Here is a 111,555-nt window from a genome sequence, read left to right on the forward strand (position 1 = left end):
ACAACGAGATCATCCCCCGTGGTCGCCCCGGCGTTGACTCCAGCCACCGCCGCGGGCACGGCGCCGACCACGGCCGGGGCTACGCCTCCGCCCTCGGCGTCCGCTCCCTCTATGGTTTCCTCTTCGGCTTCGGCTGCGGCGTCGGCTTCGGCTTCGGCTTCGGCTTCGGCTTCGGCTTCGGCTTCGGAAGTCAGATCATCCGACGGGACTGCGTCGTCAAGGGCCTGCTCTGCACCCTCGGGCTGATCCTGCTCGGCCTGCACCGCATCCGGCTTAGGGTTGGCGTCTGGTTCCAGATCCGTGTCTTTCTTGTCAGCCACCGTCATTTTCCCTTTGATTCTGAAAAAGCCTAAATGCGAGACCCGATCAGGTTAATCCGCGTCCTGCGCACCCTCAACCCGCATGGCTTGCCTCACAAGCTTTTCAACCGCTACCCGCATCGCGTCAGCCTCGGGCCGTTTTGCGACTTTGAGGCGCTGGAAGGTCAAGGTTTCAAGGGGTTTTGCAACCGCCTCACTCATCGCAACTAACCACAGCGGTGCGGGTCCGGTCCATAAGTCGGCAAATTGTCGCGCGGTCCGCGGAGAGAACAGGGGCGCGATCACAGGGCGGTTTCCGGCCAGCGCGGCCTGCGCTTCCGCAGTGAACGGCAAAAGCTGCTGGTCATAGATCGCCTGTTCCTGCACGCGTAACCCCGACTGCGTCAACCGCTCGGCCACGTCACCGCGCGTGTGCTCTCCCCGCAGATGCATCAGGGGGCTGTCCGGGCGCCAGTGTAACAGAGTGGCGATCAGCTCCTCGGCGCTTTCGCCCGCCATCTCTGCCGCCCACCCTGCTTGTTGCGCCGTCGCTGTGGTTGCTTGCCCGACACAATACGCGGGCAGGGACCGGTCCCCGGTCCGGTGCGCGGCGACGGTGACGCCGTTGGCCGAGGTAAAGATCAGCCCACGCATCCCGTCCAGATCAATCGCGCCGTCCGTAGGGCGGATGTCCAGAAGCGGGGAGTACATCGGGGTCAGACGGTCACGCAGCTCGGGCGAGAGCTGTGCCACGAACCTCTCCGAGGCAGCGCGGGGGCGGGTCATCAACAAAATCATGCAGGTGATGCCTCGGCCCTCGGGGTTGCTTGCGTGATTGTTTACGGGCGCGCGGGGTGATACCCCGCTCACTGACCATGATGCAACGGTTCGGGCCAATGGCGCAAACACTTACGATCCTCGGGCTGGAGAGCAGCTGTGACGACACCGCCGCAGCGGTTGTGCGCCAGACGGGCGACGGACAGGCGCAGGTGCTGTCCTCGGTCGTGTTCGGCCAGACCGAGCTGCACAGCGCTTATGGCGGCGTAGTGCCCGAGATCGCGGCACGCGCGCATGTGGAAAAGCTGGATCTCTGTGTGGTGCAGGCCTTGGACGAGGCGGCGCTGGGTTTGCAAGACCTTGATGCCGTCGCCGTGACCGCCGGACCGGGTCTGATCGGTGGGGTGATGTCAGGCGTGATGTGCGCCAAGGGGCTGAGTGCCGCGACCGGGTTACCCCTCATCGGCGTGAACCACTTGGCGGGTCACGCGCTGACCCCGCGCCTGACCGATGGGATCGCCTTTCCGTACCTGATGCTGCTGGTCTCGGGCGGGCATTGCCAATACCTGATCGCGCACGGACCTGAGTCCTTTACCCGCCTCGGCGGAACCATCGACGATGCCCCGGGCGAGGCCTTCGACAAGACCGCCCGCCTGTTGGGCTTGCCACAGCCCGGCGGCCCATCAGTCGAGGCGGAGTCACAGGGCGGTGACCCCAAACGGTTCCGCTTTCCCCGCCCGCTGCTGGATCGGCCCGATTGCAATCTGTCTTTCTCGGGCCTCAAGACCGCGTTGATGCGGGTGCGGGACCAGATCGTTGCCGAAAAGGGCGGGCTGACCCGTCAGGATCGCGCCGATCTGTGCGCCGGTTTTCAGCAGGCGGTGGTGGATACACTGGCCGAGAAGACCCGTCGTGCCCTGCGCCTTTATATGGCCGAAAACCCATCCGAGCCCGCGGTAGCCGTGGCCGGAGGTGTGGCGGCGAATACTGCGATTCGGGCAACGTTAGAGACTGTATGTGCCGAACAGGGCGCCAGATTTACCGCGCCTCCGCTGAAGCTGTGCACCGATAACGCCGCCATGATCGCCTATGCCGGGCTCGAACGGTTCCGCGCCGGCGCCCGCGACGGGCTGGACCTGACCGCCCGGCCCCGTTGGCCGCTGGATCAAAGCAGCCCGTCGATGCTGGGCAGTGGCAAGAAAGGGGCCAAGGCATGAGCGTTGCGGTTCTGGGCTCGGGCGCGTTCGGCACCGCACTGGCGATTTCGCTGGCGGGGAACGGGCCGGTGACGCTCTGGTCGCGCTCGACGGATCAGGCGCTGGCTATGGCCGATAGCCGCGAGAACACTTCGCGCTTGCCGGGTGTCCGCCTGCCCGACGCGCTGCGCGTGACGGCGGACCTTTCCGAGACGGAAACCAGCGACACCCTCCTGCTAGCCATCCCAATGCAAAAGCTGCGCGGCGCGCTGACGGAACATGCAGACGCACTGGCGGGACGTACGCTGGTCGCCTGCTGCAAGGGCATCGAATTGAAGACCGGGCTGGGACCGGTGGCCGTTATCTCCCAAATTCTGCCCAACGCCCGCCCTGCCCTGCTGACCGGCCCTAGCTTTGCCCATGACATCGCACGGGGCCTGCCCACCGCCCTGACGCTGGCCTGCGCCGATGCCGATCTGAGCGCGACACTACAGGCCGAGCTGACCACCGCAAACCTGCGCCTCTATCGCACCACCGATACCCTCGGAGCCGAGTTTGGCGGTGCGCTGAAGAACGTCATGGCCATCGCCTGCGGTGCGGTGATCGGCGCTGGCCTTGGCGACAGCGCCCGCGCCGCGCTGATGACACGGGGCTATGCTGAGATGCAGCGCATGGCGCTGGCCCTTGGCGCCCGGCCCGAGACATTGGCGGGGCTGAGCGGGTTTGGCGATCTGGCGCTAACCTGCACCTCGGATCAGTCGCGCAACTACCGGCTGGGTCTGTCCATCGGGCGGGGCGAGACGTTTGACCCGACCATCACGGTCGAGGGCGCCGCCACCGCCCGCGCCGTGGCCACTAAGGCAAAAGGAATGGGGCTCGACATGCCAATCACGGATTGTGTCACCGGCCTGGTGAACCAGAGCTTGACCCTGACCGATGCCATGGCTCAACTGCTGGCACGACCGCTGAAGGAGGAATAACATGCTGATCGCCCTGATCGCACGCGACAAGGACGGCGCGCTGCAAACCCGTCTGGACAATCGCGCCGCGCATCTGGCCTATATCGAGGAAACCGGCGTGGTCTCACAGGCGGGGCCATTGCTGGACGGCGATCAGATGATCGGATCTCTGGTCATTCTGGATGTCGAAGATCCGACCGCGGCGCAAGATTGGGCCGACAACGACCCCTACGCCAAGGCCGGGCTGTTTCAGTCGGTCGAACTGATCCCATGGAAAAAGGTGATCTGACAATGGCTTATTGGCTTTTCAAATCCGAACCCTCAACCTGGAGCTGGGACCAGCAGGTCGCCAAAGGCGAGGCGGGCGAAGAGTGGGACGGCGTGCGCAACTATCAGGCCCGCAACCACATGCGTGACATGAAACTGGGCGACCGTGGGTTCTTTTACCACTCTCAAAAAGACAAGGCGATCGTCGGCATTGTCGAGGTCTGCGCCGAGTCGCATCACGACAGCACCACCGATGATGAACGCTGGGACTGCGTGGACATCAAGGCGATACGGCGCTTCGAGACTCCGGTGACACTGGATCAGATCAAGGCGGATGAGCGTCTGTCTGAGATGGTACTGGTCAAGAGCTCGCGGCTGTCGGTGCAGCCGGTGCGCGAGGACGAGTGGCGCATGATCTGTGCGATGGGGCAGACAAACCCGGACTGATCGGGCATCCTTCGCCCATAACCAACCAACGGGCGAGGGAAGCATGGAATTTCTGAACGTTCTGGTGGCCGCCATCGGCGCATTTGCGCTCGGCTCGGTCTGGTACATGGTGCTGAGCGAACAGTGGATCGAGGCCTCGGGCGTGCGCTGCGGCCCGGATGGCAAACCCGAAGGTGGCATGAAGCCGTCAATCTTCGCGATGAGCTTTATGCTGCAACTGGTCGTCGCCGGCATGATGCGGCACACGTTCGCCCTGTCCGGCATCGACGGGATCGGCAAGGGACTGGTTGCAGGGCTGGGCGTGGGGCTGTTCTTCATCACACCCTGGATCGGGATCAACAACCTCTACAGCATGCGCCCGGCCAAGCTGACGCTGATCGACGGCGGGTACGCCACGCTGGCCTGCGGAATCATGGGTCTGATCCTGACCCTGTTCTGAGGCTGGCACTCAAGAAAACGGGAAGGTTCCGACGATGCAGAACCTTCCCCACCCCGCGTGCTCCCTACGCACCACACGCGATTTGATCTCATAGGTCCTGACCGTCCTGGTCATGTCTCAGGTATAGGTGATCCGCACCCGCGAACGCAAACCCAAAGCCCTGAAGAATAGCCTAAAATTCAAAACGCCCGAACCATTGGCGGGCGTTTGAGGTGTTTTCCAATGCGGCCTTATCCGTAGATGGATTCCTTGCCGAAATGCTTGGCCAGCAGGTAGTAAACAACGGCACGGTATTTGTTGCGCTCGGATTTGCCGTAGGTTTCAATCGCCTTGTTGATACCGTTCATCAGCTCGGGACCGTCGCTGAGGCCGAGTTTCTTGATCAGGAAGTTGTTCTTGACCGTCTCCAGCTCGCTTTCCTGGCTGGCGGCCACGGTCGAGGCATCCGCGTCATAGATCGCCGGACCACAGCCAATGGTCACCTTGGTCAGCAGGTCCATATCGGGGGTCACCCCACATTTGTTTTTCAGATCGTCGGCGTATTGGGCGATCAGGTCGTCGCGTTTTCCCATAGTAAAACTCCCGGTGTTGATATCGGCCCCATCTGGCCTGGGCGGAAGGTAGTAACAAATGCGATGGTCCGAACAGGAAAAGATTCCGCCGGTTTTCCCCCTATTTTTGTGCATCCCGCATCCCCAAGATCGCGCCAAAGGTTTCATGAGAAGGAGAACACCATGGGTCTTTTCGATTTTTTCCGCGGTGGAAAGAAGCTTGAGAACGATAGCGAAACCACGGCACCGACTGCTGCCGTGCTGCAGCAGGAAGTGGCGGATCTTGGCCTGACGGCCGAAAGCGTGAGCTTTGAGGTGGATGGCGACAAGGTCAAGGTCAGCGGCGACGTGGATCAGGAGACCAAGGAAAAGATCATCCTTGCGGTCGGCAATGTCGAAGGTGTGGCTCAGGTTGAGGAAGAACTGGGCGGGCAGGATCCGGTGTTCTACACCGTCGCAAAAGGCGACAGCCTGTGGAAGATCTCGGAAAAGACGCTGGGCAACGGCGCCCGCTACAAAGAGATCTTTGAGGCCAACAAACCGATGCTGTCCGATCCGGACAAGATCTATCCCGGACAGGTGCTGCGCATCCCCGCCTGAGACAAGAAGGACCCCCGCTTTGGCGGGGGTTTTCCGCGCGAAAGGCAAGGCAGCATGCCCAGGTTGAAATCGGGCGTGCCTTTGTTTAACATTAATGTTAAATTAAAGGAGACACCCGATGCCTGTGACATTGCCAAACGAATCCCCCGAATACCGCGCGGCCCGCGCAAAGCTGCTTGAGGCCGAAACCGCCCTGCGCGCCCGGGCTGAAGAGGTCGCCGCCCTGCGCCGCACATTGCCGCGCGGCGGCGCGCTGCCGCAGGACTATGCATTCCGCCATCCCGATGGCAGCGCTGCGCCGCTGTCCGGCCTGTTCGGCGACCATGACACGTTGGCGATCTATTCGCTGATGTACGGACCGGATGCCAAGGCGGCCTGCCCCATGTGCTCGGCCTTTCTCGATGGGTTGGGTGGACAGGTCAAACACATCACCCAACGAATTGCACTGGCCGTGGTTGCACAGAGCGCGCCTGAACGCCTCGCCGCTCTGCAACGCGACATGGGCTGGCAGAACCTGCCGCTCTATTCGGCTCATAGCACCAGCTATCAGCGCGACTATCTGGCCGAGAGCGAAAACGGCGATCAACTGCCCATCCTCAACATCTTCACCCGCGACGGCGACGGCATTCATCATTTCTGGAGTTCCGAGCTGTTCTTCGAACCCAGCCCCTGGCATCCACGCCACATGGATCCGCTCTGGTCGCTGTGGAACCTGTTCGACCTGACACCGCAAGGCCGCGGGGACCATTTCCCCCAACTCAGCCCGGCGTGACCGCAGCGCGCCCGTCAGGGCGCGCTGCCGGGCCCAAGTGTCTGGGCAGCATCTCTGATGCTGTCTTGGCGCGCGGGAGCACGCCGCTCCACGAAAAAGCGCCGCCGGAACTCTCCGACGGCGCTTCGATCACGAAGGCAGCACCGCTTAGTAGCGGTAATGCTCGGGCTTGAAAGGTCCTTCCGGCTTGACGCCGATGTAAGCGGCCTGCTCGCCGTCCAGCTGGGTCAGCCTAACGCCGATCCGATCCAGATGCAGGCGCGCGACCTTTTCATCCAGATGCTTGGGCAGAATATAGACCTTGTTGTCATATTCATCGCCCTTGGTCCAAAGCTCGATCTGCGCCAGAACCTGATTGGTGAAGGATGCCGACATCACGAATGACGGGTGGCCGGTGGCGTTGCCGAGGTTCAACAAACGGCCCTCGGACAGCAGAATGATACGGTTGCCCGAGGGCATCTCGATCATGTCCACCTGTTCCTTGATGTTGGTCCATTTGTGGTTCTTCAGGTTGGCCACCTGAATTTCATTGTCGAAGTGACCGATATTGCCGACGATGGCCATGTCCTTCATCTCGCGCATATGCTCGATGCGGATCACGTCCTTGTTGCCGGTGGTGGTGATGAAGATGTCGGCGCTGTCGATGACGTCTTCCAGTAGAACCACCTCAAACCCGTCCATGGCAGCCTGCAGCGCGCAGATCGGGTCAACCTCGGTCACTTTCACGCGGGCACCTGCACCGCGCAAGCTGGCGGCCGAGCCTTTGCCCACGTCGCCATAGCCGCAGACCACGGCGACCTTGCCCGCCATCATGGTATCGGTGGCGCGGCGGATACCGTCGACCAGCGATTCCTTGCAGCCATATTTGTTGTCGAATTTCGATTTGGTGACCGAGTCATTCACGTTGATTGCCGGGAAGGGCAACTCGCCTGCCTCAACCAGCTTGTAGAGACGGTTCACACCGGTCGTGGTCTCTTCGGACACGCCCTGGATCGCATCACGCTGTTTGGTGAACCAGCCCGGGCTGGCGGCCAGTCGCTTGCGGATCTGGGCAAACAGGGCGACCTCTTCCTCGGAACCCGGAGTATCGAGGAACGCAGTGTCCCCCGCCTCGGCCCGTGCGCCCAGCAGGATGTACATGGTCGCATCGCCACCATCGTCCAGAATCATGTTGCAGGTGCCTTCCTCGAACAGGAAGATGCGGTCGGCATAGTCCCAGTATTCCTCCAGCGTCTCGCCCTTGATGGCGAAAACCGGAGTGCCGCCCGCTGCAATCGCCGCCGCTGCATGGTCCTGGGTCGAGAAGATGTTGCACGAGGCCCAGCGCACGTCCGCGCCCAACGCCACCAGCGTTTCGATCAGCACAGCGGTCTGAATGGTCATGTGCAGCGACCCTGCAATACGCGCACCTTTCAGGGGCTTGCTGTCCCCATATTCGGCGCGCAGGGCCATCAGGCCCGGCATCTCGGTTTCGGCAATATCCAATTCCTTGCGGCCGAACTCGGCCAGCGAAATATCCTTAACTATGTAGTCCCCGGCCATTCGTCACTCCATTCCGGAAAATCAGTTCCCGTTGCCCCTAACATTCATTGCTGGGAGTGGCAACTTTGATGGATGGCTCATCCAGAAACGGAGGCGCCAACCGGAATGGACAGTGTTCAGGAACGGGCCGTCAGACCAGTATGTATCCGTAATTAGCTCGGCGTGCCTTCTGCCACGATCTTTGGTGTGGCTTCGAAAAAATCAGTGCCAGCGGCGACAATACAGCTAATGCCGCTTGCGTGGGTCAGAAGGACGGTAAACGTGCCGGTTTCATCGGACGACCAGACCTCCACGACCGATTGCTTGCCGCGCACCTTTTGCAGGCCGCCGACGGTAAGCTGCTCGGAATACTGTTTTTGCAGCCGCTTGATGACATTATCTCGCTGACCGCAGGACTGGGCAAAGGCTGGCGGCGCGGTGGCGGCCATGCCGAATGCAAGTGCAACACCTAACAAACGCTTGAACATGACAAGCTCCTTATCTTACAGGTTTCGATCTGAGAGGTGCGCGCTGGGAGGAATGCGCGCCCCCCTCAGCACTTGATATCGTAACCACGTTGCGCCTTTTCAAAGCACGCTCCCTCAAGAAGGTGTTGGCAACACGTGATCAGATGCATAACAGGCTGCGCTTGAATTGTGGCGAAAATGTGGCAGATGCCGGAGGGCTTGGCAGAATGGCAACACAACCCAGAGCATGGCAGCGGATGTTGTCGGGCCGCCGGCTGGACCTGCTGGATCCGACACCAGTGGATATCGAAATCGAAGATATCGCGCACGGACTTGCATTTGTGGCCCGCTGGAACGGCCAGACCGAGGGTGATTTTGCCTATTCCGTGGCTGAACATTCGCTGCTGGTCGAAGAGCTGTTTGGCCGCATCGCACCCAAGGCGCCGGTCAAATGGCGCCTCGCGGCCTTGTTACACGATGCGCCGGAATATGTGATCGGCGACATGATCTCCCCGGTGAAATCCGCCGTCGGCCCGGATTACGGAGAGCTAGACGACCGCCTTGCCGCCGCCATTCACATCCGTTTCGGCCTGCCCGCCGCCATTCCTGCGACGATCAAGAAACAGATCAAGCGCGCCGACAGGATCAGCGCCTGGATGGAGGCCACCCAGATCGCCGGGTTCTCGCAGAAAGAGGCCAGTAAGTTCTTTGGCCACCCGGACAAGGCGGTCATTGAGGGTTTACAGATCAAGCTGCGCCCGCCAGTGGAAGTGAGGCGGGCTTATACGGAGAGGCATAAAGAATTGTTGGCAGACCTATAGAAATTGGATCTTACGATGATAAGATTGCTTTTTAGTGTAGTGATTATCTTTTGCATTGGAACCAAGGTTTCCGCATCCTCAAAGGATGACGCAGCATATCTCGCACGTCAATTTATTTTTGAAGAGCAAATTCAGGAGATGCGTGAGAGGGCCGCTAAAGCTTATGTTGCACGTCTCGCAAGACTTCTGAGTGAATACAGTATAAAAGTGAAAGACTTCGGTCGCTTTGAAGATCTAGTCCCTCAAGCAATCACTGATATTGCGGTCAACGGCTTTCTAGACGACGGCACACAACGATATCTTGAGACATTCACTGCGCAGCAACTCAATGAAATCGCAATTTTCCATCGCTCAGGTGCTTGGCAGAAACTGTATCGTATTTCGTATGAAGAAATGTCAAGGGAAGGGCCGGGTGAGGAAAAGACGATTATTATTCCAAATTTTCACGGGTACGAAGAAAGCAAAATCAAGGAGCTCCTTTCGTTTCAAGAGTTTCTACAATTTCGGGCCTTTTTCGACAGTGAAACCGGAAAAGTTTTTATGGATGAAGTAGAAAGCTTGTTTTTTCATTTAGCCTTCGATGCGCTTGCTGCAAGTGTGCACCTCAGACGCTTTGAAGCGACAATAAACGCCGAGTTTGTGGTGGAGGCGCTTGAAGCAAAAGGAATTGTCGAAATTCCAAATCCTATCGTGCGCAAAAACCTGATTGCACAAATAAAAAAAGAGCTTCGGTAGCCGCCGACAGGTTGAGGCAAGCGCTCGGTAATACTGCCTCTACCGCGGGCTGCGTTTAGCCAAAATCCGCTGCAGGGTGCGCCGGTGCATGTTCAGCCGCCGCGCGGTCTCGCTGACATTGCGGTCGCACAGCTCGTACACCCGCTGGATATGCTCCCACCGCACCCGGTCGGCGCTCATCGGATTTTCCGGCGGCGGCGGCAGTTCATCCCCCTTGGCCAGCAGCGCATTGGTGATGTCGGTCGCATCGGCCGGTTTGGACAGATAATCGGTGGCACCGATCTTGACCGCCGCCACGGCGGTTGCAATCGCGCCATAGCCGGTCAGCACCACAACCCGGCAATCAGGCCGCTTGTCCCGCAACACCTCGACCACATCCAGACCGTTGCCATCCTCAAGCCGCAGATCGACCACCGCGTAGGCCGGCGGGCGGGCGGTGGCGATGGCCCGGCCCGCCGCAACCGACGATGCCGTCTCGATCTCGAAACCGCGTTTTTCCATGGCCTTGGCCAGTCGCCGCAGAAACGGCTCGTCATCATCTACCAGCAACAGCGACTTGTCGGGTCCGATTTCAAGCTGGGGGGTGTCGGCCATGCGTATTCTTTCAGCTGTTTCCGGGTCTCTGGCTGAAGGCGAGTATTACCAGCGTGTCAGGAAAGGTCAAACGCACTCTGGGCGCTTATACCTTGTCCAGAAAACAACCGATCTTGTCGGCCACCTGCTCGGCTGTCTCGTCGCGCTTGAAGAACTCGACAAAGCCCTGCTCTGGCAGAACCAGATAGGAAAAGGTCGAGTGGTCGACCAGATAGTATTCGTCGCTCTTGTCGTGTGCATTGTAGTAGGTCTTGTAGGCCTTGCTGGCCGCTTTGACCTGCTCGGGCGAGCCGGTAAGGCCGATCATCTTTTCATGCAGGTTGAACGCAAAGTCGCCCACCACCTCGGGCGTGTCGCGACCCGGGTCGATCGAGATGAAGACCGGCGTGACCGACTGGCCGCGCCCGGCCAGAACATCAATGGCTTCGGCATTGCGCGCGGTGTCCAGCGGACATACATCAGGACAGAAGGTGTAGCCGAAATAGATCAGCGCCGGTTCGGTGATCACGTCCGCGTCAGTCACGGTCTCGCCCTTGCCATTGACCAGCTCGAACGGCCCGCCAATGGTATCCGCCCCGCCCGCAATCTGGCTCGACCGGCATTGCGCGAACTGATCGTCCGAGCGCCCGCCCATGGTCAGCAGCCAGATGGCCCCCAACCCGATTGCGAGGACAACGGCGGCGAGAATGGCATATAGACGGGTCATGGGATCACACCTGACACTGGGGTTGTTGATGAATTCGGCTGGGACACCTATCAAGTTAATCAGCCGTTGCAACAGGACATAATCGACCGATGACGGATTCCAATACAAACCTCTGGCACAGGCAGGAACGCAGTGGCTGGATTCGCCTGCGGACCCTGATCCTGTTGCGCTGGGTGGCGATCATAGGACAGATCACCGCAATCACCGTGGCCCAGCGCATGTACAACGTGCAGCTTGATCTTGGGCTGTGTTATCTGGCCGTCGGAATTTCGGTGGTCGGCAACCTGATCGCGATCTTCATCTTCCCGGAAAACAAGCGCCTTTCGGAGTTCGAGAACTTCCTGATGGTGCTGTTCGACCTGCTGCAACTGGCCTTCCTGCTTTACCTCACCGGCGGCCTGCACAACCCGTTTGCGCTGCTTCTGCTGGGGCCCGTCACGATCTCGGCCAATGTCATGGGGCTGCGGTCCACGCTGATCGTCGGCGGCACCGCGATCATTCTGGTGACCCTGCTGGCCGAGTTTCACCTGCCACTCAGAACCGAACTGGGCTTTATCCTGCGCATCCCGGATATCTTTGTCTTTGGCAACTGGGCCGCGATCACCATCGCCATCATATTTCTGGGCGCCTATTCACATCGCATCAGTTCCGAGGTGCAGTCGATGTCCGAGGCGCTTTCCGCCACCCATATGGCGCTGGCCCGCGAACAGAAGCTGACGGATCTGGGCGGCGTGGTCGCGGCGGCGGCGCATGAGTTGGGCACTCCGCTGGCGACGATCAAGCTGGCCAGTTCCGAGCTAATCGAAGAGCTTGACGACCGCGCCGACCTGCGCGAGGACGCCGCCCTGATCCGCGAGCAGGCAGACCGCTGCCGGGACATCCTGCGCGACATGGGCCGGGCCGGGAAAGACGATCTGCATTTGCGGCAGGCACCGCTGACGACGGTGATCCACGAATCCGCCGAGCCGCATGTCAACCGGGGCAAGCAGGTCCATTTCGACGAAGGCCCGGGCGAGGGCGGCGACCTGCAGCAGCCTTCGATCCTGCGCAAGCCCGAGGTTATTCACGGCCTGCGCAACCTGATCCAGAACGCAGTTGATTTTGCCCGTTCAAACGTGTGGGTCGAGGCGGAATGGACCACCGACCAGATCACCATCGGCATCATGGATGACGGGCGCGGATACCCACCGCAGATGATTGGCCGGATCGGAGACCCGTTCGTGCGGCGGCGGCGCACGGAGTCCCACCTCAAGACACGCCCGGAATACGAAGGAATGGGGTTGGGTCTGTTCATTGCCAAGACCCTGCTGGAACGCAGCGGTGCCGAACTGAGCTTTGCCAACGGCTCGGACCCCTATCAGTCTCTTACCGACAAACCGGAGCGCAGGGGCGCCATCGTCAAGGTCGTTTGGCCCCGGAACCTCATTGATGCCCAGACCGGAGATAACCCGGTACCCACCGGTTTGAACGAGCAATTCCAGGTCTGAGTTAAACCCTCGTTAACCTTTGCGGCACAATAGTCGGTCCGACCAGCTGAGCTAGGGCGGGACAATACGATGGGTGACTGGATCATACTGACGGGGATTTGTCTGCTGTCCTCGGCTCTGGCCGTTTTCTTGTTGCGCCCGCCGCGCCGGCGTATGCGCCCAGGTTTTGACCTTTTGACTCAACAGGACGCTGGTGATCCGGTTTTCCTGTTTGATGGTGCCGATTTGATCGGCGGCTCCGACCGCGCCGAGAGAGAGTACGAAGATATCTCCGATTGGGATGAGCTGCGCACCCGGCTGCATTGCGATTTCCCGGCGTTCCCCGAGACGCCGGATATCGTCCAGCAGGAGGGCGAGGTCGTGGTTCCGGCCATCGACAGCGCCGTCCATCGCAACGTGGTCTGCGAATGGATCGACGGTGTAGTGCGCGTTCAAATCTGCGACCTTTCCAACCGATCCTGCACAGGCTCTTCCCACGGGACCGCAACCGACCCGATGCGGCTGGCCATGGACAAGGCGCCCTACCCGGTGTGGCTGGTCGATCACGCCGACAAGGTCAGTTGGTGCAACGCCGCTTATGTCGCGCTGGCACGCCGAGTGCGGGGGCAGAATGCCGATCTTTCCATTCCGTTGTTTCCCGAATCGGACGACTCCGCCCCGCCCGGAAAAAAGACCAGAATTTCGATTGCATCAGAGCTGCCAGACCGCAAGCTGTGGTTCGACCTGTCGCTGGTCGAGCGGGATGAAGGCACGTTGTTTTATGCCTTCGATATCAATGCCGTGGTGGATGCCGAGGTGGCACAGCGCAAGTTCGTGCAGACGCTGGCCAAGACCTTTGCCCAGCTGTCGATCGGGCTGGCGATATTCGACCGCAATCGGCAGCTGGCGCTGTTCAACCCGGCTCTGGTCGATCTGACGGCCCTGCCCGCCGATTTCCTCAGCAGTCGGCCCGCGCTCTCAAGCTTCTTCGACAGGTTGCGCAACCAGAACATGATGCCCGAGCCCAAGAATTACGGCGGCTGGCGCAAACAGATGAACGACCTGCTCGAAGCTGCCGAGCACGGCCGGTATCAGGAAACATGGTCCATGCCTTCTGGCTCGGTCTATTCGGTCAGCGGGCGCCCGCACCCGGATGGTGCGGTTGCGTTTTTGTTTGAGGACATCACTGCCGAGATCACCCTCACCCGCCGATTCCGGTCCGAGCTTGAACTGGGGCAGGCCATCCTTGACAAGCTTCCCGACGCAGTGGCTGTTTTTTCCGCCGATGGCACACTCGCCTTTTCCAACACCGCCTATCATCTACTCTGGGATGTCGACCCGGATCAGAGCTTTGCTCTGGTCAACGTGCTTGATGCCACCCGCCTCTGGCAGGAGCGCTGCACCGCCACGCCGGTCTGGGGCGAGATCCGCGACTTTGTGGAAATGCGTGAAAACCGGGCGGACTGGACGGCACAGATCAGAACCCGGAACGGCACCCTTTTGACCTGCGCCGTGGGCCCGATGACAAACGGGGCGACCATTGTGCGCTTCACGGCTGAAGTCACGAACACCCAGGACGCACAACTGGAGACCGCCTTGCCCTGAACCTGCTTGCAGCCACTAGGCCGCAACGCCATTGTGGCGCCATGACAGCCACGGCCCTGAAACTGATACTCAACTCACCGCAGGCAACAGCACATTTTGCATCCAGTTTGGGTGCAGCGTTGTCACCCGGGGATTGCGTGCTCCTGGGGGGCGCCATCGGCAGCGGCAAGACCCATTTCGCCCGTCACCTGATCCAGTCCCTGATGGCGATACCCGAGGATGTCCCCTCTCCCACATTCACCCTGGTGCAGGTCTATGACACGAAAAAAGGTGAGATCTGGCATTCCGATCTCTATCGCCTCACTGCATTGGACGAGATCGAGGAACTGGGCCTGACCGAGGCGTTCGAAACCGCCATCTGTCTGGTGGAATGGCCCGACCGGCTGGGCCCTCTGGCGCCGGAAAACGCGCTGATGCTGGACTTTGCCACAGATCCCGATCAGGAAGAGACGCGCCACCTGACCGCCACCTGGACCAACCCGAAATGGTCGAAACCGCTGGAGACGCTTGCATGACGAACCGAACAGTGCTGGCTGAGGCGCTGATCGCACCGACCCAATGGGCCAAGGCTGACCACGTGCCGCTGGCGGGTGATGCCTCGAACCGCCGCTACGACCGGCTCACCGACCCCGCCACCGGCCGCACCGCCGTCCTTATGGATGCGCCGCCGGAAAAGGGTGAGGACGTTCACCGCTTTGTCCGGGTAGCTGACCATCTGCGGTCGATCGGTCTGAGCGCGCCCGAGATCTATGCCGAGGACGCGGAAAACGGTTTTCTGTTACTGGAAGACCTTGGTGACGATCTTTTTTCCCGGGTTCTGCTTCGGACCCCCAAAATGGAGCGCACGCTCTACGAGGCTGCAACGGATGTCCTGATTGCCCTGCATGATGCCCCGATCCTGCCGCTCGACAGTTTTGGACCAACGGTGATGGCTGAAATGACCGATCTGGCCTTTACCAAATACGCGGAAGGCATCACCGGCACACCCGATCCGAACGCCAAAGCCAGCTTTGAGCCCCGGTTCGAGGACATTCTGCATCGCGAGGTTCAGGGGCCAAAGGTGGTTCTGCTGCGCGACTATCACTCGGAAAACCTGCTGTGGCTGCCGGATCGCGAAGGGGTCGCGCGCGCCGGGCTGCTCGACTTTCAGGACTCAGTACTGGGGCATCCGGCCTATGATCTGGTCTCGCTTTTGCAGGATATCCGCCGCACCGTGCCCGCCGGGATCGAGATGACCATGCTCAACCGCTACATCCAGGCGACCGGCGTGGACGATCACGCATTCCGGACGGCCTATGCGGTGCTGGGCGCCCAGCGCAATCTGCGTATTCTCGGCATTTTCGCCCGGCTCGGGTCTGAATACGGCAAGCCGCACTATGTCGACATGATCCCGGCGGTCTGGGCGCATCTGATGCGCGATCTGGATCACCCCGCGCTGGCCCCGGTGAGCGATCTGTTGCGCGATGCCCTGCCCCTTCCCAGCCCCGAGAATCTGACGAGGCTCAAGACCTCATGACCCGACCGCCCGACGCCATCATGCTGTTCGCCGCCGGGTTCGGAACCCGGATGGGCGCGCTGACCAAGGACCGGCCCAAACCGTTGATCGAGGTGGCTGGGCATCCCCTGATCGACCACGCGCTGGATCTGGCACGCGGCGTTGAGCCTTCGCGCATCGTGGCCAATCTGCACTATCTGCCCGATCAGTTGGCCGCGCATCTGGAACCACAAGGCGTGGCGCTGTCGCGGGAAGAACCCGAAATCCTGGAAACCGGTGGCGGACTGCGCGCGGCGCTTCCCCTGCTGGGCCCGGGGCCCGTCTTTACTCTGAATACCGATGCCATCTGGGCCGGGCCGAACCCGCTGCAGCTGCTGCGGCAGACCTGGGACCCCGAGCGGATGGATGCTCTGCTGATGTGTATCCCGGTGGCGCAGGCCGTGGGGCGTACCGGTCAGGGCGATTTCACTGCCGACACCGAGGGCCGCATTCAGCGCGGACCGGGCCTGATCTACGGCGGCGCTCAGGTCCTGCGCACCGAGGAGTTGCTGGATTTCCCCGAAAAGGCGTTCTCCCTCAATCTGTTATGGGACCGGATGCGGACGCGTAACCGGTTGTTCGCGCTTAGTTATCCGGGCCGATGGTGCGACGTCGGTCACCCGGGCGGCATCCGTTTGGCCGAGGATCTTCTGGCCGATGTTTGACCCCTGCCACACGCCCCGCGTCTTTGCCGTGCCGCCGGGCGTGGATTTCCCCCGCGCGCTGGTCGACGGGTTGCGTGCACGAACCGCCCATCTGCCGCCCGAGGCCCTGGCGCGAGTGCAACTGGTCGTCAACACCCGCCGCATGACGCGCCGCATCCGCGAGCTGTTCGATGCCGGTCCGCCCTGCCTGCTGCCCCGCCTGTCTCTGGTCACCGATCTGGGCGAACGCGCCGATCTGGCAAGCCTGCCGCCACCGGTCCCGCCCTTGCGTCGAAGGCTGGAATTGACGCAACTCATCGGCAAGCTGCTGGATCAGCAGCCGGACCTGGCCGCCCGCGCCTCACTTTATGATTTGTCCGACAGCCTCGCTGCGCTGATCGACGAGATGCAGGGGGAGGGCGTTTCGCTAGACGCCATCCGGCAACTGGATGTCAGCGACATGTCCGGCCACTGGGCACGGGCGCAGGCCTTTATCGGCATTGCGGACAGGTTCATCTCGACCGATGACAGCGCGCTGGATGTGCAGGCGCGGCAACGCCGGGTGGTCGAAAATCTGATAGAGCGCTGGCAAACCGACCCGCCACAGCGCCCGGTGATCCTTGCCGGCTCCACCGGTTCGCGCGGCACCACGCTCATGTTGATGGAGGCTGTGGCTCGCCTGCCCCAAGGCGCGCTGATCCTGCCAGGATACGATTTCGACCAGCCCGATCACGTCTGGTCCGGGCTTGATGATGCGCTTTTATCCGAAGATCACCCGCAATTCCGGTTCCGCAAGCTGATGCGCGGGCTGGACCTCAGCCCGTCTCAGATCAACCGCTGGACCAGGGGCGCGGCCCCCTCACCCGCCCGTAACCGGCTGGTTTCGCTGGCTTTGCGCCCTGCCCCTGTCACCGATGCGTGGATGAGCGAGGGCCCGCATCTGACCGATCTGGCCCCCGCCATGACCCATGTAACTCTTATCGAGGCGCAATCGCCCCGGGCCGAGGCACTGGCCATCGCCCTGCGCCTGCGTCAGGCCGCCGAGACCGACCAAACCGCCGCGCTGATCACGCCGGACCGGATGCTGACCCGGCAGGTCAGCGCCGCGCTCGACCGCTGGAACATCCTGCCCGACGACAGCGCCGGTCTGCCGCTGCAGCTTTCACCCTCGGGCCGATTCCTGCGCCATGTGGCGGGGCTGTTCGTCAAGCGGCTGGATGGCGAAGCGCTGCTGACGCTGCTGAAACATCCGCTGTGCCACGATGGCGGCGAACGCGGCGCGCATTTGCTGCACACGCGAGATCTGGAACTAGACCTGCGCCGCAACGGCCCGCCCTTCCCCGACGGTGTCAGCCTGACAAGCTTTGCCATTCGCACGGAAATGCCCGAGGGCTGGATGCGCTGGCTGGCCACCCATTTCTGCGGCCAGCAGGTCGCAGGCGAGCTGCCGCTTGGCGACTGGGTCCGGCGTTTGCGCGATCTGGCACAGGCGATCTCAGCAGGCAGTACGGGCGATCCCGGCACGCTCTGGGACAAGAACGCGGGACAAAAGGCGCTGGCGGTGATCAGCGCGCTCGAGGATGAAGCAGCCCATGGCGGCACCATGACCGCCCGCGATTTCGCTGATCTGCTGGGCGCGCTGCTGGCGGGAGAAGAGGTGCGCGACCGCGACTCGCCGCATCCCGGCATCATGATCTGGGGCACGCTCGAGGCGAGGGTGCAGGGCGCCGACCTGCTGATTCTCGGCGGCCTCAACGAGGGTAGCTGGCCCGAGGCCGCCGCCCCCGATCCCTGGCTGAACCGGCAAATGCGTGACAAGGCCGGGCTGTTGCTGCCCGAACGCCGCATCGGTCTGTCGGCTCATGATTTCCAGCAAGCCATCGCCGCGCCAGAGGTCTGGCTAACCCGCGCCACCCGCTCGGATGACGCCGAAACCGTGCCGTCCCGCTGGCTCAACCGCCTGATCAACCTGTTGCAGGGCCTGCCTGACGCCCAAGGCCCCGAGGTGCTGGAAGAGATGCGCGCGCGTGGGCGGCAATGGCTGGATTGGGCCGAAACGCTGGAAGTGGCACCGCGTTTGGCCCCTGCGGAACGCCCATCGCCCCGGCCACCGATCCCCGCGCGGCCCCGACAATTGTCGGTGACCGAGATCAAGCGGCTGATCCGCGATCCTTACGCGATCTACGCCAAGCATGTGCTGCGGCTGAAACCTCTCGACCCGTTGGTGCAGGCGCCCGATGCGCTGCTGCGGGGCATCGTGATCCACGAAATTCTGGAGAAGTTCGTCAAGGACAGCGTGCTGGACAACGCTTTGCTGACGCGCGAGGTGTTCCTGAATCGCGCCGATGCGCTGCTAGCGGAACATGTCGCCTGGCCAACCGCCCGCAAACTGTGGCTGGCGCGGCTGGAACGGATTGCCGACGCTTTTCTCGCTGCCGAGGCCATCCGCAGCAGCGATGGTGGGCCGGTTGCATTCGAGGCGAAAATGAAGAAACGCCTCGACCCGCTCGATTTTACGCTCGTGGGCCGCGCCGACCGTATCGACCAAACGGCGCGGGGCTCGCTGCGGCTTTATGACTACAAAACCGGCGCGCCGCCCTCCGCAGCGCAGCAGGCCAAGTTCGACAAACAGCTGCTGATCGAGGCCGCGCTGGCCGAGGAAGGCGGGTTCGAGGGGCTGGACCCCATGCCCGTGGCGCAGGCGGTGTTCATCGGCATGGGCGGGATCTACAAGGAGGTCCCGGCGCCGCTGGACAAGGAGCCACCCGCCAAGACATGGGCTGATCTGCGCACCCTGGTCGACGCATATTTCCAACCGGATCAAGGCTTTACCTCACGCCGGATGCTGCACAAGGACACCGATCTCGGCGACTACGATCACCTTGCCCGTTTCGGCGAGTGGGATCGCACCGCCACGCCCAACCCGGAGGATCTGACATGACCCCCCGCGACGAGGCGACCGAGCGTCAGGTTCAGGCGGCGCGTCCTGATGCTTCGACCTGGCTGGCGGCGAATGCAGGTTCGGGCAAGACGCGGGTGCTGACCGACCGGGTGGCGCGGCTGTTGCTGAACAACGTGCAGCCGCAGCACATCCTGTGCCTCACCTACACCAAGGCGGCGGCCAGCGAGATGCAGAACCGGCTGTTCAAGCGGCTGGGTGAATGGGCGATGCTGGACGATGCCGGGCTTCTGTCGCAGCTCACCGATCTGGGCGTGGACGGGGTGATCGACCCTGTCCGCCTGGCCCATGCCCGTACGCTGTTTGCCCGCGCCATCGAGACGCCGGGCGGGTTGAAGATCCAGACCATCCACTCGTTTTGCGCCTCGCTGCTGCGGCGATTTCCGCTCGAGGCCGGGGTCAGCCCGCAATTCTCCGAGATGGAGGATCGGGCGGCGGCGCTGCTGCGCGAAGAGATCGTTGAGGATTTCGCTGACGGTCCTCAGGCATATCTCGTCGATGCGGTCGCGCGTTTTGTCACCGATACCGGGTTCGACAGCCTGACACAGGCAGTCGCCCGGAACCGCGACGGGTTTGCAGAGCCCTGCGACTGGGACGGCCTACTGCACCGGTTCGGCCTTCCCGATGGGTTCAACGAGCAGGCGCTGCTGGACGCAGTATATCTGGGCGGCGAGGTGGAGCTGATCCGATCGATCCTGCCAGCGCTGACCGAAAGCGGCGGAAACAACGCCAAGGCAGCGGCCAAGCTGGCCGCGTTTGTCGAGCCGACGCTCGCAAATCTGTCGGTTCTTGAGGGGGTCTTCCTGACCGGTGCCTCGGCGAAGGAGCCTTTCACCACCAAAATCGGCGGCTTCCCGACCAAGGCGCTGCGCGAGGGTGCGCTGGCAGAGAAGATGCCTCAGCTTGAGGCGCTGATGCTGCGAATCGAGGATGCGCGCGAGCGGCGGTTGGCGTTGGTTGCAGCGCAAAAGTCGTTGGCTCTGCACCGGTTCGCGGCCGCCTTCCTGCCGGAATACGAGCGGCGCAAGCAGTTGCGTGGCTGGCTCGATTTTGACGACCTGATCCTGAAGGCGCGGCAGCTTTTGAACGATCCGGCGGTGGCGGCCTGGGTACTCTACCGCCTCGATGGCGGCATCGACCACATCCTTGTGGATGAGGCGCAGGACACCAGCCCGGAACAATGGGACGTGGTCGAAAAACTGGCGCAGGAGTTCACCTCGGGCGAGGGTGCGCGCTCGGATGTGGAGCGCACGATTTTCGTGGTCGGAGACAAGAAGCAGTCGATCTATTCCTTTCAGGGCGCCGACCCCGAAGCCTTCGACCGGATGCAGCGGGAGTTTGGGCGGAAACTGATGGAATCAGGCTCTAATCTTGAGGACTTGACGCTCGAATTCTCGTTCCGCTCGTCCACCGCAATCCTACAACTGGTGGATCAGGTGTTCGAAAACCGCGCCGATGCCGGGTTTCACAAGGAGGCACTGCACCGCGCCTTCAAAGCGGATTTGCCGGGGCGGGTCGACCTGTGGCCGGTGGTGGAGAAGGTCGAGGATGAGGAGGATGGCGACTGGACCGATCCGGTAGACCGGCCCGGCGCACGGCATCATACGGTCATTCTGGCCGAGCAGGTGGCGCAGTCGATAAAGGCGATGATCGAGCGAGGCGAGACCATCCCGGAGGACGGCGATAAGCCGGGGGAATTTGTCCGACGCAAGGTGCGTCCGGGCGATTTCCTGATCCTCGTGCAGCGGCGTTCGGATCTCTTTGCGGAGATCATCCGGGCCTGTAAGTCCGCGGGTCTACCGATTGCGGGCGCTGACCGGCTGAAAGTGGGCGCGGAACTGGCGGTCAAGGACCTCGCTGCGCTGCTCAGCTTTCTGGCCACGCCTGAGGACAGCCTGTCGCTGGCCACCGTCCTGAAATCTCCGCTGTTTGGCTGGAGCGAACAACAGCTCTTCGACCTGGCGCACAGGCGAGAGGAGCAATACCTCTGGGCCGCGCTGCGCAGGCGCGAAGCTGAATTCCCCGAAACATTGGCAATCCTGAACGACTTGCGCGGCCAGACCGACTTTCTGCGTCCTTATGACCTGATCGAACGCATCCTGACCCGCCATGACGGGCGGCGGAAATTTCTGGGGCGGCTGGGGCCCGAGGCTGAGGACGGGATCAATGCGCTGCTATCACAGGCGCTGGCTTATGAGCGGACGGATATTCCCAGCCTGACGGGTTTCTTGGTCTGGATGCAAACCGACGATCTGGAGATCAAGCGCCAGATGAGCGGGGTGGGTGACATGATCCGGGTGATGACGGTGCATGGCGCCAAGGGGCTGGAGGCGCCGATCGTGATCCTGCCGGATACCGGTGCGCGGCGGGCGCCCACGGATGATGAGGTGATGCTGGCCGACGGCACGCCGCTCTGGCGTATGTCCAAAGATGTGTCGCCGAAGGTCATCACTCAGGCGCGGGAGGCGGCGCAGGCCAAGCAGATGGCCGAGCGGATGCGGCTGTTATATGTGGCTCTAACACGGGCCGAAAAGTGGTTGATCGTCGGTGCGGCGGGTGATGTCGGCAAGGACGGATCGAGCTGGTACCGGATGGTCGAGGCGGCGATGGAGCGGGCAGGGGCCACGGCCATCCCCGGCACGGAGATCCGCCGGTTGGAGTATGGCGATTGGGATGGGTTACCGCTTGCCGAAGGCGAGGGTAAACCGGAGACCGCCAAGACACCTCTGCCGGATCTGTTTCTGCACACCGCGCCCGAACCTGAAGCGCCACAGGAAACCCTCAGCCCCTCGGAATTGGGCGGGGCCAAGGCACTGCCGGGTGATCAGGGTCTGGATGAAGAGGCCGCCAAGCTGCGGGGCACACGGCTGCATTTGCTGTTGGAACATTTGCCGGGAATCGGTTCTGAGGCGCGGGGCGAGGCATGCGCCCGGCTTCTGCCGGATATGCACCAGGCGGACCGTGAGGCGCTGAGGGCCGAGGCTGAGGCGGTGCTGAACGCGCCCCATCTTGCGCATGTCTTCTCGGCCGACACGCTGGCCGAAGTGCAGGCCACAGCGGGGTTGAATGGCCGTCGGATGCATGGCGTGATCGACCGGCTGATCGTGACCGAGACCGAGGTGCAGGCCATTGATTTCAAATCGAATGCCACCGTTCCCGACACGCCCGAAGCCTGCCCCGAGGGGCTGCTGCGGCAGATGGGCGCTTATGCTCAGGCGCTCGCTCAGATCTACCCGGAGCGTCGGATCACCACCGCCATCCTGTGGACCCGCAACGCGCGCTTGATGCCCCTGCCACACGATCTTGTGACAGATGCGCTGTCTCGTACCCAGATATCTTGACCTCCCATAGGCGCGCACCTACTTTCGATTCCCAAGCCCTTTCCCATTCAGGAGACAGAATATGTCCACCGTAGCCGTCACTGACGAAACCTTCGACGCCGAAGTCAAGAACTCGGACATCCCCGTTGTGGTGGATTTCTGGGCCGAGTGGTGCGGCCCGTGTAAGCAGATCGGCCCGGCCCTGGAAGAGCTGGCCGTCGAGTATGGCGACAAGGTGAAAATCGCCAAGGTCGACGTGGACAGCAACCCGAACGCAGCCGCTGCAATGGGCGTGCGCGGTATCCCGGCGCTGTTCATCTTCAAGGACGGTCAGGTGATCTCGAACCGTGCGGGTGCGGCGCCGAAAGCGGCGCTGCAAAGCTGGATCGAAGAGTCGATCTGAGCCGGTTCACAACGGATTCAGGAAAGGCGCCCCAATCGGGGCGCTTTTTCATTTTGTACGTTTTGTACAGGGGTCGGAGGGGCCGCAGTCCGGCTTGTACATCTTTGCAGCCCCGGGAAATGGCATCGAAGGGCGGATTTCTGGCCGGATGCCGGTCGCGATTTTGGACCTTTCCCCGGATCCGCCCGCGTGAAAGTTTGCGGCAACAAGGACAGGAGGCAACATGGCCAAGACACGGGTTCTGGTGGAGTTCGGCATGGGCACGTCGCTCAGGCGAGAGGACTATACCGAGGCGGCGCGGCGGGCGCTGAAGGATGCGCTTTGGCACAACTCGGTCAACATGGCCGAGCTGTTCGGATTTCCGAAGGAGGCGATGATCATCGACGCCGAGATCGGGGTGCAGGAGCCGGGCAGGGTGGATGTGGCGGCGCTGAACGAGATCTTTCCCTACGGGCAGCCCACCATCACCGTCACCAAAGGCGGGTTGGATATCGACAAGCCGCATACCGAGGGCCGCACCGTCGTGGCCAATGCCGCCGTCATCGTCTCGTTCGACATGGAGCCCGCCGCATGAGCCTGAAACGTATCATTGTCGAGATGGGAACCGGTAACGACCTCTATGGGCAGGACTATACCAAGGCCGCCCGGCGGGCGGTGCAGGATGCGCTGCATCATTCCTCGATCACCCTGTTTTCAAAGCTGGGCGTGGATCATGCCGAGATGCAAGTGAAGGTCACGATTGGCGTGCAGAAGCCCGACGCGGTGGATTGCGACCTTGTGGCCCGTGACCTGCCGCGCGGCAGGGCCGAAGTGCGTGCGGTAATCGGCGGTCTGGATGTCGAGGACGCGGAGGCCGGAACCCGGCATGTGGCGGCCACGGCGGCCATCGAGGCGTTCGTGCCGGACATGGAAGGGCAATATGTGCTGAGCACATAAAGAAAAAGCCGCTCGGCTATTCGAGCGGCCTTTCTATTCTTGGTGATCCTTGGGTCGGATCAGATGTTGGCGATGTCGCCGCGGCTCAGGCCGATGTCATCCAGCTGTTCGTCGGTCAGTTTGGCCAGAATCTTCCGGGTTTTCCGGTTTTCGTTCCAGCTGACGACGGCGGTTTTTGCCGAGATGATTGCGTCCACTACATGGAGAACGGTGACTGCTCCGAGCGGCGCATGGATGTTTGCGGTAGTTGCCATTTGCGCATTCCTTGAAGTTGAAACAGCCGACCCCTCGTCGGTTGTGAGGCTCATGTAGGCCTTTCCCCCGAGTCCTACAAATGACGGTTCGGCAGCCCCGAATTGCGTTCTGTGCATATCTTGCCGCAGGCCGTTAACCCGTTGCGCCCAAAGGCGGTTCGGCCCATATAGTGTGCGCAACATATCGGAGGCACCCATGGCAGACAGCGATTTCCCCGGATGGCACGGCACCACGATCATCGGCGTCAAGAAGGGCGGCCATGTGGTGATCGCGGGTGACGGGCAGGTCAGCCTGGGCCAGACCGTGATCAAGGGCACCGCCCGCAAGGTGCGGCGGCTGAGCCCCGGCGGGTTCGAGATCGTGGCGGGGTTTGCCGGATCGACGGCGGACGCCTTTACCCTGCTGGAACGGCTTGAGGCCAAGCTTGAGGGCACCCCCGGTCAGCTGGCCCGGGCCAGCGTCGAACTGGCCAAGGACTGGCGCACCGACAAGTATCTGCAAAAGCTTGAGGCGATGCTGATCGTGACCGACGGCAAGGATCTGTTCGTGATCACCGGGGCGGGGGATGTGCTGGAGCCCGAGCACAACGTGGCCGCCATCGGGTCGGGCGGGAATTTCGCACTGGCCGCCGCGCGGGCGATGATGGACGGTGACAAGACCGCCGAGCAGGTCGCACGCGAGGCGATGGCGATTGCGGCGGATATCTGCGTCTATACCAACGGCAATCTGACGGTGGAAACGATCGGAGGGTGAGCCGAAGCTCACCCCCCTTCATCGGGACATGCGTGAGTGGTGGTGCCCGTCAGTTGATCTTGGCGACCCCAAGCGGAACGCCGGCAACCTCGCACCAGATATAGACCTCGTTATGGGCCGAGATGTCCCAGGTGGCCGGGACCACGTAGCGCTGCTTGCCGGTCAGATTCAGAAGCGCGCCCAGCTTGGTGTCGGGATCGTATGTGCCGTCCTTGCCCAGCGCGACGCGCGGGTCGGGGCCGCCGTCCAGCGAGAAGTCATCGCCCAGTTCGACGATATAGCGGTCGCCTTCTTTCACCACTGTGACCGAGCCGGTGGTCACGTGGTTCGAACGACCCTCGAACGTGCCTTTGGCGCCGCCTGCTAGCGCGGCAGTGGTCCCGGCAAAGGTCAACGCGGCACCGGTGGCGGCGGCGGCAACGAACAAAGAGCGGCGGGTCATGGTCATGATGGGTATCTCCGTGGATCTCAGGTCAGGCGGCATTGCCTGCCTGCATCATCTGTATCCCTGACGCGGTGGTTGGAAAGGGGGCCTCACAACCCCCTGAATTCGCGTGTTCCTACGGTGTTTCGGCGTGAGCGTTTCGTGATCGGCTTGTGTTTTCGCGCCCCATGCTTAGGTTCCGGGTCAAAGCAACGAGATTGAGAGCACATGACCGATCTGACCCCGCGCGAGATTGTCTCGGAACTGGACCGTTTCATCATCGGCCAGAAGGATGCCAAACGGGCCGTGGCCGTGGCGCTGCGCAACCGCTGGCGGCGCAAGCAGCTGCCCGATGACATTCGTGACGAGGTTTATCCCAAGAACATCCTGATGATCGGCCCCACCGGTGTCGGCAAGACCGAGATCAGCCGCCGGTTGGCGCGTCTGGCGCGCGCGCCCTTCATCAAGGTCGAGGCGACCAAGTTCACCGAAGTTGGCTATGTCGGCCGTGATGTGGAGCAGATTGTGCGCGATCTGGCCGATGCCGCCATCCTGCAGACCCGCGAATTCATGCGCGAGGACGTCAAGGCCAATGCGCACAAGGCCGCCGAGGAGCGGGTGATCACCGCGATTGCCGGCGAGGATGCCCGCGAGGGCACCCGCGACATGTTCCGCAAGAAGCTGAAGGCGGGCGAGCTGGACGATACGGTGATCGAGCTTGAGGTGGCCGACACCTCGAACCCGATGCCGATGTTCGACATTCCCGGCCAGCCGGGCGGCCAGATGGGGATGATGAATCTGGGCGATATTTTCGGCAAGGCGTTCGGCGGGCGCACCGTCAAGCGGCGGATGACCGTGGCCGAAAGCTATGAGGTGTTGATCGGGGAAGAGGCGGACAAGCTGCTGGATGACGAAACCGTGGCCCGCACTGCGCTGGACGCGGTCGAGCAGAACGGCATCGTGTTCCTGGACGAGATCGACAAGGTTTGCGCCCGGTCCGAGGCGCGCGGCGGTGATGTCAGCCGCGAGGGCGTGCAGCGCGACCTGCTGCCGCTGATCGAGGGCACCACGGTTTCGACCAAGCACGGGCCGGTCAAGACCGACCATATCCTGTTCATCGCCAGCGGTGCGTTTCACATCGCCAAGCCCTCGGACCTGTTGCCGGAATTGCAGGGCCGTCTGCCGATCCGGGTTGAGCTGCGGGCGCTGACCGAAGAGGATTTCGTGCGCATCCTGACCGAGACCGACAACGCGCTGACCCTGCAATACACCGCCTTGATGGGCACCGAGAACGTGACCGTCACCTTTACCGAGGACGGTATCTCGGCCCTGGCCCATATCGCGGCAGAGGTGAACCAGAGCGTCGAGAACATCGGCGCGCGGCGGCTTTATACGGTGATGGAGCGGGTGTTCGAGGAGCTGTCCTTTACCGCGCCCGACCGGTCCGGCGAAGGCATCACCGTGGATGCGGGCTTTGTGCAGGAAAACCTGGGCGAGCTGACCAAGTCCGCCGATCTCAGCCGCTATGTTCTCTAGACCAGCCGGAAATTTTCGTTAGCGTGTGGCTGACGAAAAAGGAGGTTGGGTTTCTTGCGGTTTCTAACGGTGCTGGCCGCAGTTCTGTGGCTGGCCTCATGTTCAGATCGAAGCATCACCGCCATCGTGCCCGATGCCGTTGACGTCGGAACCCCGCGAACGGTGTTTGCCGCCTCGGCCCGTGCGCGTGAGGCGGACGGGTCTTATGGGTATCGGCGGGCGAACAGGCTGCAGTTTCTTGAACTGACCGTTTCGATCCCGCCGACACACACGCCGGGGAGCCTGAACCTTTCCTACGGGCGACCGGATCCGGAAACCCAGTTCGTGCTGGCCGGGCAGGAGGTGTTCACCTCACCCGAACTGCTGCGCCGGCGTCTGCTGGACGATCAGCGCGAACAGGACTCGCCTATACGCGAGGTCACGCTGTTCGTGCATGGATATAACGCGACACAGAACGAAACCGCGTTTCGCGCCGCGCAGCTTGCCAACGACATCGAAATTCCCGGATCGCTGATGATCTATTCCTGGCCCAGCCGGGCGCGGGCTTTTGGATATGCCTATGATCTGGACAGTATGCTGTTTGCCCGCGACGGGCTGGAACAGACCATCCGCCAGCTCAAGGCGTCAGGGGCCGAGCGGATCGTGCTGGTGGCGCATTCCATGGGTGCGGCGCTGTCGATGGAGATGATGCGGCAGGCCGAGATCCGCGAGCCCGGCTGGTCGGACCGGATGCTGGAGGGCGTGGTGCTGATCTCGCCGGATCTGGATGTCGATGTGTTCCGGACGCAGATGGACCGGATCGGTACCGTGCCGCAGCCCTTCGTGGTCATGGTGTCGAGGAAGGACCCGGCGCTGAACATCTCGGCCCGTCTGCGGGGCACTGCCGAAAGCAGGCGGCTGGGCAATATCGACTCGATCGACAGGATCGCCGACTACCCGGTCGATGTGATCGACACCACGGCGTTTTCCGGCGATGCCGCATCCCGCCATTTCGTGGCGGCCACCTCGCCCGCGCTGGTTACCCTGCTCAGTTCCGCGCCCGCCATGGGCGAGGCGTTCGGGCCCGAGGAAACCAGTTTTGATTTCCTGATCCCCGGTGGCGTGGAAGTCAGCGGCCGCGCGAAAGAGATCATTCTGGCCCGGCCGGGCGAAGACCGGTGAAGCTCAGCGGATTTCGCGATTATCTGACGGAAAATGCGCCGTGGCTGGCCGCCGGGGTTTTGCTGACCTTTCTGTCCAGCTTCGGGCAGACCTTTTTCATCTCGATCTTCGCCGGTGAGATCCGCGCCGAGTTTGGGCTGAGCCATGGCGGCTGGGGCGGGATCTATACGCTGGGCACCACCGCCTCGGCGGTGGTGATGATCTGGGCCGGATCGCTGACGGATGTGTTCCGCGTGCGGGTTCTGGGGCCGCTGGTGCTGGCCGGGTTGGCGCTGGCGACGCTGGCCATGGCGTTCAACACCTGGGCGTTGGTGCTGCCGCTGGTGATCTTTGCCCTGCGGCTCTTTGGTCAGGGGATGAGCACGCATATCGCCATGGTCGCGATGGCCCGCTGGTTCACCGCGACGCGGGGGCGGGCGCTGTCGGTCGCGTCCATGGGCTATGCGGTGGGTGAGGCAATGCTGCCGATCCTTTTTGTTGCCGCCATGGCCATCATCGACTGGCGGTTTCTGTGGGTCGTCGCGGCGGGTATTACCTTGCTGGGTATCCCGGTTCTGACCCGCCTGCTGCGGCAGGAGCGCACGCCGCAAAGCATGGCCCAAGACCATGTTGCCGCCGGTATGGAAGGGCGGCACTGGACCCGGGTTCAGGCGCTGCGCCATCCGCTGTTCTGGTTCATGGTGCCAGTGCTGCTGACCCCGGCGGCCTTTGTGACCGCCTTTTTCTTTCATCAGGTACATCTGGCCGAGATCAAGGGATGGCAGCATGTGGAGCTGGTGGCGCTGTTTCCTGTGTTCACCGGTGTCTCGATCCTGTCCATGTTCGCCGCGGGCTGGGCGCTGGACCGGTGGGGCACCGCGCGGATGATGCCGTTCTATCTGCTGCCGATGGCGGTTGGGTTCCTGATCTTTGCTTGGATCGGGTCCATTGGCGGCGCGCTGCTGGGGATAGTGTTTCTGGGCCTGAGTACGGGGGCGAACAACACCCTGCCCAGCGCGTTCTGGGCCGAGTTCTACGGCACCCGCCATATCGGCGCGATCAAGGCGATGGCGACGGCGGTGATGGTGCTGGGCTCGGCCCTCGGGCCGGGGCTGACCGGCGGGTTGATCGATTTGGGGCTGGGGCTTGAGGCGCAGTTCGTCGGCATCGCGGCCATCTTTGCGCTTTCCTGCGCCTGCGCGTGGCTCGGTATCCGGCGCGCGGTGCGCAGTCTTTAACGGATGCGGCGCAGATAGACGTAATAGGCGCCGTCTCCGCCATGGCTGATATGGGCCGGGGTCACTTGCAGTACCGCCTGCGCCAGGGGCGGCAGCGACAGCCATTGCGGAACCTGATTGCGCAGCACGCCGCGCGGGGTGGGGATGGGGCCGGGTTCGTCCCGGTCCTTGCCCTTGCCGGTGATCACCAGAACCAGCCGCTTGCCTTGCGCCTGCGCGGTCAGGATGAACCGCACCAGCACCGGGTGCGCGGTGTCCATGCGCATTCCGTGCAGATCGATCCGCCCCTCGGGCTTGAGCTTGCCGCGTTTCAGGCGGGCAAACGCCTTTTGGTCCATCTGCACCGGCGCGGCTGCCAGACGTTCGGTCATCGCCGGTTTCAGATTGTTCTTTTGCGGTTTTGGTTTTGCGGTCTGGCCCAGTTCGAACGCCTCGAACCGGGCAAGCGGGGCTTTGGTCGGCTTGGGTTTGGGCAGGGTCTTGGGGCGGACGGACTCGGGCAGTTCAGGGTGCAGGCGCTCGGCCTGACGGGTGACCTTGCGCCAAAGCTCGATCTCTTCGGTTGTCAGCCTGCGGCGGGCCATCAGTATTCATCCGGCAACAGGGCATAAGCCCGCTGGATCGGCAACAGCACTACCAGCCGCCCGGGATCGCGCAGCTGGCCTGCCGCCAGACCGGCCTTGTCGCCGGTGCCAAAGAAGATATCCGCGCGCTGCGCCCCCTTTATGGCCGAGCCGGTATCCTGCGCGATCATCAGGCGGCGCATCGGGTCCTTGCCGTCCTTTTCGACCCAGACCGGCGCGCCCAGCGGAGTATAGGCCGGATCGGCGGCAATGCTGCGCAGGGCGGTGACCGAGCGGTTCATGGCGCCCAGCGGGCCGCGATCCGACGGCACCCGGCGGATTTTGCGGAAGAACACATAAGAGGGGTTGTGGAACAGCAGCTCCGCCCCTTCGACCGGGTTCTTGCGGACCCAGTTGCGGATCACCTGCGCGCTGACCTGATGGGCGGCATAGATGCCCCGGCGCACCAACTCGGTCCCGATCGAGCGATAGGGATGCCCGTTTGCCCCGCCATAGCCCACCCGCAGCGCCGAGCCGTCGGGCAGGCGGATGCGGCCCGAGCCCTGGATCTGCAGAAAGAACAGCTCGACCGGGTCATCGACCCAGGCGATTTCCAGCCCGCGCCCATCCATCACGCCGCTGGTCAGGATCTCGCGGCGGCTGAGCCACTGCCCGCCCGCGTTGGCCTCGGCCGGCATCTGGTAGAGCGGGTAGCGAAACCGATCCGAGGGGGACAGGGCGCCATCGAGTTCCGGTTCGAAATAGCCGGTGAAGAGCGCGTCCTCACCATCCTCGATCAGCACAGGGCGAAAGAACAGTTCGAAGAACGAGCGGGCCGTTTCGGCCGTATGGGTCTCGGCCACGGCGCAGAGCGCGCGCCAATCGGGATCGTTCAGATCGCGGCAGGTGTTGAGGAAAACCGCAAGGGCCGCGGCGTGATCGTCAGCGGCCCATCCATCGAGGGCGTCAAAAGGCAGGATTGTGTGGGTCGTCTCGGCCCCGGCCTCGCTGGAAGCGGTCATCACGGCCCCCGCCAGTACGAGCGACCGGAGCGCGGCAATCATGCGTCCGTGGCGACAAGCAGCCAGTTGGGATCGTCGGTGCCCATCACGCGGGCAAAGGTCCAGCTGTCCTTCTGGCGTTTGACGGTGTTGGGGCTGCCTTCGATGATGTCGCCGCCCCGGTCACGCACGACCGAGGTCAGCTCACCCACGAAGCGCATGGTGATCTCGGCCCGGTTGCTGTCCTTGTCGAACCGCGCATCCGCCAGCGTGGTTTCGCGGACCCCGATGAACTCGGCCTCGATGGTCAGGCCCTGATCCTCGCGGGCGGCCACGACCGAGACGAAGGTTTCGAACACGTCCTCGGCCAGGAAGGGCTCAATCTCCTTGAGGTTGCCCTTTTCGAAACCCATCACGATCATCTCATAGGCACCGCGGGCGCCCTGCACGAAATCGGTGACCGAAAAGGCGGGCTCGACCCGTTTCATCGCGGCCAGTTCCTGAGCCTGATCGCTGTCCTCGGGCACGTGATCGGTGATATCCTGATCGGGTCCGCCCTCGATCACTTCGAAATCGCGGCGCGATTTGGCCGATTGCTGCTGCGGCAACGGCGGTTTTTCAAATCCTTCCCGCGTGCCCAGCACGCTTCTCAGGCGCAGGATCAGGAAAACGGCGATGCCGGCCAGCACCAGAAGCTGGATCAGGGGTGAGTTCATTATCGTCCTCGTCTCAGAACTTGAGGCTTTGTAAGCAGGGCCTCAGGCCACTATGTAGGGGACAGGCGGGGGCAAGTCCACCGTCCACCTGTTGAGAAAGGATCACCTAAATGTACCTGTTTCTGGCCTTTTTGCTGGTGCCGATCATCGAAATTGCCCTGTTCATTCAGGTCGGTGGTCTGATCGGGCTGTGGCCGACGCTGGCAATTGTGGTGCTGACGGCGGTGCTTGGCACCTGGCTGGTCAGGACACAAGGTCGCATGGCGCTGGGCCAGTTGCAGCGTGCGTTCTCGGAATTGGACGATCCGACCGAGCCGCTGGCGCATGGTGCAATGATCCTGTTTTCCGGCGCGCTGCTGCTGACGCCGGGGTTTTTCACCGATGCCGTGGGCTTTGCCCTGCTGGTGCCAGGCGTGCGGGTCGCCGTGTTCCGGTATCTGCGCGCGCGTGTGTCGGTCACCCGGTTCCAGATGGGGCCGGGGGCGCAGTTTCACGCCCGCCACGACCCGCGCGATCGGGGTGACATCATCGACGGCGAATATACCGAGGTCCGGCCCCGCCGCGAGCCCGGCCAGCCCTCGGGCTGGGTCGAGGGCCCCAACCGGCATTGAGGTACCCGGCGCGAGTTGATAAGCAGTGCCAAATCTTATTTCCGGAGTAGATCCATGACCGACGAAACCGCCGCGTCCACCGAAGCGGCAAGCCAGGCCCAGGCCCCCCAGGTTCAGATGCGTGTGCTGGGCCAGTTCATCCGCGACATGTCGTTCGAGAACGTGATGGCGCAAAAGGGCGTCTCGGGCGACGTGCAGCCCGAGATCAGCGTGCAGGTCAATCTGGACGCCAAGAAACGCCAGGTCGAGCATCAGTTCGAGGTGTCGATCAAGCTGAACGTGACCTCCAAGGCCAAGGGCCTCGACGATCTGCTGTTCCTGTTCGAGATCGACTATTGCGGCCTGTTCCACGTGGAAGGTGTACCGGATGAGCAGCTGCACCCGTTCCTGCTGATCGAGTGCCCGCGCATGCTGTTCCCGTTCCTGCGCCGCATCGTCAGCGACGTGACCCGCGACGGTGGTTATCCGCCGGTCAATCTGGACAATATCGATTTCGTTTCGCTGTACCGCAACGAGATCATGCGCCGTCAGGCCGAACAGGCGCAGAAATCCGAAGCCTGATTTCGGATACCGCGCCTGGCCCCGGTCAGGCGCGGTTCCAAAGCGCGTCTTCCCCCAGCTTTTCGACAAATGCCTTGTGCGCTTCGCGCTCGGCCTCGGTGATCCTGTCGGGCAGGGGGTTGGGCCGGGCCGTCGGGCGCCATGCCTCGCCATCCGCGCCGAGGCCCGCACCCGAATGGGCCGAAAGCGCGAAGTCCGGCTGCCGCCCACCGATCAATTCCAGATAGACCTCGGCCAGAATCTCGGAGTCGAGCAGAGCGCCGTGCAGCACCCGGTTCGAGTTGTCGATGTTGAACCGGCGGCAGAGCGCATCCAGCGACGAGGGCGAGCCGGGGAATTTCTTGCGCGCCATGGCCAGCGTGTCGATGGCCTGATCCATCGGCATCGTTGGCAAACCCATCCAGCGCAGCTCGGCATTGAGGAATTTCATGTCGAACGAGGCGTTGTGGATCACCAGCTTGGCGTCGCCCACGAAATCGCGGAAGTCCTGGCCGATCTTGGCAAACACCGGCTTGTCGCGCAGCGTGACCTGACCCGGTTTCGGGTTCTCGGGCGGCTCCAGCAGGTCGGGGCCGATGCCGTGAATGCCGAACGCCTCGGCCGGCATCGAGCGTTCGGGGTTGATATACTGATGGTAGGTCTTGCCGGTGGCCACGTGGTTCCACAGCTCGACCGCGCCGATCTCGACAATCCGGTCACCGCTTTCGGGGTCGAACCCGGTGGTTTCGGTATCGAGTACAATCTCACGCATGTGCCAGCCCTGCCCGTATCTGCCTGACCACATCCTGCACCTGGCGGCGCGCATGGTCCAGCGTGTCAGTGATGATGACGAAATCCGCGCGTTCGCATTTTTCGTCGTTGGGCATCTGTTTGGCCCGAATCTGGTGGAATTGCGCGGGTGTCATGGTGCCGCGTTCCATCACGCGGGCCTCTTGTATCTCGGGCGGGACCGAGACGCAGGCCACCGCATCCATCGCCGCCTCGCCACCGGTTTCAAAGAGCAGCGGGATGTCGAAGACGAGAATATCCGCCCGTGCGGTATCGCGGAATGTCGCGCGATCCTCGGCCACCAGCGGGTGCACGATCCGCTCGATGGTGCGGAGCGCGTCCGGGGTTCCGGCGATCGCGCGTTTCAGGGCAGGGCGGCTGACCGCGCCGTTTTCGATGGCGTCGGGAAAGGCCGCGCGCATCGGTTCAACGGCCGCACCACCCGGCGCATAAAGCCGGTGCACCGCCGCGTCGGCATCCCACAGCGCGCAGCCTTCGTCCACGAACATCTGTGCGGTGGTGGATTTGCCCATGCCGATTGAGCCGGTGAGGCCCAGATTGAAACTCATCTCAGCACCGCGGCGCGGGTGGCGTCATCGACCTCAGGTCGTTGGCCGAACCAGCGTTCGAATCCCGGCACCGCTTGGTGGAGCAACATGCCGAGCCCGTCCACGGTGGTGCATCCCGCCGCCTCGGCCTCGGATAGCAGGCGGGTTTTGAGCGGGGCGTAGACCAGATCGGTGACCACCGCGTCGGGGCGCAACCCGTCGAGCGGCACGCGCAGCTTGGGTTTGCCGATCATGCCAAGTGTGGTGGTGTTGACGACCAGCCGCGCCTCTTCGATCACATTGCCGGCCTGCACCCAGTCGGCCACCCGGATGCGTTGACCGAATTCGTCCTGCAGATGCTCGGCACGCGCACGGGTGCGGTTGGTCAGGATGATCTCGGGCACACCGGCCTCGGACAGTGCCGAAATCACCGCCCGCGCTGCGCCACCAGCGCCCAGTACCACTGCCGGACCGGCCTGTGGGTTCCAGTCAGGCGCGCCGCTGCGCAGATTCTCCATGAACCCGTAACCGTCTGTATTGTCAGCACGAATTGAGCCATCCGGGCGGAAGATCAGCGTATTGGCCGCCCCGATCACCGTGGCCCGGTCGGTCACGTGGTCGGCCAGCGCCAGCGCCGCCTCTTTATGCGGGACGGTGATGTTGGCGCCGACGAAACCGGCCTTGGGCAGGGTCCGCAACACCTGTTCCAGATCCGCCGGGGCCACGTCCATCGGGATGTAGTGGCCTTGCAACGCGTATGTGGTGAGCCAGTGCCCGTGCAGGCGCGGAGATTTGGAATGCGCGACGGGATGGCCGATCACGCCCGCCAGTGGAATCCGGTTGTCCGTCATTGTTCGATCACCCCCCGCAGCGCCAGAAAGTTGAGCAGTTCCAACAGGGGCATACCCAAAACGTTAAAATAGTCTCCGTCAATGGTGGTGAAGAGGCGCACGCCCTCTTCCTCGAGCTTGTATCCGCCGACGGCGTGGCGGATGCTGTCCCAGTTTCGGGTGACATAGCCGTTCAGATAGGCGTCCGAGCTGGTGCGCATCCGCAGGCGGACCTGACCCACATGGCGCCAGACCGGCTGGCCGTCCTGATAGATCACCGCCGCCGAAAGCAGCATGTGCCGCTTGCCGCGCATCTGTTGCAACTGTTCCAGGGCCGCTTCGGGGCTGGTCGGTTTCGAGAGCAGATGCCCTTCGAAATCCAGTACCTGATCGCAGCCCAGCACCATGGCGCCCGGGTTCTTGTCGCCGATCTTGCGCGCCTTCAGTTCGGCCAGCGCATCAGCGATGTCGCGGGGCGGGGCGTCTTCGGCGAGCAGAGCGCGCTTGACGGTGTCTTCGTCGACCCGCGGCACCTCGACGGCAAAGGGAATGCCCGCGTTCTGGAGCAGCTGGGCCCGGATGGCGGAACCGGAGGCGAGGATGAGGGGGACAGGCATGTGGAAAACCCCGTGCGTAAGGTGATGAGTGATCTTGAACGGTTTGTATGGTTTTCCGGTTGACACGCAAGCCCGGGAAACCGGCGCGAAAGATCCGCGAGTCGCACTTTTTCTGTCCCGCCGGGACAAGGATAAGTGGGCAGGACGGGATAACGGGGATGTTCCGAAGTTACTGACGAGTTATCCCCAGATCGGGCAGCGTTCAAATAATATAACTTACTGATAATAAACAACTATTATGAGATATAAAAAGCTGTGGGAATCCAATTCCCTTACCTGTCCACTTGGGGAAAACAACCTGAGCAACACAATAATCCACGGAATTTCTTCACCCTACAAAACCATCATCCTTTTTCTTTTCTTTCTTTTTTATTAGGGAGGTCCCGTCCAACCGAGAGGCCCCGGATGACCGACCTTCTTTACGTGATCTATCCCTGGGTGAAGTCGCTGCATATCATGGCGGTGATTTCATGGATGGCGGGCCTGTTCTATCTGCCCAGACTGTTCGTCTATCACGTGGAAAAGGCGCAAAGTGTTGAGGGCGCGCCCGAGATCTTCTTTGAAATGGAAGAAAAGCTTCTGCGGGTGATCATGGGACCGGCGATGGTCGTGACCTGGGTCTGCGGGCTGATCATGGTGTTCACCCCCGGCGTGGTCGACTGGCAATGGGCGTGGCCCTGGGCCAAGGGCGCGGCGGTGATCGCGATGACCTGGTTTCATCACTGGCTGATGGCACGGCGCAAGGATTTCGCAGAGGGGCGAAACACGCTCACAGGGCGCCAGTACCGCATGATGAATGAGGTTCCGACCGTTTTGATGGTGGTGATCGTGCTGGCAGTGATTTTGAAGTTCTGAGGGCCGTTTGACTCTGCGCCTTTGCTCTCTTATGTAGAACTCAACGCGCCCGTCCGGGCAGCCGTGCTTTCCTGTTTGAAATCCATATATGCGCCGCGCTGAAAGCGGCCAAGGGTCGTATCATCATGTCCACCGAATCCCTGAACCTTGCCGATCTCAAGGCAAAAAGCCCCAAAGACCTGTTGTCGATGGCCGAAGAGCTTGAGATCGAGAACGCCTCGACCATGCGCAAGGGCGAGATGATGTTCCAGATCCTGCGCGAACGCGCCGATGAAGGCTGGACTATTGGCGGTGATGGTGTGCTGGAGGTGCTGCAGGACGGGTTCGGCTTTCTGCGCTCGCCCGAGGCGAACTATCTGCCGGGTCCCGACGACATCTATGTCTCGCCCGACATGATCCGCCAGCATTCGCTGCGCACCGGCGATACGGTTGAGGGGGATATCAAGGCCCCCGACGAGAACGAACGCTATTTTGCGCTGACCAAGGTCACCAAGATCAACTTTGAAGAGCCCGAGAAGGCCAAACACAAAATCCTGTTCGACAACCTGACGCCGCTCTATCCCGATGAACGTCTGAAGATGGAGATCGAGGATCCCACCATCAAGGACAAGTCGGCCCGGGTGATCGACCTGGTGTCGCCCATCGGCAAGGGTCAGCGGTCGCTGATCGTGGCGCCGCCGCGGACCGGTAAGACGGTGATCCTGCAAAACATCGCGCACTCGATCGAGAAGAACCATCCCGAGTGCTATCTGATCGTGCTGCTGATCGACGAACGGCCCGAAGAGGTGACCGACATGCAGCGGTCGGTGCAGGGTGAGGTCGTGTCGTCGACCTTCGACGAACCGGCGACTCGGCATGTTGCCGTGTCCGAGATGGTGATCGAAAAAGCCAAGCGTTTGGTCGAGCATAAACGAGATGTTGTTATTCTTCTCGATTCGATCACAAGACTTGGTAGGGCGTTTAACACTGTGGTGCCGTCCTCCGGTAAGGTTCTGACCGGTGGTGTGGACGCGAACGCCCTGCAGCGGCCCAAGCGGTTCTTTGGCGCGGCGCGGAATATCGAAGAGGGTGGTTCGCTGACCATCATCGCCACCGCGCTGATCGATACGGGCTCGCGCATGGACGAGGTGATCTTTGAAGAATTCAAGGGCACCGGTAACTCGGAGATCGTGTTGGACCGCAAGATCGCCGACAAGCGCGTGTTCCCGGCCATCGACATCCTCAAGTCGGGCACAAGGAAAGAAGACCTGCTGGTCGACAAGGGCGATCTGGCGAAAACCTTCGTCCTGCGCCGTATCCTCAACCCGATGGGCACCACCGATGCGATCGAGTTCCTGTTGTCCAAGTTGAAGCAGACCAAGACGAACGGTGAGTTCTTCGACTCGATGAACACCTGACACAGGTCTTAACTGACGCGAGGCCTTCGAATGGATACGATATTCGCCTTGGCCAGCGCGCAGGGCAAAGCCGGGGTGGCGGTCATCCGCCTCTCTGGCCCGCAAGCGTACATGGCCGCCGAACGGCTGGCGGGGGCTGACCTGCCGCCGCGCGGGATGCGGATGCGCAGCCTGCGGGATGCAGAGGGCGGCCGGCTGGACGAAGGGCTGGTTCTGACCTTTCAGGCGCCGGCGAGTTTCACCGGCGATGATGTGGTCGAGTTTCAGATCCATGGCAGTACCGCCTCGGTCAATGCAGTGCTGCGGAGCTTGTCGGATATGGACGGGCTGCGGATGGCCGAGCCCGGAGAGTTCACCCGGCGGGCGCTGGAGAACAGCAAGATGGATCTGGCGCAGGTCGAAGGCCTGGCCGATCTGATCGATGCGGAAACCGAGGCGCAGCGCAAACAGGCGCAGGCGGTTCTGGCTGGCGAGCTGGGGCAGCTGGCCGAGCGCTGGCGCCGGGATCTGATCCGCGCGGCCTCGCTGCTGGAAGCGGTGATCGACTTTGCGGATGAAGAGGTGCCGACTGATGTGACGCCTGAGGTACGCGCGCTGGTCTCTGGCGTGATGGGCGATCTTGAGCGTGAGGTGGCCGGGGTCCGGATTGCCGAACGTATCCGCACCGGGTTCGAGGTGGCCATTGTCGGGCCGCCCAATGCCGGGAAATCCACCTTGCTGAACGTGCTGGCCGGGCGCGAGGCGGCGATCACCTCGGAATATGCCGGGACGACCCGGGATGTGATCGAAGTGCGCATGGATCTGGCCGGGCTGCCGGTTACCTTGCTGGACACCGCCGGGCTGCGCGATACTAGCGATCACGTGGAGGGGCTGGGCATCGCCCTGGCCCGCAAACGCGCGGACTCCGCGGATTTGCGTGTATTCCTGACCCATGACCTTACAGAGCTTGGAATTCCGTTCCAAAACGATGATATCCATGTCCTACCGAAGGCCGATCTTCGCGGCGAGTCCAAAAATGGAGTATCGGGTCGGACAGGGCAGGGGATTGATCGCCTGATTTCCCAGATTTCGGGGGTGTTGTCGCAAAGAACCACTAGTGCTGGTATAGCCACGCGTGAACGGCATCGGATGGCGATGAAAAAGTCGCTGGAGGCTTTGGGTGAGGGAATGAGAGTTCTGGACTCGGGGCCTGACCTGTATGATATCGCAGCCGAAGAGCTGCGGACCGCGATCCGGGCGCTGGAATCCTTGGTGGGCAGAATTGATGTCGAGAACTTGCTGGACGAGATCTTTGCCAGCTTCTGCCTCGGAAAGTAAGGAGTGTTTCACGTGAAACATTCGGAGTTTGATGTCGCCGTCATCGGGGCCGGTCATGCCGGAACCGAGGCCGCCCACGCTGCTGCCCGCATGGGTGTGAAGACGGCATTGATCACCTTGTCGCAAGGGGATATCGGGGTGATGTCCTGCAATCCGGCGATTGGCGGGCTGGGCAAGGGGCATTTGGTTCGCGAGATCGACGCCATGGACGGGGTGATGGGCCGGGTCGCGGATCGGGCGGGCATCCAGTTTCGCCTGCTAAACCGCCGCAAAGGCCCTGCTGTTCAGGGACCGAGGGCTCAGGCGGATCGTGCTTTGTACCGTGCGGCGATGCTGGCTGAGACGGAAAACCGCGAGAACCTGACCGTCATTACCGGCGAGGCGACCGATTTCCGTATGAACGGCGATCGGGTGTGTGGGGTCATTCTGGGTGATGGGTCGGAAATTCCGGCGAAAACTGTGATTCTGACCTCGGGCACGTTCCTGCGCGGGATAATCCATATCGGCGATGTCTCGCGGCCAGGAGGCCGGATGGGGGACCGTCCGTCGATCAAGCTGGCCGAGCGGCTCGACAGTTTTGACCTGCCCATGGCCCGCCTGAAAACGGGCACGCCGCCGCGTCTGGATGGGCGCACCATCGACTGGTCGGTTCTGGAGCGTCAGGACGGGGACGAGGAACCCGTGCTGTTTTCCTTTCTGTCCAGCGCTGTAACCGCCCCTCAGATCGCCTGTGGGATCACCCATACCAATGCGCGGACGCATGAGATCATTGAGAAAAACCTGTCGCGCTCGGCCATGTATGGGGGGCATATCGAGGGCGTGGGCCCAAGATATTGCCCGTCGATCGAGGATAAGATCGTACGCTTTGCCGAGAAGGACTCGCACCAGGTGTTTCTGGAGCCCGAGGGGGCGAACGATCACACGATCTATCCGAACGGCATTTCGACCTCGCTGCCGGAAGAAGTGCAGGTGGAGTATGTGCGCTCGATCAAGGGGCTTGAGAAGGTTGATATCCTGCAGCCGGGCTATGCCATTGAATATGATTACGTCGATCCCCGGGTGCTGACGCCGCGCCTGTCCTTGCCCGAAGCACCCGGGCTTTACCTTGCCGGGCAGATCAACGGGACGACCGGATACGAAGAGGCGGCAGCGCAGGGGCTGGTTGCGGGGTCGAACGCGGCGCTGGAGGTCAGGGGCGAGGAGCCGCTGCATTTCACCCGGGCGAACAGCTATATTGGGGTTATGATCGACGATCTTACCACCCGTGGTGTGGCGGAGCCCTATCGGATGTTCACCTCGCGCGCGGAATTCCGGTTGTCCCTGCGGGCGGATAATGCGGATCAGCGGCTGACTCCGATTGCCCTGGAACTGGGTTGCGTCAGCGAGGATCGCAAGTCCGCGTTTCTGACCAAGATGGATCAGATGGACGCGGTGAAATCGAAACTGACCGCAAAAACCTATACGCCGAAGGAAGTCCGGGCCGTCGGGATCGACGTCAATCAGGACGGAAATCGCCGGGACGGGATGGCGATTTTGGCTTTCCCCAAAGTGGGGTTCGAGGACCTTCTACCGTTGGTGGATGATTTGGCGGATACCGCACCGGAAATCCGCAAGCAGATCGAGCGCGACGCGTTGTATGCCAACTACATTGCTCGACAAGAGCGGGATGTGGAGGCGATGAAACGGGATGAAGCGCATGAAATCCCAAGGGATTTCGATTATGCGGCGTTGGATGGGCTGTCGAATGAGCTGAAACAGAAGCTCTCGCAGGCGCGGCCGGGGAATATTGCTCAGGCTGGGCGGGTAGAAGGCGTGACGCCTGCCGCGCTGACCTTGATCCTTGCGCACCTCCGCCGTGATCTGAAGGCCCGCAAGGCATGAGCGCCGATCAGGACGCGATCATGGCGGATCTGGATGTTTCACGTGAAACATTCGACCGTCTGAAAGTCTTTGCCGATCTGCTGACACGGTGGAACCCACGTATCAATCTGGTGTCCCGGAACAGCCTGAACGACCTGTGGCGCCGGCATATTCAGGATTCGGTGCAGGTGTTTCGCTGCGTCGAGCCGCGCCCGCATTGGGCCGATCTGGGCAGTGGAGGCGGGTTTCCTGGCATGATCTGCGCCATTCTTGCGCGGGAATACTGGCCGGACACCAAATTCACCCTTGTTGAGAGCGATCAGAGGAAATCGGCTTTTCTTCGCAGCGCGGCACGTGAGTGCGAAGCAAATTGCACCGTGATCAGCCGCCGGATCGAAGCGATTGAACCGTTGGCGGCGGATATCCTGTCTGCCCGCGCGCTGGCCGATCTGCCCATGCTTTTATCCTATTGCGACAGGCACTTGGCCCCGACCGGCACGGCGCTGTTTCCAAAAGGCGTCAGTTGGAAAAAAGAGGTTGAGGAGGCGCGCAAGGAATGGCGGTTTGACGCGACTCCGATTACTAGTGAAACGGAACCCCAGGCCGTAATCCTGAAGATCGAAGGAGTGTCACGTGGTTGATCTGTCCCGCCCTGCCGGCCCCCGGATTATTGCGGTTGCCAATCAGAAAGGTGGGGTAGGAAAAACCACGACAGCAATCAACCTGGCCGCCGGTCTGGCCGAGGGCGGATGCCGGGTTCTGGTCGTCGATCTCGATCCGCAGGGGAATGCCTCGACCGGGTTGGGCGTCGATGATCGGGATTGGACGACCTATGACCTGATTTTGGACGACGCGCCGCTGGAAGCGGTTGTTCAGGACACGGAAATCGACGGTTTGCTCATGGTTCCGGCCACGGTCGATCTGAGTTCCGCGGATATCGAGCTGATCTCGAACGAAAAGCGCAGCTTCCTGCTGCATGATGCGCTACGCCAGACCGCGATAGATAAGTTTCGCCTGGATTATGTGCTGATCGACTGCCCGCCATCGCTGAATCTGCTCACCGTAAATGCTATGGTTGCGGCCCATTCGGTGCTTATTCCGCTGCAGAGCGAGTTCTTTGCTTTGGAGGGTTTGTCGCAACTGATGCTCAGCGTGCGCGAGGTGCGGCAGACCGCGAATCCCGAGCTGAGAATCGAAGGTGTTGTGTTGACCATGTATGACAACCGCAACAACTTGTCCCGCCAGGTTGAGAAGGACGCGCGTGACAATCTGGGCGAGATGGTGTTTAAAACGAAGATACCAAGAAATGTGCGGGTCAGTGAGGCGCCGTCTTATGCGCTTCCGGTGTTGCAGTACGATTCCGGGTCCCTCGGGGCCATGGCCTACCGTCATCTGGCCCGCGAGCTGTTGCAAAAGCACAAAAACGTCGCCGCCTGAGCGGCGAAAAGGAGGGCATGGTGAGCGTCAGGAAAAGCAAGCCGAGAGGGCTGGGCCGGGGTCTGTCCGCGCTGATGGCGGATGTCACGCAGGAGTCGGATGGGGTTGTCGTCCCCGGTCCGCGCCGTCCGGACATGATGATTCCCATCGAAAAGCTGAAGGCTAATCCCAATCAGCCGCGCCGTACATTCTCGCCGGATCAGCTGGATGAACTGGCGGCGTCGATCAAGGAGAAGGGGATCATTCAGCCGCTGATCGTGCGGGCAAACGGTGCCGATCAGTATGAAATCGTGGCCGGTGAACGCCGCTGGCGCGCGGCGCAGATGGCGCAGCTGCATGAGATTCCGGTGCTGGTGCGCGATTTCGATGACACCGAGGTGCTGGAAGTTGCGATCATCGAGAATATCCAGCGCGCCGATCTGAACGCGGTGGAAGAGGCGGCGGGATATCGCCAGTTGATGGAGCGGTTCGGGCATACGCAGGAGAAGCTGGCCGAGGCGTTGGGCAAGAGCCGCAGTCATATTGCCAACCTGCTGCGGTTGCTGTCGCTGCCGACTGATGTGCAGGCTTACGTGGTTGAAGGGAAACTCTCGGCCGGGCATGCGCGCGCGCTGATCACCGCGGAGAACCCGTCGGAGCTGGCGCGGATCGTGGTGCGTGACGGGTTGTCGGTGCGCGCGACCGAGGCTCTGGTCAAAAAGCAGCAGCAGGGTGCCAACATTCAGGCCGCGCCGCGTTCCAGCAACAATGGCGCGGGCAAGGATGCCGACACCCGGGCGCTGGAAAAGGACCTGTCGGCGATTCTGGCGATGAAGGTGGCGATCAATCACAAGCCGGGCACCGAATCCGGGCAGGTGGTACTGACCTACGAAAATCTCGACCAGCTTGACGATCTGTGCGCCAAGCTCAGCCGTTAGGGCGGGTCCAGATAAAGATCATGACGCAGCCCAGCACGATGGCCTGAATGATCAGGACATGGGTTGGCGCGGCAAAGATGAAGGACAGTGCGAACACGGCGGCAATCGACAGGGTTGCCGCCTTTTTTGCGACCGGACGGATGGCGCCCGAGCTATGCCAGTCGTCGATCAGTGGGCCGAAGGTACGGTGGCTCAGCAGCCAGGTGTGCAGGCGCTCGGAAGAGCGGGCGAAGAAGAACGCGGCCAGAAGCAGGAAGGGCACGGTGGGCAGCAGCGGCAGCACGACGCCGACCATGGCCAGCGCGATGCAGAGCAATCCCAGTCCTGCCCAGATGTACTGCATCCCTCAGCCCGTCAACAATTCGCGGATGACGGCGTTCAGAACGGCGCGGCCATCGGTGGTTGCTTTCAATCTGCCCTGATCGGTTTCGATCATGCCCAGATCAGTTAGATAGCGGAGTTTGTCCGAGGGCAAGGGGTGGCCTGCAAGTTGCTCAAAGCGCGCTATATCTAGTCCTTCGGCGATGCGCAAACACATCATGAGGTATTCGCTGGCCTGTTCATGCCGGGATACCTGGGTGCGGAAGGACTCGCCCGATCCGCTGGCCGCCGCTTGCAGCCATGTGCCCGGCGCGAGGTGGGACTCGGTGGCGTATTTCCGGCCCTCGATGGTCACGCGGCCATGGGCGCCCGGGCCGATGCCCACATAGTCGCCGTAGCGCCAATAGATCAGGTTATGGCGGGATTCGGCGTCTTGCCGCGCGTGGTTCGACACCTCGTAGGCGGGCATGCCATGGGCATCGCAGATCTCTTGCGTGGCCAGATACATGTCGGCGGCGTTGTCATCCTCGGGCAGCCCGCGCAACTTGCCCCGGGCGTAGCGGTCGCCAAAGGCGGTGCCGTCCTCGATGGTGAGCTGGTAGAGCGACAGGTGGTCGATCGCCATCGCCAGCGCTTCGGTCAGTTCGGCGCGCCAGGCGTCGAGCGTCTGGTGCTGGCGGGCATAGATCAAGTCGAAACTGACCCGCTCAAAGCAGGTGCGGGCGATGCCGAAGGCGGCGCGCGCCTCGGCCACGGTGTGGATACGGCCCAGACGGCGCAGATCCTCGTCGTTCAGCGCCTGTATCCCCATCGAGACGCGGTTGACCCCGGCGTCGCGATAGGCGGCGAACCGGCCAGCCTCGACCGAGCCGGGATTGGCCTCAAGCGTGATTTCCATGTCGTTGGCGGGCCGCCAGAGGGATCGGGCGGCGTCGATCACGGCGGCGACGGTGTCGGGCGCCATCAGCGAGGGGGTGCCGCCGCCGAAGAAGATGGTGTTCAGCACCCGGCCCTGGGTCTCGGCGGCGGAGCGCTCAAGCTCGCTTAGATACGACTTAACCCATTGTTTTTGATCAATATTACGGGAGACGTGGCTGTTGAAGTCGCAATAGGGGCATTTGGCCTCGCAAAACGGCCAATGCACATACAGGCCAAAGCCCCCGTTGCGCCAGTCATCCGCCAAAACAGCCCTTTACGAATTGCGCCACCGCGCGACCGCGATGGCTGATCTTGTTCTTTTCCCACCGGTCCATCTCGGCAAAGGTAATATCGTACCCATCGGGGACAAACATCGGGTCATAGCCGAAACCGCCTTCGCCACGGATGGGCCAGACCAGATGGCCGGGGGCGATGCCCTCGAACACTTCGTCATGGCCGTCGGGCCAGGCCAAAACCAGTGTGCTGCGGAACTGAGCAGTGCGGGGATGAGGGGCGTTTGCGGCCTCAAGCTCATCATGTGCGCGGGTCATCGCCATCAGGAAATCGCGGCCATTGCCGGTTTCGGCCCAGTCGGCGGTGTAGACACCCGGCGCGCCGTTCAGTGCGTCGATAGTAATGCCGGAATCGTCCGACAGCGCAGGCAGGCCGGTGGCTTGTGCCGCGGCATGGGCCTTGATGCGGGCATTGCCGACGAAGGTATCCTCGGTTTCCTCCGGTTCGGGCAAATCCATCTCACCCGCGCCGACGACCTTGACGCCAAAGGGGGTGAGGAGATGTTCCATCTCCTCCAACTTGCCCTTGTTGTGGGTCGCCACCAGCAGCGTATCGCCGTCGAACTTGCGCGTCATGCGGTGGCGGCCTGCTGCGCGGCGACCAGCTCGCCAACGCCTTTTTCGGCCAGATCCAGTAGCTGGTTCATCTGGTCACGGCTGAACACCGAGCCTTCGGCGCTCATCTGCACCTCGATCAGCTTTTTCGAGCCGGTCATGATGAAATTGCCGTCCACACCGGCCTCGCTATCCTCGGGGTAGTCGAGATCCAGCACCGGCTGGCCGGCATAGATGCCGCAGGAGACGGCGGCGACCGGATCGACCAGCGGGTCGGAAATGACGTCGCCGGTTTTCATCAGCTTGTTCACCGCCAGCCGCAGCGCAACCCAACCGCCGGTGATCGCGGCGCAGCGGGTGCCGCCATCGGCCTGGATCACGTCGCAGTCGACGGTGATCTGACGCTCACCCAAGGCAACCCGGTCGACACCGGCGCGCAGGGCGCGGCCGATCAGGCGCTGGATTTCCACAGTGCGCCCGCCTTGTTTGCCGCTCGCGGCTTCGCGCCGCATCCGGGTGTTGGTCGCGCGGGGCAGCATGCCGTATTCGGCGGTGACCCAGCCCAGGCCCGAACCCTTGATGAAGGGCGGCACCCGGTCCTCGATCGTGGCGGTACACAACACATGGGTATCGCCCATCTTGATCAGGCAGGAACCTTCGGCATGTTTGGTAAAGCCGGTCTCGATTGAAACCGGGCGCATTTCGTTTAGATCACGTCCTGAGGGTCGCATGAAAAATCCTTTGTTTGCTGGGTTGGGGATACCGTCCGCAGGCGTGGCGATGCAACCCCGATTGACCTTTCGCGCATCTGGGATTTAATGACGAGCCAGCCGGGGAACGCCGATGAGTGATGCGAGTAAAATTCTGGACGAAATGAACCATCGCTCGCGCGAGGTATTCCGGCTGATCGTCGAAAGCTATCTGGACAGTGGTGAGCCGGTGGGCAGCCGCACCCTGACCCGTACCCTGTCCGAAAAGGTCAGCGCCGCCACGGTGCGCAACGTGATGCAGGATCTGGAGTTTCTGGGCCTGCTGGACAGCCCCCATATCAGCGCGGGCCGTATCCCGTCGCAGGCCGGGTTGCGCATGTTCGTGGACGGGCTGCTGGAGGTTGGCGATTTGGACGCGGATGACCGGCAGAAGCTGGACGCGACCCTGGGGGCCAATGCGGGCGATGTGGGCGGAATGCTCGACAAGGTGGGTGCGGCGCTCAGCCGGGTGACGCATGGCGCCTCGCTGGTGCTGACGCCCAAGCACGAGGCTGAGATCAAGCATATCGAGTTCGTCTCGCTGGGCCATGACCGGGCGCTGGTGGTGCTGGTGTTCTCGGACGGGCATGTGGAAAACCGGCTGTTCACGCCGCCGCCGGGGCAGACGCCAAGCTCGATGCGCGAGGCGGCGAACTTCCTGAACGCGCTGATCGAAGGGCGCACGCTGGGCGAAGTGCGCCGGATTATTCAGGCCGAGATTGCGGCGCGGCGGCAGGAGATCGACGTGCTGGCCCGCGAGATGGTGGAAAGCGGGCTGGCGATCTGGGACGGCGAGGGGCAGGATTCGGCGCGTCTGATCGTGCGGGGCCGGGCGAATCTGCTGGAAGGGGCGGATCAGGAAGAGGAGTTGGAGCGTATCCGGACCCTGTTTGACGACCTTGAACGCAAGCGCGACATCGCGGAATTCCTGGAACTGACCGAAGATGGCGAGGGTGTGCGCATTTTTATCGGCTCAGAGAACAAACTTTTCTCACTTTCGGGTTCCTCTCTGGTGGTGTCTCCATATATGAACGCTGATCGAAAGATCATTGGCGCGGTGGGCGTGATCGGCCCGACGCGCCTGAATTACGGACGGATCGTGCCGATCGTGGATTACACGGCGCAGCTGGTCGGAAAGCTGATTTCCGACCGGAGTTAGAGGTAGAGACATGGCAGAGCCAAAGAACGAAGATTTTCTGGACGATATCGCCACCGCCGAGGCGGAAGAGCTGGCCGAGGAACTGGCCGAGATCAGCGAAGAGGCGCTGGAACTGGATGCGCTGCGGGCCGAGCGGGATGAGCTGAAGGACAAGTTCATGCGCGCGCTGGCCGATGCCGAAAACGCCCGCAAGCGTGGTGAGAAGGCGCGCCGGGATGCTGAGCAATATGGCGGCTCGCGCCTGGCCCGGGACATGCTGCCGGTTTACGACAACATGAAACGCGCGCTTGAGGCGGCGACCGATGAGCAGAAAGAGGTCGCATCCGCCTTGATCGAAGGCGTCGAGCTGACCATGCGGGCGCTGCGGGATGTGTTCCAGAAGCACGGTATTCAGATCGTCTCGCCGCAGGTGGGCGACCGGTTCGACCCGCAGATGCACGAGGCGATGTTCGAGGCGCCGGTGCCGGGCACCAAGGCGGGCGACATCATTCAGGTATCCGCCGAGGGCTTCATGCTGCACGACCGTCTGCTGCGCCCGGCGCAGGTGGGTGTTTCGTCGACGCCGGCGAGCTGATACGCGCCTTGCGGCGCGTGCCTTCGGCGAGAGTATTTGGGAAAAGGTGAAGGGGCGGTCAGGTGTTGGCCGCCTCTTTCAGTTTGTAGATCAAGTCGAGTGCTTCGCGGGGGGTCAACTCGTCTGGCAGGATTTTCGTGAGCATGTCGTCCACGGGTGAGGTTTTGGCGGGCGGTGGCGGGGGCGGTGCTGCGGAGAAGAGCGGCAGGTCGTCTATCAACGCCTTTTGCTTGCCGCCTTCGCGTTCGCTTTTCTCCAACTGGTCCAGCACGACGCGGGCGCGTTCGACGACCGAAGGCGGCAGGCCCGCGAGCTGGGCGACCTGGACACCGTAGGAGCGGTCGGCCGCGCCCTTGCGCACCTCGTGCAGGAAGATCACTTCGCCTTCCCATTCCTTGACGGCCACGGTGGCGTTGTCGACGCCTTCGAGATTGCCCGCCAGGGCGGTGAGCTCGTGGTAATGGGTGGCGAACAGGGCGCGGCATTTGTTCGAGGCGTGCAGGTGTTCCAGCGTGGCCCAGGCGATGGAGAGGCCGTCATAGGTGGCGGTGCCGCGTCCGATCTCATCGAGGATCACCAGCGCGCGGTCGTCGGCCTGATTGAGGATGGCGGCGGTTTCGACCATCTCGACCATGAAGGTCGAGCGTCCGCGCGCCAGATCGTCCGAGGCGCCGACGCGGCTGAAAAGCTGGCTGACCAGACCGATATGGGCGCGCTCCGCCGGAACATAGCTGCCCATTTGCGCCAAGAGTGCGATCAGGGCGTTCTGGCGCAGGAAGGTCGATTTACCGGCCATGTTGGGACCGGTGAGCAGCCAGATCGCGGCGCCGTCCTCGGCGGTGAGATCGCAATCATTGGCGATGAATGTATCGCCGCTTTGCTGCCGCAGCGCGTGTTCGACCACCGGGTGGCGGCCGCCTTCGATGGCGAATGTGCGGGTTTGATCGACGGTGGGGCGGCACCAGGCCTCGCCGCGCGCCAGATCGGCGAGCGAGGTGGCGAGGTCCAGTTCGGCAAGGCCGCGTGCGGCGGCGTTCAGGCGGGCGGCTTGGGCGAGAATTGCGTCAGAAAGCCTGGAATAGAGCCGCTTTTCGATTTCAAGCGCCAGATTTCCGGCGTTCAGGATGCGGGTTTCGATCTCGCTGAGTTCCACGGTGGTGAACCGCACCTGATTGGCGGTGGTCTGGCGGTGGATATAGGTCTCGCTGAATGGTGGGTTCAGCATCTTGGCCGCGTGGGTGGCGGTGGTTTCGATGAAATAGCCCAACACGTTGTTGTGCTTGATCTTCAGCGAGGCGATGCCGGTGTGCTCGGAATACTTCTTCTGGAACCCGGCGATGACCGAGCGGCCTTCGTCGCGCAGAGTGCGCGCCTCGTCCAGTTCCGCGTCATGGCCGGGTGCGATGAAGCCGCCATCGCGGGCGAGCAGGGGCGGGTCGGCAACCAGCGCATCGTCAAGCAGGTTTAGAAGGTCATCAAAGCCCAGAAGGTTGCGCATCGCTTCGGCCAGAAGCGGCGGCAGCTCTTCGGTCTCGCAGATCCCGGCGATGGCGGCGGCCTGGGCCAGACCGTTGCGGATTGCGGCCAGATCGCGGGGCCCGCCGCGGTCCAGCGACAGGCGGGACAGAGCCCGGTCCAGATCGGGGGTCTTGCGCAGGGCCTCGCGCAGGTCGGTGGCGATCAGGCTTTGTTCCAGGCAATACGCCACCGCGTCATGGCGAGCGTGGATGGTGTCGAGACTGCGGGAGGGGCTGGACAGGCGCTGTTCCAGCAGCCGGGCGCCGCCGGGGGTGACGGTCCGGTCCACCACCGACAGCAGCGAGCCCGCGCGTCCGCCTGACAGCGACCGGGTCAGTTCCAGATTGCGGCGGGTGGCGGCGTCGATCTGGACGACACGGTCCTCGGATTCCTTTTGCGGGGTTTGCAATAGCGGCAGTTTGCCCTTTTGGGTGATCTCCAGATAGTCGATCAGCGCGCCCATGGCAGCCACTTCGGCCCGGTCGAAGCTGCCGAACGCGTCCAGCGCACCGACCCCGAACAGGGTACAGATGCGTTTTTCGCCCGCCGTGCTGTCGAAACTGGCGCGGCCGACCGGCGTGATCGGGACGCCGAGATCGGTGGAGAGTTCAGACAGTTTCGCCTCAGTGCCGTCGGCCAAGATCAGCTCGGACGGGGCGAGCCGGGCAAGCTCCGGACCAAGGCGGATGGGGGCCGCGGGCATCACGTGAAACGCGCCGGTCGAGATGTCGGCCCAGGCAAGGGCGGCCTCATCCCGGACCTCGGCGTAGGCCGCCAGAAAGTTGTGCCGGCGCGCCTCCAAAAGCGCGTCCTCGGTCAGAGTACCGGGGGTGACCAGGCGCACAACATCGCGCTTTACGACAGATTTAGAGCCTCTTTTCTTGGCCTCCGCCGGGCTTTCCATCTGTTCGCACACGGCCACGCGAAACCCCTTGCGGATCAGCGTCAGCAGGTAGCCCTCGGCGGCGTGAACCGGGACACCGCACATCGGGATATCGTTGCCGTTGTGCTTGCCGCGTTTGGTCAGCGCGATGTCCAGCGCCTCGGCGGCGTTCACCGCATCCTCAAAGAACATCTCGTAGAAATCGCCCATGCGATAGAACAGCAGGGCGTCGGCATGGGCGTCTTTGATGTCGAGATATTGCGCCATCATCGGCGTGACTGTGGACAAGGTGGGCATCTCCGGGCGGGTTCCGGTCGCGACCTTACAAATCCGCCGACTGCGGCGAAAGGTGAAAACGCATTGCCGTTGAGACCTGCGGTTGCCTGCGGTAAGAGGCGACAGCCCCGCACCTGCAAAGAAACGACATATCCCATGCCCAAAGCGAAAATCACCGACGAAGAGGCGCTGGCCTTTCACCTGGAACCCAGCCCCGGCAAATGGGAGGTGCAGGCCACCGTCCCCATGACCACCCAGCGCGATCTGTCGCTGGCCTATAGCCCCGGCGTGGCGGTTCCGTGCGAAGCCATCGCGGCCAGCCCCGAGACGGCCTATGACTATACCAACAAGGGCAACCTTGTCGCCGTGATCTCGAATGGGACGGCGGTTCTGGGCCTTGGGAATCTGGGTGCGCTGGGCTCAAAACCAGTGATGGAGGGGAAATCGGTCCTGTTCAAGCGGTTCGCCGACGTGAACTCGATCGATATCGAGCTGGACACCGAAGATCCGGATGAATTCTGCCGCGCTGTGCGGCTGATGGGGCCGACCTTTGGCGGCATCAACCTGGAAGACATCAAGGCGCCTGAGTGTTTCATCATCGAACAGCGGCTGAAGGAAGAGATGGATATTCCGGTCTTCCACGACGATCAGCATGGTACGGCGGTGATCTGCGCGGCGGGTCTGATCAATGCGCTGCACATCTCGGGCAAGAAGATCGAGGATGTGAAGATCGTCCTGAACGGGGCGGGTGCGGCGGGGATTGCCTGTATCGAACTGCTGAAAGCGATGGGCGCGCGGCATGAGAATTGTATTGTCTGCGATACCAAGGGCGTGATCTATCAGGGCCGGACCGAGGGCATGAACCAGTGGAAATCGGCCCATGCGATTTCGACCGAGCTGCGCACGCTGGAAGAGGCGATGAAAGACGCAGACGTGTTCCTGGGCGTGTCGGTCAAGGGTGCGGTGACGCAGGATATGGTCGCCAGCATGGCCGACAACCCAGTGATCTTTGCGATGGCCAACCCCGATCCAGAGATCACGCCGGAAGAGGCGCATGAGGTGCGGGTGGATGCGATCGTGGCCACCGGTCGCAGCGATTATCCCAATCAGGTCAACAACGTTCTGGGTTTCCCCTACCTGTTCCGGGGTGCGCTCGACATCCACGCCCGGGCCATCAATGACGAGATGAAGATCGCCTGTGCCCATGCGCTGGCGCGGCTGGCGCGCGAGGATGTGCCGGACGAGGTGGCGATGGCCTATGGCAAGACCCTGACCTTTGGCCGCGACTACATCATCCCGACTCCGTTCGATCCGCGTCTGATCCACCGCATTCCGCCTGCGGTGGCGCGGGCCGGGATGGATACCGGTGCGGCGCGGCGTCCGATCATCGACATGGATGCCTATGAGCTGAGCCTGAAATCGCGCATGGACCCGACCGCGTCGATCCTGCGGGGCCTCAATGCCCGCGCCCGGGCGGCGCAAAGCCGGATGATCTTTGCCGAGGGCGACGATCCCCGCGTGCTGCGCGCGGCGGTGATGTATCAGCGCTCGGGCTTTGGCAAGGCGCTGGTGGTGGGGCGTCCGGATGACGTGAAAACCAAGCTCGAAGCCGCCGGTCTGGCCGATGCGGTGCGCGAGATCGAGGTGGTGAATGCCGCCAACACCCAGCATCTGCAGACCTACAAGGATTTCCTGTACAGCCGCCTGCAGCGCAAGGGGTTTGACGGCAAGGATGTGCACCGTCTGGCGGCGCGCGACCGGCACGTGTTCTCGGCCCTGATGCTGGCGCATGGGCATGCGGACGGTCTGGTGACGGGTGCGACCCGGAAATCGGCGCATGTGCTGGACCGGATCAACCATGTGTTCGACGCCGATGCCGCCCATGGTGCCGCCGGGGTCACCGCGCTGCTGCACAAGGGGCGGATCGTGCTGATCGGCGACACGCTGGTGCATGAATGGCCCGACGAGAACGATCTGGCCAATATCGCCGAACGTGCCGCCGCCGTGGCGCAGCATATGGGGATCGAGCCACGCGTTGCCTTTGTCAGCTTCTCGACCTTCGGCTATCCGGTCTCGGAACGCGCCGAAAAGATGCATGTGGCGCCCGAAGTTCTGGACCGGCGCGGCGTCAATTTCGAATACGAAGGCGAGATGACCGTGGATGTGGCGCTGAACGTGGACCAGCAAGAGGCCTATCCGTTCTGCCGTCTGACCGGCCCGGCGAATATCCTGATCGTGCCGGCGCGGCACTCGGCCAGTATCTCGACCAAGCTGATGCAGGAGATGGGCGGCGCCACGGTGATCGGGCCGATCCTGTCCGGTGTGGACAAGCCGATTCAGATCTGTTCGACGGTGTCGACCGCGAATGACATCCTGAACATGGCCATTCTGGCCTCCTGCGATATCGGATAAGTATCGGAAAATGAATCGTTTTTGGATTCTCTCTTGGATTCCATGAGTTTACAGGAGATTCCGTTTGCTAATCCTTATATAAGTGGATAACCTTAAAAGGTGAGGGCCGCCGTTGGGCGACCCTCCTAGTTAGCGACTAACTAACACTTACAGCGGCAATCTTAGCTGCTGCGGCTTTGGCCAGCGGCGGGTGTGCGCGGCAACGCACTCCTGCCTGCCAAAGCGAATACGATGGTATCCACGTACATGTACGCGCATCGCATCCTCCTCTTGTTGACGCCCCAAGTTTGTCTTGGCCCACATTGAAAGCATCGTTGCTTTCGAATTCATTGTATGCGTGGGCGCAACTTGTTGGGTGTCCCAAAGAGGTGCATACAATATCACGTGGGCTACTATCGGTGGTCAACGACAATCTTTTTTACTTTCCACAATCTTTTCTCTTGACGGAGAATAAAATGCGTTCGCAGATGTTCTCTTTGCGATTCCTAAACGAGGGAGTGGAAATGGCGATCTGGAACCTCGGCTCGATCAACGCGGATATGGTCTATGCGGTGCCACACCTGCCCGGACCGGGGGAGACGCTGGCCGCCTCCAAGCTGGAGCAGTTTCTGGGCGGTAAGGGCGCCAACATGTCGGTGGCGGCGGCGCGCGCGGGATCCCATGTCTGCCATATCGGTGCGGTGGGGCCCGAGGGGCGCTGGGCGGTGGAGCGGCTGACCGAATATGGCGTCGATACCCGTCATATCGTTGAGGCCGAGGTGCCAACCGGTCATGCGATCATCGCCGTCGATGCCGGTGGCGAGAACCAGATCGTGCTGTTTCCTGGTGCCAACCACGCCATTGGCGCGGATCAGTTGGGGCAGGCGCTGTCCTCGGCGCAGGCGGGCGATCTGCTGGTGATGCAGAACGAAACCAATGCGCAGGTCGAGGCCGCGCAGATGGGCCGAGAGCTGGGGCTGAAGGTCTGTTATGCCGCTGCACCTTTTGAGGCGGAGGCGGTGCAGGCGGTGCTGCCGCATCTGGATTTCCTGATCCTAAACGAGGTCGAGGCCGAACAGTTGCAGCAGGCCAGCGGCCTTTCACCCGGCCAGCTTCCGGTGCCGCAGGTGATCGTCACGCTGGGGTCGCGGGGCGCGCGGTATTTCGACACGGCATCAGGCGAGACGCAGGAGTTTCCGGCGTTCAAAGTCGAGGCGGTCGATACCACTGGCGCGGGTGACACGTTCACTGGCTATGTGCTGGCGGGGATCGACCGGGGGATGCCGATTGCGCAGGCGATTTCACAAGCGATGCGTGCCGCGGCCATCATGGTCACGCGGCACGGTACGGCGGATGTGATTCCGGATCTGAAAGACGTGCAGGGCGCCCGGTTTTAACTCCCCGCAAAGGGTGCGGCGTCACCCCAGAGCTGTTTCACGCGTTGGTCGCGGCCACAGGCCTTGCGATAGGCCTTGTAGGCGCTGGCCTGACGCTTGGGGCCGAAGCGGGTCAGGATCAGCTTGTCCCCCTTGTAGTAATCCTGGTGATAGGCCTCGGCGGGATAGAACTTGCCCGCGCTCAGGATCGGGGTGACGATTTTCTGGCCCAGATCGCCTTGTGCTTTGGCCTTGGCCTGCTCGGCAATCGCCTTTTCGCCCTTGTTAGAGACGAAAATGGCGGTCCGATAACTCTCACCCCGGTCACAGAACTGACCGCCCGCGTCGGTCGGATCGACCGAGCGGAAGAACAGGTTCAGCAGCCGCTGGCGCGAGACCTTGTCGGGATCGAAAGTGATCTGCACCGCCTCGTAATGGCCGGTTCCGCCGCGCGAGACCTGCTTGTAGGTCGGGTTGTCCACTTTGCCGCCGGTATAGCCCGACACCGCGCCGAGGACACCCGGCACACCTTCGAAATCGGATTCCACGCACCAGAAACAGCCGCCCGCGACGGTCAGGGTTTCCGGGCTGCCAGCCTGGGCAGACCCGGTCTGCATCAGGGTGGTTAGGGTCATGGCGGCGGCAAGGGCGATGGGTTTGAGCGTATCGGTCAGGGTCATGGCGATCCTCCTTTGGGGACAAGCTGCCCCCGGGTCGCGCGCCGGGCAAGATGGTGACGCAAAATGTCACGCGCTGGTGAGAGGAGTTTACCCCTTGGATACGTCTCAAACCGGGATTAGCGTGCGCGCCAAGAGGAGGAGCAGATGACCGACAAGATGAGCACCCATCAGGCCGAGGATGACGCGCGCAACGAGGACATCCTGATCTATGTCGATGGCCGCATCGTGCCCAAGGTGCAAGCCACGGTCAGCGTCTATGACAGCGGCTTCATGCTGGGCGATGGCGTTTGGGAGGGGTTGCGCCTCTATGACGGCCACTGGGCGTTTCTGGACGAACATATCGATCGTCTGTTCGAGGCGGCCAAGGCCATCGATCTGGATATCGGGCTGGACCGGCAGGGGGTGATCGACGCGCTGCGGGCAACGCAGGAGGCCAATGGCATGACCACCGATGCGCATGCCCGGCTGATGGTGACACGCGGGGTCAAGATGCGCCCGTTCCAGCACCCGTCGCTCAGCCGGTCCGGCCCCACCATGGTGATCATCATGGAGCATTCACGGCCGAAACTGCCACGCCCGATCCGGCTGGCCACGGTGCCGCATCTGCGCGGGCTACCGATGACGCAGGACCCCAAGCTGAACTCGCATTCCAAGCTGAATTGCATCCTGGCCTGTATCGCCGCCGAAAAGGCGGGGGCGGATGAGGCGCTGATGCTGGATGTGAACGGGTTCGTGAACACCACCAATGCCTGCAACTTCTTCATCGTGCGCAAGGGCGAGGTTTGGACCTCGACCGGTGATTACTGCATGAACGGGATCACGCGGCAGAAGGTGATCGACCTGTGCCGGGCCGATGGCATTCCGGTTTACGAGCGAAACTATTCTCTGGTCGATACCTATGGCGCGGATGAGGCGTTTCTGACCGGCACATTCGGGGCGCAGACGCCGGTGAGCGAGCTTGATGGGCGGGTGATCGGAACCGGGCAGATGGGGCCGGTGACCGAGCGTATCCGGAATTTATATAAGGCATTGATCCAGCAGGAGATTTCGAAATGAAGATCGCCATGTGGTCGGGGCCGCGCAACCTGTCGACGGCGATGATGTACGCCTTTGGCGCCCGCACCGATTGCGCCGTGATCGACGAGCCGTTCTATGCCGCCTATCTGGCTATGACCGGGCTGGACCATCCGCTGCGCGAGGAGATCCTGGCCTCGCAGCCGCAGGACCCGGCCGAGGTGGCGGAGCGTCTGGCTGGCCCCAACCCGGTGGCGCGGCCGTTCTGGTATCAGAAGCATATGACTCAGCACATGATTGCGGGCGTGCCGCGCGACTGGATGCGGCAGGTGCGCAATGTGTTCCTGATCCGCCACCCGGCGCGGGTGATCGCGAGCTATGCCGCCAAGCGGGAAAACCCGACGCTGGACGATATCGGGTTCTGGCAGCAGGTCGAGCTGTTCGACGAGGTGCAGGGCTGGGGCGGCGATCCGGTGGTGATCGACAGCCACGATATCCGCGAGGACCCGGGCGGGATGTTGGAAAAGCTGTGCGACACGATCGGCGTGCCGTGGTCGCCGCATATGCTGAGTTGGCCCAAGGGCGGGCACAAAAACGACGGCGTCTGGGCCGCGCATTGGTACGGCGCGGTGTGGAACTCGACCGGGTTTGCGGGGCCTGAGGGGCCATTGCCGGTGGTGCCGGGGCATCTGCAGCCGGTGCTGCAGGCGGCGCTGCCGTTTTATGAGAAGATGCGGGCAGTAAAGCTCTGACCGGGTCAGGGGGCGCTGCCCCTGTCGCCTGTGGCGACTCCCCCGGGATATTTTCAAACAGAAGAAGGGGTTATTTGAGCAGTTGCCCCAGCTTCATCGCCACGCCCATGTCGCCCGAGATCTTGAGTTTGCCCATCATCACCCCGGTCATCGGGTTGAGCTTGCCGGTGAGCAGCTTGGTCAGGTTGTCGGTCGAGATGCGGATTGTGCAGTCGGTGTCCTGATCCCGGGTTGAGGCGGCGTTGTCGGCCAGCACGATGACGCCGTCCGTGCCACAGTCGAATTTCAGCGATCCGTCGAAGTTTTTGCCTGCAAGGCCGGTCTGAATACCGTCCGCGATGTCCTGAAGGGGCATCGGTGTCTCCTGTCCAGTTTCCGGCCATTTAGGAGGGCGCCCCAGGCGCGGGCAAGCCTGACCTAACGGGATCTGACGCCGGTTTTAGGTGGACGTGAGCTGAAGGGTCAGTGGGCAAGGCCCTTCGTAGAACGTGTCGAGAACCTGCCTGAACTCCGGTGGAGCGTTTTTGGTCAGCGAAAACAGCGTCATGGAGGATCGCAGCTTCATCGCATCGACCGGGCCGAGGATCGCGCTTGCCGATGTGCCGGAATGGGACAGCATCAGGCGGGACACCTCGATCAGCCGATCCCGCAGAACCGGGTGGGTCAGGTAGTCGGCGGCCTGATCCAGATCGGCGATGCCATAGCGCTGGGCGGTGGGAGAGCGGCCAAGGGCAGAAAGCTGGGGAAAGACGAACCACATCCAGTGGCTCGTCTTCTGACCCTGTTCGAGTTCTTTCAGGACCGAGGGCCAGACCCGGTCCTGAGCCGTGATGAAGAGATCGGGGTCGAGCCCGCTCATCCCTTGGTGCGCTTATCGCGCATGGCCAGCAGCCGCAGGCGCAGGGCGTTCAGCTTGATGAAGCCCGCCGCGTCTTTCTGGTCGTAGGCGCCGGCATCTTCTTCAAACGTCACGTGCTCTTCGGAGTATAGCGAGTGATCCGACCAGCGGCCCACGCAGGTGGCCAGACCCTTGTAGAGCTTGATGCGGACGGTGCCGGTGACGTGCTCCTGGCTCTTGTCGATGGCGGCCTGCAGCATCTCGCGCTCAGGGCTGTACCAGAAACCGTTATAGATCAGCTCGGCATATTGCGGCATCAGCTGGTCTTTGAGGTGCATTGCACCCCGGTCCATGGTGATGGATTCGATGCCACGATGTGCCTCGAGCAGAACGGTGCCGCCCGGCGTTTCATAGATGCCACGCGATTTCATGCCCACGAAACGGCCTTCGACCAAATCCAGACGGCCAATGCCGTGCTTGCCGCCATATTCGTTCAGCTTGGTCAGGATGGTCGCGGGGCTCATCGCCTCGCCATTGATGCTGACCGCGTCGCCTTTTTCAAAGCCGATCTCGATATATTCCGGCTGATCGGGCGCGTCCTCAGGGTGAACGGTGCGCTGGTAGACATAGTCGGGCGCCATTTCGGCGGGGTCTTCCAGCACCTTGCCCTCGGACGAGGTGTGCAGCAGGTTTGCGTCGACCGAGAACGGCGCCTCGCCGCGTTTGTCCTTGGCAACGGGAATCTGGTTCTGTTCGGCGAACTCCAACAGGCGGGTGCGGCTGGTCAGATCCCATTCGCGCCAGGGGGCGATCACCTTGATATCGGGGTTCAGCGCATAGGCGGCGAGTTCGAACCGCACCTGGTCGTTGCCCTTGCCGGTGGCGCCATGGGCCACGGCATCGGCGCCGGTTTCCTCGGCGATCTCGATCAGACGTTTGGAAATCAGCGGGCGCGCGATCGAGGTGCCCAGCAGGTACAGACCCTCATACTGGGCATTGGCGCGGAACATCGGAAAGACGAAGTCGCCGACGAACTCCTCGCGGATATCCTCGATATAGATGTTCTCGGGCTTGATCCCCAGCAGCTCGGCCTTCTGGCGGGCGGGCTCCAGCTCTTCCCCCTGACCCAGATCGGCGGTGAAGGTCACGACCTCGCACCCGTATTCGGTCTGCAGCCATTTCAGGATGATCGAGGTATCGAGGCCACCGGAATAGGCCAGAACAACTTTCTTGGGCGCGGACATCTGACTTCCCCATTATGCGAATGACGGTTGGCCCCTAACGGGTTTTGAACGTGGGGGCAAGTTGCACGGATTGACGCGGTGGGGGAAATGGGCTGAAACGGTTGCAACGACACAAGGATTGGTTGAGAGGCGGTTTCGATGCTGGGATTGGAGATTTTCGTGCATTCCGTGAGGATGGTTCTGAGGAACCTCAAACAGGCACTGCAGATATCGGTGGTTCCGGCGCTGATCGGCGGTGTGCTGGTTTTTGGCCTGTTCTATCTCTTCGACATTCCTTTCGAAGATTTTGACAGTGGAACAACCGGGTTCCCCGCGGGCGTAACGTCCGGTTCGCTGGCCATGTTCCTTGTATGTGTGCTGGCTGTTGCGATGATCGTCGTCTTCTGGATCGTGGTGTCCTGGCACCGTTTCGTGTTGCTGGAAGAATATCCCTCGGGCGTGCTGCCGCCGTTCAGGTTTGATCGCATTCTCGCCTATTTCGGGCGCGTTCTTCTTCTGGGTATTCTGGCCATCATCGTCATGTTGCCTGCGTCGCTCATCTCTGGCGGAGTAATGCAGGCGTCCGTTGTCATCGGATTTGTGTTTTGGATCGTGATGGTGGCGTTTCTGTGGATCGGGTTTTATCGCCTGTCGCCGATGCTTCCCGGTGCGGCAATCGGAAAGCCTGTGACGCTGCCCGAGGCCTGGCAGGCGACCGCTGGCGTCAATGGTCAAATCCTGTTGCTTGTGATCCTGTCCCTGATGTTTCAGTTCCTGATGCAGTTTCTGGCCGGTTTGCTGATGTTCATCCCGATTGTAGGGTTGATCGTCGTCATTCTGCTGGTGATGCTGATCCTGCCGCTGATCAATGTCAGCATTCTGACCACGATGTACGGCGTCTTCATCGAGAAACGCGATCTGGCGCGGTAGACATATGTATTCCTTGCCACTTGGGCCGTGATACGTCACTGACACCGGCATGAGCGATTTCGAGACCCGCGCCCGCGCCGCCGAAGAGGCGATGCGCACCGTTTTTCCCGTGACGCCGTTGCAGCGCAACGCGCATCTGTCCGCGCGGTATGGCGCCGATATCTGGCTCAAGCGCGAGGATCTGAGCCCCGTGCGCTCCTACAAGATCCGGGGCGCGTTCAATGCCATGCGCAAGCAGCCGGAGCAGGATCTGTTCGTCTGCGCCAGCGCGGGCAATCACGCGCAGGGTGTGGCGTTCATGTGCAAGCACCTGGGCGTCAGGGGCGTGATCTTCATGCCGGTGACCACGCCGCAGCAGAAGATCCAGAAGACCCGGATGTTCGGTGGCGAGCAGGTCGAGATTCACCTGACCGGCGACTATTTCGACGACACGCTGGCGGCGGCGCAAAGCTGGTGCGCCGCGCAAGGCGGTCATTTCCTGTCGCCGTTTGACGATGCCGATGTGATCGAAGGACAGGCCTCGCTGGCCGTCGAGATTGAGGCGCAATTGGGCCGGGTGCCGGATCATGTGGTGTTGCCAGTGGGCGGCGGGGGCATGTCCGCGGGCGTGGCGCAGTGGTTCGGGGATCGAACCCATTGTCTGTTCGTGGAACCGGCGGGCGGAGCCTGTCTGCGCGCGGCGCTGGCGGCGGGGCATCCGGTGGCGCTGGACCATGTGGACACCTTTGTCGATGGCGCGGCGGTGGGACGGATCGGGGACAAGCCGTTCGAGCTGCTCAAGACCCGGCATCTGTCGGATGTGCTGACGCTCTCCGAGGACCGGATCTGCGCCACCATGATCGAGATGCTGAATGTCGAGGGCATAGTGCTGGAGCCCGCCGGCGCGCTGGCCGTCGAGGCGGTGGCGGATGTGCAAAGCTTCATCCGGGGCAAGACGGTGGTGTGTGTCACCTCGGGCGGCAATTTCGATTTCGAACGCCTGCCCGAGGTCAAGGAGCGCGCGCAGCGCTATTCCGGGGTCAAGAAATACCTGATCCTGCGGCTGCCGCAGCGGCCCGGCGCGCTAAAGGAATTCTTGGGGATTCTGGGGCCTGACGACGATATTGCCCGGTTCGAGTACATGAAGAAATCGGCCCGGAATTTCGGCTCGGTGCTGATTGGGATCGAAACCAGCAAGCCCGAGAACTTCGTGCGCCTCTTTGCGCATCTGGACGATGCCGGGTTCACCTATACCGACATCACCGAGGATGAGACGCTGGCACAGTTCGTGATCTGAACCTCAGATGTGCTGCGTAAGCCTGGCCTGAAACTCGGACCGGGAGGCGTGGAAGCTGCCGATGATTTGGTCCAGATCGACGGTCTCCGCCTGACCGGCGGCGGAGGCGCGCTCGCCGTCCTGGCACAGTTTCGAGAACTCCTGAAACCCCAGGCTCAGCGCGCTGCCCTTGAGGAAATGCAGGTTGCGTTCCAGATCCGCGCGGCCGGTGTCGGCGCGCACACGTGCGATCACCTCATCGACCTCTTCCAGAAAGATCTCGACCACCTCGCCGAAATCCTCGGCTCCGACCTCGTCATGCAATTGTGTGACCCTTGGCCAGTCGATCATGAAGCACCTCACACACTCCGCCCGCTCACTCTTTGGTAGGGGTTTGGAGGTAAACGCAGGGTTAAGCGGCGTGGAAAGTTGGTTTGAGTTTTAGATTTCACAGGATGTTAAGGGCAGGCGCCTAGCGTCGTCCGCGCTCAGTTATGAGCGGACAACAGGGAAGTACAAGGTGTTGCAGGGTAACAGCGTGGAGGCCGAGCCGGAGCAGGGATTTGGCGCCATCCGAAAGGCGCTGGTCGTGGACGACAGCCGCCTGCAACGCCGGATTCTGGTGGGCTCGCTACGGAAATGGGGATTCGAGGTGATCGAGGCCGACAGCGGGCAGGCCGCGATGGAGATCTGCGCCGAAAACCCGCCCGACCTGGTGCTGAGCGACTGGGTGATGCCGGGGATGAGCGGGCTGGAATTCTGCAAGGCGTTCCGTGCCGGTGAGACGAATCACTATGCCTATTTCATCCTGCTGACCTCCAAGAGCGAAAAGAACGAGGTCGCACAGGGGCTGGACGCGGGGGCGGACGATTTCCTGATCAAGCCGGTCAGCGCCGATGAGCTGCGCGCGCGTATCTCGGCGGGCGCGCGCATTCTGGGCATGCAGCGCGAGCTGTCGGACAAGAACCGGCTGATCGAGCAGGCGCTGGATGAGTTGAAGTTGGCGCATGATGCCATCGACAAGGACCTGATGCAGGCGCGCAAGATCCAGGATTCCCTGGTGCCGGAACTCACGCGCGACTTCGGCGCGTCCCGGGTCAGCCTGCTGCTGAAACCCTGCGGGCATATCGGCGGCGATCTGGTGGGCATGTTCTCACCCGGCGTGAACCGGCTGGGGTTCTACAGCATCGACGTCTCGGGCCATGGCATCACCTCGGCGATGATGACCGCGCGGCTGGGGGGGTACCTGTCCAGCACCTATTTCGATCAGAACGTCGCCATGGAAAAACGGTTCAACCGTTTCTACGCCCTGCTGCCGCCCGAGGAGGTGGCGGCGACCCTCAATTCCCGCCTGATCGCCGATACCGGGATCGAGGAATATTTCACTATGGTCTACGCCATCGTCGATCTGCGCAACGGCCATTTGAAGATGGTGCAGGCGGGGCATCCGCACCCGCTGGTTCTGCGCCGTGACGGGCGGGCCGAGTTTCTGGGGGAAGGCGGGGTGCCCATCGGTCTGCTGCCGGATATCCCCTATCAGCGGGTCGATACCTATCTGGAGCCGGGCGACCGGTTGCTGCTCTATTCCGATGGATTTACCGAATGCCGTCTGGCCAATGGCGAGATGCTGGAACCCGAGGGGCTGCTGGATCTGGTGCGCGGCTGTGATGCGGGCCGTGGCGGGCAGGAGTTTCTGGACGATCTGTTCTGGCGCCTGACCCAGATCATGTCGCCGGAACACGGGCTTGAGGATGACGTGTCAGCCACCTTCTTTGAATATAACGGGGCCTGAAGACCACGGTTAAAGACCCATGGCGTGCAGCCGGGTGAAATGCCGGTCGCCGGGATTGCCCAGGGCCTCGACCGCCACGGCGGCGTCCATCCACAGCGCCTCGTGAAACGATTCGCTCGGCGGACCCAGAGGCCGGACCGGGTGGGCGCGGTAGATCAGGCAGATCTTTTCGGCCCAGAGGTCGTATTCCGGCATATAGGCAAAGCGGCGGAACGTCCCAACACGTCGGGGATTTGCAATCAGCCAGCCGGTTTCCTCGAACACTTCGCGGTGCAAAGCGGTGATCGGCGATTCGCCCGGGTCGATGCCACCGCCGGGCAATTGCAGCTCGGGGTTCAGCCCGTCATCGTACCAGGTCAGCAGCAGCGAGCCCCCGCGCGGCAGCAGAACATAGGCCCCGGGACGCCGCGTGTAAGCCCGGCCCGGTTGGGGGCTTTCACCGAAACGCCTGATCATGTATGGCCCCTTTCAACCCGAACTCTTCGACTTATATGGTGGCGGTATGCCAACCCGTGGCGTGTAAGGAAACCCCATGTCTCTTGGAACGAAAATCGCGTGGGACGATACCGTCCTGCCCTTTCAGCTTGACGCAACCGACATGCGTGGCCGGGTGGCCCGTCTGGACGGTGTGCTGGACGGCATCCTGAAACAGCACGACTATCCGGCGCAGGTTGAGGCGCTGGTGGCCGAAATGGCGCTGTTGACGGCGCTGATCGGTCAGACCATCTCCTTGCGCTGGAAATTGTCGCTGCAGGTGCAGTCCAAGGGCGCGGTGCGGATGATCGCCACCGATTACTACGCGCCGCGGGAAGAGGGGCAGCCTGCCCAGATCCGCGCCTATGCGAGCTTTGACCACGAGCGTCTGACCGACGGTGCGCCGTTCGATCAGGTGGGCGAAGGGTATTTCGCGATCCTGATCGATCAGGGCAAGGACACCCAGCCGTATCAGGGCATCACGCCGCTGGACGGAGGTTCGCTGCGCGCCTGTGCCGAGGCCTATTTCGCCCAGTCCGAGCAGTTGCCGACCCGGTTCGCCCTGAGCTTTGGTAAGTCCACCGAGCCGGGCGTGGACGAGCATTGGCGCGCGGGCGGGATCATGTTGCAGCACATGCCCAAGGCGTCACCGTTCGTTGCTTCGGGCGACGGCGGCGGAGAGATCCTCAGCGCCGCCGATCTGGTCGATGGCGAAGAGGGCGAGAACTGGAACCGCGTCAACATCCTTCTGGATACGGTCGAGGATCTGGAACTGATCGGCCCGTCGGTGCAGCCCACCGACCTGCTGGTGCGCCTGTTTCACGAGGAACAGCCCCGTGTCTATGACGCGCAGAGTGTGCAGTTCGGCTGCACCTGTTCCGAGGACCGCGTGCGGCAGAGCCTGTCGATCTATTCGGCGGGTGACATCGAGAAGATGACCACGCCCGAAGGCACCGTGACTGCCGATTGCCAGTTCTGCGGCGCCCATTACGTGCTGGACCCCAAGTCGGTCGGTTTCGACGCCGAGCAGACGGGCGGTGCGTGATCCGATAGCAGATCTGACGGCGGCACTGGGCCGTCCGGGGAACGGGTCGAGCGATTTCGACCTCAACCCGGACACGGTGCTGCCCGAGGGGCGCAAGCTGCGCCCCGCCGGGGTGCTGGTGCCGATCTCTCTGACCGGTGACGCGCCGCGATTGATCCTGACCAAGCGGTCGTCGGCTTTGAAGCATCATCCGGGCCAGATCGCCTTTCCCGGCGGCAAGCAGGATCAGGGCGATGCGGATGTGACCGCCACCGCCCTGCGCGAGGCGCAGGAGGAAATCGGCCTGCCACCGAACCTGCCGCGTATCCTCGGCCATCTGCCCGCGCATGAAACGGTGACCTCGTTTACCGTCACGCCGGTCGTTGCCATTCTGGACCAAGCTTTTGATCCGGTGCCCGAACCGGGCGAGGTCGAAGAGGTGTTCTCGGTCCCGCTGAGCCATGTGTTGAATCCCGACAACTACATTGTAGAGTCGCGGCGTTGGCGAGGGCAGCGGCGGTACTATTTCACCGTGCCGTTCGGGCCCTATTACATATGGGGAGCCACCGCGCGAATGCTGCGGGGGCTGGCGGCACGGATGGCGGGATGAGGCGAATTATCGACGGATGGGTGACCCATCCCGCAACGCAACAGATCTGCGCGGCGCTGACGGCGGATGGGGCACAGGCCCTGTTCGTGGGCGGTTGCGTGCGCAACGCGCTGCTGGGGGCCAGTGTCGCCGATATCGACATCACCACCGACGCCCGACCCGAACGGGTGATGCAACTGGCCGAGGCGGCGGGCATCAAGGCGGTGCCCACGGGCATCGAGCATGGCACCGTCACGCTGGTGCAGGACGGCATCCCGCATGAGGTCACCACCTTTCGCCGCGATGTGGAAACAGATGGCCGCCGTGCCGTCGTGGCCTTTGCCGACACCATCGAAGAGGATGCGGCGCGGCGCGACTTCACCATGAACGCACTTTACGCCCGCCCAGACGGCACGGTGCTGGACCCGCTGAACGGGTTGCCGGATCTTGAGGCGCGCCGGGTCCGGTTCATCGGCGAAGCGCAGGACCGTATTCGTGAGGATTACCTGCGTTCGCTGCGCTATTTCCGGTTTCATGCGTGGTATGGCGACGAAGAGGCTGGGTTCGACGCCGACGCTTTGGCCGCCATTGCCGAAAATCTCGACGGGCTGTCCACGCTCTCGCGAGAGCGTGTGGGGGCCGAGCTGCTGAAACTCCTCGGCGCGCCGGACCCGGCGCCGTCAGTGGCGGCGATGCGTTCGACCGGGGTGCTGGCGCAATTGCTGCCGGGGGCCGATGACCGGGCGCTGGCGCCGCTGATCGCGATCGAGGCGGAGGCCGGGGCAGAGATCGACCCGATCCGCCGTCTGGCTGCGATCACCGATCCCGAGGCCGCCGCCACCCTGCGTCTGAGCCGGGCCCAGATGCAGCGGCTGACGCGCATGCGCGAGGATGCGACCGGGTCCTCTGGCGCCGCCGAACTCGGCTATCGGCATGGGGTCGAGGATGGGTTGGATGGCCTGCTTCTTCGCGGCGCATTCTTTGAACAGCCATGGCAGCCGGACCTGTCTGAACAGCTTACGCATGGGGCCGAGGTGGAATTCCCCATCGCGGCCCAGGACCTGATCCCCGACTACACCGGTCCGGCGCTGGGCGCGAAACTGGCCGAGTTAGAGACGAAATGGATCGCGTCGGACTTTACCCTGACGCGCGACGAATTGCTAAAATCAGGCGCCTGAAACAGGGCTGAAAATTTCCGGGGTGACAAATCCCTCCGTTTTTGGCTACCTTGCGCACGCAACATGTACGGAGGGATGCGAATGTACTACGGGATCTGGTTCAGCTGAGGCTGGGATCATCGACCCGTTCTGGGGTGGTGTCCCTGCGCCGCCTTCTTCGCATTTCCAAAAACGACCCGCTCAATTGGAGCAACCGTCATGTTTCGTTACTTCGAAAATCTTGTAGACCCCTTTGTCACCTATCCTGAGGTCGACGCCCCGCCGACACGGCTTTGGCCGTTCATGCTGGAGTATTCCCGGCCCTTCATGCGCGTCTTTTTCTGGGCTGCGCTGATTTCGGTGATCGTGGCGGCGGTTGAGATCGGGCTGATCTACTACATGGGCCGGGTGGTTGACCTGCTGGGCGGTACTCCGTCCGAGGTCTGGTCCAATCACGGGACCGAGCTGATCCTGCTGGCGGTCTTTGTCCTGCTGCTGCGGCCCATGCTGCATATCGTGGACGTGCTGCTGCTGAACAACGCGATTCTGCCGAACTTTGGCACGCTGATCCGGTGGCGCGCGCATAAGCATGTGCTGCGGCAGTCGGTGGGCTGGTTCGAGAATGATTTTGCCGGGCGCATCGCCAACCGGATCATGCAGACACCCCCTGCCGCCGGTGAAGTGATCTTTCAGGTCTTCGATGCGATTTCCTTCTCGCTGGCCTATCTGATCGGCGCAGCGGTGCTGCTGATGGCGGCGGATATCCGGCTGCTGGTGCCGCTGCTGATCTGGTTTGCGCTTTATGCCGTTCTGGTGCGCTGGACGATCCAGCGGGTGGGCCCGGCGTCGCAGGCGGCCTCCGATGCCCGCTCGACCGTGACGGGGCGGGTGGTGGACAGCTACACCAACATCCACTCAGTCAAGATGTTCGCACATAACGATCATGAGCTGGCCTATGCCAAGGAAGCCATCGAGGCAACGCGGCGCACATTCCAGGTCGAGATGCGGATCTTCACCATCATGGATGCCGCCCTGGTCACGCTGAACGGCGTGCTGATCGTGGGGGTGGTCGGCTGGGCCATCGCGCTGTGGATGCAGGGGCAGGCCTCGGTCGGTGCGGTGGCGGCGGCGACGGCGCTGACGCTGCGACTGAACGCCATGACCGGCTGGATCATGTGGGCACTGACCACCTTTTTCCGCCAGCTCGGCGTGGTGGCCGAGGGGATGGAGACCATTGCCCAGCCCATTGATCTGGTGGACGGAAAAACCGCGAAACCGCTGCGCCTGACCGAGGGCCGGATCGAGCTGCGCGAGCTGTCGCACCATTACGGGCGCGAGGCGGGCGGTCTGGACCGCATCAGCCTGACCATCAAGCCGGGCGAAAAGATCGGTCTGATCGGGCGCTCGGGTGCCGGTAAATCGACCCTGGTCAAGCTGCTTTTGCGGTTCTACGACGCCGAACGCGGCGCGATCCTGATCGACGGGCAGGACATCCGCGCGGTGACGCAGGATTCCTTGCGCAGCCATATCGGCATGGTCCAGCAGGACAGTGCGCTGCTGCACCGCTCGGTCCGCGACAACATCCTCTATGGCCGTCCCGACGCCACCGAGGCGCAGATGATCGCCGCCGCCAAACAGGCCGAGGCGCATGAGTTCATTCTGGATTTGGCCGACCCCGAAGGCCGCACCGGCTATGACGCCCATGTGGGCGAGCGCGGTGTGAAACTCTCGGGCGGTCAGCGGCAGCGGGTGACGCTGGCGCGGGTGATCCTGAAGGACGCGCCGATCCTGCTCTTGGATGAGGCGACATCTGCCCTAGATTCCGAGGTCGAGGCCGCCATTCAGGACACGCTTTACGGCATGATGCAGGGCAAGACAGTGATCGCGATCGCGCACCGGCTCAGCACCATTGCCCAGATGGACCGTATTCTGGTCATGGATCAGGGCCGCATCGTCGAGCAGGGGGCGCATGCCGAATTGCTGGCCCATGGCGGGCTTTACGCCCAGTTCTGGGCGCGGCAGTCCGGCGGCTTCCTGAACCCGGAGGCTGCTGAATGAAACTTGCCGACCTGATCGACCCGTTCCGGGCCCAGGACACGCCCCCACCGCAAACGCTGGGGGCGTTCATCCGCTGGTGCCTGTCCGGCGCGTGGCCGATGCTGTTCGTGGCGGCGGCGTTTTCGGGGCTGGCGGGCGCGATGGAGGCGGGAACGGCCTGGATTCTAGGTCAGGTGATCGACATGGCCACGGCCAGCGGACCCGAGGCGTTTTTCTCGGTGCAGAACCTCGCGATGATTGCCGGGGCGGTGGCGTTCTTCGTGGTGCTGCGGCCCATCCTGTTCGGCCTGTCCTCGGTGTCGAACAACTACATCGTCATGCCCAACATTCCGCCGCTGGTTCTGGCCAAGCTGAACCGCTGGACGCTAGGCCAGTCGGTGACCTATTTCGACGACGATTTCGCGGGTCGGATCGCGCAGAAGCAGATGCAGACCTCGAACGCGCTGACCTCGGTGGTGTCGGAAACCATCAGCGCTATCGTCTTTGCGCTGGCCTCGCTGGTGGGGTCCTTGGCCTTGTTAGGGTCGATTCATCCGCTGGCGATGCTGCCCTTTGCGCTGTGGCTGGTGGGCTATTTCGCGCTGATCCGCTGGTATCTGCCACGCATCCGCGAACGCTCGGCGGCGCGGGCCGGGGCGCGGGCGATGGTGTCGGGGCAAGTGGTGGACACGATCACCAATATCAAGACGGTCAAGCTGTTTGCGCACGCCGCGCATGAGGACAGCGCCGCCCGGGATGCCATGGTGGAGCTGCGTGAGCGCTCGCTGGAGTTCGGCTGGCTGTCGGCCAGTTTCCGGGTGATCCTGCTGACGCTGGCCGGGGTTCTGCCGGTGCTGCTGATGGGCGCAACGCTGCTGCTGTGGCAGGCGGGCAGCGCGACCGCCGGCGATATCGTGGCGGCGGGGGCTGTGTCGATCCGCATCTCGCAGATGACCGGCTGGGTCAGTTTCACGCTGATGGGGCTTTATGCCAATGTCGGTGAGGTCGAGAACGGGATGAAAACGCTGGCCGTGCGCAACCGGCTTGAGGATTCGGACAGCGCGGGTGAGTTAAAGGTCACCGGCGGCGAGATCGTGTTCGATGATGTGGGCTTTGCCTATGGTCGCGATATAGGCGGCGTGCAGGGGATTTCACTGACGGTGAGACCGGGTGAAAAACTGGGCATCGTGGGCGCCTCGGGGGCGGGGAAATCGACGCTCGTGTCGCTGCTCCTGCGGCTCTATGACGGAGAGAATGGCGCAATCCGGATCGACGGGCAGGACATTTCGGGCGTGACGCAGGACAGCTTGCGCCGCCGGATCGGCATGGTCACGCAGGAAACCGCGATGTTCAACCGCTCGGCGCGCGAGAATATCCTCTATGGCCGGGCCGATGCCTCGGAGGAGGAAATGCTTGCTGCGGCTGAGAAGGCCGAGGCGCATGAGTTCATCCTTGGACTTGAGGACGCGCATGGCCGTCAGGGCTATGACGCGCATCTGGGCGAGCGCGGGGTCAAGCTGTCGGGCGGGCAACGGCAGCGGATCGCGCTGGCCCGCGCCATCCTCAAGGATGCACCGATCCTGGTGCTGGACGAGGCGACCTCGGCGCTGGATTCCGAGGTTGAGGCCTCGATTCAGGCCGCGCTGCATCGGGTGATGGAGGGCAAGACCGTGCTGGCGATTGCGCATCGGCTGTCCACGCTCAGCGAGATGGACCGGATCGTGGTGCTGGATCAGGGCCGGATCGCCGAAAGCGGCACGCATGAGGTGCTGCTGGCGCAGGGCGGGCTTTATGCACAGTTCTGGCACCGGCAGTCCGGTGGGTTCATTCAGACCGAGGCGGCCGAATAAGGGGTTTTGCCAGCGCCAAAGCCCGGCTATCAGGCCTGCCATGAGCCAGAGTTTCACCATAGCCCGGCTGGGCCATCAGGGCGACGGCATCGCCGATGGCCCGGTCTACGCCCCCCGCACCCTGCCCGCCGAGGTGGTGAGCGGCACGCTGGATGGCAGCCAGTTGACCGATATCCGGATCGAGATGCCCTCGGACCAACGGGTGAAACCGCCCTGCCGTCACTACAAATCCTGCGGCGGCTGCCAGTTGCAGCATGCCTCGGACGATTTCGTGGCGGATTGGAAGGTGGGGATCGTCCGCAATGCGCTGGCGGCGCAGGGGTTGGAGGCGCCGATGCGTCCGATCCACACCTCGCCCGAACGTTCGCGCCGTCGGGCGACCATCGCTGTGCGGCGGACCAAGAAGGGCACGCTGGCTGGTTTTCATGGCCGCGCGTCGGATGTGATTACCGAGATTCCAGACTGTCACCTGCTGGACCCGGCCCTGATCGCCGCGATCCCGGTGGCCGAGGCGCTGGCCCTGCTGGGCGGCAGCCGCAAGGGTGTGCTGGCCGTCACCCTGACCCTGTCCGAGGCCGGATTGGACGTGTCGGTGAAGGGTGGCAAGCCACTGGACGGCCCGCTGGAACTGGCGCTGGCACGGGCGACCGAAAAACACCGGCTGGCGCGGCTAGCGTGGGAGGATGAGGTGATCGCCATGCGCGAGCCGCCCGTTCAACGCTTTGGCGCAGCAGAAGTGGTACCGCCGCCGGGGGCGTTTTTGCAGGCCACGAAGGACGGAGAACAGGCTCTGTTGCGGGCGGTTCAGGAGGTTGTGGGCGGCGCAAGGCGGGTCGCGGACCTGTTTGCAGGCTGCGGCACCTTCTCTCTGCCCCTGGCGCAGGGGGCCGAGGTGCACGCGGTCGAGGGCGAGGCCGCGATGACCGAGGCACTGGATCGGGGCTGGCGTAAAACGCGGGGCCTGAAGCAACTCACCATCGAGGCGCGCGACCTGTTCCGCCGTCCGCTGATGCCGGACGAGCTGGCGAAATTCGACGCCGTGGTGCTGGACCCGCCCCGCGCCGGGGCCGAGGCGCAGGTGGCGGAACTGGCGCAGGCGCAGCGCCCGACCGTTGCCTATGTCTCATGCAACCCGGTCACGTTTGCCCGCGACGCCAAGGCCCTGACCGAGGCCGGGTATCAGTTGAACTGGGTGCAGGTGGTCGATCAGTTCCGCTGGTCGGCGCATGTGGAGCTTGCGGCCTCATTCACCATGAACCATACCAAACCCTAGGCAGGCAGGAGCAGACAAATGAGTTTCACGCAGCGTCTGAACGCGTTCATCGAGCGCCCGGGATTTGGCCGGTTCATCACCGGCGTCATCATTTTCAACGCGGTGCTTCTGGGGCTGGAAACCGCCCCCAGCGTGATGGAACGGCATGGGCACATGATCGAGCTGCTCGACACCGCCTGCCTGACCATCTTCATTATCGAGATCGCGATGAAACTGGTGGCGCAGCGGCAGCGGTTTTTCCTGAGCGGCTGGAACCTGTTCGACTTCACCATCGTCGGCATCGCTCTGGTGCCAGGCGCGCAAGGCCTGTCGGTCCTGCGGGCGCTCAGGATCTTGCGGGTGCTGCGGGTCATTTCGGTCGCACCGCGCCTGCGCCGGGTGGTCGAAGGGTTCATCGAGGCGCTGCCGGGCATGGCCAGCGTGTTCCTGTTGATGGCGATCATCTTCTATATCGGCGCGGTGATCGCCACCAAGCTGTTCTCGGCCTCGTTCCCCGACTGGTTCGGCGATCTGGGCCTGTCGGCCTATACGCTGTTCCAGATCATGACGCTGGAAAGCTGGTCGATGGGGATCGTGCGCCCGGTGATGGATGTCTACCCCTACGCCTGGGTTTTCTTCGTGCCGTTCATCATGATCACGACATTCGCGGTGGTGAACCTGCTGGTGGGTCTGATCGTGAATTCGATGCAGGATGCGCACCATGCCGAGGACGAGGTCAGGACCGATGCCTATCGGGATGAGGTCCTGGAACGGCTGGAATTGATCGAAAGACGGCTTTCGGACATGAAAAAGTGATTTTGGAATTACGATTTTCTGGCATAATGAAAAATAATAGAAAAAGAGGCAGTGAAGAGTATGGACCGTCGAGCATTCGGCATCGGAGCGCTGGCAACGCTGAGTGTTTCCGCATGCGGTACAAGTGATCCAAGAATTCTGAGGTATAGGGGCCCCGAGGTGACCTCGGTTGTCGTCAACAAGAGTGCGCGCAAGATGTACCTGTTGCACCACAACCAGATCCTCAAGGAATACAAGGTGGACCTGGGCTTTGCGCCGGATGGCACCAAGACCAAATATGGCGATGGCAGAACGCCCGAGGGCACCTACCTGATCGATCGCCGCAACCCCAACAGCCGGTACCATCTGTCGGTGGGGATTTCCTATCCCAACGCGCAGGACATCGCGGCGGCAAGGGCGGCCGGGGTCGATCCCGGCGGCGATATCTTTATCCATGGCGAGCCGAACCGGCGCAAGGAACGCAAGCGGGCCAAGAAGACGCCGGACTGGACCGCGGGCTGCATCGCCGTCAAGAACAGCGAGATCGAAGAGATCTACTCGATGGTGAAGGAAGGTACCGTTATTACCCTCCGACCCTGATCGCGGCAATCAGAGCGGCCGCCACGGGCCGAAGCCGAACATCAGAAAGTCGCGCTGGTAAATGTCGTGGGCCAGTTCTTCGAGACCTGCATCATGGATATCGCTCAGCGCAAAGGGGCTGTCGCTGGGGCTCAGGTTCAGCGGGTGGGGGTCGGGATGACCCAGTTTGAGGGCGAGGTCGGGCAGCGCATCGGCTGCTTCGTCTTCACGGAACACCAGATCGGGCAATGCGAAATCGGCAAAGCCAGACAGAAGCTGCGCCTGCGTTGACCAACTGCTGTCCACCCGGATCGGCGTCTGACCGGCAAGGTTCAGACGCAGAAACTCCAGAAAAGCGGTGAACGCCTCGCGGTGCCGGGACAAGGAGTATCGTTTGTCCGGCGCCTCGGGCGGTATGTTCACCTTGAACTGGCGGCGCAGCGTGTTGCGGATTTTAAGAAGCGATCCAGGCCCGGTGTTCAGGATGCGGTGGCAAAACGTGGTATGCGCACGGGCCAGCGGGTGCCGCAGCACGGTGAAACGGCGATGTCCGGGATGTTTGCGCATCCACTGGCGCGTCTGTTTCTGGTTCATGCCCGTTGTCAGCGCGTCGATGGAAACACCGTCGAGATCGGCCAGCCATTGCGTAATCGCGTCCTCGAGTCCGCCCCGGATCGGCAGGTACATCAGCGGCGTGGTCGCTCCGGCCACATAGCTGGGCACCGCTGGCCCGCGGCGCGGTTCGAAATTCGGGGTGCGCGTCAGGTTGAACGGATCGAGCGCGCTGAGCGCCCGGCTCATATCCTCGACATTGGCGACCTTGGCGGATGTCGGGCTTGGATTTTGCCGTTTCAGGCTCTGATCCAGCGATTTCAACTGCGCGTCGCTGCCCAGCCATTTTGCCAGCCCGTTCATGATGTCGACGCTCTGAAGGTCTTCGTAAGACACATAAAACGCGGTCTGTCCGCTGCGCTGCAATGCGTTCAGCAGAAAGATCTGAAAGCGCTGCAACGTATCGACATGGCTCAGAAACTCATCGCCGTCGAACTGGGCCTTGGCCTCTTTCCTGCGCTTCACGTTGGTCAGTTTCCACTGGCCGGTCTGCTGGGCGATTTTCCAGGACACGTAGCTGTCCAGAGGGTTGCGCGTCAGAATGATCTTGGCACAACGCGGATCGGCCAAAGCAATCTCAAGCACCCGGGGGTCGTGGTCGTGAAAGAACCGAAAACCGCCCAGTTCATCCGGAATGCTGCGGATCGCGTCGAGCAGGCGGGCCGGGTCAGCATCCCGCTGATCCTTGGTGAGGCCCAGAACCTCATCCCGGTTGGGATACCCGATGAAATGCGGATTGAACGCCTCACCAAAGCAGGAGAGGCCGTCCACCGCATTCAGGTTGGATTCCAGAAAATTGGACCCTGTCCGCATCTCGGCAAAGATGATGAAATAGTCGAATTTGGCCGTCATACGGTCTTATCGCACAAGATAAGGTTTGCGGGCAGGTTTGGACTGCGCTGGCGGCTGTTTTTCAACCGGAAAATCACCCATGAGGTAAGGGTGCATACCCTGGTTCTTGAGATTTTGCAGGAATTGCCCGAATCCGGTCAGATCGACCATGGTCGGCGCCTCGGACAAATGCCGTGCGCTGGCCGGGCCGATCTCGTCAATCAGGGCCTGAATGGGTTCCATCGGGGATTCGACGAACTCGGCCATCGACCAGATCTGTAGCCTGGCCTTGGTTTTTTCGGTCCGCAAGAAATCAATCTGCTTGCTTTCGATTCTTTGCAGATGCGCGGCCTCTTTGCGCAGGTCGCCAAAGCTCCGGTTCGAACGGAACAGCGGAACGGCCCAGGCGCCGGTGATGATCGAGATGCGGGCATTGGAATCCCGAGCCAGCATATCGTTGATCTTTTGGTTGTCGGCAGGGCCGAACTGGAAACACTGCCGCTCGCCCCTTGTGTTCCAGATCAGATTGGTGAGGAAGGCCGCCGGGTCATAGTCGCGCAATCCGGCGCTGTCGGTCAGCACACCGTTGATCATCGTGTCGCCACCCGCGAAGGCGACCCGGTCGGGGCCGAAAAGATGGCCATGCACCCGGGCGCCGGTTGTCTTGTTCAGCCAGCGTTCAAAGTCTTCGAACAGGTCGGAAAACCCCTGAAAAACCGAGTAAGGCTGCGCCGTCAGGCCGTTTTCGTGCCCCTTGCGCGGGAACCGGCTCTGCATGCACAGACCGGGCCGGCCGCGTGTCCGGCGTTCGACCGCCTTGCCGAAAACGCGGTCGATCTTGCCGGGATTGGGCTCGGCCCGTTTCATCGCGTGCGCCTCGTCGGTCATGAAGGCCTGATACAGCCGGTCGGCGCGCGGCCAGATCTTGCGTGCAACAAAACAGTCGGACCGGCGCAGCAATTGCAGGTGATCGTCGTAGAAAACATGGGGTTTGCCCTGATAGTCGAACTTGGACAGGGTCAGGGACCGGCTTTCGATATTCGCGGAATAGAGCCTTGCGAGGGTCTGATAATAGCTTTCGTCGGGGATCCACACCCGCCGGAAATAGCGGTCATAGGTCTTGCGCCGCGGGTCCTGCAGGATCGCCGACAAGGTCTGTCGGGTCAGACACCACCACTGGCTGCCCATATGCGGGACCAGCCCCTCGGGGATACGGCGCCGGACGCGCAGGCGTCGCTGCAGGCGGACATAAGCATCAAACAGCTTTCGCTGCCGTTTCCACGAAAACGGAAACCGCAAGGTAAAGCGTTCGTGGTCCAGCCCACCAACGGTCCAGGGTACGTCAGCCGTCGCCGCGCTTTCGATGAAGTCGGTGTGAGGGCGGGCATCGAGATAATCGATCAACTCACGCACAGGTCTGAGCGGCAGGCACGAGCCGGAGGCGAGATAGACGTGACGCACATCCGGGTAGTTTTCGAGCAACTGTTCCGAGGCGGATTGCGATGCCGCCACGATCCCCCAGCCGCCCCATTCGCAGCGATGGCGCCCCGAAAAGGTGATCAGCGGATCGCTGGCGCAGGAGCGGACAAATGCGTCATTGATGATCTTGGGGACGTTCCTGTCCACGTGGATGACCACCGGACATCCCGAAGCGGTCCAGTGCCGCGCCACCTGTTCGGCCCGTTCGAGCGCCGTGTGAACCAGCATGACAACCCCGACCGCGCTCATGCCCAGTTCCCCTTGGACATCAGCCCCAATATCTCAAGCTGGCGCCAGTTGATGTATTTTTCGGACCATTTGCTCCAGAATACCGGCTGTTCACGCAGTTTCTGCGCATAAGCCTTGTACTCGGAGGACGCGGCATAGTGCTGATTGCGCGCCAGTTCCTCCTCGGCCTTGGCGCTGAACGTGTCGATGAGCTTGGTGTGCAGCAACACGCCGCTGGCCTTTTCGCCGCCGGTTTCGTCATAGACCTGGTTCAGCCCGCGCGGCAGCAATGCGTGGGTCGAGCTGACATAGGCATAACGCCGATCCCACCGGACCAACGGGATCTTGTTGAGCGCCGGCGCCTTTTTCGGGTTGTCCGAAAAGAACATCCGGCAGCGGGGGCCGCCTTGGATCCAGAGATTGCCGTAAGCGTGGTTCTTGCTGATCGTATAGTTGCCGGAATCGAACCAGTTGGCGATTTCCAGCGGGTTCTGCCCTTCGCGATACGGGGTCTCGTCGATCCGGCCCTTGGGGTAGACGTCGACCAGCATCGAGCTGAAGCTGCGCACGCCGATATTGTCCAGCCAATCGGTCAGGGCCTGAATGGGTCTGGAGTCGCAAAACGGGTAAACCAGGAACTCATCGGGGTCGATGGTCAGCGTCCAGTGACCATGCGCGTATGTCCGCAGCAGGTAATTCGTCCAATCGACGCCGTATGTGGCCCGCTTGTAGCTTTTGTTCGAATACCAGACCGAGACGTCCGGGTGCGAGCCGAGAAAATCCAGGGTTCCGTCATCGCTGTCATTGTCGATGAACAGAAAATGGTCGATGCCCAGGTCGCGGTAGTAGCGGAGGAAGTAGGGCAGCCGGATCTTTTCATTGCGCACCGTGCTGACAAGCAGGACGTCGTTGGGCTTGATAGCGGCAGTGTTGTTGCGGACGGAAACCAGATCCTTGGACCGGCGCAAACATCTTATGATGCGGCGCTTGCGCCGCAACCTCATACGATAAGAGTCCCACAGGCTCACGTGGCGATCCAACCTCAAATTACGCGAGCACGTCCGGGACCGAGGTCAAGTCAGAGTGGCGCCGGACGAGTAACGCTTTATGTCATTATTTCCTTATTGAAATCAATGAGTATACAACGCGTTAACTGTAACATGATTCAGACACACACATTTTGATCACAACCTTCAACTCAGAACCCTACCAGCCTGCAGAACACATCAACCCCAGCCGCTCCAGGTCCTGCCAGTTTGAATAGCGCGTCGACGTCGGCACCCACAGATCGGGATCGGCTGATATACCGTCATAATAGGCGGCAAACTTGTCCGGATCGTGGAAATGCTGTGCCCGTTTCTTCTCGATTGCCGATTTTCCGACAACCTCGGGCAAAAACTTCGTGTGCAGCAAGACACCGGATGGCGCGTGCCCGCCGGGGCCGTCATATTCGTGGTTCAGGTGGCCGGGCAGGGCCGAGTGGCAGGAATTCACATAGGCATAACGGCGCGACCACCGAACCAGCGGGATCTTGTTCAGCGTGGGTGAGCGGTCAGGGTCGTCGGCGAAAAACATGCGTTCGCGCACGCCGCCCTGCACCCAGAGATTGCCCATCGGATGTTGCCGCCGAACGCGATAGGGGCCCTTGTCAAACCAGCAAATCGCCTGAGTAGGGTCTGTTTCTGGATCATAATCCACCGAACCCAACCGACCCTTGGGGTACAGATCCAGCATATGAGCGCCAAACGCGGCTTGCCTGCGGCTGTCCAGCCATGCAGTTAGCTTATGCAGGTCGCGGGTGTCATGATGGGCGTAGATCAGCAACTCATCCGCGTCGACCATCAGCGTCCAGTGGCCGTGGCCGTACCGCATCTGCAGCCACGTCATCCAGTCCAGTCCGAACCGGGCGTCGCGATAGCTGTGGCGGGTCTGCCAGAGCGACACGTCGGGCTGATCGCGCAGCATCTCGACCGAGCCGTCATCGCTGCCGTTGTCCACGATCAGGAAACGGTTGATGCCCAGGCGGCGGTAGTGGCTGAGATACCAGGGCAGGCGGGTCGCCTCGTTGCGCAGGGTGGTGACGGCCAGAATGTCACCCGGTTCGATCTGTGCCGTGCGATCCGCCAGCACGGTCAGCTGATGACGGCTGCGGAAGGACCGCCAAAGCAGGCGCCGCCGCTTCCACCGCAACCGATAGGCGTCGATCCAGCCGATTTGGTGCGCCTGTGCGGTCGAGGGGGCAATCATTCCGGCCTACCTACCTGTCGTAATTCCCGTTCTGATGCCAACGCCAGGCGTCGGCGACCATGATCTCGAGCGTCGAGCGTTTCGGGCTCCAGCCCAGTTCGCGCCCGGCGCGGGTCGAGCCCGAGACCAGCTTGGTGCAATCCCCGGCGCGGCGCGGACCGATATTATAGGGCACCTCGCGGTTGGTGACCGACTTGGAATGCTCGATCACCTGCATGACCGAGAAACCGGACCCGGTGCCGAGGTTGAAGACCTGACTGCCCTTGTCCTGCTCCAGCCAGTTCAGACCCAGAACATGGGCATCCACCAGATCGCAGACATGCACATAATCGCGGATGCAGGTGCCGTCGGGCGTGTCGTAATCGGTGCCGAACACGGTTAGCGCGTCCCGTTTGCCGTCGATGGCGTCCAGCATCAGCGGCACCAGATGGGTCTCGGGGCGGTGGAACTCGCCCACTTCGCCCTCGGGATCGGCGCCGGCCACGTTGAAATAGCGAAAGATCACGTGTTTCAGCCCATGCGCGGCCTCGAAATCGCGCAGGATATCCTCGATGGCGCGTTTCGAGGCGCCATAGGCGTTCAGCGGCTGTTGCGGCGTGGTCTCGTCCAGCACCACGTTGTCATGCTCGCCATAGGTGGCGCAGGTCGAGGAGAAGACGAAGTTCAGGCACCCAGCCGCCACCGCGGCCTCGATCAACGACAATGACCCGGTGACGTTGTTGGTCCAGTATTTGCCCGGTTCCGACATCGCCTCGCCCACCTGGCTGAGGGCGGCGAAATGCATGACGGCGGCGGGCCGGTATTTGGCGAACACCTCGTCCAGCCGGGCGCGGTCCAGCAGATCGCCCTGTTCGAACGGGCCGAACTTGACCGCGTCCTGCCAGCCGGTGATCAGGTTGTCATAGGTCACCGGCGTGTACCCGGCGGCGGCCAGCGCCTTGCAGGCATGCGATCCGATATAACCGGCGCCACCGGTCACGAGAATGTTCGTCATCAAACGCTCCGCGCTTTCATATGGATTTGCGCCCTGTCTACGCGTCCCGCGATCTGTGGGAAATGGGGAAATTCGTCTTAGTCGAGCCCCATCGCGGCCATCATCGTCTCGATCTTGGGCACGTCGTGGGGGTTGTTCAGTTCCCAGAACTGACGCCCCCTTGCCTCGACCTCGACACACAGGACCTTGCGGCCGTTTTCCATGAAGCGCAGCTGTTCCAGCCCCTCGAGCGTTTCCAGCGGCCCAGTGGGCCAGGCGGGATAGGCGGCCAGCGAGTCGGCGCGGGTGGCATAGACGCCCACATGGTGGAACACCGGGGTCGGGTCGGCATCGGCATAGGTGTCCGAGGTGTAGGGGATCACCTCTTTCGAGAAATAAAGCGCGCTGTTGTCGGCCGCGAACACGGCAGTGGTGCCGCCCACCCGCCCGTGTTTGCGGTCGTTCAGAAATCCGTTCAAGGCGGCGCCGTCGCAGCGCAGCACCGGCGTGGCCACGCCTGCGTCCGGTGCGGCGCGCAGACCGGTGATCAGATCTTCGACGAACCAATGCGGGGTCAGCGGTGCGTCGCCCTGCAGGTTCACCACGATCTCATATCCGCCGCCCAGCGCTTCATGCGCTTCGGCGCAGCGCTCGGTGCCGTTGGTGCAGGTATCCGAGGTCATCACCACCTCGGCGCCGAAGCCCTCGGCCACGTCGCGGATGCGGTCATCGTCGGTTGCCACCACCACCCGGTCCACGCCCGAAACGGCCATGGCGGCGCGCCAGGAGCGTTCGATCAGGGTCTGAGACTGGCCACTTGCGCCGGTCAGCGGTACCAGCGGCTTGCCGGGATAACGGGTCGAGGCATAGCGGGCGGGGATGGCGATCAGAACGGACATCAGGCCTCCTTGAGGTCAACGCCGGGGGCGTGGGCGATGAAGAACGGGTTGGCGTAGCCGTCCTTGCCATAGGTCAGCGGCTGGTGATTGTCGAAGCGGACGACATCGCCGCCTGCACCTGCCAGAACGGCGTGGCCCGCGGCGGTGTCCCACTCCATGGTGCGGCCCACGCGGGGGTAGAGGTCGGCCTCACCGGTTGCGACAAGGCAGAATTTCAGGGACGATCCGGCGCTCTTGCTGTCCCGCACCTGATACTTGCCGATATAGTCGTCGGTTGCCTGATCGCGGTGCGATTTCGACGCGACCACCAGCAGCGCGCCATTGTCGGGCTGCGAGACCGAGATCGGGGTCAGGTCGCCCGGCGTCTCTTGGTCGAGCGCACCGGATTCCTCGACCGAGCGGCCATTGGCCTGGGTATAGAACATGCGGCCCTTGGCCGGGGCATAGACCACCCCGCGCGTCGGCGTGCCGTTTTCCACCAGCGCGATATTGACGGTGAAATCGCCGCGGCGGTTGATGAATTCCTTGGTGCCGTCCAGCGGGTCGACGATCAGGAACGTGTCGCCGGATTGCGTGTGCGAGGCTGCCTGTTCCTCGGTGATCAGCAGAACATCTGGAAACGCCGCGCGCAGACCGGCCGAGATCAGCGCATCGGCGGCCTCGTCCGCCTCGGTCACCGGGCTGGCGTCGGATTTGGATTTTATCTCGAAATCGTCGGAATTGTAGATCTCCATGATCCGGTCACCGGCCTCAAGCGCCAGACGCCGGATAACGGGAATAAGCTCGTCATAGGTCAAAAAATTGCTCCGATCCTGTGCTTTGTTGATCTGTGCCTTTGGCGAACTTATGCTTTGCCGGAAACGGAACGGCAAGAATTCCGTGCCAGTTTTCGGGCCCTGATGCAGGATAGACCACGACGTGTTTCGCTATAGACAGCATAGATCATTGGCGAGCGGTGCCGTCACGATGGGAGAGCTTATCTTTCACTCCATCGTGCGCAGTGTGCGGTCACGGCACAACAACGCCTTTCTGGCTCTGGGCCAGAATGTGCTGCAGGCCCTGATCTTTGTCGGGATATTCTACCTTCTGTTCCTGATCATGGGACTGCGGAGCGCGGCGGTGCGCGGCGATTTCCTGCTCTACATCATGTCCGGCATCTTCTTGTTCATGTGCCACATCCGGTCTGTTGGCGCGGTTGCCGGTGCCGAGGGGCCCACCAGCCCGATGATGAAACACGCGCCGATGAACACAGTGATCGCGATCATCGCGGCCGCACTTGGGGCGCTGTACACCCAGGTTCTGACGATGCTGCTGATCCTGTTTTTCTATCACACGGCATTCACACCGATTGAGATTGCCGATCCGGTCGGCGCATTCAGCATGCTGCTGCTGGCGTGGTTCACCGGCTGTGCGGTCGGCATGGTCTTTCTGGCAATAAAACCCTGGGCACCCCATACGGTGGGGATCATGAGTACGCTTTACCAGCGCGCGAACATGATTGCGTCGGGCAAGATGTTTGTGGCGAATATGCTGTCGCCGACCTTGCTGGCCATGTTTGACTGGAATCCGTTGTTTCACGCCATCGACCAGTGCCGGGGCTTTGTGTTCCGCAACTATTTCCCGCGCAACAGCAGTTGGGAATATGCGCTGTGGGTGGGAATCATATTGCTGATGATCGGGCTGATGGGCGAGTTCTATACCCGCCGTCAGGTATCGAACAGCTGGTTTGCGCGGCGGTGAGCGGGCTCAGGTCACGACGCGCAATGTCAGGTTGATGCGGCCTCCCTTGGGTAGCAGCTTCGAGGATTTGAACCGGATCCGGTCCACACCGTGATAGATCAGCCGCGCGGGTCCCCCCATCACCAGCACATCGCCCGAATTGAGCCAGACCGATTCCGTCTTGCCGCCGCGCGTAGTGTTGCCGAGGCGGAACAGCGCGTCATCGCCCAGCGACACCGACAGGACAGGCCACGAGAAATCGGCCTCGTCCCGGTCCTGATGCATCCCCATGCGCGTGTCCTCGCCATAATAGTTGATCAGGCAGCAATCCGGCGCCCGCTCCAGCCCGGTGACATCCGACCAGATCGACAGGATTTCCTCCGGAATGCCCGGCCAGACCACGCCCCTGGGGTGCTGCGGCTCATAGCGATAGCCCTTGCGGTCCGACACCCAGCCGAACGCCCCGGCCGAGGTCATGCGCACCGACATGGTCTTGCCGCTGGCGGTGGTGGGCGAAAACAGGGGCGCGGCCTTCAGAATCGGGCGCAATGCCTCGATCAGCCCGGCCTGCGCCGCGCCGTCCAGATAGCCTTTGCGGATCTCGACACCCCGTACAACCAGCCGAGTCATCGTTTCATTTCCGATTCCTTGCCAAACCCTTGTCAAAAAGGTCGCAGATTCCCGAAAACCCGCAATTCACGATGCTTGCAGGCCCCCTTTCAGACCCCTATATACGCCGGGACGCGCGATGGTGTAGTGCTGTCGCGCACCACTGATCGGGGCCGGGATGCCGAAACGGGTTCAGGCTTCGGGACATCGCCTTGAAGAGAAAGGGATCGAACACATGGGAAAAGTAATCGGGATTGACCTCGGCACAACCAACTCGTGCGTGGCCATCATGGACGGCTCGCAGCCGAAGGTCATCGAAAACGCAGAAGGGGCGCGGACCACGCCCTCGATCGTCGCCTTCACCGAAGATGAGCGTCTGGTCGGTCAGCCTGCCAAGCGTCAGGCGGTCACCAACCCCGAAAACACCATTTTTGGCGTCAAGCGCCTGATCGGGCGCCGGGTTGACGACGCGGAAGTCGAAAAAGACAAGAAAATGGTGCCGTATGCCATCGTCAATGGCGGCAATGGCGACGCGTGGGTCGAGGCCCGCGGTGAAAAGTACTCCCCAAGCCAGATTTCGGCCTTCACACTGGGCAAGATGAAGGAAACCGCCGAGAGCTATCTGGGTGAGGAAGTCACGCAGGCCGTCATCACCGTTCCGGCCTATTTCAACGACGCTCAGCGTCAGGCCACCAAGGACGCAGGCAAGATTGCCGGTCTGGAAGTGCTGCGCATCATCAACGAGCCGACCGCTGCCGCGCTGGCCTATGGCCTGGACAAGGAAGACAGCCAGACCATCGCGGTCTATGACCTTGGCGGCGGTACCTTCGACGTGACCATTCTGGAAATCGACGACGGCCTGTTCGAGGTCAAGTCGACCAATGGCGACACCTTCCTGGGTGGTGAAGACTTTGACATGCGCATCGTCAACTACCTGGCGGATGAGTTCAAAAAGGAACACGGCGTCGATCTGTCCGGCGACAAGATGGCCCTGCAGCGTCTGAAAGAAGCCGCTGAAAAGGCCAAGATCGAGCTCAGCTCGACCTCGCAGACCGAAATCAACCAGCCGTTCATCTCGATGGGCGCCAACGGCCAGCCGCTGCACATGGTCATGAAACTGACCCGTGCCAAGCTGGAATCGCTGGTCGGCGACCTGATCAAGAAGTCGATGAAGCCGTGCCAGGCCGCGCTGAAAGACGCCGGCATTTCGGCCGGCGACGTGGACGAAGTTGTTCTGGTCGGTGGTATGACCCGGATGCCGAAAGTGATCGAAGAGGTCACCAAGTTCTTCGGTAAAGAGCCGCACAAGGGTGTGAACCCGGACGAAGTTGTTGCCATGGGCGCAGCCATTCAGGCCGGTGTCCTGCAGGGTGACGTCAAGGACGTGGTTCTGCTGGACGTGACGCCGCTGTCGCTGGGCATTGAAACGCTGGGTGGCGTGTTCACCCGCCTGATCGACCGCAACACCACGATCCCGACGAAAAAGTCTCAGGTCTTCTCGACCGCCGAAGACAACCAGAACGCCGTGACCATCCGCGTGTTCCAGGGTGAGCGGGAAATGGCGTCGGACAACAAGATCCTGGGTCAGTTCAACCTCGAAGACATCCCGCCCGCACCGCGCGGCATGCCGCAGATCGAGGTGACCTTCGATATCGACGCCAACGGCATTGTCTCGGTTTCGGCCAAAGACAAAGGCACCGGCAAAGAGCAGAAGATCACCATCCAGGCATCGGGTGGCCTCAGCGACGAGGACATCGAAAAGATGGTCAAGGACGCCGAGGAGAACGCCGAGGCCGACAAGCAGCGCAAAGAGCTGGTCGAAGCCAAGAACCAGGCCGAAAGCCTCATCCATTCGACCGAAAAGTCGATGGAAGAGCATTCCGACAAGGTCGACCCGACCACCATCGAAGCCATCGAACTGGCCATTGCCGCGCTCAAGGACGAGCTGGAATCCGAGAATGCGGACAAGATCAAGTCGGGTATCCAGAACGTGACCGAAGCGGCCATGAAGCTGGGCGAAGCCATCTACAAGGCGCAAGCCGAAGAAGGCGACGATGAGCCGGCGGCAGCGGATGCCGCTCCGGGCGAGGATGACATCGTCGACGCCGAGTTCGAAGACCTGGACGACGACAAGCGTAACTAACGGGTAACCGGGCCAATTCGGGCCGGTCCGGTTGCCGGGCCGGCCCGATTACGTTGAGGCAGAAGGAAAAACTGATGTCAAAACGCGACTACTATGATGTGCTCGGCGTGTCCAAGGGGGCCTCTGCGGACGAAATCAAGAAGGGTTTTCGCAAGAAAGCCAAGGAACTTCACCCCGACCGCAACAAAGACAACCCAGATGCCGAAGCGCAGTTCAAAGAGGCGAACGAGGCCTACGACGTCCTGAAGGACGCCGAAAAAAAGGCCGCGTATGACCGCTTTGGCCATGCCGCGTTTGAAAACGGCATGGGTGGCGGCGGGCAGCGCCCCGGCGGCGGTTTTGGCTCGGGCGATTTTTCGAGCGCGTTCTCGGACGTATTCGATGATCTGTTCGGCGATTTCATGGGTGGCCGTCAGGGTGGCGGACGGCGGGCCGCGCGCGGCTCGGACCTGCGCTATAACCTGCGGGTGACGCTGGAAGAAGCCTATTCCGGCATGCAGAAAACGATCAACGTGCCGACCGCCGTGTCGTGCTCGTCCTGCGAAGGCACCGGCGCCGAAGGCGGGGTCGAGCCCACCACCTGCCCGACCTGTTCCGGCATGGGCAAGGTGCGGGCGCAGCAAGGGTTCTTTACCGTCGAGCGGACCTGCCCGACCTGTTCGGGTCTGGGGCAGATCATCAAGAACCCCTGTACTTCGTGCAAGGGCGCGGGCCGGGTCGAAAAGGACCGGGCGCTCAGCGTCAACATCCCCGCCGGCGTGGAAACCGGCACCCGCATTCGACTGGCGGGCGAAGGTGAGGCCGGGATGCGCGGCGGCCCTCCGGGCGATCTCTACATCTTTGTCGAGGTGGCGCCGCATGAGCTGTTTGAACGCGACAGCGTGAACCTTTATTGCCGCGTACCGGTCAGCATGGCCAAGGCGGCGCTGGGCGGCTCGATCGAAGTGCCGACCATCGACGGCGGCCGTGGCCGGGTGCAGATCCCGGCAGGCAGTCAGTCCGGCCGCCAGATGCGTCTGCGGGGCAAGGGCATGCCCGCCCTGCGCGGCGGCGGTTCCGGCGACATGTTCATCGAACTGGCCGTCGAAACCCCGGTCAACCTGACCAGCCGCCAGAAGGAACTGCTGCGCGAGTTCGAGGATCTGGGTGAGGACAACAACCCCGAGACCAAGAGCTTTTTCTCATCCGTCAAATCCTTTTGGGACGGGATGAAGGGCTGAACGCTCTGACAGTCACGGCAAGGACCGGTCCATTTGGGCCGGTCTTTTCGTTTTGGACTTATGTATATGTCCAGTTTGGCCGCATATCCCCCATGTCTGGGTCTTGATTCCCGGCCCGCCACCTGAGATTGTCGCGGCAACCGTTGGGGTGCCCTTGTCGGGGCTGAGAGGCGTGGATGCGTCAACCCATCGAACCTGATCCGGGCAATACCGGCGGAGGGAACGGTCTCAGTACTAAAGACGTTTTCAAAGCCCCGTTGCCCCGAAAGACATGGAGCAACGGCATGGCACCTATTGCCCTGACCATCGCAGGATCCGACAGCGGCGGCGGCGCCGGAATTCAGGCCGACCTCAAGGCGATGTCGGCGCTGGGCGTCTACGGCGCCAGCGTGATCACCGCCGTGACGGCGCAGAACACCCAGGCGGTGACCGCGGTGCATGGCATCCCGCTGGACGTGATCGCGGCGCAGATCGACGCGGTTCTCTCCGATCTCGATGTCGGCGCGATCAAGATCGGCATGCTGGCCACGCCCGAGATCATCCAGACCGTGGCCGATGGCATCGCCGGGTTCGGCGGCCCCGTGGTTCTGGACCCGGTGATGATCGCCAAATCCGGCGATGCATTGCTGGCCCGCGACGCGATTCAGACCCTGCGCGAGGTCCTGCTGCCCCGCGCCACCGTGCTGACCCCGAACCTGCCCGAGGCCGCCTGCCTGCTGGAGCGCCTTGTGGCCGAAACGGACGAGGAGATGGTGGAACAGGGCCATGCGCTCTGTGCGCTTGGTGCGCAGGCCGTGTTGATGAAGGGTGGACATGCCACGGGCGACATCTGTCATGATCTGCTGATCGCTGACGGACAAGTTGCCGGCGAATATTCCGCCCCGCGCCGCGGGACGAAGAACACCCATGGCACCGGCTGCACCTTGTCCTCGTCGATTGCCGCCGGGCTCGCCAAGGGCCTGCCGCTGACCGGGGCGGTGGAGGCGGCACATGTCTATTTGCAGGGCGCGATTGCACAGGCGGATGCGCTGGGCGTCGGCCATGGCCACGGGCCGGTGCATCACTTCCACATGGTCTGGCCCGCGTGACCGTTTACTCGGTCATAGGGGCCGGGGTGGCCGGGCTTGCGGTTGCGACCGAGCTGGCGGCGCGTGGGGCAAAGGTCCAGGTCTTTGATCCGGGCGGCCCGCCCGGTCCGCATGGCTGTTCCTGGTGGGCCGGGGGCATGCTGGCGCCGTGGTGCGAATACGAAAACGCCGAGGAGTCGGTGTTGCGACTGGGACAGCAGGCCATCGACTGGTGGGCAGAAAAGACCGAGGTCACACGGCGCGGCACGCTGATTGTTGCCAATGCCCGCGACCTGCCCGACCTGCGCCGATTTGCCCGGCGCACCGAAGGGTTTCGTGAGACAAAAAATGGTGAAATCACCAAATTAGAGCCTGATCTGCACGGATTTGGCAAAGGTCTGTTCTTTACGGATGAGGCGCATCTTGATCCGCGCAAGGCGCTGCAAGACCTTCATCGCGGGCTGCAAGATAACGGGGTGGAGTTCCACCGCAAACTGGCGCCCGCCGGGTTGGAAAACGCCATCGACTGCCGGGGCCTGCACGCGCGCGATCTGCTCTACGATCTGCGCGGCGTGAAGGGTGAGATGCTGGTGATCCGCTGCCCCGACTTGACCCTGACCCGCCCCGTGCGCCTGCTGCATCCGCGCATGCCGCTCTACATCGTGCCGCGCGGCGACGGCATCTACATGCTGGGCGCGACGATGATCGAAAGCGAGGACAGCAGCCGCATCACCGCGCGCTCGATGCTGGAACTGCTCAGCGCCGCCTATGCGCTGAACCCGGCCTTTGGCGAGGCCGAGGTGCTGGAAATCGGCGTCGATCTGCGCCCCGCCTTTCCCGACAACCTGCCCCGCATCCGGCGGCTGGGGAGGACAATCTATGCCAACGGGCTCTACCGCCACGGCTATCTGCTGGCGCCCGCACTGGCGCAGGGCGTGGCCGATCTGGCGCTTGAGAACAAACATTCGGAGATGGTCGATGAAGATCGTGCTTAACGGCGAGACTCGCGAGGTGCAGTCCGAAACGCTCTCGGCGCTGCTGGAAGAATGCGGATTCAGTGGCCGGGTCGCGACGGCGGTGAATGAGCAGTTCGTGCCGTCGTCGCTGCGCGTCGGCCAAAAGCTCACCGAAGGCGACCGGATCGAGGTCGTCGCACCGATGCAGGGGGGCTGAGGATGAAGACGTTTTACGGCACTGAACTGCCCAACCCGCTGATGCTGGGCACCGCGCAATACCCAAGTCCGGCCATTCTGGAACAGGCGTTTCGCGAGAGCGGCGCCGGGGTTGCCACCGTTTCCCTGCGCCGTGAGGGCGCCGGGGGCGCGGGACAGACATTCTGGGCCATGATCCGCGATCTGGGCGTTTTGATCCTGCCCAACACCGCCGGGTGCCACACGGTGAAAGAGGCGGTGACCACCGCCCACATGGCGCGCGAGGTGTTCGGCACGCCGTGGATCAAGCTGGAACTGATCGGCCACACCGACAGCCTGCAACCGGATGTGTTCCAACTGGTCGAGGCTGCGCGCATCCTGACCGAGGACGGGTTTCAGGTCTTTCCCTACACCACCGACGACCTGATCGTGGGCGAGCGTCTGCTCGGGGCCGGGTGTGAGGTGCTGATGCCCTGGGGTGCACCGATTGGCTCGGGGCGTGGCCTGAACAATGAATACGCGCTGCGTGCGATGCGGGCCGAGTTTCCGGATGTGCCGCTGGTCGTGGATGCCGGGATCGGCCTGCCCAGTCACGCCGCCCACGCGATGGAGCTGGGCTATGACGCGGTGCTGCTGAACACTGCCGTGGCGCGCGCGGGTGATCCCGTGGCCATGGCGCGCGCGATGGCATTGGCGATTGACGCCGGGCGGCTGGCGCATGAGGCCGACCCGATCGAGGCACGGGATATGGCCGAACCCTCGACCCCGGTGATCGGAAAGGCGTTTCTGTCATGACGCTGGACCGGTTCTATCCCATCTTCGACCATTCCGACTGGCTGCGCCGAATGCTGCCGCTGGGCGTGAAGCTGGTGCAGTTGCGGGTGAAGGATCAGCCCGAGGATGTGGTGCGCGAACAGATCGCGATCTCGCGCGATCTCTGCCGCGCGCGCGGGGCGGTGCTGGTGGTCAACGACTACTGGCAGGCGGCTATCGAGGCCAGGTGCGATTGGGTGCATCTGGGGCAGGAGGATCTGGACCAGGCCGATCTGAAGGCGATCCGCAAGGCGGGTCTGAAACTGGGCGTCTCCACCCATGACGATGATGAGCTTGAGCGGGTTCTGGCCATGGACCCCGATTATGTGGCGCTGGGGCCGGTCTATCCGACGATCCTGAAAAAGATGAAATGGCATCAGCAGGGTCTACCGCGTGTAACCGAATGGAAGGCCCGCGTTGGTGACATTCCCCTGGTCGGCATCGGCGGCATGAGCGTCGAGCGCGCGCCCGGCGTGTTGGAGGCGGGCGCTGATATCGTCTCGGCCGTCACCGACATCACCCTGAACGCCGACCCCGAGGCCCGCGTGCGGCAATGGATCGAGGTCACGCGATGAGCCGCTATGCCCGGCAGATGATCCTGCCGGAGGTCGGCGTCGAGGGGCAGGCGCTTCTGTCTGCCGCCCGTGTGCTCGTCGTCGGCGCAGGCGGTCTGGCGGCGCCGGTGCTGCCTCTACTGGCAGGGGCCGGAGTGGGGCATCTGACGGTGATGGATAGTGATACCGTCGATCTGTCGAACCTGCACCGGCAGACGCTGTTCACAGAAAAGGACTGCGGAAAACCCAAGGCGGAAATCGCTGCCGAACGCTGTCGCGAGATCAATTCTGGCATCGTCGTGACATGTACAAGACGAAAACTCACGCCTGAGAACGCTGTACAAAACGTACAAAACGCCGATCTGGTGCTTGATTGCGCCGACAGCTACGCGGCGAGCTATACGCTCAGCGACACCTGTCTGGCGCAGGGTAAACCGCTGATCAGCGCGTCGGTGCTTGGGCTGGGCGGATATGTTGGCGGCTTCTGCGGTGGCGCCCCGTCCTTGCGCGCTGTTTTCCCTGAGGCTCCGGACAGCGGCGCAAGCTGTGCCACCGCGGGCGTTCTGGGGCCGGTCGTCAGCATGATCGGAGCGGCGCAGGCGCAGATGGCTCTGGCGGTGCTGCTGGGTCTGGAGCCATCGCCGCTGGGCCAGATCATGCAGTTCGATGCCCACACTTTCCGCAGCACCACGTTTCGCTTCGACGCCGCGCCCGAGCCCGAGACGGCATTTCGTTTCGTGGCTCCGACCCAACTCACCGGCGACGACGTGATCGTGGAATTGCGGGGCGACACAGAGGCCCCCGACCCGATCCACCCCGCCGCCCATCGTATCGCTCCTGATGCCGTGGCGGCGCATTTGCAGGAACCGACCAAGCGCCTCGCTCTGTGCTGCGCCACCGGCCTGCGGGCCTGGCGCACAGCGGAACGTATTCAACCGGATTGGCCGGGCGAGATCGTCCTCGTCGCGGCCGCAACTTCATGAAAAGGAAACGCAAGACCATGAAGAAACTCCTTACCGCTCTGGCCATGCTGGCCACCACTCCGGCGATGGCCGCCGACAAGATGACCGTCTTGCTGGACTGGTTCATCAACCCCGACCACGGCCCGATCATCGTGGCGCAGGAAAACGGATACTTCGCCGAACAGGGGCTTGAGGTTGAAATCGTGCCGCCTGCCGACCCCTCGGCCCCGCCGCGTCTGGTCGCTGCTGGTCAGGCCGATCTGGCCGTGTCCTATCAGCCGCAGCTGCACCTGCAGATCCACGAGGGCCTGCCGCTGAAACGTGTGGGCACGCTGGTCGCCACCCCGCTCAACTGCCTGTTGGTGCTCAAGGACGGGCCGATCAAGTCGCCGGCGGATCTCAAAGGCAAGAAGATCGGTTTCTCGGTCGCGGGCGTGGAAGAGGCCGTGTTAGGGACTGTTTTGGGTCATCACGGCGTCAAGCTGGATGAGATCGAGATGATCAACGTGAACTTCTCGCTGTCGCCTTCGCTGATGTCCGGTCAGGTGGATGCGGTGATCGGCGCCTACCGGAATTTCGAGCTGAACCAGATGGATATCGAGGGTGTGCCCGGCACCTGTTTCTATATCGAGGAAGAGGGCGTCCCGCCCTATGACGAACTGATCTATGTCGCCAATCCCGAGACCATGGATGCCGACAAGGTGGAGCGTTTCCTCGCCGCGACCGAAAAGGCCACCCAGTTCATCGTGAACAACCCCGAAGCAAGCTGGGAGGTGTTCTCGGCCACCTCGACCGAGTTGCAGGACGAGCTGAATGCGCGGGCCTGGGTCGACACGCTGCCCCGCTTTGCTCTGCGTCCGGCGGGTTTCGACGCCGGCCGGTATGCGCGGTTCGAACAGTTCCTGAAGGACAGCGGCATGATCGACAGCGTGAACCCGGTCGATGCCATCACCATCGACGTGACCGCGAAATGAGCGGAGCGCCGGATTATGGCCGCGCCTTTGGCCTGATGCGCGAGGGCGCGGGCGAGACGTGGCGGGACTACACCCGCCACGCCTTTGTCGAAGGGCTGAAGGACGGGAGCCTGCCGCGCGAGGCGTTCCTGCATTACCTGCGTCAGGACTATGTGTTCCTCGTCCACTTCTCGCGTGCCTGGGCGCTGGCGGTGGTCAAGGGTGAGACGCATGAGGAAATGCTGGCCGCCTCGGCAACCGTGAACGGGCTGATCAGCGAAGAGATGAAGCTGCATATCGTTGTCTGTGCCGAGGCAGGGATTTCCGAGGCAGACCTATTCGCTACGCCTGAACGGCCCGAGAATCTGGCCTACACCCGCTTTGTGCTGGAGGTCGGCTATTCTGGCGACTTCATGAGCTTGCTGGCCGCACTTGCGCCTTGCGTCATGGGCTATGGCGAGATCGGGGCGCGTTTGGCGGATGAGGCCACTTCGGATACCTACCGCGACTGGATCGACACTTACGCGGGGGCCGAATACCAGCAGACCTGCCGCGATGTCGGGGCGCTGCTGGACGGTGCGCTGATCCGGCGGTTGGACGAGGGTTACGACCAATTGCCGGTCTGGTCGCGCCTCTGCAAGACCTTTGAGATGGCGACACGGCTCGAAGTCGGGTTCTGGCAGATGGGCCTGACTCCGTGACGCCAGCGCCCGGGATAACGGTCGAGGGGCAGGCTACTATTGACGGCGCGCAGCTATTCGCGCCGCTCTCGCTGTCTTTGGCGGCGGGGCAGTGGACCTGCCTTCTTGGCGGCTCGGGCGTTGGGAAATCCACAGTGTTGCGGCTGATTGCCGGGTTGCGGACGGGGGCGGATTTTGACGGCGCCATCCACGCGTCGGATCGCGGCAAGGTGGTGCCGCGCGTGGGTTACATGGCGCAGGACGATCTGCTGTTGCCCTGGGCGACGGTGACGCAGAACATCATTCTGGGCGCCCGGCTGCGCCGCGAGAAACCGGATATGGCGCGGCTGGAGCGGCTGCTGGGGCGGGTGCGGCTGACCGATCATGCGGCCAAGAAACCGGCGGAACTGTCCGGCGGTCAAAGGCAGCGCGGGGCGCTGGCACGAACGCTGATGGGGGACAAGCCGGTCATCCTGCTGGACGAGCCATTCTCGGCACTCGACGCGCGCACGCGGGCGGATATGCAGGATCTGGCGGTGGAGCTGCTGCACGGACGCACGGTACTGCTGGTCACGCATGACCCGGGCGAGGCCGCGCGGCTGGGGCATTCCATCGTGGTGATGTCGCAGACCGGGCTGACCCCTTGTGACCCACCGGCTGCGGAAACGCCGCGCAAGGTGGACGATCTGGAAACGCTGGCCGCGCAGGGGGCTTTGTTGCGCCTGCTGCGCGAGGAGGCGGCATGAGGTATGTCCCCGCCTTTGCTGCGGCCCTGTTTGCCATCGGTGTCTGGCAGGTGATCGTCAGCCTGACCGGCCTGCCGCGCTTTATCCTGCCCGGGCCGCTGTTGGTGGCCGAGACCTGGTGGCAGAATCGTGCGGTGATCGCAGAACATACTCTAATTACTGCGATCGAAGTGCTGATCGGGCTTGGCTGCGGTGCGGCGCTGGGGATCGCGACGGCGATCCAACTGGCGACGTCGCGCATGGCGCGGGTGCTGGTGCAGCCGATGCTGGTGTTCACGCAGGCCCTGCCCGTCTTTGCGCTGGCGCCGATCCTGACACTGTGGCTGGGCTATGGGCTGTGGTCCAAGGTCGCGATGGCAGTGCTGATCATCTACTTCCCTGTGACCTCTTCGTTCTTTGACGGGCTGATGCGGACGCCGCCCGGCTATCTGGATCTGGCCCGTACGATGCAGGCCAGTCCGCGCGCGGTGCTGTGGCATATCCGGGTGCCCGCGGCGCTACCCTCGCTGGCCTCGGGCCTGCGGCTGGCGGCGGTCTATGCGCCCATTGGCGCGGTGATTGGCGAGTGGGTCGGGGCCTCCAAAGGGCTGGGCTATCTGATGCTGCTGGCCAATGGGCGGGCCAAGACCGATCTGATGTTTGCCGCTATGCTGACGCTGGGGGTGTTCTCGGTCCTGCTGCATATCGCCGTGCGCAGGGCCACGACCCGGATGGCGGGCGAGGGGCGTTAACCAAACGGAAACCGATTCGGGGCGAGGCTTTGCGGTATGAGCCAGGATGCCTTTGCCGAAGCCCCGATGCTGTTCGACACCGACGAAGCACCGGTGACGCCGCTGCCGTCGGGACGGTTGCCGTCCTACATCAAGGATCACCGCAAACGCTTGCGCGAGCGGTTCATGTCTGGCGGTGCGGCGGCAATGCCGGATTATGAGCTGTTGGAACTGGTCCTGTTCCGCTCGATCCCGCGTCAGGATGTGAAACCGTTGGCGCGACGGTTGCTGGAGGCGTTCGGCGACTTCAGCCGGGTTTTGACCGCTCCGGTAGAGCGGTTGCAGGACATCAAGGGTGTGGGCGAGAGCGTCATCACCGATCTGAAGATCCTTGAGGCCTGCGCGCACCGGATGGCACGGGCACGTGTGATGCAGCGGCAGGTGATTTCCAGTTGGGACGCGCTGCTGGATTACTGTCATACGACCATGGCGCATCGCGAGATCGAGCAGTTCCGAGTGTTTTATCTGGACCGCAAGAACGTACTGATTGCAGATGAGGAGCAGGCCAAGGGAACGGTCGATCATGTGCCGGTCTACCCGCGCGAGGTGGCGAAACGGGCGCTGGAGCTGAATGCCTCGGCCCTGATTCTGGTGCACAATCACCCCTCGGGCGATCCGACGCCGTCGCAGTCGGATATCGATATGACCAACCGGATTCGGGATGCCTGCGTTGCGCTGGGTTTGACCCTGCACGATCATCTGATCATCGGGAAGTCCACCGAGTTGAGTTTCCGGTCGGAGGGGTATCTCTGATGGGCATGTACAAAGAGGGGGCTCTGCCCCCGTCCCGGCAAGCCGGGACTCCCCCGGGATATTTTTGAACAGAAGAAGGGTTGGGCGTGTGCTTCAGCACTTCACGAAAAACTTGAAACACCAAGCATCACGTAACGCGTTGAAATCTATGATTTCAGGCAGCGTTAAGTGATTCAGGTATTTCGCAAGGTGCTTTATCGCATCCAGACTTCGACGCGGCGGTTGACCTGGCGGCCCCAGTCGCTGTCGTCGCAGGCCATGGGCAGGGCCTCGCCAAAGGCTTCGACGCCGATCTCGACGCTTTCGGGGCGGGCTGTTTCGACGGCGTTCAGGACTGCGTCGCGAACAGCTTCGGCGCGTTTACGGGCGATCCGGGTGTTGCCTTGTGCGGGGCCTTCGCCATCGCTGAAGCCGACAAAGACCAGCTTGCGGGCGTCATAGGCACCGGTTTCCAGCGCCTGCGCCAGGCCCAGGATGTTTGAACGCGATTGGGCGTCGGGGCGGGAGGAGCCGGTTTCGAAGCGGAACGATGTGGTCAGGCGGGCCATCGGGCTGAGTGTGGCAATCATGCGTTGCAGTTCTTCCACCGGGGTTTCCTCTCCGGCCGCTGTGATCGCGTTGGCCAGCCGGTCGCCTTGCGCGCCCATCCGTATCAGCTCGGCCGACTGATCCACGAACCCGGCGCGGCGGATCACGATCTGGGCGGCAGAACTATTGGTGTAGGCGAGAAACTCGCGCGCGATCTTGGGCAGGCGGCGTGCGGGCAGGTACAGGAACATCGGCGAGGTGAGCGGATAATCCTCGGTCTTGATGGTCCAGCGGGTGGCGGCGAGGGAGAAACCGCAGGGCCCAGTCAAGGTCAGTGCCCGCGCGGTGCCGGTTTCGGCAAAGCTGACGATGCCGATGGCAAAGGGATCGGCTGCGACGGCACGGGCCAACTGGCTGCTGCGGGTATGGCGGGAAATCGCTTCGGCCAGCGGCACCTTTGCCCGGCCAAGCAACCGGTCCTCGACCGCCTGAGCCAGCCCCGAACCTGCGGTGGGCAGGTGCAGTGCAATCGGGGCGTCTGGGCCGCCGAGGGCAGACCAATTGGCAATGTCTCCGGCAAAGACGCGGGCAAGATCGGCAGTCGAGATTCGCTGTACCGGATTGTCGGGGGCAACCACCGGCACCATCGCGTCGAGCGCCAGCACCCGGGCGCGATTGGCCTCGGTCAGATCGCCCATGCCCGCCTCTTGCGCGCGCTCACGTTCGCCGGGGCGAATCTCGCGCAGGGCCATCACGATATCGGCCTCGTTGGCCAGCAGGTCGGCAAAGCCTTCGTCGGTGTTGGTGACGTGAAACGTGAACCGGGCCAGTGGTGCGTCACGGTGGGTCTGATGCAGGGAGTAGACGAAATGGGCCTCGTCCAGCGTTTCGCGGTGGGTTTGCAGCCCGTTGCGCAGGGCGAACCCCTCGACCAGCGCGGGCAGCAGTACTTCGGCCATGGTGGAGGAGCCCGACAGAGTGATCTCGGCCACGAAATCGGTCAGGCTTGGGCAGGCCGGGCCGTCGCAGGTCACGCCCGAGCCGTCCACGGTCAGCTCTCCGAATTTGGTGTCGACACGATAGAACTCGCCGTCGAACCCCAGGAGCGTGCCCGAGATTTCGACCTTGCCATCGCGCGACGACAGGGTGATGTCCTGCGCATGGACCCCTGTGGCGGGGGCAAGAACGGAAAGTGCGGCGAGAGCCGCCGCACGAAGCCAAGTCATATGAAACCTGCGGTTGCCTGCGGATTACTTGGCGGCGATTTTCAGGTCTTCGACCAGATTATTCAACACCAGAAAATCACCTGTGGCCCCGCAATCCGGCATTGACAGCACAAGATCGCGCGACCGCAGCCTCCCGCCGTCGCGCAGATCGAAAGATTGGGCGTTGATGTCGCGGCCGCAATTGTCGGTGGTCACCTCGGCCTCGATCGTCAGGGCGATGGTGCCGGATTGGGCCGCCTGCCCGGATGGGAAGGTGTAGATTTCGACAAGCTGCGAGGTGGGAGCCACCGGGGTGCCGAGCCGGGCCACCTGGCCCAAACCGTGGGCTTCGGTGCCGGCCCAAACATGCCCTTCCTGACCATAAGCGGCGCCGAATTCGAGCGCGTGCATCTGAAAGCCCGCCGGGCCTTTCCATTGAAGAGCAACCCGGTCGTAGGCGTTCAGGTCTGTAACTTCGGTCCTGGCGACGGTGCCTTTGTTGTTCTCGAAGGCCAAAATAAATACGGCGGTTTCCGAAAGGGCCGGGACGGTAATGTCCAGCCTGCCGAACGCGTCGGTGACGTCGGTGAACATCAGCCCGCTGTGATGCACGGTCAGGCGTTCATTCACGTTGCAGGGTGCGGCAACAGACAGGGCGACGCTGGCCATCGGCACGGGTTCCGCCGTTGCCTTGATCGCGCAGTCCTCGGCGCGGGCGGGTTCCGGGGTGACCGGTTCGGGTTCTGGTTGTGCCAGCAGATCGGCCTTAAGCGTCTGCTCGGCCTCTTGCGGTGTCGCCGAGGTGAGGACGATTCCCTCAAGCTCGCGCATGACCTCATCGTCGGCCTGCTGGCCGGACGCGGTGGTCTGGTCAAGCGATGGCGTGTCGCTCAGGCCGTACTGCATCAGATACCCCGTTCCCAGAGCACAGCTTACGGTACCGCCAACCATCAATATTCTACGTGCAAGACTCATGACACCCCCCTCCTTCTCAAGGAGCACAGGTGAAGTTCGTTAAAAAAGACGGCCAATATGTGGCCGCCCTTGGGAGTCATTTTGTCAAGTTCGGGGCGGATGGCCTAGGCCAACCGTCCGTGACAGTGCTTGAACTTCTTGCCCGAGCCGCAGGGACATGGATCATTGCGCCCGGGATTGCCCCACGTAGTGGGGTCATCCTCGACGAATCCCGGGCGTGCATCGCCCGAGGCTTCGGCCTCGGCGATGGCCTCGGCACGGTCGGCGGCTTTCTGCATTTGCGCTTGCTGGGCGGCCATCTGGGCCAGCATTTCCTTTTGCTCTTCCTCGGTCAGAGGCCGCACGCGCGACAGTTGCTTGGTCACGGTTTCGCGCAGCCCGTCCAGCATTCCTTCGAACAGCTGAAAGCTTTCGTTCTTGTATTCGTTGAGCGGATCGCGCTGGGCATACCCACGGAACCCCACGACCGAGCGCAGGTGTTCCAGCGTCAGCAGATGTTCGCGCCATTTGCTGTCGATGGTCTGCAGCAGCACCTGCTTTTCGATGTTGCGCATGTTCTCGGGACCGAAATCGACGGCCTTTTTCGCCATCATGTCATCGGCGGCCTTGATCAGACGCTCGCGAATCTCGTCGTCATCGACGCCTTCTTCATCGGCCCAGTCCCTGACCGGAGCGTCCACGCCAAGCTGTTCGATCACCGCCTCGTGCAGGCCATCGGTATCCCACTGGTCCGCATAGGTTTTCGGCGGCATGTACTGGTCGATCAGGTCGTCGATCACCTGCTCGCGCATGTCCGAGACGATCTCGGACAGGTCGTCAGCCGACATGATCTCGCGCCGCTGGCTGAAGATCACCTTGCGCTGATCGTTCATCACGTCGTCGAACTTGAGGATGTTCTTGCGGATGTCGAAATTGCGCCCCTCGACCTTGGCCTGTGCGCGTTCTAGCGATTTGTTCACCCAGGGGTGAATGATCGCCTCGCCCTCTTTCATGCCCAAAGTCTTGAGAACCTTGTCCAGGCGTTCCGAGCCGAAGATGCGCATCAGGTCGTCTTCGAGGCTGAGATAGAACACCGTGCGGCCCGGGTCACCCTGACGGCCCGAGCGTCCGCGCAACTGGTTGTCGATACGGCGGCTTTCGTGCCGTTCCGAGGCCATGACGAACAGGCCACCCGCGTCGAGCACTTTCTGTTTTTCCTCGGCATGGCGTGCCTCTTCCGCAGCGCGCAGCTCGGCGGGGTCGGCCTCGGGGTTGGCGGCGATGGCCTCCAGCACCTTCATCTCGACATTGCCGCCCAGCTGAATGTCGGTGCCCCGCCCGGCCATGTTGGTGGCGATGGTCACCGCGCCAAAGCGGCCGGCATCGGCGACGATCTGCGCCTCTTTCTCGTGCTGGCGGGCGTTCAGCACGTTGTGCTTGACGCCCTCCTTGTCGAGAAGCTGGCTGAGGATTTCCGATTTCTCGATCGAGGTGGTCCCGACAAGAACCGGCTGGCCCTTTTCATTGGCCTTCTTGATCTGGCCGATCATGGCGATGTGTTTCTCGCCAACCGTGCGATAGACCTGATCGTCCTTGTCTTCGCGCGTGATGGGACGGTTGGTGGGCACCTCGACGACGCCCAGACCATAGATCTCGCCGAATTCCTCGGCCTCGGTCAGCGCGGTGCCGGTCATGCCGCTGAGCTTGTCGTAGAGACGGAAATAGTTTTGGAAGGTCACCGAAGCCAACGTCACGTTTTCCGGCTGAATCTGAGCGCCTTCCTTGGCTTCGATGGCCTGATGCAGACCGTCCGACAGGCGGCGGCCCGGCATCATCCGGCCGGTGAATTCGTCGATCAGCACCACCTCGCCGTCACGCACGATATAGTCCTTGTCGCGCTGGAACATCTTGTGCGCGCGCAGGCCCTGGTTGACATGGTGCACGATGGTGGTGCTTTCCGGATCGTACAGCGACTGGCCCTCGGGCAGCAGCTCGCGGGCGATAAGCTGCTCTTCCAGAAACTCGTTGCCTTCGTCGGTGAAGGTTACGTTGCGGGTCTTTTCGTCCAGCGTGAAGTGATCGTCCTGCAGCAGCGGGATCAGCTTGTCGATGGTGACATACAGCTCAGACCGGTCCTGTGCGGGGCCCGAGATGATCAGGGGTGTCCGCGCCTCGTCGATCAGGATCGAATCCACCTCGTCCACGATTGCGAAATTGTGGTGTTTCTGATGCACCTGCGTCAGATCGGACTTCATGTTGTCGCGCAGATAGTCGAACCCCAGCTCGTTGTTGGTGGCATAGGTGATGTCGCTTTGATAGGCGGCCATTTTCTGATCTTCGGGCTGGCCGGACCAGATCACGCCGGTGGTCATGCCCACCGTCTCAAACACCTTGCCCATCCATTCCGAGTCGCGCTTGGCGAGGTATTCGTTCACCGTCACCACATGCACGCCCTTGCCGGTCAGCGCGTTCAAATAGGCGGGGAGGGTGGCGACCAGTGTCTTGCCCTCACCCGTCTTCATTTCCGAGATATTGCCCTGATGCAGGAAAATCCCGCCCATCAACTGAACGTCGAAGGCCCGCAGACCAAGGGCGCGTTTGGCCCCTTCACGGACGTTGGCAAAGGCTTCGGGCAGCAGGTCGTCCAAGCTTTCGCCGTTGTGCGCGCGCTGGCGCAGTTCGGCGGTCTTTTCCTTGAGGCCGTCATCCGAGAGTTTCTCGAACTCTTCTTCCAGCGCGTTGATCTGATCGATCAGCGGGCGGGTCGCCTTGATCTTGCGGTCGTTCGGCGTTCCGAACACCTTTTTGGCGAGCGTTCCGAGTCCCAGCATGTTCACTCCAGCGGATCTGTTCTTATCGTGGTTGCGACAGGCTTGCCCGCCCTGCGCGCAACCCATAGATACGGGGGGTGAAAGGCGGTCCTGTCCAAGGCTTCAAGCGATGTAAGCGGCGGGCCAAAGAGTGTCAACGCCGCGCCCTGCCGCGGCCTGAGAATAGGATGATTCAATGCCCAAAGGCCTCACTTTTCTGCCATCACTGGCGCTTGTCGTCGCGATGGCCTTGCCGGTGGCTGCCGAAACTGAAACCAATGCCGATACTGTTGTGGCCCGCGTCAATGGTGAAGAGATCACTTTGGGCCACATGATCATCGCGCTGGCCTCGTTGCCGCAGCAATATCAAGGGCTGCCGGACCAGGTGCTTTATGACGCGATCCTCGACCAGCTGGTGCAGCAGAGCCTGCTGAAACAGGTGCAGCAGGGCGAGGTGCCCAGGCAGATCACGCTGGCGCTCGAGAACGAGGAACGCTCGTTGCTGGCGGCGGAAACCATCGAGGGCATTCTGCAGGCCGCCACCACCGATGAGGCGGTACAGGCGGCTTATGACGAGAAATACGCCGATGGGTTCGGCGGTGACGAATACAACGCGTCGCATATTCTGGTCGAAACCGAGGATGAGGCAAAGGCGATCAAAGAGGCGCTGGATGGCGGGGCCGATTTTGCCGAGACCGCCAAGGAGAAATCCACCGGCCCGTCTGGTCCCAATGGCGGTGAGTTGGGCTGGTTCGGCACCGGCGCCATGGTCCCCGAGTTCGAACAGGCGGTCGTTGGGCTGGAAAAGGGCCAGGTTTCCGACCCGGTTCAAACCCAGTTCGGCTGGCATGTGATCATCCTGAACGATCAGCGCAAGGCCGAGGCGCCGGAGCTGGAAGAGGTGCGGGGGGAGCTGACCTCGAAAATCCAGCAGGACGCCATCGAGGCCCGCGTGGCTGAACTGACCAAGGCGGCCGAGATTGAGCGTCCCGCGCTGGACGGTGGCCCCGATGCGCTGCGGCAGATCGAGCTGGTTCAGGAGTAAGGCCCTATGGCGACGATCACCAAGGTTTCGCCGCTGGCGCCTGCCGGTTTTCCCGACTTGCCGGTGATCGGCGGGGTGCGCTTTGCCACGGTTGCAGCGGGCGTGCGCTATCAGGGTCGTACGGACGTGATGCTGGCGGTAATGGACCCGGGCACATCGGTGGCCGGTGTCTTTACCCGCTCGGCCACGCGCGCGACACCGGTGCTGGATTGTCAGGACAAGATCGGCGGTGCCTGTGACGGACCAGCGGCGATCCTGGTGAATTCGGGCAATGCCAATGCGTTTACCGGCCATTACGGTCAAACCTCGGTGGCCGAGGTGACGCAGGCGGTGTCGGACGTAACCGGTGTACCGGTCGCCCGCGTCTTTACATCGTCCACCGGCGTGATCGGCGAGCCGCTGCCGCATGAGCGCATCGTGGCGCAGCTTGAGGCGCTGAACGGCGCGCTGGCGCCGGACGCGATCGAGGCGGCGGCGCAGGCCATCATGACCACAGACACTTTCCCAAAAGGCGCCAGCGCGAAGGTCGAGATCGACGGCAAAACAGTCTCTGTTTCGGGGATTGCCAAGGGTTCGGGCATGATCGCGCCGGATATGGCGACGATGCTGGTCTATATTTTCACCGATGCGAAGGTCGAGCAGGGCGCGTTGCAGCAGATGCTGGGCGCGACGACCGACCGGACTTTCAATTGCATCACGGTGGACAGCGATACCTCGACCTCGGACAGCCTGCTCTTGTGCGCCACCGGCGCCTCGGGCGTGGATGCCACCGGCAATGCGGCCTTCGCCGAGGCTCTGGAGGCGGTGATGCTGGATCTGGCCAAACAAGTGGTGCGCGACGGCGAAGGCGCGACGAAGTTTGTCGAAATCCGGGTGACCGGTGCCGCCTCGGATGCGGATGCCAAGGTGCACGGGCTGGCCATCGCGAACTCACCTCTGGTGAAAACCGCCATCGCGGGCGAAGACCCGAACTGGGGCCGTGTTGTCATGGCGATTGGAAAATCCGGGGCTGCGGCGGATCGCGACCTGCTAAGCATTTCTTTCGGTGACATTCGGGTGGCCGAAAAAGGTTGGGTCAGCCCGGACTACCGCGAGGACAAGGCCGCCGCCTACATGAAGCAGCAGGAGCTGGTGATTGCGGTGGATCTGGGGCTGGGGGATGGCCAATCCACGGTTTGGACCTGCGACCTGACCCACGGATATATCGAGATCAACGCGGACTATCGCTCGTGAAGACCATCCTTGTCTCTGCCGTTGCCCTGATCGACGTCGATGGCCGGGTGCTGCTGGCGCAGCGCCCGGAGGGCAAGTCCATGGCCGGGCTGTGGGAGTTTCCGGGCGGCAAGGTTGAGGTGGGCGAAACTCCCGAAGTGGCGCTGATCCGCGAGCTGGAGGAAGAGCTGGGCATCAACACCTGGGCCTCGTGCCTTGCGCCGCTGACCTTTGCCAGCCACAGCTATGACGATTTCCACCTGTTGATGCCTCTCTTCGCCTGCCGCAAGTGGGAGGGCATCCCGCAATCGCGTGAGGGGCAGGCGCTGAAATGGGCGCGTGCCGCAGATTTGCGCGACTATCCGATGCCGCCAGCGGATATCCCGCTGATCCCGATCCTGCGCGATTGGCTCTGATCCGGCCGTAAAGGAAAGCGCGGCAATCCGACGACAGAGTGCTCTTTGGGACTCATCTGACATAGAAGCGTCCAGTTTTTCTCTATTTGCGCGCGTTTGAGTTATGTTTTGTTAATCATTCAATGTATGATGGATGCATGTCTTATTCTGGTCGGGGAGGATTTGACGTGCTTCGTACAATCACTTTGGGCAGTTGCATCTCGGTTCAGGGCACATTTGTCCGGAAACTATCGGATGGCCGTATCGCGGTTCGCGTCGGCGACAAGATTTACATGGGGCGTCCGGTACAAGCCGCAGCCTGATCGTCCGGGACAACTTGTCATTGGAAAAACAAAGGGGATGGCGTGGCCATCCCCTTCTTCATTTTTATGTCCGGTTCGCTGACAGTCAGTCGAGCGTCCGGGTCACTTCCTCGCGCTCGAAGATCTCGATCACGTCGCCTTGGCGGATATCGTCGTAGTTCTCGAACGCCATACCGCATTCCTGACCCGACTGAACCTCGGTCACTTCGTCCTTGAAACGCTTGAGCGTCTTCAGCGTGCCTTCGTGGATCACCACGTTGTCGCGCAGCAGGCGCACACCGGCCGAGCGGCGGGCGACACCCTCGGTAACCAGACAGCCGGCAACCTTGCCGACGCCGGTGACTTTGAAGACTTCGCGGATCTCGGAATAGCCGATGAAGTTCTCGCGGATTTCGGCGCTCAGCAGGCCGGATGCGGCGGCTTTCACGTCATCCACCAGATCGTAGATCACCGAGTAGTAGCGGATTTCCACGCCTTTCTGGTTGGCAGTGTTCCGCGCCGAGGCATTGGCCCGGACGTTGAAGCCCATGACCGGTGCGCCGGACGCTTCGGCCAGGCCGATATCGGTCTCGGTAATGGCGCCAACGCCCGAGTGCAGCACGCGCACGCGCACCTCTTCGTTGCCGATCTTTTCCATCGCCTGAACGATGGCCTCGGCCGAGCCCTGCACATCCGCTTTGACCAGAATCGGCAACTCGGAGACATTCTCGTCTTCCTTGGCCTTCTGCATCAGCTGTTCCAGCGTGGTTGCGGCACCGGCTGCCGCGCGCTTGTCCTTGGCGGCCTGTTCGCGATAGGCGGCGATTTCGCGCGCCTGCGCCTCAGTTTCGGTCACGTTCAGAACGTCACCGGCCTCGGGTGTGCCATTGAGGCCCAGCACCTCGACCGGAACCGACGGCCCGGCTTCGTCGACGCGCTCGCCCTTGTCGTTGATCAGCGCACGGACCTTGCCGTACTGCTCACCCACGACAAAGATATCGCCCTGGCGCAAGGTCCCGTTCTGGACCAGAACGGTGGCCACGGGGCCACGGCCCACATCCAGCTGCGCCTCGATCACGGCGCCTTGGGCGGCGCGGTCGGGGTTGGCCTTCAGTTCCAGGATTTCGGCTTGCAATGCAATGGCTTCCAGTAGGTTGTCCAGGCCTTGACCGGTGATGGCCGACACTTCGACATCCTGCACTTCGCCGGACATCTTCTCGACGATCACTTCGTGCTGCAGCAGATCCGTGCGCACCTTGTCCGGATTGGCATCCGGCTTGTCGATCTTGTTGATCGCCACGATCATCGGCACCTGGGCCGCCTTGGCGTGGTTGATGGCCTCGACGGTCTGCGGCATCACCGCATCGTCGGCGGCCACCACAAGCACCACGATATCCGTCACTTGAGCACCGCGCGAGCGCATCGAGGTAAAGGCCGCGTGGCCCGGGGTGTCGAGGAAGCTCAGCGTAACGCCATCGTCGGTCTGAACCTGATAGGCGCCGATATGCTGGGTGATGCCACCTGCCTCGCCAGCGACAACACGCGCATCCCGGATCGCGTCCAGCAGCGAAGTTTTGCCGTGGTCGACATGGCCCATGATGGTGATGACCGGCGGGCGCGGCTGCAGGTCCTTTTCGTCGTCTTCGACTTCCTTGATGACATCCTCGACGTCCGAATCGGAGACACGGGTGACCTTGTGGCCGAATTCCTGAATGATCAGTTCGGCGGTGTCGGCATCAATGGTCTGGTTCTGCGTGACCATCATGCCCATCTGCATCAGCGATTTGACCACATCGGCCACGCGTTCGGCCATGCGGTTGGCCAGTTCCGAGACCATGATTGCCTCGGGCAGCTGAACGTCGCGGATCACCTTTTCGCGCTCGACCGTACCGCCCATCGCCTTCTGGCGAGCGCGTTCCTGCTTGCGCTTCATTGCTGCCATCGAGCGCTGGCGGTTGCCTTCGCCACCGGTGGCCTGACCCAGTGTCAGCTTGCCGGACCGGCGGTTGTCCTCACGACCCTTGCCACGGCCGCGCTGTTCTCGCTCACGATCCTGCTTGCGCGGAGTTGCAGCGGGCGCCGGTTTGCTGGCCGGGCTGCGCGCGGCAGGCTTGGGTTCGGCCGGAGCCGGGGCCGCAGCGGCGCGTTTTGCCGCCTCTTCCGCTTCGCGACGCGAGGCTTCCTCGGCTTCGGCCTTGGCCTTGGCACGCTCTTCGGCTTCGCGCTGTTCGCGTTCCTTGGCCTCGGCCTCGGCGCGGCGGCGGGTGCGTTCCTCTTCGCGGGCCTTTTCCTCGGCCTCGCGCTTGGCGGCCTCTTCGGCCTCGCGCGCCTTGGCAGCCTGCAACGCCTTCAGGCGGCGGGCCATCTCGGCATCCGAGATGCCGGCAGGACGACGCGAGGGATCACCGCCGGGCGCAGGACTGCCGCTGCCCGGTTTGGCCGCTCCCGGCTTGGGAACCACCACGCGTTTGCGCTTGGTTTCCACCACGACATTCTTGGTCCGTCCGTGGCTGAAACTCTGTTTCACGTTTCCGGGACGAGCGCCCCCACGCAGACCCAATGTCTTTTTGCCGTCACTATCGCTCATAAAGCTTCTTACCCTTCCGCGCGGCCGCTGCCGCCGTCATCCGATTTGCGCACACCGCGCAAGCGCTGCGCTTCCTCTACAACACGTTTGGCGAGTCCACCAGAGGCAAGCGCCGCATGTATCACTGTTTGGCGTCCAAACGCCATGCCCAATTCATCCGCCGTGAGCCAGCCGATATATTTGCCAAAGTGCGGCGTGCTCAGTTTCGACTTTCCACGGCCCGATCCGTCCACCGCCTGCAGCAGAACTTGTGCCTCTTCCTTGTCGAGCCAGGTCTTGACCTTTTCATAGCCTGCGACCGCATCGCCCGACTTGCGCGCCAGGCTGATCAGTTCGACCACCCGGCGCGACAATTGCCGCTCGACCTCGTCCACAAGCCCCTCCGGCGCCGTGACCTGAGCCTTGAAGCCGCGTGCGAACAGCTTTTTGCCGACCGCCTTGTCCAGCGCGGCGCGATCCGCGGCCACATAGACCCCCCGGCCCGGCAGCTTGCCCGCAACGTCCGGCCACACCCGGCCATCGGGGCCCGCCACAAAGCGGATCAAGCCATATTTAGGCTGAACCTCGCCCGTGGCGATGCATTTCCGCTCGGGCCCTTCCGAACGATCCTTATGGACGCCGCCGCGACCCATGTACACCTCGCGGGGCCTGAGATCAGGCCCCGGCCTCCTCGTCCGAGATCTCGCCTTCGGCCTCTTCGGCGGCGGCTTCCAGATCGGCAGGATCGACCCAGCCCAGAATGACCCGTGCGGTCATCACCAGGTTCTGTGCCTCTTCCAGCGACACGTCGAACGGTTCGAGAATGCCGTCATCCTTGACGCGCTGACCGTCCACCGTGGTCCAGCCCCCGGCCAGTTCCCAGTCGGCGCAGGTGGCAAAGTCTTCGAGCGTCTTGACGTCGTCCTTTGCCAGTGCCTCTACCATCTGGGGTGTCAGGCCCTCGAATTCAATAAGGCTGTCCTCGGCGCCCAGGGCGCGGGCGGCATCCAGCGCGGCCTTGGCCTGGGCCTCAAGATGGTCGCGGGCACGGGCCTGCAATTCGTTGGCGGTGCCTTCGTCGACGCCGTCGATCACCAGCAGTTCGTCAAGCTCGACATAGGCCACCTCTTCGAGGTTGGTGAAGCCTTCGGACACCAGCAGCTGGGCAAAGAACTCGTCCAGGTCCAGGCTGTCCATGAACAGCTTGGTGCGTGCTTCGAATTCCTTCTGGCGGCGGGCCGATTCCTCTTCCTCGGTCATGATGTCGATGTCCAGACCGGTCAGCTGGCTGGCCAGACGCACGTTCTGACCGCGACGGCCGATGGCGAGGCTCAGCTGTTCCTCGGGAACAACCACTTCGATCTTGCCTGCCTCTTCATCCAGAACCACCTTGGAGACCTCGGCGGGCTGCAGGGCATTCACCAGGAAAGTCGGCTGATCTTCGTTCCACGGAATGATGTCGATCTTTTCGCCCTGCAACTCGTTCACGACGGCCTGCACGCGGCTGCCGCGCATACCGACGCAGGCACCGACCGGGTCGATCGAACCGTCATACGAGATCACGGCGATCTTGGCGCGCGAGCCAGGGTCACGGGCGACGGCCTTGACTTCGATGATGCCGTCATAGATTTCCGGCACTTCCATCTTGAACAGTTCGGCCATGAATTCCGGCGCGGTACGGCTGAGGAAGATCTGCGGCCCGCGCACTTCGCGGCGCACATCCTTGATGTAGCAGCGCACGCGGTCGTTGGGGCGATAGCTTTCGCGGCCAATCTTTTCGTTGCGGCGCAGGATGGCTTCGCCCGCACCCACATCGACGATGACGTTGCCATATTCCTCGCGCTTGACGACACCGTTGATGATGGTGCCGGCACGGTCCTTGAATTCTTCGAACTGACGATCGCGCTCGGCTTCGCGGACCTTTTGTAGGATCACCTGCTTGGCCGACTGGGCGGCGATGCGGCCCATCTCGACCGGCGGCACTTCCTCTACGAAGACGTCACCGACCGAGGGGTTTTCCATGTACTGCTTGGCCTGTTCGACGGTGAACTCGGCCTGATAGTTTTCCAGCTCTTCATCCTCGACGACGGTGCGAACGCGGGTAAAGGTCGCTTTGCCGGTCTTGCGGTCGATGGACACGCGGATATCCATCTCGGCGCCGTAACGGCTCTTGGCGGCGCGGGCGAGGGATTCTTCCATCGCCTCGACCACCAGCGCGGGGTCGATCATCTTTTCGCGGGCCACGGCCTCGGCGGTTTGCAACAGCTCCAGCTGGTTTGCAGAGGTGATTGCCATTACTTCGTCTCCTCTTCGGACCCTTCAGTCTCAATCTCGTCGAATTGGTCTTCGTTCAGATCACCGGCGGCTTTGCGCTGGCGTAGCATTTCCTTGATCAGGTCATCGGTCAGGACCAGCTTTGCGTCGCTCAGCCAATCGAACTTCAGCCCGATCGTGCCTTCGGGGATGTTGATCAGAACCTCATCCCCCTCGACCCCGGCCAGTTCCCCCTTGAAGCGGCGGCGGCCGTCGATCAGTTCGTCGGTTTCCAGCTTGGCCTCGTAGCCTTCGAACATGTCGAAGTCCTTGAGCCGGGTCAGGGGCCGGTCGATGCCGGGGCTGGACACTTCGAGCGTATAGGCGTCGAGGATCGGGTCCTCGACATCCAGCGTGGCGCTGACGGCGTTCGAAATCTCGGCACAATCATCAACTTCGATCCCGCCCTCGGGCTTGTCGGCCATGATCTGCAGCGTGGTCTGCTTGCCGCTCATCAGGCGGATGCGCACCAACTCATACCCCATGTCTTCGATCACGGGGGTGATGATCTCGGCCAGCCGCCGGTCGATGGCGGCCTTTGCTATCAGGTCGTTCGTCATATTGTCCTATACCCAGCTTTGGGCACAAAAAAACGGGCGCGCGGCCCGTTGAACTTATCCGGTGGTGCCCCGGACCCAAGGACCCGACGCGCCGCTGTTGAAAAGGCATATACGCGCTGGGGAATGAGTCTGCAAGGGGTCTTGATTCGGTTGCGATCCCGATGAGTTCTGCACTGCCCGGCGGCTCTATTGGGCCGTCCAAATGTCGAGGTTTACCCGAGCTGCTGAATCAACTCTTTGGCCAGCGTCTCGGTAACATCCTGATCCTGCCCGCCGATGACCAGATAGCCGACCCCGTTGCTGACCCATGAGGTTGCGGCCAGCCCAGCCAGCGTTTCGTTCTGGGGGCCGCGATCCTCGCCCTTGCTGCGGGTGATGCAGAAGGCGACCGGCACGCCGTTCTCGCCCAGATAGGCCATCTGCAGCAGCGGCTTGCCCCGGAACCCCAGAATCTGCGCCCGCTTGAACTCCAGTCCCTGCACCGATTGCGCCGGGGTCAGATCAACCCCGTGGTCCGCGCCGAACCCGGCCAGCACCTGCGCCGTCATCTCGGGCGGTTGTGCGGCATCTGCGACCGTATCCGTAACATAAAGCGACTGGTAAGAGGCCACGACCGCTTTCCAGCCCGGAGGCTGCGCCTTGGGTTGCAGCAGATAAGTGGACAGCGCGCCGAGGCCAAAGGCCAGCGCCACACTTGCGACCAGAGCCAGCGGCGCGCGGCGGGGTTGCGGGGCGGGCAGCAGCCCGGCGGGCATGGCGGGCGCGCCCAGCATGTCCGCGGACAGCGCGTCGCGCATGGCGTCCAGCGGCAACTCGAGCCCCTGCAACTGCTCGGCCAGCGCCGGATCGTCCGCCAGCGCCTGGTCGATGCGGTCGCGCAGGGGGGCGTCGGCCTCACCATCCAGGTAGGCCGTCAACTCTTCGTCCGAGAATGTCGCCTGTGCCCGGTTCATGTTCCCGTCTCCGTTTGGGCCAGCTCTCCTGCGATCCGCTTGCGTGCGGCGGCCAGTCTGCTCATCACCGTGCCGATGGGGATGTTCAGAATCTCTGCCGCCTCCTTGTAGGCGAACCCCTCGACATAGACGAGCAAGACCGTGACCCGCTGGCTTTCGGGCAGCTCTCCTATCCTTGAAAACACCTGACGGGCGAAAATATTCGTTTCCGTGTTCACGCGCGGGTCGGGCAGCTCGGTATCCTCGAGCGCCACCAGCCCGCCGCCGGTTCGCACCGAGGTGGCTCGCAGCTCGTTCAGCCAAAGCCGGTGCGCCATGCGGATCAGCCAGCGGTCCAGATGAGTGCCGGGCTGATAGCCCGCGTGTTTCTCCAAAGCGCGCAGGCAGGTCATCTGTGCCAGATCGTCGGCGCGGTCGCGCCGCCCGGTCTGCATCAGGCAAAACCGCCACAGCCGGGGGTAGAGGGTGCCTATGCCCTCGCGGATCTCATCCTCGGCTGACGTTTTGGTGAACCAGCGAATAACCCGGTCTCCTCGTGTGTTCCCTTTTCAGCGCGGGTGTAGCGCCGCGCGACCTGAACATTGATAGTAGGAAGGACACCCGATGCTCAACTCACTGTTTCGTGGAACCTGCGCAGCCGCGCTGATTTCAGCCGGTCAGATGGCCGTGGCGGCCGACTGGTCGCTGGATGCCGGCAGTTCGAAACTGGCCTTTGGCTCGATCAAGAAGGACACCGTGGGCGAGGTGCATAGCTTTGAATCGCTGACCGGCACGGTGGATTCGGCCGGCACGGTTCGGGTGGCGATCGCGTTGCCGTCGGTGGAGACCTTCATCGACATTCGCAACGAGCGAATGATCGAGCATGTGTTCAAGGGGGCCGAGCTTGCGGAACTGACCGCAAAAGTGGACATTGCCACGCTTGAGGCGTTGCAGGTGGGCGATACCACGCTGACCGATGTCGAGGGCACGCTAAGCTTGCTGGGCCGTGAGATCGGGGTCGAGACCGAGATGTTCGTGGCCCGCCTATCCGAGCGCAAGGTGATGGTCAGCACCAGTGACATGCTGTTTCTGGGGGTCGAAGAGGCGGGGCTGACCGAGGGCGTCGACATTCTGCAGACGCTCGCCAAACTCTCGGGCATTACCCGCACCGTGCCGGTCACCGCGCGGCTGGTGTTTGAGACGGATGGCGAGACGGCACAGGCCGCTCCGGCACCAGAAGAGGTCACTCAGGTGGCTGCTGTGGGTGATCCGGTCAAGGGTAAGAAGGTGTTCCGCAAATGCAGCGCCTGCCACAGTCTGGAAGAGGGCAAGAACGGGGCCGGTCCCAGCCTGCATGGAGTTGTCGGTGCGGCCTCGGCCTCGGTCGAAGGGTTCAAGTATTCCGGCGCGTTTCAGCAGGCCGATCTGACCTGGAGCGCCGATGCGTTGGCGCGGTTTCTGGCCGATCCCAAGGGTGTTGTGCCCAAGAACCGCATGGCCTTTCGCGGGCTGAAGAAAGAGGACGATATCGCCAACCTGATCGCCTATCTGGGGCAGGAGGGCTGATATCCCGCCAGCGGCTGAGCGCTCAGGTCATCCACCAGCGCTCGGCAAAGCGCCCGTCGTCCAGCGCGCCGCGTGTCCCGATCTGGCGGGGCATGCCCACCGGTGCGGCCACGGCCAATGCCATATCGGTCTGCGAGGGATGATAGCGATAGCCGTCCCGCGCGCGCAGCCCGTCGGGCAGGGGCAGAGCGGCCACATCGACAAAGCCGTCGCGCAACGCCTCGGCCCGCACGGCGGCATCCGGAATCACGATGATCTCGATTGCATCGACCCAACCCGCCTGACCGTTCTTGTAGTGTCCAGCGACCTTGCGGCCAAGAAAGTGCCGGTCGTCCTGCGCCCGCTCGACCCGGTAGCATCCAGTGCCGTTCGCGGCGCGCAGCGGGGTCACGCCCTCGCCGTCGCGGGTGATCACGAACCGGTTGTCGGCCAGCAGGAACGGCAGGCCGGGATTGGCCTGCGCCAGTTCCAGCAGCAGGCGGTTTTCGGTCAAAGCTTCGGTCCGGCCTAGCTCAGAAAGCACGGCGCTGACTTCGTTGATCCTCAACGGTGTGCCGTCATGAAAGGTTACGTCCTGCCGCAGATCGAAGGTCCACACACGAGCCTCGGCATTGGTTTGCCAGTCGCTCGCCAACTCGCCGCGCAGGGTGCCGTCGGGGGCAATCTCGGTCAGCGTATGGAACACCGCGCCGCGGGCCACCTGTTCCAGACTGTCATCGCGGGGCACGGCCAGACGCAGCACGCCGCCTGGCTTGGGTGACGCTTCAAGTGACATGCCGGTCGCCGCCAGCAGCGCGGCGGCAGCACCGGATGTAAAGAGCGCACGGCGGTCGAGACGGCTCATATCACCGTCTCCGCGATCCGGTCCATGATGCGCACGAGCTCGGCGCTGATGCCCGGTTCGGACAGGGCGTGGCCCGCATGACGCACCATTTTCAGCTCGGCATTCGGCCAGCGTTCGCACAGCGCCCAGGCCGAGCTTGGCGGGCAGATCATGTCATAGCGGCCCTGTACCACATGGCCGGGGATATGCGCGATCCGGTCCACCTGATCCAGAATCTGCCCGTCATACTCGAGGAAGCCGCCATTGAGGAAATAGTGATTCTCAAGCCGGGCAAAGGCGCGGGCATAATCGCCCGGGG

113 protein-coding genes and 1 riboswitch (1 of these 114 only partly in view) are annotated in these 111,555 nt (G+C 62.5%); of the genes, 67 read left to right on the forward strand and 46 right to left on the reverse strand.

The window, feature by feature from the left end:
• On the reverse strand, window positions 1-320 hold a 320-nt coding region (locus tag AB3N21_RS06710), incomplete at its 3' end, for a hypothetical protein (RefSeq protein ID WP_367934501.1).
• Window positions 321-371: 51 nt separating this feature from the next.
• Window positions 372-1,085 (reverse strand): uroporphyrinogen-III synthase, encoded by a 714-nt coding sequence (locus AB3N21_RS06715; RefSeq protein WP_367934502.1) that lies wholly within the window; start codon window positions 1,083-1,085, stop codon window positions 372-374.
• A 110-nt stretch (window positions 1,086-1,195) separates the two neighbouring features.
• On the opposite strand from AB3N21_RS06715, the gene tsaD reads away from it, so the two are divergent.
• From tsaD to AB3N21_RS06740, 5 genes are read left to right on the forward strand one after another with little or no spacing between them, the layout of a single operon-like run.
• Window positions 1,196-2,293: a tRNA (adenosine(37)-N6)-threonylcarbamoyltransferase complex transferase subunit TsaD gene (gene tsaD / locus AB3N21_RS06720; RefSeq protein ID WP_367934503.1), complete on the forward strand. Its 1,098-nt coding sequence runs from the start codon at window positions 1,196-1,198 to the stop codon at window positions 2,291-2,293.
• Window positions 2,290-3,252 carry an NAD(P)H-dependent glycerol-3-phosphate dehydrogenase gene (locus AB3N21_RS06725; RefSeq protein ID WP_367934504.1) on the forward strand — a complete coding sequence of 321 codons (963 nt, stop codon included), beginning with the start codon at window positions 2,290-2,292 and terminating at the stop codon, window positions 3,250-3,252. Before tsaD ends, AB3N21_RS06725 begins: the two co-directional genes overlap by 4 nt.
• A gap of 1 nt (window position 3,253) precedes the next feature.
• Complete coding sequence (locus tag AB3N21_RS06730) at window positions 3,254-3,520, forward strand: YciI family protein (protein ID WP_367934505.1); 267 nt, start codon at window positions 3,254-3,256, stop codon at window positions 3,518-3,520.
• A 2-nt stretch (window positions 3,521-3,522) separates the two neighbouring features.
• Entirely contained in the window at window positions 3,523-3,945 is a 423-nt protein-coding gene (locus AB3N21_RS06735; protein ID WP_367934506.1) for an EVE domain-containing protein, read from the forward strand.
• A gap of 43 nt (window positions 3,946-3,988) precedes the next feature.
• Window positions 3,989-4,384 (forward strand): DUF1761 domain-containing protein, encoded by a 396-nt coding sequence (locus AB3N21_RS06740; protein ID WP_367934507.1) that lies wholly within the window; start codon window positions 3,989-3,991, stop codon window positions 4,382-4,384.
• Between the two features lie 230 nt (window positions 4,385-4,614).
• Here AB3N21_RS06740 and AB3N21_RS06745 read toward each other — a convergent pair whose 3' ends face one another.
• A complete protein-coding gene (locus AB3N21_RS06745; protein WP_367934508.1) occupies window positions 4,615-4,956 on the reverse strand; it encodes a DUF2853 family protein in 342 nt (113 codons plus the stop codon).
• Between the two features lie 162 nt (window positions 4,957-5,118).
• On the opposite strand from AB3N21_RS06745, the gene lysM reads away from it, so the two are divergent.
• Window positions 5,119-5,535, forward strand: coding sequence for a peptidoglycan-binding protein LysM (lysM, locus tag AB3N21_RS06750; RefSeq protein ID WP_367934509.1), 417 nt, complete (start codon window positions 5,119-5,121; stop codon window positions 5,533-5,535).
• A 118-nt stretch (window positions 5,536-5,653) separates the two neighbouring features.
• Window positions 5,654-6,307, forward strand: a complete 654-nt coding sequence (locus AB3N21_RS06755; protein ID WP_367934510.1) for a DUF899 family protein — start codon at window positions 5,654-5,656, stop codon at window positions 6,305-6,307.
• 147 nt (window positions 6,308-6,454) lie between these two features.
• On the opposite strand, the gene ahcY is transcribed toward AB3N21_RS06755, so the two are convergent.
• Window positions 6,455-7,849 carry an adenosylhomocysteinase gene (gene ahcY, locus AB3N21_RS06760; protein ID WP_367934511.1) on the reverse strand — a complete coding sequence of 465 codons (1,395 nt, stop codon included), beginning with the start codon at window positions 7,847-7,849 and terminating at the stop codon, window positions 6,455-6,457.
• A 152-nt stretch (window positions 7,850-8,001) separates the two neighbouring features.
• Window positions 8,002-8,316 (reverse strand): hypothetical protein, encoded by a 315-nt coding sequence (locus tag AB3N21_RS06765; RefSeq protein ID WP_171175135.1) that lies wholly within the window; start codon window positions 8,314-8,316, stop codon window positions 8,002-8,004.
• Window positions 8,317-8,522: 206 nt separating this feature from the next.
• Between AB3N21_RS06765 and AB3N21_RS06770 the strand changes: the two genes are divergently transcribed.
• Together AB3N21_RS06770 and AB3N21_RS06775 are read left to right on the forward strand one after the other, a co-directional pair.
• A complete protein-coding gene (locus AB3N21_RS06770; RefSeq protein WP_367934512.1) occupies window positions 8,523-9,116 on the forward strand; it encodes an HD domain-containing protein in 594 nt (197 codons plus the stop codon).
• Between the two features lie 15 nt (window positions 9,117-9,131).
• Window positions 9,132-9,851, forward strand: a complete 720-nt coding sequence (locus AB3N21_RS06775) for a hypothetical protein (RefSeq protein ID WP_367934513.1) — start codon at window positions 9,132-9,134, stop codon at window positions 9,849-9,851.
• 39 nt (window positions 9,852-9,890) lie between these two features.
• Here AB3N21_RS06775 and AB3N21_RS06780 read toward each other — a convergent pair whose 3' ends face one another.
• On the reverse strand, window positions 9,891-10,445 hold the full coding sequence (locus tag AB3N21_RS06780; RefSeq protein WP_171175140.1) for an ActR/PrrA/RegA family redox response regulator transcription factor: 555 nt from the start codon (window positions 10,443-10,445) through the stop codon (window positions 9,891-9,893).
• Between the two features lie 85 nt (window positions 10,446-10,530).
• Entirely contained in the window at window positions 10,531-11,151 is a 621-nt protein-coding gene (locus AB3N21_RS06785) for an SCO family protein (RefSeq protein ID WP_367934514.1), read from the reverse strand.
• A gap of 89 nt (window positions 11,152-11,240) precedes the next feature.
• Here AB3N21_RS06785 and regB point away from each other — a divergent pair, with 89 nt between their 5' ends.
• The 10 genes from regB (at window position 11,241) to AB3N21_RS06835 (ending at window position 24,018) form a co-directional block, all read left to right on the forward strand.
• Entirely contained in the window at window positions 11,241-12,638 is a 1,398-nt protein-coding gene (gene regB, locus AB3N21_RS06790; RefSeq protein WP_367934515.1) for a sensor histidine kinase RegB, read from the forward strand.
• A gap of 153 nt (window positions 12,639-12,791) precedes the next feature.
• Window positions 12,792-14,222, forward strand: coding sequence for a PAS-domain containing protein (locus AB3N21_RS06795; RefSeq protein ID WP_367934516.1), 1,431 nt, complete (start codon window positions 12,792-12,794; stop codon window positions 14,220-14,222).
• Window positions 14,223-14,263: 41 nt separating this feature from the next.
• A complete protein-coding gene (tsaE, locus tag AB3N21_RS06800) occupies window positions 14,264-14,737 on the forward strand; it encodes a tRNA (adenosine(37)-N6)-threonylcarbamoyltransferase complex ATPase subunit type 1 TsaE (protein ID WP_367934517.1) in 474 nt (157 codons plus the stop codon).
• On the forward strand, window positions 14,734-15,738 hold the full coding sequence (locus AB3N21_RS06805) for an aminoglycoside phosphotransferase family protein (protein ID WP_367934518.1): 1,005 nt from the start codon (window positions 14,734-14,736) through the stop codon (window positions 15,736-15,738). The genes tsaE and AB3N21_RS06805 overlap by 4 nt, the downstream gene beginning before the upstream one ends.
• Window positions 15,735-16,421, forward strand: a complete 687-nt coding sequence (locus tag AB3N21_RS06810; RefSeq protein ID WP_367934519.1) for a nucleotidyltransferase family protein — start codon at window positions 15,735-15,737, stop codon at window positions 16,419-16,421. The genes AB3N21_RS06805 and AB3N21_RS06810 overlap by 4 nt, the downstream gene beginning before the upstream one ends.
• A complete protein-coding gene (addB, locus tag AB3N21_RS06815) occupies window positions 16,414-19,341 on the forward strand; it encodes a double-strand break repair protein AddB (protein WP_367934520.1) in 2,928 nt (975 codons plus the stop codon). Before AB3N21_RS06810 ends, addB begins: the two co-directional genes overlap by 8 nt.
• The gene (gene addA, locus AB3N21_RS06820; protein WP_367934521.1) at window positions 19,338-22,700 is read left to right on the forward strand and encodes a double-strand break repair helicase AddA; all 3,363 of its coding nucleotides are present in this window, start codon (window positions 19,338-19,340) and stop codon (window positions 22,698-22,700) included. The genes addB and addA overlap by 4 nt, the downstream gene beginning before the upstream one ends.
• A 61-nt stretch (window positions 22,701-22,761) precedes the next feature.
• Window positions 22,762-23,082: a thioredoxin gene (trxA, locus tag AB3N21_RS06825; RefSeq protein ID WP_367934522.1), complete on the forward strand. Its 321-nt coding sequence runs from the start codon at window positions 22,762-22,764 to the stop codon at window positions 23,080-23,082.
• 223 nt (window positions 23,083-23,305) lie between these two features.
• Complete coding sequence (locus AB3N21_RS06830) at window positions 23,306-23,656, forward strand: Lin0512 family protein (protein ID WP_367934523.1); 351 nt, start codon at window positions 23,306-23,308, stop codon at window positions 23,654-23,656.
• A complete protein-coding gene (locus tag AB3N21_RS06835) occupies window positions 23,653-24,018 on the forward strand; it encodes a Lin0512 family protein (protein ID WP_367934524.1) in 366 nt (121 codons plus the stop codon). The genes AB3N21_RS06830 and AB3N21_RS06835 overlap by 4 nt, the downstream gene beginning before the upstream one ends.
• 59 nt (window positions 24,019-24,077) lie before the next feature.
• On the opposite strand, the gene AB3N21_RS06840 is transcribed toward AB3N21_RS06835, so the two are convergent.
• Window positions 24,078-24,326, reverse strand: a complete 249-nt coding sequence (locus tag AB3N21_RS06840) for a DUF1127 domain-containing protein (protein WP_367934525.1) — start codon at window positions 24,324-24,326, stop codon at window positions 24,078-24,080.
• A gap of 142 nt (window positions 24,327-24,468) precedes the next feature.
• On the opposite strand from AB3N21_RS06840, the gene hslV reads away from it, so the two are divergent.
• Window positions 24,469-25,026 carry an ATP-dependent protease subunit HslV gene (gene hslV, locus AB3N21_RS06845; protein WP_367934526.1) on the forward strand — a complete coding sequence of 186 codons (558 nt, stop codon included), beginning with the start codon at window positions 24,469-24,471 and terminating at the stop codon, window positions 25,024-25,026.
• Window positions 25,027-25,075: 49 nt separating this feature from the next.
• Here the strand turns inward: hslV and AB3N21_RS06850 are convergent, their stop codons facing one another.
• The gene (locus tag AB3N21_RS06850) at window positions 25,076-25,474 is read right to left on the reverse strand and encodes a DM13 domain-containing protein (protein WP_367934527.1); all 399 of its coding nucleotides are present in this window, start codon (window positions 25,472-25,474) and stop codon (window positions 25,076-25,078) included.
• Between the two features lie 204 nt (window positions 25,475-25,678).
• Here AB3N21_RS06850 and hslU point away from each other — a divergent pair, with 204 nt between their 5' ends.
• From hslU to AB3N21_RS06865, 3 genes are read left to right on the forward strand one after another with little or no spacing between them, the layout of a single operon-like run.
• The gene (gene hslU, locus AB3N21_RS06855; protein ID WP_367934528.1) at window positions 25,679-26,986 is read left to right on the forward strand and encodes an ATP-dependent protease ATPase subunit HslU; all 1,308 of its coding nucleotides are present in this window, start codon (window positions 25,679-25,681) and stop codon (window positions 26,984-26,986) included.
• Window positions 26,987-27,040: 54 nt separating this feature from the next.
• Window positions 27,041-28,147 carry an alpha/beta hydrolase gene (locus AB3N21_RS06860; RefSeq protein WP_367934529.1) on the forward strand — a complete coding sequence of 369 codons (1,107 nt, stop codon included), beginning with the start codon at window positions 27,041-27,043 and terminating at the stop codon, window positions 28,145-28,147.
• Window positions 28,144-29,364, forward strand: coding sequence for an MFS transporter (locus AB3N21_RS06865; RefSeq protein WP_367934530.1), 1,221 nt, complete (start codon window positions 28,144-28,146; stop codon window positions 29,362-29,364). Before AB3N21_RS06860 ends, AB3N21_RS06865 begins: the two co-directional genes overlap by 4 nt.
• On the opposite strand, the gene AB3N21_RS06870 is transcribed toward AB3N21_RS06865, so the two are convergent.
• From AB3N21_RS06870 to AB3N21_RS06880, 3 genes are read right to left on the reverse strand one after another with little or no spacing between them, the layout of a single operon-like run.
• Window positions 29,361-29,948 carry a Smr/MutS family protein gene (locus AB3N21_RS06870; RefSeq protein ID WP_367934531.1) on the reverse strand — a complete coding sequence of 196 codons (588 nt, stop codon included), beginning with the start codon at window positions 29,946-29,948 and terminating at the stop codon, window positions 29,361-29,363. The two genes, AB3N21_RS06865 and AB3N21_RS06870, sit on opposite strands and share 4 nt — an antisense overlap.
• Window positions 29,948-30,991 (reverse strand): murein transglycosylase A, encoded by a 1,044-nt coding sequence (locus tag AB3N21_RS06875; protein ID WP_367934532.1) that lies wholly within the window; start codon window positions 30,989-30,991, stop codon window positions 29,948-29,950. Before AB3N21_RS06875 ends, AB3N21_RS06870 begins: the two co-directional genes overlap by 1 nt.
• Window positions 30,988-31,644 carry a Tim44/TimA family putative adaptor protein gene (locus AB3N21_RS06880; RefSeq protein ID WP_367934533.1) on the reverse strand — a complete coding sequence of 219 codons (657 nt, stop codon included), beginning with the start codon at window positions 31,642-31,644 and terminating at the stop codon, window positions 30,988-30,990. Before AB3N21_RS06880 ends, AB3N21_RS06875 begins: the two co-directional genes overlap by 4 nt.
• Window positions 31,645-31,754: 110 nt before the next feature.
• Between AB3N21_RS06880 and AB3N21_RS06885 the strand changes: the two genes are divergently transcribed.
• Entirely contained in the window at window positions 31,755-32,255 is a 501-nt protein-coding gene (locus tag AB3N21_RS06885; RefSeq protein WP_367934534.1) for an FxsA family protein, read from the forward strand.
• Window positions 32,256-32,309: 54 nt separating this feature from the next.
• Complete coding sequence (gene secB / locus AB3N21_RS06890) at window positions 32,310-32,816, forward strand: protein-export chaperone SecB (protein WP_171175181.1); 507 nt, start codon at window positions 32,310-32,312, stop codon at window positions 32,814-32,816.
• A 25-nt stretch (window positions 32,817-32,841) separates the two neighbouring features.
• Here the strand turns inward: secB and dnaQ are convergent, their stop codons facing one another.
• Genes dnaQ through AB3N21_RS06910 form a run of 4 tightly spaced genes read right to left on the reverse strand, consistent with a single transcriptional unit; the run spans window position 32,842 to window position 35,579 of the window.
• Window positions 32,842-33,567, reverse strand: coding sequence for a DNA polymerase III subunit epsilon (gene dnaQ, locus AB3N21_RS06895; RefSeq protein WP_367934535.1), 726 nt, complete (start codon window positions 33,565-33,567; stop codon window positions 32,842-32,844).
• Window positions 33,560-34,153 (reverse strand): dephospho-CoA kinase, encoded by a 594-nt coding sequence (gene coaE, locus AB3N21_RS06900; protein WP_367934536.1) that lies wholly within the window; start codon window positions 34,151-34,153, stop codon window positions 33,560-33,562. The genes dnaQ and coaE overlap by 8 nt, the downstream gene beginning before the upstream one ends.
• Window positions 34,150-34,983 (reverse strand): shikimate dehydrogenase, encoded by an 834-nt coding sequence (locus AB3N21_RS06905; protein ID WP_367934537.1) that lies wholly within the window; start codon window positions 34,981-34,983, stop codon window positions 34,150-34,152. Before AB3N21_RS06905 ends, coaE begins: the two co-directional genes overlap by 4 nt.
• Window positions 34,980-35,579 carry a nucleoside triphosphate pyrophosphatase gene (locus AB3N21_RS06910; RefSeq protein ID WP_367934538.1) on the reverse strand — a complete coding sequence of 200 codons (600 nt, stop codon included), beginning with the start codon at window positions 35,577-35,579 and terminating at the stop codon, window positions 34,980-34,982. The genes AB3N21_RS06905 and AB3N21_RS06910 overlap by 4 nt, the downstream gene beginning before the upstream one ends.
• 405 nt (window positions 35,580-35,984) lie before the next feature.
• Between AB3N21_RS06910 and hemJ the strand changes: the two genes are divergently transcribed.
• The 7 genes from hemJ (at window position 35,985) to AB3N21_RS06945 (ending at window position 43,362) form a co-directional block, all read left to right on the forward strand.
• Window positions 35,985-36,434, forward strand: coding sequence for a protoporphyrinogen oxidase HemJ (hemJ, locus tag AB3N21_RS06915; RefSeq protein WP_367934539.1), 450 nt, complete (start codon window positions 35,985-35,987; stop codon window positions 36,432-36,434).
• Between the two features lie 125 nt (window positions 36,435-36,559).
• Complete coding sequence (gene rho / locus AB3N21_RS06920) at window positions 36,560-37,831, forward strand: transcription termination factor Rho (protein ID WP_367934540.1); 1,272 nt, start codon at window positions 36,560-36,562, stop codon at window positions 37,829-37,831.
• 30 nt (window positions 37,832-37,861) lie between these two features.
• Entirely contained in the window at window positions 37,862-39,148 is a 1,287-nt protein-coding gene (gene mnmE / locus AB3N21_RS06925; protein WP_367934541.1) for a tRNA uridine-5-carboxymethylaminomethyl(34) synthesis GTPase MnmE, read from the forward strand.
• Between the two features lie 12 nt (window positions 39,149-39,160).
• Window positions 39,161-41,029 carry a tRNA uridine-5-carboxymethylaminomethyl(34) synthesis enzyme MnmG gene (gene mnmG, locus AB3N21_RS06930; protein WP_367934542.1) on the forward strand — a complete coding sequence of 623 codons (1,869 nt, stop codon included), beginning with the start codon at window positions 39,161-39,163 and terminating at the stop codon, window positions 41,027-41,029.
• Window positions 41,026-41,649, forward strand: coding sequence for a 16S rRNA (guanine(527)-N(7))-methyltransferase RsmG (gene rsmG / locus AB3N21_RS06935; protein WP_367934543.1), 624 nt, complete (start codon window positions 41,026-41,028; stop codon window positions 41,647-41,649). The genes mnmG and rsmG overlap by 4 nt, the downstream gene beginning before the upstream one ends.
• Window positions 41,642-42,445 carry an AAA family ATPase gene (locus AB3N21_RS06940; protein WP_171175201.1) on the forward strand — a complete coding sequence of 268 codons (804 nt, stop codon included), beginning with the start codon at window positions 41,642-41,644 and terminating at the stop codon, window positions 42,443-42,445. Before rsmG ends, AB3N21_RS06940 begins: the two co-directional genes overlap by 8 nt.
• A gap of 20 nt (window positions 42,446-42,465) precedes the next feature.
• A complete protein-coding gene (locus tag AB3N21_RS06945; protein ID WP_171175203.1) occupies window positions 42,466-43,362 on the forward strand; it encodes a ParB/RepB/Spo0J family partition protein in 897 nt (298 codons plus the stop codon).
• Here AB3N21_RS06945 and AB3N21_RS06950 read toward each other — a convergent pair.
• The 4 genes from AB3N21_RS06950 to rph are packed head-to-tail and all read right to left on the reverse strand — an operon-like array spanning window position 43,352 to window position 46,180.
• Complete coding sequence (locus AB3N21_RS06950) at window positions 43,352-43,705, reverse strand: YbaN family protein (protein ID WP_367934544.1); 354 nt, start codon at window positions 43,703-43,705, stop codon at window positions 43,352-43,354. The two genes, AB3N21_RS06945 and AB3N21_RS06950, sit on opposite strands and share 11 nt — an antisense overlap.
• A gap of 3 nt (window positions 43,706-43,708) precedes the next feature.
• Window positions 43,709-44,866, reverse strand: coding sequence for a radical SAM family heme chaperone HemW (gene hemW, locus AB3N21_RS06955; protein ID WP_367934545.1), 1,158 nt, complete (start codon window positions 44,864-44,866; stop codon window positions 43,709-43,711).
• Window positions 44,856-45,470: an RdgB/HAM1 family non-canonical purine NTP pyrophosphatase gene (gene rdgB / locus AB3N21_RS06960; protein ID WP_367934546.1), complete on the reverse strand. Its 615-nt coding sequence runs from the start codon at window positions 45,468-45,470 to the stop codon at window positions 44,856-44,858. The genes hemW and rdgB overlap by 11 nt, the downstream gene beginning before the upstream one ends.
• Window positions 45,467-46,180 carry a ribonuclease PH gene (gene rph / locus AB3N21_RS06965; RefSeq protein WP_171175212.1) on the reverse strand — a complete coding sequence of 238 codons (714 nt, stop codon included), beginning with the start codon at window positions 46,178-46,180 and terminating at the stop codon, window positions 45,467-45,469. The genes rdgB and rph overlap by 4 nt, the downstream gene beginning before the upstream one ends.
• Before the next feature lie 112 nt (window positions 46,181-46,292).
• On the opposite strand from rph, the gene hrcA reads away from it, so the two are divergent.
• Complete coding sequence (gene hrcA / locus AB3N21_RS06970; protein ID WP_367934547.1) at window positions 46,293-47,357, forward strand: heat-inducible transcriptional repressor HrcA; 1,065 nt, start codon at window positions 46,293-46,295, stop codon at window positions 47,355-47,357.
• Between the two features lie 10 nt (window positions 47,358-47,367).
• Window positions 47,368-47,931 (forward strand): nucleotide exchange factor GrpE, encoded by a 564-nt coding sequence (locus AB3N21_RS06975; protein ID WP_367934548.1) that lies wholly within the window; start codon window positions 47,368-47,370, stop codon window positions 47,929-47,931.
• 58 nt (window positions 47,932-47,989) lie between these two features.
• Here the strand turns inward: AB3N21_RS06975 and mutS are convergent, their stop codons facing one another.
• Window positions 47,990-50,602, reverse strand: coding sequence for a DNA mismatch repair protein MutS (mutS, locus tag AB3N21_RS06980; RefSeq protein WP_367935061.1), 2,613 nt, complete (start codon window positions 50,600-50,602; stop codon window positions 47,990-47,992).
• A gap of 162 nt (window positions 50,603-50,764) precedes the next feature.
• Between mutS and AB3N21_RS06985 the strand changes: the two genes are divergently transcribed.
• Both AB3N21_RS06985 and AB3N21_RS06990 read left to right on the forward strand, forming a co-directional pair.
• The gene (locus tag AB3N21_RS06985) at window positions 50,765-53,020 is read left to right on the forward strand and encodes an NADP-dependent malic enzyme (RefSeq protein WP_367934549.1); all 2,256 of its coding nucleotides are present in this window, start codon (window positions 50,765-50,767) and stop codon (window positions 53,018-53,020) included.
• A gap of 503 nt (window positions 53,021-53,523) precedes the next feature.
• Window positions 53,524-54,396, forward strand: coding sequence for a ribokinase (locus AB3N21_RS06990; protein WP_367934550.1), 873 nt, complete (start codon window positions 53,524-53,526; stop codon window positions 54,394-54,396).
• Here the strand turns inward: AB3N21_RS06990 and msrA are convergent.
• The gene (gene msrA, locus AB3N21_RS06995; protein WP_367934551.1) at window positions 54,393-55,055 is read right to left on the reverse strand and encodes a peptide-methionine (S)-S-oxide reductase MsrA; all 663 of its coding nucleotides are present in this window, start codon (window positions 55,053-55,055) and stop codon (window positions 54,393-54,395) included. The genes AB3N21_RS06990 and msrA overlap by 4 nt on opposite strands.
• A 144-nt stretch (window positions 55,056-55,199) precedes the next feature.
• On the opposite strand from msrA, the gene AB3N21_RS07000 reads away from it, so the two are divergent.
• Together AB3N21_RS07000 and AB3N21_RS07005 are read left to right on the forward strand one after the other, a co-directional pair.
• Window positions 55,200-56,111, forward strand: coding sequence for a D-amino acid aminotransferase (locus AB3N21_RS07000; protein ID WP_367934552.1), 912 nt, complete (start codon window positions 55,200-55,202; stop codon window positions 56,109-56,111).
• Window positions 56,108-56,821 carry an HAD family hydrolase gene (locus AB3N21_RS07005; RefSeq protein WP_367934553.1) on the forward strand — a complete coding sequence of 238 codons (714 nt, stop codon included), beginning with the start codon at window positions 56,108-56,110 and terminating at the stop codon, window positions 56,819-56,821. Before AB3N21_RS07000 ends, AB3N21_RS07005 begins: the two co-directional genes overlap by 4 nt.
• 70 nt (window positions 56,822-56,891) lie before the next feature.
• On the opposite strand, the gene AB3N21_RS07010 is transcribed toward AB3N21_RS07005, so the two are convergent.
• From AB3N21_RS07010 to AB3N21_RS07020, 3 genes are all read right to left on the reverse strand, one after another.
• Window positions 56,892-57,176 carry an SCP2 sterol-binding domain-containing protein gene (locus tag AB3N21_RS07010; RefSeq protein ID WP_171175228.1) on the reverse strand — a complete coding sequence of 95 codons (285 nt, stop codon included), beginning with the start codon at window positions 57,174-57,176 and terminating at the stop codon, window positions 56,892-56,894.
• An 84-nt stretch (window positions 57,177-57,260) separates the two neighbouring features.
• On the reverse strand, window positions 57,261-57,680 hold the full coding sequence (locus AB3N21_RS07015; protein ID WP_367934554.1) for a DUF1810 domain-containing protein: 420 nt from the start codon (window positions 57,678-57,680) through the stop codon (window positions 57,261-57,263).
• Complete coding sequence (locus AB3N21_RS07020; protein ID WP_367934555.1) at window positions 57,677-58,903, reverse strand: argininosuccinate synthase; 1,227 nt, start codon at window positions 58,901-58,903, stop codon at window positions 57,677-57,679. The genes AB3N21_RS07015 and AB3N21_RS07020 overlap by 4 nt, the downstream gene beginning before the upstream one ends.
• A gap of 174 nt (window positions 58,904-59,077) precedes the next feature.
• Here AB3N21_RS07020 and AB3N21_RS07025 point away from each other — a divergent pair, with 174 nt between their 5' ends.
• On the forward strand, window positions 59,078-59,812 hold the full coding sequence (locus AB3N21_RS07025; protein WP_367934556.1) for a hypothetical protein: 735 nt from the start codon (window positions 59,078-59,080) through the stop codon (window positions 59,810-59,812).
• Window positions 59,813-59,861: 49 nt separating this feature from the next.
• The gene (gene ilvA, locus AB3N21_RS07030) at window positions 59,862-61,088 is read left to right on the forward strand and encodes a threonine ammonia-lyase IlvA (RefSeq protein ID WP_367934557.1); all 1,227 of its coding nucleotides are present in this window, start codon (window positions 59,862-59,864) and stop codon (window positions 61,086-61,088) included.
• A 3-nt stretch (window positions 61,089-61,091) separates the two neighbouring features.
• Here the strand turns inward: ilvA and AB3N21_RS07035 are convergent, their stop codons facing one another.
• Window positions 61,092-61,418 carry an Hpt domain-containing protein gene (locus AB3N21_RS07035; protein ID WP_367934558.1) on the reverse strand — a complete coding sequence of 109 codons (327 nt, stop codon included), beginning with the start codon at window positions 61,416-61,418 and terminating at the stop codon, window positions 61,092-61,094.
• A gap of 169 nt (window positions 61,419-61,587) precedes the next feature.
• On the opposite strand from AB3N21_RS07035, the gene AB3N21_RS07040 reads away from it, so the two are divergent.
• Window positions 61,588-62,859 carry a PP2C family protein-serine/threonine phosphatase gene (locus tag AB3N21_RS07040; RefSeq protein ID WP_367934559.1) on the forward strand — a complete coding sequence of 424 codons (1,272 nt, stop codon included), beginning with the start codon at window positions 61,588-61,590 and terminating at the stop codon, window positions 62,857-62,859.
• Between the two features lie 9 nt (window positions 62,860-62,868).
• Here AB3N21_RS07040 and AB3N21_RS07045 read toward each other — a convergent pair whose 3' ends face one another.
• Entirely contained in the window at window positions 62,869-63,315 is a 447-nt protein-coding gene (locus AB3N21_RS07045) for an NUDIX domain-containing protein (protein WP_367934560.1), read from the reverse strand.
• Between the two features lie 76 nt (window positions 63,316-63,391).
• Between AB3N21_RS07045 and AB3N21_RS07050 the strand changes: the two genes are divergently transcribed.
• The 8 genes from AB3N21_RS07050 (at window position 63,392) to AB3N21_RS07085 (ending at window position 72,637) form a co-directional block, all read left to right on the forward strand.
• Window positions 63,392-64,378, forward strand: coding sequence for an Hsp33 family molecular chaperone HslO (locus tag AB3N21_RS07050; RefSeq protein WP_367934561.1), 987 nt, complete (start codon window positions 63,392-63,394; stop codon window positions 64,376-64,378).
• Window positions 64,371-64,967, forward strand: coding sequence for a CoA pyrophosphatase (locus AB3N21_RS07055; RefSeq protein ID WP_367934562.1), 597 nt, complete (start codon window positions 64,371-64,373; stop codon window positions 64,965-64,967). The genes AB3N21_RS07050 and AB3N21_RS07055 overlap by 8 nt, the downstream gene beginning before the upstream one ends.
• Window positions 64,964-66,124 carry a CCA tRNA nucleotidyltransferase gene (locus AB3N21_RS07060; protein WP_367934563.1) on the forward strand — a complete coding sequence of 387 codons (1,161 nt, stop codon included), beginning with the start codon at window positions 64,964-64,966 and terminating at the stop codon, window positions 66,122-66,124. The genes AB3N21_RS07055 and AB3N21_RS07060 overlap by 4 nt, the downstream gene beginning before the upstream one ends.
• A gap of 198 nt (window positions 66,125-66,322) precedes the next feature.
• Window positions 66,323-68,161, forward strand: a complete 1,839-nt coding sequence (locus tag AB3N21_RS07065) for an ABC transporter ATP-binding protein (protein WP_367934564.1) — start codon at window positions 66,323-66,325, stop codon at window positions 68,159-68,161.
• On the forward strand, window positions 68,158-69,990 hold the full coding sequence (locus AB3N21_RS07070) for an ABC transporter ATP-binding protein (protein ID WP_367934565.1): 1,833 nt from the start codon (window positions 68,158-68,160) through the stop codon (window positions 69,988-69,990). Before AB3N21_RS07065 ends, AB3N21_RS07070 begins: the two co-directional genes overlap by 4 nt.
• A 40-nt stretch (window positions 69,991-70,030) precedes the next feature.
• Window positions 70,031-71,263, forward strand: coding sequence for a class I SAM-dependent RNA methyltransferase (locus tag AB3N21_RS07075; protein WP_367934566.1), 1,233 nt, complete (start codon window positions 70,031-70,033; stop codon window positions 71,261-71,263).
• Between the two features lie 18 nt (window positions 71,264-71,281).
• Window positions 71,282-72,058 carry an ion transporter gene (locus AB3N21_RS07080; RefSeq protein ID WP_367934567.1) on the forward strand — a complete coding sequence of 259 codons (777 nt, stop codon included), beginning with the start codon at window positions 71,282-71,284 and terminating at the stop codon, window positions 72,056-72,058.
• 60 nt (window positions 72,059-72,118) lie between these two features.
• Entirely contained in the window at window positions 72,119-72,637 is a 519-nt protein-coding gene (locus AB3N21_RS07085; RefSeq protein ID WP_367934568.1) for a murein L,D-transpeptidase family protein, read from the forward strand.
• Window positions 72,638-72,646: 9 nt separating this feature from the next.
• Here the strand turns inward: AB3N21_RS07085 and AB3N21_RS07090 are convergent, their stop codons facing one another.
• The 7 genes from AB3N21_RS07090 to cysQ form a co-directional block, all read right to left on the reverse strand.
• Complete coding sequence (locus AB3N21_RS07090; protein WP_367934569.1) at window positions 72,647-74,080, reverse strand: sulfotransferase family 2 domain-containing protein; 1,434 nt, start codon at window positions 74,078-74,080, stop codon at window positions 72,647-72,649.
• 6 nt (window positions 74,081-74,086) lie between these two features.
• A complete protein-coding gene (locus tag AB3N21_RS07095; protein ID WP_367934570.1) occupies window positions 74,087-75,787 on the reverse strand; it encodes a beta-1,6-N-acetylglucosaminyltransferase in 1,701 nt (566 codons plus the stop codon).
• On the reverse strand, window positions 75,784-76,770 hold the full coding sequence (locus AB3N21_RS07100) for a glycosyltransferase family 2 protein (RefSeq protein WP_367934571.1): 987 nt from the start codon (window positions 76,768-76,770) through the stop codon (window positions 75,784-75,786). The genes AB3N21_RS07095 and AB3N21_RS07100 overlap by 4 nt, the downstream gene beginning before the upstream one ends.
• A gap of 202 nt (window positions 76,771-76,972) precedes the next feature.
• Entirely contained in the window at window positions 76,973-78,013 is a 1,041-nt protein-coding gene (locus AB3N21_RS07105; RefSeq protein ID WP_367934572.1) for a glycosyltransferase family 2 protein, read from the reverse strand.
• A 10-nt stretch (window positions 78,014-78,023) separates the two neighbouring features.
• Window positions 78,024-79,007 (reverse strand): UDP-glucose 4-epimerase GalE, encoded by a 984-nt coding sequence (gene galE / locus AB3N21_RS07110; RefSeq protein ID WP_367934573.1) that lies wholly within the window; start codon window positions 79,005-79,007, stop codon window positions 78,024-78,026.
• A gap of 77 nt (window positions 79,008-79,084) precedes the next feature.
• Entirely contained in the window at window positions 79,085-79,885 is an 801-nt protein-coding gene (locus AB3N21_RS07115) for a 3-deoxy-manno-octulosonate cytidylyltransferase (RefSeq protein ID WP_367934574.1), read from the reverse strand.
• On the reverse strand, window positions 79,885-80,682 hold the full coding sequence (gene cysQ, locus AB3N21_RS07120; protein WP_367934575.1) for a 3'(2'),5'-bisphosphate nucleotidase CysQ: 798 nt from the start codon (window positions 80,680-80,682) through the stop codon (window positions 79,885-79,887). Before cysQ ends, AB3N21_RS07115 begins: the two co-directional genes overlap by 1 nt.
• Window positions 80,683-80,851: 169 nt before the next feature.
• Between cysQ and AB3N21_RS07125 the strand changes: the two genes are divergently transcribed.
• Window positions 80,852-81,625, forward strand: a complete 774-nt coding sequence (locus tag AB3N21_RS07125) for an ABC transporter permease (protein WP_367934576.1) — start codon at window positions 80,852-80,854, stop codon at window positions 81,623-81,625.
• A 6-nt stretch (window positions 81,626-81,631) separates the two neighbouring features.
• On the opposite strand, the gene AB3N21_RS07130 is transcribed toward AB3N21_RS07125, so the two are convergent.
• Window positions 81,632-82,234, reverse strand: a complete 603-nt coding sequence (locus tag AB3N21_RS07130) for an alpha-ketoglutarate-dependent dioxygenase AlkB (protein WP_367934577.1) — start codon at window positions 82,232-82,234, stop codon at window positions 81,632-81,634.
• A 214-nt stretch (window positions 82,235-82,448) separates the two neighbouring features.
• Here AB3N21_RS07130 and dnaK point away from each other — a divergent pair, with 214 nt between their 5' ends.
• The 13 genes from dnaK (at window position 82,449) to radC (ending at window position 94,025) form a co-directional block, all read left to right on the forward strand.
• Window positions 82,449-84,356 carry a molecular chaperone DnaK gene (gene dnaK, locus AB3N21_RS07135; protein WP_367934578.1) on the forward strand — a complete coding sequence of 636 codons (1,908 nt, stop codon included), beginning with the start codon at window positions 82,449-82,451 and terminating at the stop codon, window positions 84,354-84,356.
• A 74-nt stretch (window positions 84,357-84,430) separates the two neighbouring features.
• Window positions 84,431-85,576 (forward strand): molecular chaperone DnaJ, encoded by a 1,146-nt coding sequence (dnaJ, locus tag AB3N21_RS07140; protein ID WP_171175271.1) that lies wholly within the window; start codon window positions 84,431-84,433, stop codon window positions 85,574-85,576.
• 134 nt (window positions 85,577-85,710) lie between these two features.
• Window positions 85,711-85,815, forward strand: a riboswitch (TPP riboswitch).
• 45 nt (window positions 85,816-85,860) lie between these two features.
• Entirely contained in the window at window positions 85,861-86,664 is an 804-nt protein-coding gene (thiD, locus tag AB3N21_RS07145; protein WP_367934579.1) for a bifunctional hydroxymethylpyrimidine kinase/phosphomethylpyrimidine kinase, read from the forward strand.
• Window positions 86,661-87,638, forward strand: a complete 978-nt coding sequence (locus tag AB3N21_RS07150) for an FAD-dependent oxidoreductase (protein ID WP_367934580.1) — start codon at window positions 86,661-86,663, stop codon at window positions 87,636-87,638. The genes thiD and AB3N21_RS07150 overlap by 4 nt, the downstream gene beginning before the upstream one ends.
• Window positions 87,622-87,816 carry a sulfur carrier protein ThiS gene (gene thiS / locus AB3N21_RS07155; RefSeq protein ID WP_367934581.1) on the forward strand — a complete coding sequence of 65 codons (195 nt, stop codon included), beginning with the start codon at window positions 87,622-87,624 and terminating at the stop codon, window positions 87,814-87,816. The genes AB3N21_RS07150 and thiS overlap by 17 nt, the downstream gene beginning before the upstream one ends.
• Before the next feature lie 2 nt (window positions 87,817-87,818).
• On the forward strand, window positions 87,819-88,589 hold the full coding sequence (locus AB3N21_RS07160; RefSeq protein WP_367934582.1) for a thiazole synthase: 771 nt from the start codon (window positions 87,819-87,821) through the stop codon (window positions 88,587-88,589).
• Entirely contained in the window at window positions 88,586-89,182 is a 597-nt protein-coding gene (locus AB3N21_RS07165; RefSeq protein WP_367934583.1) for a thiamine phosphate synthase, read from the forward strand. Before AB3N21_RS07160 ends, AB3N21_RS07165 begins: the two co-directional genes overlap by 4 nt.
• A complete protein-coding gene (locus tag AB3N21_RS07170) occupies window positions 89,179-90,144 on the forward strand; it encodes a ThiF family adenylyltransferase (RefSeq protein ID WP_367934584.1) in 966 nt (321 codons plus the stop codon). Before AB3N21_RS07165 ends, AB3N21_RS07170 begins: the two co-directional genes overlap by 4 nt.
• Window positions 90,145-90,161: 17 nt before the next feature.
• Complete coding sequence (locus AB3N21_RS07175) at window positions 90,162-91,097, forward strand: ABC transporter substrate-binding protein (protein ID WP_367934585.1); 936 nt, start codon at window positions 90,162-90,164, stop codon at window positions 91,095-91,097.
• Window positions 91,094-91,777 carry a thiaminase II gene (tenA, locus tag AB3N21_RS07180; RefSeq protein ID WP_367934586.1) on the forward strand — a complete coding sequence of 228 codons (684 nt, stop codon included), beginning with the start codon at window positions 91,094-91,096 and terminating at the stop codon, window positions 91,775-91,777. Before AB3N21_RS07175 ends, tenA begins: the two co-directional genes overlap by 4 nt.
• Entirely contained in the window at window positions 91,774-92,502 is a 729-nt protein-coding gene (locus tag AB3N21_RS07185) for an ABC transporter ATP-binding protein (RefSeq protein ID WP_367934587.1), read from the forward strand. Before tenA ends, AB3N21_RS07185 begins: the two co-directional genes overlap by 4 nt.
• Window positions 92,499-93,233, forward strand: coding sequence for an ABC transporter permease (locus AB3N21_RS07190; RefSeq protein ID WP_367934588.1), 735 nt, complete (start codon window positions 92,499-92,501; stop codon window positions 93,231-93,233). Before AB3N21_RS07185 ends, AB3N21_RS07190 begins: the two co-directional genes overlap by 4 nt.
• 36 nt (window positions 93,234-93,269) lie before the next feature.
• Window positions 93,270-94,025: a DNA repair protein RadC gene (gene radC, locus AB3N21_RS07195; protein WP_367934589.1), complete on the forward strand. Its 756-nt coding sequence runs from the start codon at window positions 93,270-93,272 to the stop codon at window positions 94,023-94,025.
• A 194-nt stretch (window positions 94,026-94,219) separates the two neighbouring features.
• Here the strand turns inward: radC and AB3N21_RS07200 are convergent, their stop codons facing one another.
• The 3 genes from AB3N21_RS07200 to secA all read right to left on the reverse strand — a co-directional run bounded on the left by AB3N21_RS07200 (window position 94,220) and on the right by secA (window position 99,543).
• The gene (locus AB3N21_RS07200) at window positions 94,220-95,779 is read right to left on the reverse strand and encodes a substrate-binding domain-containing protein (RefSeq protein ID WP_367934590.1); all 1,560 of its coding nucleotides are present in this window, start codon (window positions 95,777-95,779) and stop codon (window positions 94,220-94,222) included.
• 24 nt (window positions 95,780-95,803) lie between these two features.
• Complete coding sequence (locus tag AB3N21_RS07205) at window positions 95,804-96,733, reverse strand: hypothetical protein (RefSeq protein WP_367934591.1); 930 nt, start codon at window positions 96,731-96,733, stop codon at window positions 95,804-95,806.
• 104 nt (window positions 96,734-96,837) lie between these two features.
• Window positions 96,838-99,543, reverse strand: a complete 2,706-nt coding sequence (secA, locus tag AB3N21_RS07210) for a preprotein translocase subunit SecA (protein WP_367934592.1) — start codon at window positions 99,541-99,543, stop codon at window positions 96,838-96,840.
• A gap of 175 nt (window positions 99,544-99,718) precedes the next feature.
• On the opposite strand from secA, the gene AB3N21_RS07215 reads away from it, so the two are divergent.
• Genes AB3N21_RS07215 through mutT form a run of 3 tightly spaced genes read left to right on the forward strand, consistent with a single transcriptional unit; the run spans window position 99,719 to window position 102,195 of the window.
• Window positions 99,719-100,567: a peptidylprolyl isomerase gene (locus AB3N21_RS07215; RefSeq protein ID WP_367934593.1), complete on the forward strand. Its 849-nt coding sequence runs from the start codon at window positions 99,719-99,721 to the stop codon at window positions 100,565-100,567.
• A 6-nt stretch (window positions 100,568-100,573) separates the two neighbouring features.
• Window positions 100,574-101,800: a bifunctional glutamate N-acetyltransferase/amino-acid acetyltransferase ArgJ gene (gene argJ / locus AB3N21_RS07220; RefSeq protein WP_367934594.1), complete on the forward strand. Its 1,227-nt coding sequence runs from the start codon at window positions 100,574-100,576 to the stop codon at window positions 101,798-101,800.
• Window positions 101,797-102,195: an 8-oxo-dGTP diphosphatase MutT gene (gene mutT, locus AB3N21_RS07225; protein WP_171175305.1), complete on the forward strand. Its 399-nt coding sequence runs from the start codon at window positions 101,797-101,799 to the stop codon at window positions 102,193-102,195. The genes argJ and mutT overlap by 4 nt, the downstream gene beginning before the upstream one ends.
• 387 nt (window positions 102,196-102,582) lie before the next feature.
• Here mutT and infB read toward each other — a convergent pair whose 3' ends face one another.
• From infB to AB3N21_RS07255, 6 genes are all read right to left on the reverse strand, one after another.
• The gene (infB, locus tag AB3N21_RS07230; protein ID WP_367934595.1) at window positions 102,583-105,063 is read right to left on the reverse strand and encodes a translation initiation factor IF-2; all 2,481 of its coding nucleotides are present in this window, start codon (window positions 105,061-105,063) and stop codon (window positions 102,583-102,585) included.
• Window positions 105,064-105,071: 8 nt separating this feature from the next.
• A complete protein-coding gene (locus tag AB3N21_RS07235) occupies window positions 105,072-105,695 on the reverse strand; it encodes an RNA-binding protein (RefSeq protein ID WP_367934596.1) in 624 nt (207 codons plus the stop codon).
• Between the two features lie 22 nt (window positions 105,696-105,717).
• Entirely contained in the window at window positions 105,718-107,337 is a 1,620-nt protein-coding gene (nusA, locus tag AB3N21_RS07240; RefSeq protein WP_367934597.1) for a transcription termination factor NusA, read from the reverse strand.
• Complete coding sequence (rimP, locus tag AB3N21_RS07245) at window positions 107,337-107,915, reverse strand: ribosome maturation factor RimP (RefSeq protein WP_367934598.1); 579 nt, start codon at window positions 107,913-107,915, stop codon at window positions 107,337-107,339. The genes nusA and rimP overlap by 1 nt, the downstream gene beginning before the upstream one ends.
• Before the next feature lie 212 nt (window positions 107,916-108,127).
• Complete coding sequence (locus AB3N21_RS07250) at window positions 108,128-108,868, reverse strand: anti-sigma factor (RefSeq protein WP_367934599.1); 741 nt, start codon at window positions 108,866-108,868, stop codon at window positions 108,128-108,130.
• Window positions 108,865-109,389 carry an RNA polymerase sigma factor gene (locus tag AB3N21_RS07255; protein WP_367935062.1) on the reverse strand — a complete coding sequence of 175 codons (525 nt, stop codon included), beginning with the start codon at window positions 109,387-109,389 and terminating at the stop codon, window positions 108,865-108,867. The genes AB3N21_RS07250 and AB3N21_RS07255 overlap by 4 nt, the downstream gene beginning before the upstream one ends.
• An 82-nt stretch (window positions 109,390-109,471) precedes the next feature.
• Here AB3N21_RS07255 and AB3N21_RS07260 point away from each other — a divergent pair, with 82 nt between their 5' ends.
• Entirely contained in the window at window positions 109,472-110,413 is a 942-nt protein-coding gene (locus tag AB3N21_RS07260; protein WP_367934600.1) for a c-type cytochrome, read from the forward strand.
• A gap of 22 nt (window positions 110,414-110,435) precedes the next feature.
• On the opposite strand, the gene AB3N21_RS07265 is transcribed toward AB3N21_RS07260, so the two are convergent.
• Window positions 110,436-111,257, reverse strand: coding sequence for an ABC transporter substrate-binding protein (locus AB3N21_RS07265; RefSeq protein ID WP_367934601.1), 822 nt, complete (start codon window positions 111,255-111,257; stop codon window positions 110,436-110,438).
• Window positions 111,254-111,555, reverse strand: partial view of a prolyl aminopeptidase gene (pip, locus tag AB3N21_RS07270; RefSeq protein WP_367934602.1) — the final stretch only. The gene runs 676 nt beyond the window's last position; 302 of the gene's 978 nt are visible here — the last part of the coding sequence; its start codon lies beyond the right edge, outside the window — the gene reads right to left on this strand; its stop codon occupies window positions 111,254-111,256. The genes AB3N21_RS07265 and pip overlap by 4 nt, the downstream gene beginning before the upstream one ends.

It is taken from the genome of Ruegeria sp. (genome assembly GCF_040830605.1).
Taxonomy (GTDB): Bacteria; Pseudomonadota; Alphaproteobacteria; order Rhodobacterales; family Rhodobacteraceae; genus Ruegeria.

Bases quoted from the DNA above. Each gene is read 5' to 3' on its own strand.
- AB3N21_RS06715 (WP_367934502.1), bottom strand. From the start codon at position 1,085: ATGACCCGCCCCCGCGCTGCCTCGGAGAGGTTCGTGGCACAGCTCTCG.
- tsaD (WP_367934503.1), top strand. From the start codon at position 1,196: ATGGCGCAAACACTTACGATCCTCGGGCTGGAGAGCAGCTGTGACGAC.
- AB3N21_RS06725 (WP_367934504.1), top strand. From the start codon at position 2,290: ATGAGCGTTGCGGTTCTGGGCTCGGGCGCGTTCGGCACCGCACTGGCG.
- AB3N21_RS06730 (WP_367934505.1), top strand. From the start codon at position 3,254: ATGCTGATCGCCCTGATCGCACGCGACAAGGACGGCGCGCTGCAAACC.
- AB3N21_RS06735 (WP_367934506.1), top strand. From the start codon at position 3,523: ATGGCTTATTGGCTTTTCAAATCCGAACCCTCAACCTGGAGCTGGGAC.
- AB3N21_RS06740 (WP_367934507.1), top strand. From the start codon at position 3,989: ATGGAATTTCTGAACGTTCTGGTGGCCGCCATCGGCGCATTTGCGCTC.
- AB3N21_RS06745 (WP_367934508.1), bottom strand. From the start codon at position 4,956: ATGGGAAAACGCGACGACCTGATCGCCCAATACGCCGACGATCTGAAA.
- lysM (WP_367934509.1), top strand. From the start codon at position 5,119: ATGGGTCTTTTCGATTTTTTCCGCGGTGGAAAGAAGCTTGAGAACGAT.
- AB3N21_RS06755 (WP_367934510.1), top strand. From the start codon at position 5,654: ATGCCTGTGACATTGCCAAACGAATCCCCCGAATACCGCGCGGCCCGC.
- ahcY (WP_367934511.1), bottom strand. From the start codon at position 7,849: ATGGCCGGGGACTACATAGTTAAGGATATTTCGCTGGCCGAGTTCGGC.
- AB3N21_RS06765 (WP_171175135.1), bottom strand. From the start codon at position 8,316: ATGTTCAAGCGTTTGTTAGGTGTTGCACTTGCATTCGGCATGGCCGCC.
- AB3N21_RS06770 (WP_367934512.1), top strand. From the start codon at position 8,523: ATGGCAACACAACCCAGAGCATGGCAGCGGATGTTGTCGGGCCGCCGG.
- AB3N21_RS06775 (WP_367934513.1), top strand. From the start codon at position 9,132: ATGATAAGATTGCTTTTTAGTGTAGTGATTATCTTTTGCATTGGAACC.
- AB3N21_RS06780 (WP_171175140.1), bottom strand. From the start codon at position 10,445: ATGGCCGACACCCCCCAGCTTGAAATCGGACCCGACAAGTCGCTGTTG.
- AB3N21_RS06785 (WP_367934514.1), bottom strand. From the start codon at position 11,151: ATGACCCGTCTATATGCCATTCTCGCCGCCGTTGTCCTCGCAATCGGG.
- regB (WP_367934515.1), top strand. From the start codon at position 11,241: ATGACGGATTCCAATACAAACCTCTGGCACAGGCAGGAACGCAGTGGC.
- AB3N21_RS06795 (WP_367934516.1), top strand. From the start codon at position 12,792: ATGCGCCCAGGTTTTGACCTTTTGACTCAACAGGACGCTGGTGATCCG.
- tsaE (WP_367934517.1), top strand. From the start codon at position 14,264: ATGACAGCCACGGCCCTGAAACTGATACTCAACTCACCGCAGGCAACA.
- AB3N21_RS06805 (WP_367934518.1), top strand. From the start codon at position 14,734: ATGACGAACCGAACAGTGCTGGCTGAGGCGCTGATCGCACCGACCCAA.
- AB3N21_RS06810 (WP_367934519.1), top strand. From the start codon at position 15,735: ATGACCCGACCGCCCGACGCCATCATGCTGTTCGCCGCCGGGTTCGGA.
- addB (WP_367934520.1), top strand. From the start codon at position 16,414: ATGTTTGACCCCTGCCACACGCCCCGCGTCTTTGCCGTGCCGCCGGGC.
- addA (WP_367934521.1), top strand. From the start codon at position 19,338: ATGACCCCCCGCGACGAGGCGACCGAGCGTCAGGTTCAGGCGGCGCGT.
- trxA (WP_367934522.1), top strand. From the start codon at position 22,762: ATGTCCACCGTAGCCGTCACTGACGAAACCTTCGACGCCGAAGTCAAG.
- AB3N21_RS06830 (WP_367934523.1), top strand. From the start codon at position 23,306: ATGGCCAAGACACGGGTTCTGGTGGAGTTCGGCATGGGCACGTCGCTC.
- AB3N21_RS06835 (WP_367934524.1), top strand. From the start codon at position 23,653: ATGAGCCTGAAACGTATCATTGTCGAGATGGGAACCGGTAACGACCTC.
- AB3N21_RS06840 (WP_367934525.1), bottom strand. From the start codon at position 24,326: ATGAGCCTCACAACCGACGAGGGGTCGGCTGTTTCAACTTCAAGGAAT.
- hslV (WP_367934526.1), top strand. From the start codon at position 24,469: ATGGCAGACAGCGATTTCCCCGGATGGCACGGCACCACGATCATCGGC.
- AB3N21_RS06850 (WP_367934527.1), bottom strand. From the start codon at position 25,474: ATGACCATGACCCGCCGCTCTTTGTTCGTTGCCGCCGCCGCCACCGGT.
- hslU (WP_367934528.1), top strand. From the start codon at position 25,679: ATGACCGATCTGACCCCGCGCGAGATTGTCTCGGAACTGGACCGTTTC.
- AB3N21_RS06870 (WP_367934531.1), bottom strand. From the start codon at position 29,948: ATGGCCCGCCGCAGGCTGACAACCGAAGAGATCGAGCTTTGGCGCAAG.
- AB3N21_RS06875 (WP_367934532.1), bottom strand. From the start codon at position 30,991: ATGATTGCCGCGCTCCGGTCGCTCGTACTGGCGGGGGCCGTGATGACC.
- AB3N21_RS06880 (WP_367934533.1), bottom strand. From the start codon at position 31,644: ATGAACTCACCCCTGATCCAGCTTCTGGTGCTGGCCGGCATCGCCGTT.
- AB3N21_RS06885 (WP_367934534.1), top strand. From the start codon at position 31,755: ATGTACCTGTTTCTGGCCTTTTTGCTGGTGCCGATCATCGAAATTGCC.
- secB (WP_171175181.1), top strand. From the start codon at position 32,310: ATGACCGACGAAACCGCCGCGTCCACCGAAGCGGCAAGCCAGGCCCAG.
- dnaQ (WP_367934535.1), bottom strand. From the start codon at position 33,567: ATGCGTGAGATTGTACTCGATACCGAAACCACCGGGTTCGACCCCGAA.
- coaE (WP_367934536.1), bottom strand. From the start codon at position 34,153: ATGAGTTTCAATCTGGGCCTCACCGGCTCAATCGGCATGGGCAAATCC.
- AB3N21_RS06905 (WP_367934537.1), bottom strand. From the start codon at position 34,983: ATGACGGACAACCGGATTCCACTGGCGGGCGTGATCGGCCATCCCGTC.
- AB3N21_RS06910 (WP_367934538.1), bottom strand. From the start codon at position 35,579: ATGCCTGTCCCCCTCATCCTCGCCTCCGGTTCCGCCATCCGGGCCCAG.
- hemJ (WP_367934539.1), top strand. From the start codon at position 35,985: ATGACCGACCTTCTTTACGTGATCTATCCCTGGGTGAAGTCGCTGCAT.
- rho (WP_367934540.1), top strand. From the start codon at position 36,560: ATGTCCACCGAATCCCTGAACCTTGCCGATCTCAAGGCAAAAAGCCCC.
- mnmE (WP_367934541.1), top strand. From the start codon at position 37,862: ATGGATACGATATTCGCCTTGGCCAGCGCGCAGGGCAAAGCCGGGGTG.
- rsmG (WP_367934543.1), top strand. From the start codon at position 41,026: ATGAGCGCCGATCAGGACGCGATCATGGCGGATCTGGATGTTTCACGT.
- AB3N21_RS06950 (WP_367934544.1), bottom strand. From the start codon at position 43,705: ATGCAGTACATCTGGGCAGGACTGGGATTGCTCTGCATCGCGCTGGCC.
- rdgB (WP_367934546.1), bottom strand. From the start codon at position 45,470: ATGACGCGCAAGTTCGACGGCGATACGCTGCTGGTGGCGACCCACAAC.
- rph (WP_171175212.1), bottom strand. From the start codon at position 46,180: ATGCGACCCTCAGGACGTGATCTAAACGAAATGCGCCCGGTTTCAATC.
- hrcA (WP_367934547.1), top strand. From the start codon at position 46,293: ATGAGTGATGCGAGTAAAATTCTGGACGAAATGAACCATCGCTCGCGC.
- AB3N21_RS06975 (WP_367934548.1), top strand. From the start codon at position 47,368: ATGGCAGAGCCAAAGAACGAAGATTTTCTGGACGATATCGCCACCGCC.
- mutS (WP_367935061.1), bottom strand. From the start codon at position 50,602: ATGATGGCGCAATATCTCGACATCAAAGACGCCCATGCCGACGCCCTG.
- AB3N21_RS06985 (WP_367934549.1), top strand. From the start codon at position 50,765: ATGCCCAAAGCGAAAATCACCGACGAAGAGGCGCTGGCCTTTCACCTG.
- AB3N21_RS06990 (WP_367934550.1), top strand. From the start codon at position 53,524: ATGGCGATCTGGAACCTCGGCTCGATCAACGCGGATATGGTCTATGCG.
- msrA (WP_367934551.1), bottom strand. From the start codon at position 55,055: ATGACCCTGACCGATACGCTCAAACCCATCGCCCTTGCCGCCGCCATG.
- AB3N21_RS07000 (WP_367934552.1), top strand. From the start codon at position 55,200: ATGACCGACAAGATGAGCACCCATCAGGCCGAGGATGACGCGCGCAAC.
- AB3N21_RS07005 (WP_367934553.1), top strand. From the start codon at position 56,108: ATGAAGATCGCCATGTGGTCGGGGCCGCGCAACCTGTCGACGGCGATG.
- AB3N21_RS07010 (WP_171175228.1), bottom strand. From the start codon at position 57,176: ATGCCCCTTCAGGACATCGCGGACGGTATTCAGACCGGCCTTGCAGGC.
- AB3N21_RS07015 (WP_367934554.1), bottom strand. From the start codon at position 57,680: ATGAGCGGGCTCGACCCCGATCTCTTCATCACGGCTCAGGACCGGGTC.
- AB3N21_RS07020 (WP_367934555.1), bottom strand. From the start codon at position 58,903: ATGTCCGCGCCCAAGAAAGTTGTTCTGGCCTATTCCGGTGGCCTCGAT.
- AB3N21_RS07025 (WP_367934556.1), top strand. From the start codon at position 59,078: ATGGTTCTGAGGAACCTCAAACAGGCACTGCAGATATCGGTGGTTCCG.
- ilvA (WP_367934557.1), top strand. From the start codon at position 59,862: ATGAGCGATTTCGAGACCCGCGCCCGCGCCGCCGAAGAGGCGATGCGC.
- AB3N21_RS07035 (WP_367934558.1), bottom strand. From the start codon at position 61,418: ATGATCGACTGGCCAAGGGTCACACAATTGCATGACGAGGTCGGAGCC.
- AB3N21_RS07045 (WP_367934560.1), bottom strand. From the start codon at position 63,315: ATGATCAGGCGTTTCGGTGAAAGCCCCCAACCGGGCCGGGCTTACACG.
- AB3N21_RS07050 (WP_367934561.1), top strand. From the start codon at position 63,392: ATGTCTCTTGGAACGAAAATCGCGTGGGACGATACCGTCCTGCCCTTT.
- AB3N21_RS07060 (WP_367934563.1), top strand. From the start codon at position 64,964: ATGAGGCGAATTATCGACGGATGGGTGACCCATCCCGCAACGCAACAG.
- AB3N21_RS07065 (WP_367934564.1), top strand. From the start codon at position 66,323: ATGTTTCGTTACTTCGAAAATCTTGTAGACCCCTTTGTCACCTATCCT.
- AB3N21_RS07070 (WP_367934565.1), top strand. From the start codon at position 68,158: ATGAAACTTGCCGACCTGATCGACCCGTTCCGGGCCCAGGACACGCCC.
- AB3N21_RS07075 (WP_367934566.1), top strand. From the start codon at position 70,031: ATGAGCCAGAGTTTCACCATAGCCCGGCTGGGCCATCAGGGCGACGGC.
- AB3N21_RS07080 (WP_367934567.1), top strand. From the start codon at position 71,282: ATGAGTTTCACGCAGCGTCTGAACGCGTTCATCGAGCGCCCGGGATTT.
- AB3N21_RS07085 (WP_367934568.1), top strand. From the start codon at position 72,119: ATGGACCGTCGAGCATTCGGCATCGGAGCGCTGGCAACGCTGAGTGTT.
- AB3N21_RS07090 (WP_367934569.1), bottom strand. From the start codon at position 74,080: ATGACGGCCAAATTCGACTATTTCATCATCTTTGCCGAGATGCGGACA.
- AB3N21_RS07095 (WP_367934570.1), bottom strand. From the start codon at position 75,787: ATGAGCGCGGTCGGGGTTGTCATGCTGGTTCACACGGCGCTCGAACGG.
- AB3N21_RS07100 (WP_367934571.1), bottom strand. From the start codon at position 76,770: ATGAGGTTGCGGCGCAAGCGCCGCATCATAAGATGTTTGCGCCGGTCC.
- AB3N21_RS07105 (WP_367934572.1), bottom strand. From the start codon at position 78,013: ATGATTGCCCCCTCGACCGCACAGGCGCACCAAATCGGCTGGATCGAC.
- galE (WP_367934573.1), bottom strand. From the start codon at position 79,007: ATGACGAACATTCTCGTGACCGGTGGCGCCGGTTATATCGGATCGCAT.
- AB3N21_RS07115 (WP_367934574.1), bottom strand. From the start codon at position 79,885: ATGTCCGTTCTGATCGCCATCCCCGCCCGCTATGCCTCGACCCGTTAT.
- AB3N21_RS07125 (WP_367934576.1), top strand. From the start codon at position 80,852: ATGGGAGAGCTTATCTTTCACTCCATCGTGCGCAGTGTGCGGTCACGG.
- AB3N21_RS07130 (WP_367934577.1), bottom strand. From the start codon at position 82,234: ATGACTCGGCTGGTTGTACGGGGTGTCGAGATCCGCAAAGGCTATCTG.
- dnaK (WP_367934578.1), top strand. From the start codon at position 82,449: ATGGGAAAAGTAATCGGGATTGACCTCGGCACAACCAACTCGTGCGTG.
- dnaJ (WP_171175271.1), top strand. From the start codon at position 84,431: ATGTCAAAACGCGACTACTATGATGTGCTCGGCGTGTCCAAGGGGGCC.
- thiD (WP_367934579.1), top strand. From the start codon at position 85,861: ATGGCACCTATTGCCCTGACCATCGCAGGATCCGACAGCGGCGGCGGC.
- thiS (WP_367934581.1), top strand. From the start codon at position 87,622: ATGAAGATCGTGCTTAACGGCGAGACTCGCGAGGTGCAGTCCGAAACG.
- AB3N21_RS07160 (WP_367934582.1), top strand. From the start codon at position 87,819: ATGAAGACGTTTTACGGCACTGAACTGCCCAACCCGCTGATGCTGGGC.
- AB3N21_RS07165 (WP_367934583.1), top strand. From the start codon at position 88,586: ATGACGCTGGACCGGTTCTATCCCATCTTCGACCATTCCGACTGGCTG.
- AB3N21_RS07170 (WP_367934584.1), top strand. From the start codon at position 89,179: ATGAGCCGCTATGCCCGGCAGATGATCCTGCCGGAGGTCGGCGTCGAG.
- AB3N21_RS07175 (WP_367934585.1), top strand. From the start codon at position 90,162: ATGAAGAAACTCCTTACCGCTCTGGCCATGCTGGCCACCACTCCGGCG.
- tenA (WP_367934586.1), top strand. From the start codon at position 91,094: ATGAGCGGAGCGCCGGATTATGGCCGCGCCTTTGGCCTGATGCGCGAG.
- AB3N21_RS07190 (WP_367934588.1), top strand. From the start codon at position 92,499: ATGAGGTATGTCCCCGCCTTTGCTGCGGCCCTGTTTGCCATCGGTGTC.
- radC (WP_367934589.1), top strand. From the start codon at position 93,270: ATGAGCCAGGATGCCTTTGCCGAAGCCCCGATGCTGTTCGACACCGAC.
- AB3N21_RS07200 (WP_367934590.1), bottom strand. From the start codon at position 95,779: ATGACTTGGCTTCGTGCGGCGGCTCTCGCCGCACTTTCCGTTCTTGCC.
- AB3N21_RS07205 (WP_367934591.1), bottom strand. From the start codon at position 96,733: ATGAGTCTTGCACGTAGAATATTGATGGTTGGCGGTACCGTAAGCTGT.
- secA (WP_367934592.1), bottom strand. From the start codon at position 99,543: ATGCTGGGACTCGGAACGCTCGCCAAAAAGGTGTTCGGAACGCCGAAC.
- AB3N21_RS07215 (WP_367934593.1), top strand. From the start codon at position 99,719: ATGCCCAAAGGCCTCACTTTTCTGCCATCACTGGCGCTTGTCGTCGCG.
- argJ (WP_367934594.1), top strand. From the start codon at position 100,574: ATGGCGACGATCACCAAGGTTTCGCCGCTGGCGCCTGCCGGTTTTCCC.
- infB (WP_367934595.1), bottom strand. From the start codon at position 105,063: ATGAGCGATAGTGACGGCAAAAAGACATTGGGTCTGCGTGGGGGCGCT.
- AB3N21_RS07235 (WP_367934596.1), bottom strand. From the start codon at position 105,695: ATGGGTCGCGGCGGCGTCCATAAGGATCGTTCGGAAGGGCCCGAGCGG.
- nusA (WP_367934597.1), bottom strand. From the start codon at position 107,337: ATGGCAATCACCTCTGCAAACCAGCTGGAGCTGTTGCAAACCGCCGAG.
- rimP (WP_367934598.1), bottom strand. From the start codon at position 107,915: ATGACGAACGACCTGATAGCAAAGGCCGCCATCGACCGGCGGCTGGCC.
- AB3N21_RS07250 (WP_367934599.1), bottom strand. From the start codon at position 108,868: ATGAACCGGGCACAGGCGACATTCTCGGACGAAGAGTTGACGGCCTAC.
- AB3N21_RS07260 (WP_367934600.1), top strand. From the start codon at position 109,472: ATGCTCAACTCACTGTTTCGTGGAACCTGCGCAGCCGCGCTGATTTCA.
- AB3N21_RS07265 (WP_367934601.1), bottom strand. From the start codon at position 111,257: ATGAGCCGTCTCGACCGCCGTGCGCTCTTTACATCCGGTGCTGCCGCC.